The organism is Roseateles cavernae, from assembly GCF_040187885.1.
Classification (GTDB): Bacteria; Pseudomonadota; Gammaproteobacteria; order Burkholderiales; family Burkholderiaceae_C; genus Roseateles_E; species Roseateles_E cavernae.
Window position 1 is genome coordinate 1 of sequence record NZ_JBDPLH010000001.1, and the last position, 110158, is coordinate 110158.

Genomic DNA, 110158 nt, shown 5'->3' on the forward strand with positions numbered 1-110158 from the left:
GTGGTCAACGTGACCGATGGTGCCCACATTGACGTGCGGCTTGGTGCGTTCAAATTTGCCTTTTGCCATCTTGCGCTCCTGAACAGGATCAGATCAGACCAGAAGAAATTGGTGGTGCCCATGACGCGGATCGAACGCGTGACCTCTCCCTTACCAAGGGAGTGCTCTACCACTGAGCCACATGGGCATCGACACAGGTTTGACGGCAAAACAACCAGCAAACCGGTATCGACGCTACAACCACCTCACACAACCAAGCGCCCCGCAGATGGAGCGGGAAACGGGAATCGAACCCGTGTCATTAGCTTGGAAGGCTAAGGTTCTACCATTGAACTACTCCCGCCCGGGAGCCTTGATCAATCCAAATCTTCTTCATCGCCTCGCTGAAATCGAGACCCCGGATCACCGGCATCTCGACCCATCAAAACGTTCGCCCTGGTGGAGGAGGCTGGATTCGAACCAGCGTACGCGTTAGCGGGCAGATTTACAGTCTGCTGCCTTTAACCACTCGGCCACCCCTCCGAGGCGAGCCTGCGACTATAGCACAGCTTTTTGGTGCCGCAAAGACTTTTCAAAATCAGCAGAACCAGACCCCGCTCCGCCTACCGAGCACACACCGGCACACCCGCGCGAATTCAGCACCACCCACCCGCACTTACAACCAATACCAGCCAAAACCTGAAAGCAATACCAATTAGCTACCAAGAAACAACGCCACCACCCGGCTGCTGTCGCAAAAGCAACGACAAGCAGGGAAAACACGAGTCATAAAGTGGTAGCAAAGTGGCACTACACCACCGTATAGTGGCATGGCATTGGTTGCACATTGATGTCCATCTGGGGCGCCAGACGCATGCCACTTCTCCGTGGCCATGCATCGGGCTCCGCGTCTAAACAGGCCGATTCGTTGACGGCCATATCGAGGAGCAGTTATGAAAAAGGTCAATAAGACCCCCATCGCGGCCGCCGTGTCGCTGACATTGCTGGGCGCGGTTTTCGGCGCCCAAGCCCAACAGGCCGGTCAAGCCGCAGCGAAGCCTGATGCCGCCCAGCTCGACCAGGTGGTGATCACCGGCATCCGCGCTTCGCTGGAAACCGCTGCCAATATCAAGAAGAACGCCACCGCCGTGGTGGACGCCGTGTCCGCCGAGGACGTGGGCAAGCTGCCGGACGCGGACGTCGGCCAGGCGCTGGGTCGCATTCCCGGCATTTCGGTGGGTCGCGCCTTCGGTCAAGGCGCTGCGGTGTCGATCCGCGGCACCGACCCGCAGATGACCTACACCACGCTGAACGGCCAGACCGTCGCGTCCACCGGCTGGTATGACCAGAACGACATCGACCGCTCCTTCAACTACTCGCTGCTGCCCGCCGAGATGATCGGCGGCATGGAGGTCTACAAGTCTTCGCAGGCCAACTTGACCGAAGGCGGCATCGGCGGGACCGTGATCGTCAAGACCCGCAAGCCGCTGGACCTGAAGGCCAACACGGCCTTCGGCAGCGTGCGCTACGGCGACGGCACCATCAGCGACCCGGAGAAGGAGTTCTCCGGTCTGTACAGCTGGCGCAATGAGGCCCGCAGCTTCGGCGTGCTGGTTGCCGCCGGTCAATCCAAGGGCGACTACATCCGCCGTGGCGTCGAGGCCGACAGCCGCTGGAACAGCGATGTGGCCCCCACGGCCTTCATTCAGGAACGCAAGCGCACCGCCTTCAACGTCGCTCTGCAAGCACGCCCGGTCGAAGGTCTGGAACTGGGTCTGAACCTGCTGAAGATGAAGCTGGACGCCAACAGCTCCAACACCAGCGACTACCTGATGCATGACCCGAACTGCGACAAGCGCAACACCGCTGTCAGTTCGGCCTTCAATCCCAACGGCATGTGCTTGCACAGCACGAGCACCGCAGCCTCCGGCCCGACCAATAAGTTCATCCAGATCTGGGCCCGCGGCGCCAGCATGGACTCGGACAGCGTCGTCGCCGATGCCCATTACACGCTCGGCAACGCCAAGTTCGACCTTGTGATCGGCAGCACCAAGGCAAGCGGCGGCACCTCGATCACCACCAACTACCAGGACAACTCCTGGAACGGCACCTTCAAGCGCCCAGAGTGGCAAGGCACGATCGACGCCACCGGCAAGCAGATTCAGATCAACCCAAGCACCAACCAGTCCTGGGGCTTGAGCGCCCTGCCGGCACAGTTGGCCCCGATGGGTTGGGCCACCTCGGCCGGCCCGAACAAGGACAAGGAGCAGTTCGGTCAGTTCGACGCCACCGTCGACCTCGACTGGGGTGTCATCACTGCCTTCAAGACCGGTGTGCGCCTTGCGGATCACACCTTTGAGAAGCGTGCCTTCCGCCCAGTCTGGTCGGCTCGCATCAACGCCAACGAGACTGTCGATATGCCAGCCAGCACCGGCTCGCTGTTCGACGGCTCGGTGAATGTCGGCGGCTGGACGGTTCCGCGCGCCAACATCGGCGCCATGCTGAGCAACACTGCCAAGGCCATCGGTTCCTGGGTGGAAGACCGTTCGGGCTATGGCGAGTTGAACGAGAAGAACCGCTCGGTCTACGGCATGTTCGAGTTCGACACCCCCGGCCTGCGCGGTAACTTCGGTCTGCGCTACATCTCCACCAGGGCCACCAGCACCGGCTACAAGTTCGACGGCGTTACCCCGGCTGACCAGTACTCCGGCAACCAGAACTGGGCCAAGACCACGGCCTCGACGAAGTCGACCTACAACGATGTGCTGCCCAGCGTGAACTTGGCCTTCGACCTGCGCAAGGACCTGGTGCTGCGCGCCACGGCATCGCAAGCCATCACCCGCCCGAACTTCGCCAATATGTTCGGCGTGACGGTGTCGGGCTACAACGACGACCGCAATGGCAACGAAACCTGGACCGTCGGCAACATCGGCCTGAAGCCCATGAAGTCCAGCCAGGCCGACCTCGGACTGGAGTACTACTACGGCCGCGGCAATATGCTGTCCGCCACCTACTTCGTGAAGGACATCTCGAACTTCGTCGTCGCCAATGTTCTGCAAAACCAGAAGGTCGGCCTGGTCGACCCGAAGACCGGTGTTGACAACTGGACGGTGCAGAGCTTCCAGAACTCCGGCGGCGGCAAGATCCGCGGCCTGGAATTGCAGGCCAGCCACGCCTTCGGCAATGGCTTTGGCGCGCTGGGCAACTACACCTTCACCGAAGGCAATGCCCCCGCCAGCAGCTACCTGGATCAGTTGGGTGTGTTCACCCAGTCCTCCAAGCACAACGTGAACCTGGTCGGCTACTACGAGAACGAGAGCTACTTCGGCCGCCTGGCCTACAACTGGCGCTCCAAGTACATGATCCGCGAAGGCGCCTTCTGGTACGGCAACCGCATGCATGACGCTTACGGCACGCTGGACGCCAGCCTGGGCTGGAACATCACCAAGAACCTGAAGCTGTCCTTCGAGGCCATCAATCTGACCAAGGAAGATGATGTTCAGTATGGTGCCGCCGCCGCCTCCAACACCGGCATCAAGGACCCGCTGCGCGCCGGCTTTCCGGCCTGGAGCTTCAAGGGTGAGACCACCTTCAAGCTGGGCCTGAGCGCCAAGTTCTGATCGACGAATATCCGTCACCACAAAAGCCCGGCAGCCGCCGGGCTTTTTTTCGTCTGCGCGCGCAGGCATGCAAGGTCACGCCAACGACACAAAGCAAAACGCGCGGCCAAGGGCCACGCGTTCTTCAGATCAGCGCCTGTCGACGGCGCTAGAAGTCGTAGAAGGTATTGAGGGTCAGCCGGCCCTGGCGCGGGTCGCTACTCAGGCCTTGCCGCGGGTTGACGATGGCCGAATGCAGCAAGCTGCCCCGGTAGATCACCAGACGGTTGAAGCGCGCGGGCATCATGCCCAGCAGCTCGAAGCACTCGTTCGAGTCGGTGAAATAGCGCGGCGGCGCCGGGCAGCGCTCGGCCTCCGCGTAAATCATCTCGCCATAACGCTCGCGATTGTCGGCCGTGATCTGCTGCAGGCCGCTGGCCTTGTGTCGGTAGAAGGCCGTGCCGCCATGTCGCTCATCGCAGAGGTAGAGCAGCACGGCCATGAAATGCGGCGTGCTGGCATCGAAATGGGGCACGCGCTGCAAGGGGCCCAGATCCTGCGGCGCCACATTGGTGAGCGAGAAGGTGCAAGGCGACTTGCGCAGCGCGAGTTCCTCCGGCACACCGAAGTTCAGCCGGATCAGCGGGTCAAGCAGCTCCGTCAGGTTTTCGCTATAGGCCGGTGGCACCGGCGCTCGGACACCGGGATAGCCCTTGCGCTCATCCGCGCCCGCACAGAGCTCGAAGCGGGCATGGGCGGCCGCCTCGACCAAGGCCTCGGGGTGCGTCAGGAAATCGTCGATGACGACGACCTGATGCTCGCCGACCCGCACCGAGCGGATGTCGGGCGGCATGCGAATCGAGTAGGGATCATTCATGCTCGGGGCTCGGCGGCGACTACGAGAATTGGGAGACAGCCCATTGTCCCAGCCGACACAGCTTGCGGCAGGAACATCCGATCAAACCTTGATGTAGATCCGCTGCCGGTCCAGCACCCGCATCAACGGCCACCAGACAGCAACGAAGGCCAGCGCGAAGGCCAGCGAGGCCGCCTCAGCGCCCAGCGCCGCGCCGACGGTCGGCAGCAGCCAGCCCTGATAGATGGCGGCCTGCCAACCCAGAGCGGCCAGCACCACACTCATCACCCAGGCGCCGGCATACGCCGTGATCGCGTTGACCCCAAAGCTGCGCCCCAGGGCCGGCCAGCCGCGCTGGTCGATCAGACGCTGGGCCAGCAGCAGGGTCAGTGTCGCGATGCCGCCACTCCACAGCACGAAGCTGGGCGTCCACAGCTGCTTGTTCATCGGTTGCCACTGGCTCCACAGCCAACCCGCCGCGAGGCAAAACAGGCCGGCAGCCAGCAGCGCCTTCATGTGGCGCTCGCGCAGCCAGGCGCCGACGCGCAGGCCCAGCATGGTGGTGGCCAGCGCACCCAGGGTCGACAGCAGGCCCTCGGGCTCGTGGGCCAGGCCCTCGCGCCACTCATAGGCCAGCGGGCCCAGCAGCAGGCTGTCGACCCGGGCGGCAATATTGCCGGCCTTGTCCAGGCCGCCGCTACTCAGCAGCAGCAGGCCCCAGCCCAGCAACAGGGCCAGCAGCAGGCCCCATTGCTGGCGCGGCCGCAGAACCAGGGCCGCCAGCCCGGTCAGCGCGAAGCAGATCGCGATGCGCTGCAGCACGCCCATCAGGCGGAAATAGGGCTTGTCCATCAGCCACCAGGCCAGCGCATGCAGGGCCAGGCCCAGCAGCAAGATGCGCAGCGCACGTATCAGCACCGCGCGGCGCAGCGGTGCGAGTGCAGCGCCCGCCTCGACCTTGGGGCCCAGCGCCAGGCTCAGCGAGACGCCGACGATGAACAGGAAGAAGGGAAAGATCAGATCGGTCGGCGTGCAGCCATGCCAGGCCGCATGCTGCAGCGGCGCATAGACATGGCCCCAGTCACCGGGGTTGTTGACCAGCAGCATCGCGGCGACACACAGGCCGCGCAGCGCATCGACCGAGGCGTAGCGTTGATTCATCGACTATTCCGGGCCGGGCTCAGAAGTCGCAGCGGCTGTCCAGCGGCGGCTGAGCCGGCGGCACCTGGTCGACGCGGGCGGAGCCGGCATGGCGCAGCGCCGCCACCTGCGCCGCCACCTCGGCCGGGCTCAGCCGCGCATTGCGCGCATGAAAGACCCAGTCCACATCCTGCTCGTAGACCCGCGGCGTGGCGCTGGCCGGCAGCAGGCCGCCGGGCGAGAACCACAGATTGAAATTGATCGACATCGGCACCACCGGATAGTTGCGGCCGCCATGCCGGGCCACCGGGCGGCCGTCGATGAAGAGCCGCACCTGGCCGTCCAGCACCTGCATCATCAGCGTATGCCAGCCGTTGAGCGAGCCGCGCTCCTGGTGCGAACCGTTGAAGGCCTGCCAGGGCTCCAGCTTGACCGTCTGCCAGCTGATGCCGTAGATGCGGGTGTCCGGGCTGCCCCAGCCGCCGTTGGGCAGGTACTCCCAATCGATCTCGCTGAACTCGGGATCAAAGTCGTGCTTCAGCGGGCTGACCACATAAAAGGTCTGGATCACCGGGTCGCCGTCGGCGCCGCTGCTGGGCTCATCGCGAAAGCGCACCCGCGCCGCATACGTGCCCTCCAGATACTTGCGCGCATGGCACAGCTGCACCTGCTGCGTGCCCGGCCCGGTGCCATCGGTGGCGGCGCGCAGGCGCAGCAGGCGGTTGCCCTTGAGCTCGGCATCGTCCAGCAGGCTCAGCGCGTCGCTGCGCCACTGCGCACCCGGGATGCCGGGATGGCCGGCCTGGCTGCGCGGGGTCCAGCCGCCGCCGCCCAACTCGCCGCTGTGGCGGTAGCTGAAGTCGTCAAAAAAAACCTGCGCAGGCGCTTGCGCCCGCGCAGGTTGACAAAGGCAAACGGTGGTCAGGGCGGCCAGCGCCAGCTCGCACAGTGCATTGGGCATGGTCGGTTCTCGCTTCAGCTGGCCAGCGGCGCCGCTGCGGGCTGCTCGGAGGCCGGCACGGCCGCAGGCGCAGGAATCTTGACGAAGAACAGCAGCAGCAGCACCGGCAGGCCGCAGACGATGGTCCAGAGGAAGAAGCTCTGGTAGCCCATGGTCATCTGGATGTCGCCGCTGATGGTCTTGGAGAAGATGAAGCCCAGCTGCATCACGCCGGTGCCCAGCGCGTAGTGCGCGGTCGAGAACTTGCCCGGCGCCACCACCTGCATGATGAAGAGAATCATGCCGACAAAGCCGAAGCCATAGCCGAAGTTCTCGAACGCCACCGCCGCACCGATGTGCAGCACATCGCTGGGCATCGTGGCGGACAGATAGTAGAAGGTGGCATTCGGCACGGCCATGCACACGATCAGGAAGGGCATGGCGCGCTTGAGGCCCAGCCAGGCCGTGAAGTAGCCGCCCAGGATGCTGCCGATCAGGAAGGCCGCCGTGCCGTAGATGCCATAGATGCTGCCGATCTGGTCGGTAGTCAGGCCCAGCCCGCCCAGCGCCCTCGCCTCCTTCATGAACAGCGGGCCGATGGTCTGCACCTGGCCTTCGGCAAAGCGAAACAGCACGATGAAGAGCACCATCATCCAGATGCCCGGCTTCTGGAACAGGTCCAGCACCACCTCGCGCAGCGTGCGGGCCACGCTGGCCGCGCTGAGCTCGCTGCGCTCGGTGTTCAGTGTGCCGGGCAGCGCCCAGGCGTTGTAGGCCGCCAGGCTCGCGAGCAGCACGGCCAGCAGCACGAAGATCGCCGACCAGGCATTGAACACGCCCACGCTGGCCTCCAGCTTGCCGGCCAGCACCAGCAGGCCGCCCAGCGTCAGGAACTTCGAAGCGTTGAAGAACGCGCCCTGCCAGCCCGCATAGGCCGCCTGCTGGGTCGGGTTGAGGCTGCTCAGGTACAGCCCGTCGCAGGCGATGTCATGGGTCGCGGCGGCATAGGCCAGCAGGAACAGCACCGCGACGGAGGCCGCGAAATACATCGGCAGCTGCACCGCCAGCGCCAGCAGCGCCAGGCCCACGGCACCGGTGAACTGCATCGCCACCACCACCAGCTTCTTGCTGCTCAGCAACTCCAGAAAGGGGCTCCACAGCGGCTTGATCGCCCAGGCCAGCCCCAGCAGGCCGGTCCAACGCGCGTTCTGGTCGTTGGGCACGCCCATGCTCTTGAACATCAGGCCGGCAATCAGCATGACGACGAAGAACTGCAGGCCCTGCACAAAGTACAGCGTCGGCACCCAGCGAATCGGGGAAGCGAGGGGCGAGCGTTGCTGGGTCATGGTGGGGCTCTAGTTGAGGGTGACAGGGGACTGTGCTTGCGCTGGGGCGGCGCCGTTCAGCCAGGCGGCCAGGGCCGCCAGTGCGCCGTCCGCATAGCCCCAGGTGATGACGGTGGGGGCCGCCACATCGAGGGCCTGGAACGGGTTCCACAGCACCAGATGCAGGTCCGGCCGCCAGTGGCCCGCCTGCTCGCCGTAGCGGGCCCGGTGGGTCGAGGCGACGATGGTGCGGCGGCCGTCGGCCGGCACATCGACCCAGGCCAGCGCGGCGATGTCATCCAGCGCGACGAAGTCCACATCGCCGAAACCGTCGAACAGCGCCCGCACCTGCGCGCCGGTCGGGCCCGCCTCGGAGACGCCGTCGGTCGGCACGCTGTCCTGCACATAGACGCGCAGCCGCTCGCTGCGCGCCGGCGCCTGCGCGCCGCGCAGCGCCGTCAGCCCGGCTGCCCAGGCCTGGCGCATCAAGGCGTCATCGCCGTCGCGCTGCGCGCCGCGGTAGTCGTCATGCACCACCGGGTAGGCGCGGGCCAGCGCGTCCAGGCGCGCGGCGGCGCGCTCGCCCTGGGCGTGCGTCAGCTCGCCGCTGGCAAAGGCCGCTTGCAAGGCCGCGATAGCCTGGCCCTGCTCCTCCAGCGAGCCCTGCGCCAATATCATGTCGGCGCCGGCATTGATCGCCAGCACCGCCGCGCGCGCATAGCCATAGCGCTCGGCGATGGCCTTCATCATCAGCGCGTCGGTGATGACCACGCCCTCGTAGCCCAGCTCCTCGCGCAGGATGCCGCCCAGCACCTTCTTCGACAGCGTGGCCGGGTAGTCGGGGTCGATCTGCGGATAGACGATATGGGCCGTCATCACCGAGGGCGCGGCATCACGCAAGGCCTTGAAGGGCCGCAGCTCCAGCGCATCGAGCTCGGCGCGGCTCTTGTCCACCGTCGGCAGGTCCAGATGCGAGTCGACATGGGTGTCGCCATGGCCGGGGAAGTGCTTGATGCAGCAGGCCACGCCGGCGGCCAGCGAGCCGCGCATCCAGGCCCCGGCCAGGCGGGTCACCTCGTCGGCATCCTCGGCAAAGCTGCGCTCGGCGATCACCGGATTGGCCGGGTTGTTGTTGATGTCGGTGACCGGCGCGAAGTTCCAGTTCACGCCGATGCCGCGCAGGCCGCGGGCCACGGCCGCGCCGACTCGCTCGGTCAAGGCCTCGTCGCCGGCCGCACCCAGTGCCATCGCCGAGGGCGGCTGCGGCAGGAAGGTCGCGCGCACCACCGAGCCGCCCTCCTGGTCGAGGCCGATCAGGGCCTCGGGGCCTATCACCTCGCGCAGATCGCGGGTCAGCTGGCGCACCTCGGCCTCGCTGCCCAGATTCTTGCGGAACAGGCAGACCGCGCGGATATGGTGCTCGCGCAGGAAAGCGGCCGTGGCCGCGTCCAGGGATTTGCCCTGGATATCGACCATCACCAGACGGCCGGGCTGGAAAGCAGGGGTGGCGCTCATGATCAATGCGTCTTCGTGACCTTGGCCAGATGGCGCGGCTGGTCGGGGTTGAGCCCGCGCGCGCGCGCCAGCGCTTCCACCATCGGGTAGAAGCTCTGCACCGCGGCGATCGGGTCCAGGTCCTCGTTGCCGGTGCAGGCGAGCTCCAGCTCGGCGCCGGGCGTGCCGGCCGGCGCGGCCAGCAGCACGCGCGCGCCACGGCCGCGCATCTCCTCGGCCAGCGCGATCAGGCCGGCCTGGGCCGGGCCGCGCGGCGCGAACACCAAGAGCGGATAGCCTTCCTCGACCAAGGCCATCGGTCCGTGCTTGACCTCGGCGCCCGAGAAGGCCTCGGCCTGGATGCCGCAGGTCTCCTTGAACTTCAGCGCCGCCTCCATCGCGATCGCCAGGCCGGTGCCACGGCCGATCACGAACAGCTTGTCGGCATCCTTCAAGGCCTCGACTGCCACATCCCAGCGCAGCGCGGCCGCCTTCTCCAGCGCCTGCGGCAGGGTCTGCAGCGCGGCGGACAGGTCTTCGTCCGCCTGCCAGGCCGCGACCACGCGGGCACCGGCCACCAGCTGGGCGATATAGCTCTTGGTCGCGGCGACGCTCTGCTCCGGGCCGGCATGCAGGCCGAACACATGCTGGGCGGCGGCCGCCAGCGGCGAGCCCTCGGCGTTCACAAAGGCCACGGTGCGGGCCCCGCCGGCGCTGAAGAATTTCGTCGGCGCCACCAGGTCCGGGCTCTGGCCGGACTGCGAGAAGGCCAGCGAGACCAGGCCCTTGCACTCGATCTTGCTCTGGTACAGCGTGATCAGCGACATCGGCAGCGAGGTCACCAGCCGACCCAGCCGCGCCATCATCAGATAGGCCATGTAGTGGGCCGCATGGTCGGAGCTGCCGCGGGCCACCGTCAGCAGGCTGGTCGGCGGGCTGGCGCGCAGCGCCTCGCCAAGCGCCGCATAGGCATTCTGGTCGGCGGCCAGCTGGCGCGCCACGGCGGCGGGCGCGCTCAGCGCTTCCTCAAGCATTCGCGATGTCAATCTCTTCCCCTTCAACAAGCACACGCTGCAACTGCAGATCCCGGTCCATCACCACCAAATCGGCCCAGGCGCCGACGGCCAGGCGGCCGCGTTCGTCCAGGCCCATGTAATCGGCCGCATGGGTGGAGACGCGGCGCGAGGCGTCCGCGATCTCCAGCCCCAGCCCCACCAGATTGCGCAGCGCCTGGTCCAGCGTCAGCGTGCTGCCCGCCAGCGTGCCGTCGGGCAGGCGCACGCCGCCCATGCACTTGCGCACCTTGTGGCTGCCCAGGCTGTACTCGCCATCGGGCATGCCGGCCGCAGCGGTCGAATCGCTGACGCAGAACAGGCAGGGAATGGCGCGCAGCGCCACCTTGATCGCGCCCGGATGCACATGCAGCAGGTCGGGAATGATTTCCGAATATTGCGCATGGGCCAGCGCCGCGCCCACCATGCCCGGCTCGCGGTGGTGCAGGCCGGTCATCGCGTTGAACAGATGGGTGAAGCCGCCGGCGCCATGCGCCAGCGCGGCCACGCCGTCCTCGTAAGTGCCCAGCGTGTGGCCGATCTGCACCTGGAAACCGGCCGCGCGCAGCGCGGTGATCAGATCCAGATTGCCGGGCAGCTCGGGCGCCAGCGTGATCAGCCGGATCGGGGCCAGCGCATGCAGCGCCTGGATTTCCTCGATGCTGGCCGGCTTGGCGAAGTCGGGCTGGGCGCCGAGCTTGCCGGGGTTGATGTAAGGACCTTCCAGATGCACGCCCAGCACCCGGGCGCTGCCGCTCGCGCGCTCGCGGCAGACCGGGCCCAGCGCGCTCAGCGCCGCACGGATGTCGCCCATCGGCGCCGTCATCGTCGTCGCCAGCAGCGCGGTCGTGCCATGGCGCGCATGCATGCGGGCGATCGCCAGCGCGGCGTCGCCGCCTTCCATCGTGTCGCGCCCGCCTCCGCCATGCACATGCACATCGATGAAGCCCGGCAGCACGAGAGGCAGCGCCCGGCCGTGGCGCAGCTCGGATTCGCTGACCGGCTCGCCGCTGATGGCCGCGATGCGCCCGCCCTGCTGCGTCAGCGTGCCGCGCACAAAGCCCTGCGGCGTCAGGACATAGCCCTCTATGGTCTCGACCAAGCTCATCCCCGCCTCAGCCCTCACGCCGCATCTCGGCGACGAAATCGTAGTAATCGCTGCGGCAGTAGGAGTGCGTCAGCTCCACCGCCTGGCCCGACTCCAGAAAGCCCACCCGCGTGATGAACAGCACCGCCTGACCCACCGGCACTTCCAGCAGCTCGGCCAGCTTGGGCTCGGCATTGATGGCCCGGATGTGCTGCAGCGCGCGCACCGGCGCGCCGCCATGCTGGGCCAGATGGGCGTACAGCGAGGCCTCGACGGCCTGCGGATCGGGCAGCACCGCCTCGGGCAGCACGCTGACCTCGTAAGCCATCACCACCGTGTCGGCCAGGCGCAGGCGCTCCAGGCGCGAGACCCGCTCGCCGGTGGTCAGGCCCAGGCTCAGCTGCTCATCGGGCGCGGCCAGCGAGAAGCTGCGCGTCAGCCAGCGCGAGCTGGGCTTGAAGCCGCGCTGATGCAGCTCTTCCGAGAAGCTGGTCAGGCGCGACAGCGGCTGCTCCAGCTTGGGGGCGATGTAGTTGCCCGAGCCGCGCTTGCGGATGATCAGCCCCTGCTCGACCAGCCGGTCGATGGCCTTGCGGGCCGTGACCCGGGACAGATCCAGCGATTCGGACAGCACCCGCTCCGAGGGCAAGGCCTCGTCGGCGTGGTACTGGCCGTCGCGGATCGCCTGGGCCAGCTTCTGGGCCAGCTGCATATACAGCGGCGAGGCCGCCTGCGGATCGGGCTTGAATTGGAAGGGCAGCTTGGCGGCGCTTGACATGATTTTCTTAGGACCCCATCTCGGTTAAGGCGCCGCGAACCAGCAGCAGCGCGCCCGCGGCCGAATCGCCCTGGGGCGCGACGCAGCGGGTTCGTATCGAATCGGAAAAAAGCGGCGCCAGACGCAGCGCCACGCTGCCGCACAGCGCCAGCGGCAACTGCCCTTGCGGGTCGAGCGCCAAGGCCAGCCGCTCCAGTTCGGCCACGGCCTCGCTGACAAAGCCCTGGGCAACCGGATCATGCGCGGCGTTCTCGAACACCAGCGGCGCCAGCCGCGCGTGGCCATGCTGGGCGGCGCTGGCGCACCAGGCCAGCAGGGTTTCGCGGTCGCTGCCGGCAAAAGCCCAGACCGCGCGGGCCAGCGGCCCGGCCGGCACCCGGCCGTCCAGCGCCTGCTGGGCATGGCGCATCGCCTTCAGCCCCAGCCAGGCGCCGCTGCCCTCGTCGCCGTTGATCCAGCCCCAGCCGCTGCTCATCACGCGCGAACCATCGGCACGCAAGGCCTCGCCCACCGAACCGGTGCCGGCCGCGACCACCGCGCCCGGCGCGCCGCCATGGGCACCCAGCACCGTGGTGTAGCCGTCGTTGTCCAGCACCACATGGGCATAGCCGGGCTGGATGCGCATAAAGGCCTGGGCCTGCTCGACCACGGTAGCCCCCGACAGGCCCAGGCCGATGGCACACTCGGCCAGGTTCAGCGAGTCCAGGCCCGCCTGCCGGCAAGCCGCTTGCAGGGCTTGCTGGATATGATGCCAAGCCTGCTCGGCGCCCTGCCCCAAGGCCGAGGGTCCAGCCTCACCCTGACCCAGCAGGCGACCATCCAGATCGGCCAGCCGCAGTCGGGTGCCGGTGCCACCGCCATCGACGCCCACCAGGTAGCGTATGGTCTTGATATGGCTGGGAGTGAGCGCATCAAGCGCGCGTTCGAGGACCGTTCTCATGTTAATACCAGTCTAGTACCAGAGATACCGGTACGTCAATTGGTATTCCACTGATTTACCCTCAGTGACGCGGGTTCCGCCTTAATCTCGGGTTAATACCAATAAGGCACCAAATCAGGGTTATTCCGGTAAACGCCAATCCAGCGCCCGCCCCTGCTCGGCCAGCCAGTGGGCGGCCCGGGAGAAATGGCCGCAGCCGATAAAGGGCAGCGGCGGCCGCATCGCCGACAGCGGCGATGGATGGTTGGACTGCAGGATCAGATGCTGCGGCCCGGCCGCCGCGATCAGCGCCGCCTTGGCCTGGGCATGCGCGCCCCAGAGCATGAAGACCTTGGGCGCAGCATCGGCTGCCGCAGCCCGGATCAGCGCATCGGTCAGCGCCTCCCAACCCCGTTTGGCATGGCTGGCCGGCGCGCCGTCCTCGACCGTCAGGCAGGTGTTGAGCAGCAGCACGCCGCGCTGGCCCCAAGCGCCCAGATGGCCATGGGGCGGCGGCGTCAGGCCCAAGTCGCGCTGCAGCTCCTTGTAGATATTGCGCAGGCTGGGTGGCAGCTTCTTGAGACCGCGCGGCACCGAGAAGGACAGGCCCTCGGCCTGTCCCGGGCCGTGGTACGGATCCTGGCCCAGGATCACGACCTTGACCTGGTCCAGCGGCGTCAGCTGCAGCGCGCGATAGGGCTCGGGCGGATAGATCGTCGCGCCGGCCGCGCGGCGCTGGGCCAGATAGGCCTCCAGGCCCTGACCGGCCGGGCTGGCGCGCCAGGCCTCGACGACGGGCGTCCAGCCGCCTGCTGCCACTGCGCTCACGCGAACAGCTCGGCCAGCGCCGCGCCGGGATCGGGCGCGCGCATGAAGGCCTCGCCGACCAGGAAGGCGTTCACCTGGGCGGCGCGCATCGTCTGCACATCGGCCGGGCCGAGGATGCCGCTCTCGGTGACCAGCAGGCGCTCGGCCGGCACGCTCCTCAGCAGGCCCAGGGTCGTGTCCAGCGTGACCTCGAAGCTGCGCAGATTGCGGTTATTGATGCCCACCAAGGGCGTCTTCAGCCGCAGCGCGCGGTCCAGCTCGGCGCCGTCGTGCACCTCGACCAGCACCGCCAGGCCCAGGCTTTGCGCGCAGGTCTCCAGATCGGCCATCTGCGCGTCTTCGAGGCAGGCGGCGATCAGCAGGATGCAATCGGCCCCCATCGCGCGGGCCTCATAGACCTGGTACTCGTCGACCATGAAGTCCTTGCGCAGCACCGGCAGCGTGCAAGCCGCCCGGGCCTGCTGCAGATAGGCCGGCGCGCCCTGGAAGAACTGCGCATCGGTCAGCACGCTGAGACAGGCCGCGCCATGCCGCTCATAGCTGGCGGCGATCTCGGCCGGACGGAAGTCGGCGCGTATCACGCCCTTGCTGGGGCTGGCCTTCTTGATCTCGGCGATCACCGCACTTCCCTTCAAGGGACTGCCGGCGGCGATCTTGGCGCGCAGCGCGGCCTCGAAGTCGCGCAGGCCGCCGAGCTGCTCGGCCTCGCGCCGCACGGTCGCCAGCGGCAGCGCGGCGCGCGCGGCCTTGATCTCCTCGTGCTTGACCGCAACGATGCGCTTCAGGATGTCGTCCATCTCGATCTTTCTCTCTCTCTCAAGCCTTGCCCAGCGACTGGGTCGCCGCGACGAACTGCGCCAGCTTGGTCTTGGCGGCGCCGGACGCGATCACGGCACGGGCCTTGGCAATGCCGTCGGCAATCGACTCGGCGACATTGGCCGCATACAGCGTCGCACCGGCATTCAGGATCACGATATCGCGCGCCGGCCCTTCGACATTCTCCAGCGCCCCCATCAGCATCACGCGCGACTCCTCGGGGCCGGCGACCTTGAGGCTGCGGTTGCTCACCATCGAGAGCCCGAAGTCCTCCGGATGGATCTCGTACTCGCGCACCTCGCCGTTCTTCAGCTCGCCGACCAGGGTGGCCGCGCCCAGCGAGATCTCGTCCATGCCGTCCTTGCCATAGACCACCACCGCATGCTCGGCGCCCAGGCGCTGCATCACGCGCACCTGAATACCGACCAGATCGGGGTGGAACACGCCCATCAGGATGTTCTTGGCATCGGCCGGGTTGGTCAGCGGGCCCAGGATGTTGAAGATGGTGCGCACGCCCAGCTCGCGCCGTACCGGGGCGATGTTCTTCATCGCCGGATGGTGGTTGGGCGCGAACATGAAGCCGATGCCGGTCTGCCTGACGCTCTCGGCCACCTGAGCCGGGCTCAGCATGATGTTGGCGCCCAGCGCTTCCAGCACATCGGCGCTGCCGGTCTTGCTGGAGACGCTGCGGTTGCCATGCTTGGCGATCTGTGCGCCGGCCGCGGCCGCGACGAACATCGAGCAGGTGCTGATATTGAAGGTGTGGGCACCGTCGCCGCCGGTGCCGACGACATCGACCAGGTTGGGGTGCGGCGGCACCGGCACCTTGTTGCTCAGCTCGCGCATCACCTGGGCGGCCGCGGTGATCTCGCCGATGGTTTCCTTCTTGACGCGCAGGCCGGTCAGCAGCGCGGCCGAGATCACCGGCGACATCTCGCCGGCCATGATGCGGCGCATCAGGGTCAGCATCTCGTCGTGAAAGATCTCGCGGTGCTCGATGACGCGTGTCAGGGCTTCGTTGTCGGTAATGGGCATGCTTGTCGCTCCTGCAGATCTCAATACGGGCCGGCCGCAGCGCGGGCTGCGGCGGTTGGCGCCCTGCCTGCGGCGGCGAAGAACTCGCGCACGGCGGCCACGGTGCGGCGGATGCCCTCGGCGTCGACATCCAGATGGGTCACGAAGCGCAGGCCGATCAGGCCGGTGGCCAGGATGCCCTTCGCCTTCAGATGGGCCAGCAGATCGGCGCCGCGGCCGTCCGCCACATCGGCAAACACGATATTGGTGTCCACCGGGCGCACGCTCAGGCCCTCGATGCCGGCGAGTCCCTCGGCCAGGCTGGCGGCCAGCGCGTGGTCCTCGCGCAGGCGCAGCACATGGTGGTCCAGCGCATGGTTGGCCGCAGCCGCCAGCAGGCCGACCTGACGCATGCCGCCACCGACCATCTTGCGCACCCGCATCGCCCGCGCAATCAGCGCGGCCGAGCCGCACAGCATCGAGCCCACCGGCGCGCCCAGACCCTTGCTGAAGCAGACCGAGACGCTGTCGAAATGCGCGGTGATGCGCGCGAGCGCGGCGAACACATCGCCGTGTGCTCCCGCATCCGCGACTGCGGCGTTGAACACCCGCGCCCCGTCCAGATGGCAGCTCAGGCCGTGACGGCGCACCAGGGCCGTGGTCTCGGCCAGATAGGTGTGCGGCATGACCTGACCGTTCCAGGTGTTCTCCAGGCACAGCAGGCGGCTGCGCGCAAAGTGAGGATCGTTCGGCTTGATGGCTGCGGCGATGTCGGCCAGATCCATCTGGCCGCGGCCATCCTGGCTCAGCGGCTGGGGCTGGATGCTGCCCAGCACCGCCGCGCCACCGCCTTCATAGCGGTAGGTGTGGGCCAGTTGGCCGACGATGTACTCGTCGCCGCGCTCGCAATGGGCCAGCATCGCGCAGAGATTGCTCTGCGTACCCGAGGGCATGAACAGCGCCGCCTCCATGCCGGTCAGCGCGGCCATGCGTGCCTGCAGGGCCAGCACCGTCGGGTCGTCGCCGAAGACGTCGTCGCCCACCTCGGCGCGCGCGATGGCCTCGCGCATGGCGGCCGTGGGCCGGGTGACGGTGTCGCTTCTGAGGTCGACGATGGCGCTCATAAGGCTTGCTCCAGGAAATTCTTCAGCATCGCATGACCGTGCTCGGACAGGATGGACTCGGGATGGAACTGCACGCCTTCGAGCGGCGTGGCCGTGCCGGCCAGCTCGCGGTGGCGCACGCCCATGATCTCGCGATCCTCGCTGCGCGCGCTGATCTCCAGCACCGCCGGCATCGTGGCCTCCTCGATCACCAGCGAGTGGTAGCGGATCACCGAGAAATCCTGCGGCAGGCCCTTGAACACGCCCTTGCGGTCGGTGCTGATCGTGCTGGCCTTGCCATGCATCTGGGTCCTGGCGCGGATGATCCTGCCACCCAGCGCCGCACCGATGCTTTGATGGCCCAGGCAGACACCCAGGATGGGCAGCTTGCCGGTGAAGTGCTGGATGGCCTCCACACAGACGCCCGCCTCGGCCGGCGAGCAAGGCCCGGGCGAGAACACCAGCTGATCGGGCTTCAGCGCCGCGATCTCGGCGACGCTGATCTCGTCGTTGCGCACGACCTTCACATCCGCGCCGAGCTCGCCGAAGTACTGCACCAGATTGAAGGTGAAGCTGTCGTAGTTATCGATCATCAGCAGCATTTAGAAGCCCTCCTCGACCAGTTCAGCCGCGCGAATCAGCGCGCGCGCCTTCGCCTCGGTTTCCTTCCATTCCAGCTCGGGCACCGAGTCGGCCACGATGCCGGCGGCGGCGGCCACATACAGGGTCTGGTCCTGCACGATGCCGGTGCGGATCGCAATCGCCAGGTCCATATCGCCGGCAAAGCTCAGATAGCCGCAGGCGCCGCCATAGATGCCGCGCTTGACCGGCTCCAGCTCGTCGATGATCTGCATCGCGCGTATCTTCGGCGCGCCACTCAAGGTGCCGGCTGGGAAGGCGGCGCGGAACACATCCATATTGCTGAGGCCCTCGCGCAGCGTGCCCTCGACATTCGAGACGATGTGCATCACATGCGAGTAGCGCTCCACCGCGAAGGCATCGGTCAGCTTGACCGAGCCGGTCTTGGCGATGCGGCCGATGTCGTTGCGCGCCAGGTCGATCAGCATCAGGTGCTCGGCACGCTCCTTGGGGTCGGCCTTCAGCTCCACTTCCAGCGCCGCATCGAGCTCGGGCGTCGCGCCACGCGGGCGGGTGCCGGCCAGCGGGCGGATCGTGATCTGCTGGCCCTCGGGTGTGCGCTCGTGGCGCACCAGGATCTCCGGCGAGGCGCCGACGATCTGGAAGTCGCCCATATCGTAGAAGTACATATAGGGGCTGGGGTTCAGCGAACGCAGCGCTCGGTACAGACTCAGCGGCGACTCCGTATAGCGCTTGCGCAAGCGCTGGCCGAACACGATCTGCATGCAGTCGCCGGCCGCGATGTAGTCCTTGGCCTTGCGCACGCCGGCCTCGAAATCGGCCCGTGCGAACTCGCGCTCGACCGGGTGCGACTGGCCGCGCTTGACCTGGGGCGCCGAGACGCTGTAGGTCAGCTTGTCGCGCAGATCGCTCAGGCGCTTCTTGGCGCGGAAATAGGCCTCGGGCTGGGAGGGGTCGGCGTAGACGATCAGGTAGAGCCGGCCCGACAGGTTGTCGATGACGGCCAGTTCCTCGCACTGCAAGAGCATCACATCGGGCGTGTCCAGGCCGCCGCTCTTCTGTGTCTTGGCGAGCTTGGGCTCGATATAGCGCACCGCGTCATAGCCGAAATAGCCGGCCAGACCACCGCAAAAGCGCGGCATGCCGGGCCGCAGCGCAACCTTGAAGCGCTGCTGGTAGGCCTCGATGAAATCCAGCGGATTGCCCTCGTGCGTCTCGATCACCGCGCCATCGCGCAGCACCTCGGTACGCAGCCCATGGCTCTTCAGCACGGTGCGGGCCGGCAGACCGATGAAGGAGTAGCGGCCGAAGCGCTCACCGCCGACGACGGACTCCAGCAGGAAGCTGTGCCGTCCGTTGCCGGCACCGGCGCACAGCTTCAGATACAGGGACAGCGGAGTTTCGAGATCCGCAAAAGCCTCGCTGAGCAGCGGGATGCGGTTATAGCCCTGGGCAGCCAGGCTCTGGAATTCGAGTTCGGTAATCATCACGTACCTTGATGCAGGGCGGCCTCGCGCTCGAAGGCGACGCAGGCACGCCGGATGTCAGGTCGCTTGACTGCGCCCATCCCACCGGGGAGGTTCAGGCTGTGCGGCTCCGGAAACCAGGAGTCGGCACGCGGTCAATCAATCAAGCGGCTTCAGGCGAAGTCGGACGGGCGACGCCAGGGCCAGGCTCCCCGGTCGTTCGACCCCTTGATGTGCTTGCGCGTGATGAACATGATGCGGCGCAGTTTAGCAGTGCTTGTGTGACGACTCCGTTCAGGGTTTGTGCGTGATGCACAACACGGACAAGCGGGCGGGCTTCGCGCCATACTTCGCCGACAAGACGGAGCGAGACATGTCGAGACAAATCCTTGCGGCCCTGCTGCTGGCCGTGGCCCTGCCTATCCAGGCCCAGACGGTCGAGGTGGCCGGCGTCAAGTACGAGCCCACGGCCGACGTGGCCGGCCAGAAGCTGCAACTCAACGGCGCCGGCATTCGCTACAAGGCCGTCTTCAAGGTCTATACCGCAGGCCTGTATCTGGGCGCCAAGGCCGGCACACCGGAGGCCGCGCTCAACGCGCCAGGCCCGAAGCGCCTGCACATCCAGATGCTGCGCGAGATCGACGGCAACGAACTCGGCAAGCTCTTCACCAAGGGCATGGAGCAGAACGCCTCGCGCGAGGAGTTCGCCAAGGCCATCAACGGCGTGCTGCGCATCGCCGATATCTTTGCGACCAAGAAGAAGCTCACGACCGGCGAGAACTTCAGCGTCGAGTGGATTCCCGGCACCGGCACCGTGGTCTATGTCAACGGCGCCAAGGTCGCCGGCGAGCCGATCAAGGAGCCGGAGTTCTTCGGCGTGCTGCTGAAGATCTGGCTGGGCAAGTCGCCGGCCGACGACCAGCTCAAGGACGCGCTGCTGGGGATTCAGCGCAGCCGCTCGGGACAGTGAGCTGATCCAGCCGGTCCAGGTGCTGCAGCGCCGGCACCGCGTCGATGGGCTCGCCGTGGTTGTAGCCATAGCGCATCAGCACCACCGGGCAACCGGCGCCGCGCGCCGCACGGGCATCGTTGCTGGAGTCGCCGATCATCCAGGTGGCGCCAGGCGCCGTGCCCAGCGCCTCGCAGGTCTTGATCAGCGGTAGCGGATCGGGCTTCTTGCGCTCGAAGCTGTCGCCGCCAAACACCCAGCCGAAGTAGCCGGCCAGGCCCTTGCGCGCCAGCAGCTCGCGGGCAAAGGCCAGCGGCTTGTTGGTCAGGCAGGCCATCGGCAGGCCCAGCGCGGCCAGCCGCTCCAGCCCCTCGACCACGCCCGGAAACACCGCCGAGAACTGGCCGTTCAGCGCCAGATAGTGCTGCTGGTAGCGCGCCCAGGCGGTCTCGTAGAGCGCGGGCGCCCCGCCCACCTCGGCCAGCGTGCTGCGTATCAGATGCTCGCTGCCCTGGCCTATCGTCAGCTCGACGAACTCGCGGCTCACGGCCGGCAGCGCCAGCTCCTGCAGCACCAGATTCAACACCGCGACAAAGTCGCCCAGCGTATCGACCAGGGTGCCGTCGAGGTCAAGAATAAAGGCTTGGGGGTGGGTCTGAGGGTTCACGGCGGGCTTGGCGAACTGGGGAGCCGCGAGTTTAGCGGGCACGCTGGGCGCACCACCTCGATCCAGACAATTGTTTTACAATACGGACAATTGTTTTCAAACGCCATGGACAGCAAAAAAGAACAGCTGCTCGCACTGATACGCGACAACCCCTTCATCGGCCAGCAGGACCTGGCCGAGCGCCTGGGCCTGTCGCGCTCGGCGGTGGCCGGCCATATCGCCAGCCTGACGCGCGAGCGCCGGCTGCTGGGCCGGGCCTATGTGCTGCCGCAGCGTGCGCCCATCGTCTGCATCGGCGGCAGCAATCTGGACCGCAAGCTGCGCACCCTGGCGCCGCTGCAGATGGGCACCTCGAACCCGGTCAGCCAGCGCGAGACGCCCGGCGGCGTGGCCCGCAATGTGGCCGAGAACCTGGCGCGGCTGGGCCTGCCGGTGCATCTGCTCAGCGCGGTCGGCGACGATCCGGCCGGCCGCGAGCTGCTGGCCCATGCGGCGCGGCTGGGCATCGCGACCAGCGGCTCGCTGCAGGCCGCCGACGCCGCCACCGGCAGCTACACCGCCGTGCTCGACGCCGATGGCGCGATGCTGCTGGCCCTGGCGCAGATGGCGTTGACCGACAGGCTGACACCCGACTTCCTGCGACTCACCTCGGCCCAGCGCGCCAGCGCCAGCCTCACCGTGATCGACCTGAACCTGCCGGCCGACAGCGTGGCCCAGCTGATCAGCGAGGCCGCCGCCGACACGCGACCGCTGGTCGTCGTCGCGGTTTCGGTGCCCAAGATGGCGCGGCTGCCGCCGGACCTGCGCGGCGTGCACTGCCTGCTGCTGAACGAGGGCGAGCTGGCCGCGCTGTGCGGCGGCAAGCCGCTCTCCGGCCCGGGCGCGCTGCGGCGCGCCCATCGCCAGCTGCGCGAGCGCGGCCTGCAACAGCTGGTCGTCACCCAGGGCGCGGCCGGCCTGCTCTACAGCGACGGCGACACGCTGCTGGCGATGCCGGCACCGCGCGTGCCGGTGCTCGATGTCACCGGCGCCGGCGACGCCTTCTCGGCCGGGGTCTGCGCCTCGCTGTACCAGGACCCGCTCGACCTGGCCCTGGCCTGCCGCCGCGGCCTCGCGCTGTCGGCGCTGACCCTGCAGACCGAAGCCACCGTCCATCCCGATCTCGGCCCCGAACTGCTGCAATCCATCCAATGAGAACCTCCATGAGCACCCTGCACACCTTCATCGAATACTCGGCCGAAGTGGCCGCCGCCCGCGCCGCCGGCAGCCCCATCGTCGCGCTGGAGTCCACCATCATTTCGCATGGCATGCCCTACCCGCAGAATGTGCAGACGGCCCGCGAGGTCGAGCAGATCATTCGCGATGGCGGCGCGGTGCCGGCCACCATCGCCATCCTCGACGGCAAGATCCGCATCGGCCTGTCCGAGGCCGAGCTGGAGCTGCTGGGCCAATCGCCCGAGGCGCTGAAGGTCAGCCGGCGTGACCTGCCCTATGTGCTGGCCAGCGGCAAGATCGGCGCGACGACCGTGGCCGCGACGATGATCTGCGCGGCGCTGGCCGGCATCCAGGTCTTCGTGACCGGCGGCATCGGCGGCGTGCACCGCGGCGCCGAGACCTCCTTCGACATCTCGGCCGATCTGCAGGAGCTGGCCCAGACCTCGGTGGCCGTGGTCTGCGCCGGCGCCAAGTCCATCCTCGACATCGGCCTGACGCTGGAGTACCTGGAAACCCATGGCGTGCCGGTGATCGCGATCGGCCAGGACAATTTCGCCGCCTTCTACACGCCCGACAGCGGCTTCAAGGCCGACTTCCGCATCGACGCGGCGGCCGAGCAGGCTCGTTTCCTGCAGACCAAATGGGCGCTGGGCCTGGCCGGCGGCGTCGTGATCGCCAACCCGGTGCCGGCCGGGCAGGCGATGGAGCGTGCCGAGATCGAGCGCATCACCGCGCAGGCCCTGGCCGAGGCCGCCGCGCAAGGCATCGCCGGCAAGGCCGTCACCCCCTATCTGCTGGCCCGCATCAAGGCGCTGACCGAAGGCCGCAGCCTGGCCACCAATATCGCCCTGGTCAAGCACAACGCCGTGGCCGGCGCGCGCCTGGCGGTGGCCCTGGCAGCGTCCTGATCAGCCGACCTTGATCGGCGGGGCCGAGGGCGGGCGCCCCGCCCCGCTGGCGGCCTTGTGCTTGTACATGTCCTCGTCGGCCAGGCGCAGCAGGCTGGCGGAGTCCTTGGCCATGTCGGGAAAGCGGGCGATGCCGATGGCCGCCGAGATCTGCACCACCAGCTTGTGGGTCGGCAGATAGATGGGCTGGCGCAGCAGCGCGTCCAGCTTCTCGCGCACCTGGACGGCCGCCTCATGGCTGCCGACATCGGGCAGGATGACCAGGAATTCATCGCCGCCGATGCGACCCACCGTGTCGGCATCGCGCACCGCACCGGCCAGGCGCTGGCCCACCACCTTGAGCACCATATCGCCGGACTCATGGCCGTACTGGTCATTGACCGGCTTGAAACCGTTCAGGTCGATGAACAGCACCGCCACGCCCTCGCCTTCGCGCTGGGCCCGTGCCAGCGCCCGCTCCAGCCGGTCGTGCAGCAGGCGCAGCGAAGGCAGACCGGTCAACGCATCATGGTTGGCCAGATGCTGGACCACCTCCTCGGCACGGGTGCGGCGCTGCACCTCCTCGCGCAACTCGGCCAGGCTGTGCTCCACCGCATCGGCCATCTCGTCGATCACCGCCGACAGCTCGCCGAACTCGGTGTCCACCGGCAGCTTCGTGCGGCTGCCATGGCGGCCCGAGCGCACTGACTGGGCCCAGTCCCGCAGGGCCGCCAGCGGCTGGCGCACCGAGCGGTCGAATCGGTGCGCCGACCACAGCGCATGCAGGCTCAGCACCAGCAGGATGGCGGCGGCCAGATAGGAGGCCTGCTGGACGCTGCGCTGCGCCTGCAGCCGCTCCTGTTCCAGCCGCAGGGCCAGGCTCTGGGTCAGGCGCCGCAGCGGCGCCGCGATTTCGGCCTTGGCGCGCAGATAGGCCTCGCCGTGCAGCAGATCCAGGGCCTGGCGCCAGTCCTCCGGGCGCGGCGTGAAGCCCGGCCGCTTCTCGACCAGGCCCATGGCCTGGCGCTCCAGCGTCATCAGCGCCTCGGAGCGTTGCCGGGCCTCGTCGAGCAAACCCAGTTCCTGCGCCGTGAAACCGGCCGCGTGCAGGCGCTCCTGCGCCGAGGCCATGCGGCCAGGTCCGTCGGCGGCCTGCGCTTCGGCCAGGCGCAGATCCCAGAACGCCGCGTCATAGTCCAGCGGACGCGGCGCCTGCCCCTCGCGCATGCGCACGATATCGGCATAGAACTGGGCATAGCGCGGCTGCTGCTGCAGCACGAACAGACGCGCCATCAGGCTCAGTTCGTTGGAGCTTTGATACAGCTCGGCCGCCAGCTGATGGCCCTCGAAGCGCCGCGACTGGGCCTGTTCGAGCGCCCGGTAGGCCGAGGCCAGATGCAGCAGGGCCGCCACCATCAGCCCCACCAGGACGACCTGCACCATCAGGTGAAGGGCGAGCTTGGTGCGTATCTGCATGGCCGCAGCTTAGCGCTGCAGCAGCCAATTGAGTAGCGCTGCGACCCGGGCTGTCACAGCGCCGAGACACGCCCGCTTTGCAGGGCTTCGCGCAATCCCGACGCGCCCAGCTCCACCAGGCTCAGCACATGCTCGAAGCCCTGGATGCTGCCGAAATAGGGGTCGGGCACCTCCCGGCCGGCGTGGCCGGGCACGAAATCCAGGAACAGATGCAGCTTGTCCTGCTGCTGGGCCGGGCAGAGCAGGCGCAAATCGCGCAGATTGTCGTGGTCCATCGCCAGCACCAGGTCGAAGCGGGCAAAGTCCTCGGCCTGAACACGCCGCGAGCGCCATTTCTTGCCCAGCTCATAGCCGCGCTGCAAGAGCACGCGGGCGGCGCGGGCATCGACCGGCTCGCCGCGCGGCCCGGCGCGCATGCCGGCCGATTGCACCAGCGCATACAGGCCTTGCGCCTTCAAGACAGCCTCGGCCATCGGCGAGCGGCAGATATTGGCGGTGCACACCAGCAGGATGTTCTTCATCACCGCGATGATAGGAGACGCCGCTGCGGCCCGGCGTCCCGGCCTTGTCACTTGTTCAAGGCCGATGCTTGGTCGATATTCCGCAGTCCCTGAGCGAAGACAAGTTTGGTGGCTGGTGGCCGGCCCGCCAGTATCAGTTTGGTATCAGTATCAGGCGGTGCCGCTGCGCTCGCTGCGTATCAGTTTCTGCACCGGCACATCAAAATACCGTGCCAGTTCGCGGGCCACCCGGTAAATCACCGGCTTGCCGGTTTCGGCACGCTTGATCGACGCGATCGAGACCCGAATTTTCCGGTCGCTGCAGGAAAATGCCATTTCCTCCTGGCTCTGCAGTTTCTCGCTGCGCAGATCCTTCAGTATCTCGGAGACCAGGAATACCCGCCCGGTGGTCGGCACCGGCCGACCGGCGCGCTCTGTGTCTTGCTGCATGCTCGGACCCTCTTGTGATGATGGGGGCGGGTCGGTCGAGCGTCCCGCCGCGGCGCCGCAGATCTCCGCGACGCCACGGACTCTAGGCAGCCCGGGCTCGAACAAGCTTCCGGAAACCTTCCGGGGCCTTATGAACGAAAAAACCAAGGGATAACCCTTGATTTTGACGGATCTACGGTCAAGCAAGTCCGCGAATTGTCGACGTGCCCGGCGCTGGCGGCAGTCTCAGCTTGGTCTCATCTCGGTCTCAGGTGGGCGGTACCGGCTCATTGGTCGTCGTTCTTGACCTCGGGGTCGGTGCTGGGATACAGGCAGGTGACCTCACCGGGGCTGGAGAACATCAGCACCACGCCCTTGGTGACGATCTCGCTGGTGGGCATGCCCACCGCGACGATGTGCTCGTCATTGGCCGGCGTGAAGTTATGGCTGTTGAGCGTCGGTGCATGGCCCAGGGTCTTGAAGACCGAGCCGACCAGCACCAGCGGCGAGGCGGTCGCCTGCACGAAATTGCAAACCCCGGCGCTTTGTGGAATGCGCAAAGGCTGCTCAGCCACCTGGGTACAGGCTGGGTCGGTGAAATAACTGCAGTCGGCATAGTTGCCGCTGGCGTCTATCGAAGCCTTGACATAGTAAGTATTGGTCGACATGGGCATCCCTTTTTCAACTGGTTTCGAATGAATCAGGAGCGGGAATCTCGCCGTTCGGCCAACCATTGCTGCTCGGCGCCGACCTGGCCTTTCCGCTCCAGGCAGGAATATGCCTGGACCCAGGTGTCGGTAATATCGAAATGAACCCGCAGCAAGGGCCGCAGGCGGTCCAGTTCGGTCAGCACGGTTTCACATTGCGCGCGCGCCGCCGTCGCGGCGCGCGCTTGCGTGTGCAGATCCGCGACGGCCAAGCGGACCTTGGCGCGCTCGGCGTGCAGGCGCAGATCATCGGGCTGGGTCCGCAGCGCATCGCTCAGACTGGGCAGCAGGCCCGTCAGCAGCTCAAGGGCCTCGACGCCTTCGCCCTGGGCGCGCAGTTCGCGGCCCAGCGCCAGCGTGGTCTGGGCGCGCTGGGGCAGGCGACGCAGCGTCGCCGCCGCGCTGGCGCCGCTGTTGAAACGCTGCAGCTGCGCCAGCAGTTCGCGCAGCCGCGCCGCGCTGCGCCCGGGTGCCTGCGTCTCGATCTCCAGCACCTCGACCCGGGCCAGGCCCAGCCGCCATTTGCGGTTATCGCTCTCCTGCGCCAGCAAGCAGCCAAACAAGACCTTGGCCCGGCCGAGGGCCGCCAGCGCCTGATCCCGCTGCCCCAGCTTCTGCCAGGCTTGGCCGATCCAGGTCTGGGCCACCGCTTCGCTGTCCAGCCACTCCAGATCCGACGGGGCCTGGGCGCGCGCCTGTGCAATGCCCTGCAGCCCCTGCTCGAACAGGCGCCGCGCCGCCTCGAACTCGCCCTGCCACAGCAAGGTCGTGCCCAGCCAGGTCAGGCTGTTGGCCCACCAGGCCTTCAGGCCCAGGTCATCGGGGCGCAGCCGCATCGCCTGCTGCTTGAGCTCGATCGAGACACGGAACTGCCGCGCCGCGCCGGGCAGATCGCCGCTGTCCAGCATCACCGTGCCCAGGCTGTTCTCGGCATAGGACAGCTCGATCAGCGGCTCGGCCTGACCGGGCGCCTCGGCCAGCCATTGGGCGCTGTGCTCGCGGTAGGCCTGCCAGGCGGCGCGCGCGGCGTCGAACTGGCGCTGCACATAGAAGGCATGGCCCAGCCAGAAATCGGCCGCGCCCTGGGCCTTGCGCCACTGCGGCAGCAACTCGGCGGCGGGCGTGGCCGCATCGAGCAGGCGGCGCGCCTGCTGCAGCGGCGCTATCGCCGCCTCCAGCTCGCGCTTGGAGACCCGCACCTCGCCGATCACGGTCAGGGCCTTGGCGCGCTGCAGCAGGGCTTGCGGCTCGGTCGGACGGTCGCCTTCGGCCAGATGCTTCAGGGCCTGCGCGCCGACGCTGTCGAGCAGCTCAAGCCGGCCCACCGGGCGCAGCTTGTCGGCGAACTCGCCCAGCATATAGCCCAGCAAGTCATCGGCCTGCTCGCTGCGCTGGCGCGCCAGCTGCTCGGCGCGGTCGGCCCGCCAGGCCAGCATGCCGCTGAGCAGGGTCAGCAGGGCCAGCCCCAGCACGGCCGCCAGGCGCAGATGCCCGCCGCGCGCGGCGCGGCGGCGCGAGACCTGCACATAGTCACGCTCGGCCGCGCTGATCGCGAACTCGCTATGCCCCAGCAGCGCCAGCGCGTCGGCCAGCTGCTTGCCCTTGGGCAGCAGGTACTCGGCGGCCCGCCCCTCGGCCTGCCAGCGTGCCACCTGCTGGCGCAGCCGGCTGCGCAGCTGCAGGGCCTGCTGGTGCTCGGCAATCCATTCGGTGACCCGCGGCCAGCGCCGCAGAATCGCCTCGTGGGCGACGCGAAAACCGGCCCGCTGCTCGATCAGATCGCTGACCAGCAGCCGCGCATCGACCAGGGCCTGGACCAGCTCGCGCTCGGCCGCGCCCCCCAACTCGTCCCACAGCGCGCGCCGGCTGGTGGCGCGCGCCTCCTCGGCCGACAGGCTGATCTGCAGCGCCAGCACCTGCGGCAGGGCCTGCTGCTGGATGGGCAGCAGGCTCTTGATCACGGCCTCGGCGCGCAGGCCGATCGCGCCCTCCAGCCCGCCAAGCTCGCGGTAGGCGGCAAAGCTCAGCTCGCCATGCGGGCTGCGCAGCCGGTACAGCTCCTCCAGCGTGTACTGCAGCAGCGGCAGCGCGTCCGGGCTGTGGGCCGCGTCGTCGCAGAGCTGGTCGTCGAGCCGCGCCCGGGTGGCCGGATCGATGCCGAAGCTCAGGCCGGCGGCGCGTGCCGGCAGGCGGATCATCTGGGCGATCTCGGCACGGCTGGGCGGGCCCAGGTCGAAATGCGCGCCCAGCTGCTTGTCGCGCATCAGCAGGCTGTGCTCGGACAGGCGCGGATAGAAATCGTTGCGGCAGGCCGCGATCACGATGACATCGCCGCTGTCGGCCAGGGCCTGCAGCGCGGCCAGCAGGTCGCCGACGCAGGCGGCATCGAGATGGGGCGCGACGAACAGCGCCTCCAGCCGGTCGACGAAGAGCAGCAGCGCCGCGTCGCGCCCGCCGCGCGCCGCCGCGATCTCGGCCAGCACGGCCTGCGGCGTGTGCGCCAGGCTCTGCGCCAGGCTGTCGGCGCTGGCGCCGGGGAACAGGCAGCGCCCGTCAATTTCCCAGTCCAGCAGCGCGGCCGCCAGCGCGGCCAGCGGCGCATGCAGGCCGATATCGCCGAGGTCCAACCCCGTGCTGCTCAGGCCCTGCAGGGCCGGGAACAGGCCGGCCTGCACCAGCGAGGTCTTGCCCGAGCCGCTGGGCCCCAGCAGCAGCGTGAAGGCACGCCTCTCGTGCCAGCGGGCGCGCACGCTGAGCAACAGTTCCTGCAGCACGCGCTCGCGGCCGAAAAAGACCTCGGCATGGGCCGCATCAAAAGCCTGCAGGCCGCGAAACGGCGAGCCGCCGCGCCAGCCGCCCTCGCGGGCCTGGGGCGCGGGACCATCGCTGGACGCCACCGGGGCCAGCACGCGGTAGCCGCGCTTGCGCAGGGTCTCGATATAGCGCGGCTCGGTGGCGCTGTCGTCCAGCGCGCGGCGCAGCTGGGCCACGGTCTTGTGCACCGGGTTGTCGCCCAGCGGCTGCTCGGGCCAGCACTGCTGCAGCAGCTGCTCGGCGCTGATCACCTGGCCGGGCTGCTCGCACAGCGCCACCAGCACCTGCATCGCCCGCGGCTCGATCTGGCGGCGCTCTTCGCCCCGGCTCAGGCCATTGCTGGCCGGATCGATCGCCCAGTCGCCGAGGACGAAGCGCATCGCGCGGCGTCGCTCAGCGCGCCAGCTCCGCGCGCATCGCGTCGATGACCGCCTTGTAATCGGGCTTGCCGAAGATGGCCGAGCCGGCCACAAAGGTGTCTGCGCCGGCATCGGCGATCTGGCGGATGTTGTCGATCTTGACGCCGCCGTCGATCTCCAGCCGGATGTCGCGGCCGCTCCGCTCGATGATTCGGCGGGCCGCCTCCAGCTTCTTCAGCGCGCTGGGGATGAAGCTCTGACCGCCGAAGCCCGGGTTGACGCTCATGATCAGCACCAGGTCAACCTTGTCGATCACCCACTCCAGCACGTCCAGCGGCGTGCCCGGGTTGAACACCAGGCCGGCCTGGGCGCCCTCGGCCTTGATCAGCTGCAGCGTGCGGTCCACATGGGCGCTGGCCTCGGGGTGAAAGCTCACCAGATCGGCGCCGGCGCGCACAAAGGCCTGGGCCAGGCTGTCGACCGGCTGCACCATCAGATGCACATCGATGGGTGCGGGCGTGCCATCGGGCTTGACGGCATGCTTTTTCAGCGCCTCGCAGACCATGGGCCCGAAGGTCAGATTGGGCACGTAATGGTTGTCCATCACGTCGAAATGGATCCAGTCGGCGCCGGCGGCCAGCACCGCGCGCACCTCCTCGCCCAGGCGGGCAAAGTCGGCGGAGAGGATGCTGGGGGAGATCAGCGGAGAGGGGCGGCGGGAGGTGCTCATGATCGGGCGCAGGGCTGGGAGTGAGCCCCAATTTTAGGAGCCCGCCAGCCCGCCGAAGCAGGTGGTCAGCAGCATCTCGATGATTTGCGCATCGCTGTGCTGGCCGCCGGCCTTCAGCAGGGCGAGTACCGGATCGCAGGCGCGGGCGAACAAGGTGTAGAGCACGATCTCGGGCGGCAGATCGGGGCGCAGGCTGCCATCGGCCTGGGCTGCGGCGATCCATTCGCCGAGCTCGTCGCTCAGGGTCAGCAGCCGGTCCATATAGAGCTTGTGCCCCGTCAGCGCCGCGCGCAGGCTGGAGTTCTGCGCCGGCAGCGAGGGCATTTCGCCGGCCAGCTGCACCTGCATGGTCCAGCGCGCCACGGCCTTGAGCCTGTCCAGCGCCGAGCCCGGCTGCTCGCGCAGCCGCGCCAGCTCGGCCAGCGCCCGCTCCAGCACCCGCACCATCGCGGCAGCCGCCAGCTCCTCCTTGGAGCTGAAGTGCTTGTAGAGGCTGGCCTTGGCGATGCCCACATCGGCCACCACCTCGTCCACCGTCATCAGGTCAAAGCCCTTCTCGGCCAGCAGGCGGTTGACCGCATCGACGATGGCGTCCTCGCGGGCCTGCAGGACCTGTTCGCGGAATGAAACTTTTGCCATCGCCCGATTCTAGGGCTCGCCGCAGCAACCGAGAACCCAACGGTCAAATAGATACTGCAAAGTAATTTTCAAAACCAAACAGTTGACAAAATGAACTGATCAGTTCAAATTTCACACCTCGTCATACCCAGATCGAGGAAGCGAGGACCCTATGCTCAGATGGCTCTGCCCCGCCTTGCACCAGCCCGGCCTGATGCCCGCCGAGGGTGCATCCGCCGATCCGAGCACCGCGCTGCCGGCGCCGTTGGGCTGGCTGCAGCAGGCCATGCAGCGCGCCGGGCTGGACAGCCTGCTCAGCCACGGTCAAGGCCTGACCCTGCTGGCGCCCGAGCACGCCGCGCTGCAGCAGCATCTGGCCGCGCAGGGCCTGACGATGGACACGCTGATGGCGCAGCCGCAGCGGCTGCGCGCCTTGCTGCTGGAGCACCTGCTGCCGCTGCCGCTGCCGCTGAACGGCGACGCGCTGCTGCAGGCCCGTCCGCTGCCCAGCCTGGGCGGTGGCGTGCTGCGCCTGCAGGTCGATGCCCAGGGCCCTCGCGTGATCGATGCCCAGGGCCATCAGGCCCGGCTGCTGGCCGGCAATCTGCGCTGGGGAGCGCTGCGCCTGCACCTGATCGACCGCGTGCTGCAACCGCCGACGCAGGGCCTGCTGGCGCTGCTGCAGCAGGCCCCGTCGCGCGGCGAGCTGGCCGAGGCCCTGCATCGCTGCGGTCTCGACGCGGTGCTGCGTGCCAGCGGGCCCTTCACGCTGCTGGCGCCCAGCGACCAGGGCTTCGAGCTGCTGGCAGGCCGCCTGGGGCTGCGCCGGCGCGCGCTGATGAAGGACACCGAACGGCTGGGCCATCTGCTGCGCCACCACCTGCTCGGCGGGCGCTGGCTCAGCCACGAGCTGCCCTGGGGCGGGCGCATGAACAGCGCCCAGGGCCTGGGCATCGAGTTCAGCCCGCTGGGCCTGCTGGGCAGCGGCGACGCCGCCCAGCCGCTGCAGCCGGGCAGCGATCGCCAGGCCAGCAACGGGGTGCTGCATCTGCTGGCCGCGCCGCTGCTGCCCGCCGCGCAAGGAGCGCCCGCCCCCCGAACCCCCTTCATCAACCACCACCAAGGAGACTCCCATGCTTGACTGGTTCAAACGCCTGACCCTGCTGGCCTCGGTCGGCCTGCTCGCCGCCTGCGGCGGCGGTGATGATCACCCGCCCACGGTCGTCGACATCGCCCGCAGCGACGCCCGCTTCAGCATCCTCAGCGAGGCGGTGGTCGCGGCGGATCTGGGCACCACGCTGTCCGCACCGGGCACGCTCACCGTGTTCGCGCCGACCAATGACGCCTTCGCCGCGCTGCTGACCGAGCTGGGCATCAGCAAGGCCCAGCTGCTGGCCGACAAGGCCTTGTTGACCGCGGTGCTGACCTACCATGTGCTGCCCGCCAAGGTGGAGCGTGCGGCCATCCCGGCCGGCAAGCCCATCAGCACGCTGCAGGGCGGCATCTTCAAGATCGAGCTCAGCGGCGGCACCGCCCGGGTGACCGACGGACGCAACCGTGTCTCGACCATCACCGCCACCGACATCCAGGCCAGCAACGGCGTCGTCCATGTGCTGGACCGTGTGCTGCTGCCGGCCGACAAGACCATTGTCCAGACCGCCAGCGCGCTGCCCGATTTCAGCATCCTGGTCGAGGCCGTGGTCGCCGCCGATCTGGCCGGCACGCTGAGCGGCACCGGCCCCTTCACCGTGTTCGCGCCGACCAACGCGGCCTTCGCCGCCCTGCTGACCGAGCTGGGCATCAGCAAGGACGCCTTGCTGGCCGACAAGGCCCTGCTGACCAAAGTACTGACCTACCACGTGCTGCCGGCCCGGGTGCTGAAGGCCGATGTGCCGGTCGGCCCGGCCATCACGACCGTACAGGGCAACACCTTCACGGTCGACGCAAATCTCGACATCAGCGACCGCAACGGCCGCAAGGCCAGGATCACCGCCACCGATGTGCTGGCCAGCAATGGCGTGATTCATGTGATCGACAAGGTCATCCTGCCGACGCTGTGAGCGTCGCCCGCCCCCTTTTCCTCAACCCCAAAGAAAGCAGTACCGATGAAAAAGCTCTTTGCAATCAGTGCCCTGTCCCTGCTCGCGCTGTCGGCGCAGGCCAAGGACATCGTCGACACCGCTGTGGCGGCGGGCAGCTTCAAGACCCTGGCCACCGCGCTGCAGGCCGCCGGCCTGGTCGACACCCTCAAGGGCCCCGGCCCGTTCACCGTGTTCGCGCCGACCGACGCGGCCTTTGCCAAGGTGCCCAAGGCCGACCTCGACGCTCTGCTGAAGGACAAGGCCAAGCTGACCGCCGTGCTGACCTACCACGTCGTGCCCGGCAAGGTGATGGCCAAGGACGTCAAGGCCGGCAAGGTCAAAACGGTGCAGGGCAGCGAGCTGACCCTCGCCACGATGGGCGGCGTCACGGTCGATGGCGCCAAGGTGACGGCCACCGACATCGCCGCCGACAACGGCGTGATCCATGTGATCGACAGCGTCGTGATGCCCAAGTAAGCCCGGCCGGGCTCAGCGCGGCGGCTTGAAACGCCGCCGCGCGGCCGCCACCTCGGCATGCGTCACGCAGTGCGGCGCATGGTCGTTGATCAGGCCCATCGACTGCATGAAGGCATGCATGGTGGTCGGGCCGACAAACTTCCAGCCGCGCTTCTTCAGGTCCCTGGACAGGGCCTTGGAGGCCGGCGACTCCGTCAGGTTCTCGTGGCCGCCCTCCGGCTCGAAGCGCCATATATAGGCGGCCAGCGAGCCCTGCTCGGCAACCAGTTCGATGACGCGCTGCGCGTTGTTGATGACCGCCTCGATCTTGCCGCGATGACGGACGATGCCGGCATCCTGCAGCAGGCGCTCGACGTCGGCAGCATCGAAGGCCGCCACGCGCTCGGCGTCGAAGCCGGCGAATGCGGCGCGGAAAGCCTCGCGCTTGGCCAGGATGGTGCGCCAGGACAGGCCCGACTGGAAACCTTCCAGGCACAGCTTCTCGAACAGGCGCCGGTCATCGGCGACCGGGAAACCCCATTCGGTGTCGTGATAGTGCAGATAGGGCGGCCAGTCGGCGGCGGCGGCGCACCAGCGGCAGCGCGGCCGGCCATCGGCGGGAATGTGCAGTTGTGGATTCATGGTTGTCGATAACGTTCGGCCAGATCGCGCAGAAAGCCTTCGCGCTCCAGCGTTTGCAAGGCCTGCAGCAGGCGCCGCGTGAGGGCCGGCGGCAGCTGCTTGGCCACCACCGCGTACTGGGTATCTTCATGGAACACGACCGGCGCGATGCGCAGCCGCCCCGCGAACTCGGGCAGGCTCAGCAGCGGCAGCAGGGTCATGTCTTGCCCGTAGACCACGTCGGAGCGCCCCAGCATCAGCATGCGCAGCGCATCCAGGTCGGAGCGCGCCGCGTCGCTGAAGGGCACCCTGGCCTGCGTCAGCGCCTGCGCCAGCGCCGAGCCCTGGGCCACCAGCACCGGCTTGTCGATGCCCGCGCCCCTGAGCTCGGCGACGCCGCGCAGGGTGGTGGGGTCGTTCTGGCGCTGCACCGCCACATGCCGCACCCGGTACAGCGGCACCGGCAGATAGTCCCATAGCCGGGCCCGCTCGGCGGTATTGAGCAGGCAGAAGAACACATCGATCTCGCCCTGGGCCAGCATGCGCTCGATGCGCCGCAGCGGCGTCAGCCGCCCCTGCCCCTCGAAGCGCAGCCCGGCATCGAGGCGCTCGACCGCGCCCATCAGCTCGGCGCAGATGCCGGGCCGTGCGCCGCCGCCGGGCGCATACTTGACCGGCGCGCCGCTTTGCGCCACGGTGCGCAGCACCACGGGCTGTGCAAGGGCGGCCCAAGGCGCGAGGCCCAGCACCGCCAGCCATGCCCGTCGTGTGATCGCGGGGTGTCTCATCCCTGTTTTTGACTCTGCTTCCAATGTCGGCCCGGGCTTCAGCATAGCCGCCCGGCATCATGATGCAGCGCAACAACCATAGAATAGTCACCATGGCTCAAGCTCAATTCACCTGCAGCGTTGTCGTGCAAGTCCTGCCCGAGCAGACCGAGGCTGAACAAGGCCGGTACGCCTTCAGCTACACGATCAGCATCGAGAACACCGGCGATGTCACGGCCCAGCTGGTGGCCCGCCACTGGCATATCAGCGATGCCGCCGGCCATGTGCAGGAGGTCAGCGGCCTGGCCGTGGTCGGCCACCAGCCGCTGCTGGCGCCGGGGCAGAAATTCCAGTACAGCTCCTGGGCCCAGATCGCCACGCCGCAAGGCAGCATGCGCGGCCGCTTTCTGTGCGTCAGCGAAGACGCCGAGGTGTTCTACACCGAAGTGCCCGAATTCATGCTGGCCGACACCAGCACCCTGCATTGATGTGGTTCAAGCGAGTGAACCGGGCCTGGGATCTGACGGCCCTGCTGAACGCGGCCGACCCCAGGGCCGAGCTGGCGGCACGCAATCTCTGGCTGGTGCGCCTGATGGAGTGGCTGCGCCACCCGGTCAAGCGCCACGGCGAGGCGGGCCTGGAGGGTGGCAGCGAGCGACCCTTGCCGCTGCTGCGCCTGAAGCATCTGCTCAATATGTTGGAGCGCAACCCGGCCCACGCCACGGCCTTCGCCGGCGTGCTGGGCAGCGTCTGGCGCGATATCCAGGCCCTGGGCCTGTTTGCCGATGTCGGCTTCGCTTCGCGCATGGCCCTGTGGAGCGAGCTGCTGCACCGGCTGCGCCAGCGCGTGCTGCCCGACACGGTGGACACGCGCGAACTCGGCGAGCTGTTCGGCCTGCTGTTCCCCGAACCCGAGGACGCGCTGTGGCTGGCCGAGCTTGACGACGAGCTGCTGAGCCGGCTGGCGGCGCTGTTCGGCCGGGCCGTGCCGGCCGGCGATGTCTGGCGCGAGCCGATGCTGGGCGGCCTCACGGTGCTGATCAGCGGCGTCGCGGCGGCCGGCCTGTCCGGCCCGCTGCGCCAGCGCATGGATCCCGAGCTGCTGAGCCACAAGCCGTTCACGCAGCTGGGCCGCGCCACCGAGCAGTTCAGCGATGCACTGCAGCGCGCCGACCGCGCCGCGATGATGCCGGCCCTGCAATACCTGCGCGTGCTGCTGGACAGCTGCCGGCTGGCGGCCGAGAGCATTCCGCGCCATCTCGAGGGCTATGGCGTCTCGGTGGACATCATCTTCGAGGTCGAGCAGATGCTGGAGCGGCTGCGCCGCATCGAGACCCTGCTGGACTGCCTGGTCTCCCCCGAGCCGCAGCGCGAGCTGGCGCGCCTGGTCGCCAACCTGGTGCGCGTGATCCATGCGCGGCGCAGCGTGCGCACGCTGTTCGCGCGCCACTACTCGATGCTGGCCCGCAAGGTGGCCGAGCGCAGCGCCGAGACCGGCGAGCACTACATCACCCGCAACGCCGCCGAGTACCGCGACATGCTGCGCCGCGCGGCCGGCGGCGGCCTGGTGATCGCCGGCACCACCTTCATCAAGTTCGCGGTCGGTGCGCTGTCGCTGTCGGCCTTCTGGGCCGGCTTCTGGGCCGGCACCAACTATGCCGCCAGCTTCGTCGCGATCCATCTGATGCACTGGACCGTCGCCACCAAGCAGCCGGCGATGACCGCGCCGGCGATGGCACAGAAGCTCAGCGACATCGACCAGGACGAGGGCCTGGAAGGCTTTGTCGACGAGGTGGCCCATCTGCTGCGCTCGCAGATCGCCGGCATCGTCGGCAATCTGGCCCTGGTCCTGCCCATGGTGCTGGGCGTGCAGCTGCTGAGCTGGCTCAGTTTCGGCGCGCCGCTGGTCGGGGCCAAGGACGCCGAGCATGTGCTGCACAACCTGACCCTGCTGGGGCCCACGCTGCTGTTCGCCGCGCTGACCGGCACCCTGCTGTTCGCCAGCAGCCTGATCGCCGGCTGGGTCGAGAACTGGTTTGTGTTCTACCGCCTCGACGCCGCGATCGCCTGGAACCCGCGCATCGTCGCCCGCCTCGGCCAGGCGCGCGCGCAGCGCTGGGCCGACTGGTGGCGCAGCAATATCTCGGGCCTGACGGCCAATGTCTCGCTGGGCATGATGCTGGGCCTGGTGCCGGCGCTGCTGGGCTTTTTCGCGCTGCCCATCGAGGTGCGTCACGTCACACTGTCGGCCGGCCAGATTGCCGCGGCCGCCGGCGCGCTGGGGCTGGAGGTGCTGCACCGGGCCGATTTCTGGTGGTGCGTGGCCGCCGTGCCGCTGACCGGCGCGCTCAATGTCTCCGTCAGCTTCTATCTGGCCTTCAAGGTGGCATTGCGCTCGCGCGGCATCATGCTGGCCGACCGGGCCCGCGTCAGCGGCGCGATCTGGCGGCGCTTCAAGGCGCAGCCGCGCAGCTTCTTCCTGCCGCCCAAGGCCATTTAAGGCCTGGGGTCGCGGTCCTGATCGGCGTCGCGTCGCTCGCCGCCCTTGCGGCCGGAAAACATGGTCCACCAGACAATGAATATCAGCAGGGCCAGCGCGCCCAGGGCCTCCAGCAACAGCAATCCCATGTCTTTATCCACTCTCTCCTGGCGTGCCGGTCTGGCGGCGGCGATTCTAGGCGCGCTGGCGGCCTGCTCCACCACACCGCTGCCGCCGATGCCTCCCGGGCCTGCCCCCGCAACGCCCGCAGCGGGCGAGACCGGCGTCAAGCCCCCGGCGGGGCCGGAGCGGGAGCGCGCCACGCTGCTGCGCGAGCGCTCGCGCTGGCTGGCCAGCGACTGGTCCGAACTGCCCGGCTGGGGCGAGGACCGCGCCGCCGAACTCTGGCCGGCCCTGCTGCGCGGCTGCGCAAGACCGGCCCCCGGCTGGGCCAGCTTGTGTGCACGCGCGCAGCGCGACCGGCCGGCCGACGATGTCGAGGCCCATCTGTGGCTGATGAAGCATCTGCAGCCCTACCGGGTCGAGAGCCTGGACGGCCAGGTCCAGGGCCTGGCGACCGGCTATTACGAGCCGCTGCTCGAAGCCACGCGCCGGCCGCAAGGCAGTTTCCGGGTGCCGCTGCATGCGGCGCCGCCCGATCTGCAGCAGCGCCGCCCCTATTTCAGCCGCCAGCAGATCGCCACCGAGCAGCGCGAGCGCCTGCGAGCGCAAGAGCTGCTCTATATCGAGGACCCGCTCGATGCGCTGGTGCTGCAGATCCAGGGCTCGGGCCGGGTGCGGGTGCAGGAGGGCGACGGTCGCCAGCGCCTGGCGCGGCTGGCTTTCGCCGGCCACAACGACCTGCCCTACCAATCGCTGGGCAAGCTGCTGATCGAACGCGGCGAGCTGCGCGCCGAGCAGGCCTCCTGGCCGGCCATCAAGGACTGGGCGCGCCGCAACCCGGCCCGCCTGAACGAGCTGCTGTGGCAGAACCCACGCTATGTGTTCTTCCGCGAGGAGCCGCTGCCCGATCCCGAACTCGGGCCGCGCGGCGCCCAGGGCGTGCCGCTGACGCCGGGCCGCTCGATCGCGGTGGACCGCGCCAGCATCCCCTACGGCACCCCCGTCTGGCTGGACAGCAGCGAGCCACTCTCCAGCACGCCGCTGCGTCGCCTCGTGATGGCGCAGGACACCGGCAGCGCCATCGTCGGCGCGGTACGGGCCGACTACTTCTGGGGCTGGGGCGAGCAGGCCGAGGCCCAGGCCGGCCGCATGAAGCAGGCGCTGCGGCTGTGGGCGCTGTGGCCCCGGGAGCCCTCATGAAACGCTACCACTGCCATCTCGGCCGCGACATCTTCGTCACCGCCGGCACCGCCCGCGATCTGGCGCCCGGCGCCTTCGGCATCTGCGCGATCGGCGGCGGGGCCGAGGGCTGGGCCGTCGTGCATATCGGCCCGAACGGCGATGCCGCCGACCTGGGCGGCGAGTACTACTTCGCGACGCCCGAGGAGGCGCTGGAATTTCTCAAGGAGCTGATTGAGCTGATGGGTACGGCGCCCGAGTGAGCCGCTCGAACTCAAGCAGCGGCACCGGCCGGCTGAACAGATAGCCCTGGTGGGCCTGGCAGCCCTGGGCCAGCAGGAAGTCGCGCTGCGCCTCGGTCTCGACGCCCTCGGCCAGTACCTGCAGCCCCAGGCTCTGTGCCAGCGCGACGATGGTGCTGACGATGGCTGCGTCCTGCTTCTCGGTCAGTACATTGCGCACAAAGCTCTGGTCGATCTTCAGCTGGTCCAGCGGCAGGCGCTTCAGATAGCTCAGCGAGGAATAGCCGACGCCGAAGTCGTCCAGCGAGATGCCAACGCCGCAGGCCTGCAGCGCATTCATCTTCGCGATCATGCCCTCGACATCGTCCATCAACAGGCTCTCGGTCAGCTCCAGCTTCAGCAGCTGCGAACGCGCGCCGCTGCGCGCCAGCGCGTGCTGCACCTGGGTGACGAAATCGGGCTGCTGGAACTGCCGGGCGCTGACATTGATGGCCAGGCTCATCTGCGCCAGTGCCGGGTCGGCCGCCCAGGCCACCAGCTGCCGGCAGGCGCTGTCCAGCACCCACTGCCCCAGCGGCACGATCAGCCCGCTCTGCTCGGCCGCCGGCACGAAGTCCAGCGGTGCCACCAGTCCGCGCCGCGGATGCTGCCAGCGCAGCAAGGCCTCGGCGCCTATCACCGCGCCGCGACCATCGACCTGAGCCTGGTAGTAGAGCTCGAACTCGCCGCGCTGCAGGCCTTTGCGCATATCGGCATCGAGCTCGGCGCGGGCGCTGGCCGCGCTCTGCATCGTCGGGTCGAAGAAGCGGATCGCATTGCGGCCGGCTGCCTTGCTCTGGTACATGGCCAGATCGGCCTGCTTCATCACGTCCTCGCTGCCCTGCGCCAGCGCATCGAACAGCGCGATGCCTATGCTGGCGGTGCAATGGTGTTCATGCAGGCCGAGCTCGTAAGGCTCGGTCAGCGCTTCCATCAGCTTGCCGGCCACGCCCTCGGCCTCGGCCGCCGCCTGGGGCTGCTCGCCGCTGAGCTCGGCCAGTATCACGACGAACTCGTCCCCGCCCAGCCGCGCCACCGTGTCGCTCTTGCGCAGGCAGGGCGCCAGCCGCAGCGCCACCTGCTGGAGCAGCAGATCGCCACAGTCATGACCGCGGGTGTCGTTGAGGGTCTTGAAATTATCCAGATCGAGCAGCAGCAGCGCGCCGCAGCGGCCGCTGCGCTGGGCCGCGACCAGGGCCTGCTGCAGCCGGTCCAGCAGCAGGCGGCGGTTCGGCAGCGCGGTCAGCGGGTCGTAGAAGGCCAGGCGCTCGATCTCGGCGGCCGCCGCCTTGCGTTCGCTGATATCGCTGAACAGGCCCACGCAGTGGCTGACCTCGCCCCGGGCATCGCGCACCGCGGTCAGGGTCAGGCCCATCGGAAAGGTGCTGCCGTCCTTGCGCCGGCTGATCAGCTCGCCGCGCCAGCGGCCGTTGCGCAGCAGCAGGGTGCGGATCTCGGCGACGAAGGCGGCATCGTGGCGGCCCGCGCCCAGCATCAGCGGCGTCCGGCCCAGCGCCTCGGCGGCGCTGTAGCCGGTGATCTCGGTGAAGGCCGGGTTGACGCGCAGCATCTCGTCCGAGGCGCCGGTCACGAACATGCCTTCCTGCGTCTCGAAGGCGGTGGCCGCCAGGCGCAGCTCCAGCTCGTTGTGCTTGCGCAGCGTGATGTTGTTGCCGGTGCCGCGATAGCCGCAGAAGACGCCCTCCGCATCGAAGACCGGCAGGCCGCTGATCTTGATCCAGCGCAGCGAGCCATCGGATTGCGGCAGGCGGAACTCGAACTGATGGATGGGCCGGTGCTGCTCCAGATCCGACAGATGCTGATCCCAGGCCGGCTGCTCCTCGGGGGCCAGCGCCTGCACCAGCTCGCGCGAGCTGCGGCCCAGCAGCGACTCGATGGCCCGGCCGGTCACATGGGCGCTGTTCGGCGAGACATAGGTGAAGCGCAGCTGCGCGTCGAGCTCCCAGAACCACCAGTCGGACGCGGCGGTGGCGAAGTCCTGGAAGCGCTGATCCTGGTGGCGCTGCAGCCCGTGCTCGCGCCGCAGCCGCCGCACCACCTGGCGCATGCGTAGCCAGTGCGCGCCGGCTAGCAGGGCCAGCGCGGCCGCGCCGCCGCCGACCAGCATCATGGCCGGCTCCTGGGGAGCCTGGGAGGGACGGGCGAGGGGGAGTACTGCAACATGCGCGGGCCGGGTGAGCGAGATCGAACCAGGCACGCAGCGCGCGAGCACTGCCGGGCGGCAACCCCGCTGCCCTGGCCCGCTGGAGCGGACGGTAGGCCGGAGGCTTTGCGACCCCGCTTTTCAGACGGGTGTGCCTTTGTCGAATGTGGAGGGGATGCTAAGGCTTCAGGGCGACCGGGGCGCGCGCTTTTTTAACGCTTGGGCGCCGCTTGAGCAGAAATAGAGTGCAGATTCTGATCCGCCATGCCCACCAGCAGGGCCCGACCGTCCGGCAGCACCCGGAACTCGCCGAAGCGCGCCGCCTCGAAGGCCGCCGCCCGGCCCTCCTCGAAGAACCAGGCATCGCTGACCAGCACCCAGCGGCCGTCCTTGGGCGTCAGCTCCAGCAAGAGCTCACCCTCGGCCAGCGCCGCGCCGCTGGCGTGCAGGCGCAGCAGCTGGGCCACGCCGCGGCCGTCCAGCCGCGCCACCAGCCGTGGCCGCTGGCTGCCGAAATCCTGCAGCAGCGGCGTCTCGACGGCCGCCGGCAGCGCGAAGTTCAGCCGCATGAAGTCGCCCTGCATCAGCGAGCGCGGATCGACCGGCGCCAGCGCCACAAAAACCGGCCGGCCCTCGCTTATCAGGCGCTCCTTCTGCCAGATCGCGCTATTGGCGACCAGCAGCACCGCCGCCGCCCCGCCCAGCAGCACCCAGCGGCCGCGCGCCGATGCCGCCGGCGCGGCCGGTGCGGCCGGCACTGCTGCACGGCGCTGCGTCAGCCAGCTCAACAGCCCCAGCAGCGCGCCCAGGCCCAGCAGCAGCAAGGCCTTCTGCCCCAGCGGCCACTGCAGCTGGTAGTAGAAACTGCCGATGATCCAGGCCACCGCCACGGCCGCAGCACCGGCCAGGCGCCAGCGCTGGCCGGCCGCCAGCAGGGCCAGCGCGAACAGCGCGCCGCCCAGGCTGGGCAGCAGCCAGGCCAGCGCCGCAAGCACCGCCGCCAGCATCAGGAACAGCGGCCGGCGGCAGCCCGGCCAGCACCGCGCCAGCAGCAGCGCCCCGGCCAGCGCGCTGCCCAGCGAACCGGCGCGCATCAGCAGCGGCAACCAGCGCTGCGCCGGCGACAAGGCACTCCCGACCTCCAGCGCCAGCCCGCCGGCCGCCGAACTGCCCAGCACACCGCCCACCAGAAACGTCATGCCCGCCAGCCAGCACAGCCCGGCCAGCGCCACCAGCACCCAGCCGCCGGCCAGCGCCTCGATCAGCGCGGCCCAGCGCACGCGCGCGCCGTCCAGCGCATGGCGCTGCTGAACCCACAGCGCAACGGCCCAGACGAGCAGCAGCAGATGCGGCGCCAGCCAGAACGACAGCGTGCCGCCGAGCAGATCGAACCAGCGCGAGGGCAGCAGCTGCACGCTCAGCAGCGCCGCCGCCGCCGCGCCCAGCAGCACCCGCAGCCAGGGGCGCTGCAACCAGGTCGCCAGGGCCAACACCAAGCCCAGCAGCAGCAGGGCCGCGATCCGCATCGGCAGATCGCGGAACAGCGCAAAACCCAGCAGGCCAGCGCCCACCATCAGAGCCGGCAGCGCCAACTGCTCGACAAACAGCGGCAGGCCCGGCCGGCGCATCAGCGACAAGGCGCCCGCCAGCACGGCCGCGCCGACCAGATAGCTGCCGGCGCCGGTGTCGAGCAGGCCGCCCGCCAGCGCGAACACCAGGCCCATCAGCGGGATCGCGGCTATCCAGGCGCCCAGCGCGGTCAGCAGCACGACCGGCCAGGGCCGGTGCTCGGCGGCGGGCGCCTGGGCATCGCCGGGCAGCAGGCCTTCGGCGACTGCCGCCTTCAACAACAGTTCATGCTTCATGCCGGCTCCCCACTGTAGTGCCGGGACAGCCGCAGGATGGCGCTGACCGAGCCGGCCAGCAGACCCGAGGCCAGCAGCGCCACCAGCAGAAAACTCCCCACCTGATCCCCCTGGCCGCTGAACAGCAGCCGCGCCAGCCCCGCCACCAGCAAGGCGTTCAGGCCCAGCGCCACCGCGCTGAGCGCGAACACGTCGAAGCCGCGCCGCGTCGCCAGCAGGCCGGCCGCGAGGCCCAGAATGAGCAGGCCCAGGCCGTATTGCGGCGCAATGCGCTCATGGAACAGGCCCACGCCGGCGCTCAGACTCAGCGCGATCACCGCGAACAAGGCCACCAGGCGCAGCGACCACAGCCCCGCACCGGTGAAACGGCGCAGCGGCGGGCCCAGCCCGGCGCCCAGCGCCAGCATCGCGCCAAAGCCCAGCAGATGCACGCCCAGGTCCTCGGGCTGCACCCGCCAGCTGCGCCCGGTATGGGTCTGGGTCCACAGCGAGATGCCGGTCAGCACCACCAGGGCCCAGGGCGCCCACAGCAGATCCGAGCGCACCGCGGCAGCCAGCGGCAGGCCCAGCACGGCCCACAGCGCGAACAGCTGCCAGGCATCGGCGCCGGTCTGGTAGGTCTGGCCGAAGAAGGCAAACAGCGCGCCGGTCGTCACAAAGGCCAGCAGGGCCAGCGGCGCGCGTGCGGCCGGCCGCAGCGCCGCGCCCACGCACAGCAGCAGGATCAGCCCCTGCAGGAGCGCAAAGCGCTCGAAGCGTCCCAACCCGGCCCAGTTCGCCGCCACCCACATCACCAGGCCCAGCCCGCCCAGCGCGGCCGCCAGCGCCGCGATGATGCGGGGCAGCCAGCGCTGCAGCAGAGCGGGCTCGTCGAAGAGGCCGGCCAGCCTGTGCAGGCGCAGGGCCTGGGTGGCGGAAAGCCCGTGCAGGGCCGTCAGTTCAAAAATCCGGGCTCGCAAATCCATGGCGCGCATCATGCCCGGCAATCAGATCAGCGCGAAGGCAAAACCGAGCAGGGCCGTGCACAGCGGCAGCAGACCCAGCACCGCCTCGATGCGGCGGTTGAGGCGGGTCGGTGCCGGCTCCATCAGGTCTTCGGCAAAGGCCTCGCTGCGGTAGCTCGGGAAAGGCGTGGGCTCGGACATGGCGTGCTCCTGATGCCGGGATCCGGCATGGCTGCACTGTCGACGCGGCCGGTCTCAAGCAGATTGCTGCTTTGTTGAGGAATTGTTTCGTTTGTAGCCGGCTTGTCCCCTGATTCGTCCTCTCGATGCGGGGCAGAAGCCGCTCGCCGACCCGGCTCGGCGGGCCAGAATCGAAGCCACCACCTACACAAACCAAGGAGCCTCTCGATGTCCCAACACCTTCGCACCACCCTCGCCCTGCTCGGCGCCTGCCTGCTCGCCGCCGCTCCGGCCCTGGCGGCCGAGCGCAGCGTCACCCTGAACGTCGCCGGCGCCAGCGGCGACGGCGCCGCCGTCGGCACCGTGCGCATCGTCGAGTCGCCCTACGGTCTGGTCTTCCACCCGGCGCTGAGCGGCCTGCCGCCGGGCCTGCACGGTTTTCATGTGCATGAGAAACCGTCCTGCGCGCCGGCCGCCAACAAGGAGGGCGTGATGGTGCCGGCACTGGCGGCCGGCGGCCATCTGGACCCGGCCGGCAGCGGCAAGCACGGCGAGCCCTGGGGCAGCGGCCATCTGGGCGATCTGCCGCCGCTGTATGTCGCCGCCGACGGCACGGCTAGCCAGCCGGTGCTGGGGCCGCGGCTGAAGCTGGCCGATGTGCTGAACCGCTCGCTGATGGTGCACGCCGGCGGCGACAACCATGCCGATCATCCGGCGCCGCTGGGCGGTGGCGGAGCGCGCGTGGCCTGCGGGGTGATCGGAGGCTGAATCCCGGCAGCGGGCGGCCCGGCTGGCAAAATGCCGGCTTGTCCGCCGCCGCCGCTCCCATGTCTTCCCTCGCTCCCCGCGTGCTCGCCGTCATCCCGCCGATGACCCAGCTGAACACGCCCTATCCCTCGACCGCCTATCTGACCGGCTTTCTGCGCTCGCGCCAGATTCCGGCGGTGCAGGAGGACCTGGCGCTGGCCCTGATGCTGGCGCTGTTCTCGCGCGAGGGGCTGGCCGGCCTGCATGAGGCCGTGCAGGCGAGGCCCGAGGCGCAGCGCTCGGCCCAGGTGCGCAGCTTCGCGGCCCAGTACGAGCGCTATGCCGCGACGATCACGCCGGTGATCCGCTTTCTGCAGGGCGGCGACGCGACGCTGGCCCACCGCATCAACACCCGCGCCTTCCTGCCCGAGGGCAGCCGCTTCGAAACGCTGGACGCCTATCTCGAGGAGGACGGCGGCGACCCGCTGGCCTGGGCCTTCGGCGCCCTGGGCCTGCAGGACCGGGCCCGCCATCTGGCCACGCTGTATCTGAACGACCTGGCCGATGTGCTGCGCGATGCAGTGGACGAGCGCTTCGAGTTCGTCCGCTATGCCGAGAAGCTGGCCACCGCCCAGCCCACCTTCGAGCCGCTGGCCCAGGCCCTGGCCGCGCCGCCGAACCTGGTGGACCGGCTGCTGCAAGACCTGACCCTGGCGGCCGTCGAGCGCCACCGGCCCCAGGTCGTGCTGCTGTCGGTGCCCTTCCCCGGCGCCGTCTATGCGGCGCTGCGCATCGCCCAGACCATCAAGGCGCACAGCCCCGCGGTCAAGATCGTGCTGGGCGGCGGCTTCGTCAACACCGAGCTGCGCGAGCTCGGCGAGCCGCGCCTGTTCGACTTCGTCGACTTCATCACGCTGGACGCCGGCGAGCGCCCGCTGCTGGCCCTGCTGGAGCACATCGATGGCAAGCGCTCGCAACAGCGCCTGGTGCGGACCTTTGTGCGCGACGCCGACACGGTGAAGTACATCAACTTCGTCGAGCCCGATATTCCTTTTGAAGAGGTGGGCACGCCCACCTGGGACGGCCTGCCGCTGGACAAGTATCTGTCGCTGCTGGACATGCTGAACCCGATGAACCGGCTGTGGAGCGACGGGCGCTGGAACAAGCTGACCGTGGCGCACGGCTGCTACTGGAAGAAATGCAGCTTCTGCGATGTCTCGCTGGACTACATCTCGCGCTATGACGCGGCCTCGGCCGAGACCCTGGTGGACCGCATCGAGGCCATCGTCGCCGAGACCGGCCAGACCGGCTTCCATCTGGTCGACGAGGCGGCGCCGCCGAAGTCGCTGAAGGCGCTGGCGCTGGAGCTGGAAAAGCGCGGCACCGCGATCAGCTGGTGGGGCAATATCCGCTTCGAGAAGACCTTCACGCCCGAGCTGTGCCAGCAGCTGGCCGACAGCGGCTGCATCGCGATCTCGGGCGGGCTGGAGGTGGCCTCGGACCGGCTCCTGCAGCTGATGAAGAAGGGCGTCTCGGTCGAGCAGGTGGCGCGGGTCACCAAGGGCTTTGCCGACGCCGGCGTGCTGGTGCATGCCTATCTGATGTATGGCTTCCCGACCCAGACCGTGCAGGACACGGTGGACGCGCTGGAGTATGTGCGCCAGCTGTTCGAGAACGGCTGCATCCACAGCGGCTTCTTCCACCGTTTTGCCTGCACCGTGCATTCGCCGGTGGGCATGAACCCCGAGGACTACGGCGTGCAGCTGCTGCCCCTGCCCGACAGCCCCTTCGCGAAGAACGATGTCGGCTTCATCGACCCCACGGGCGTCGACCACGACCGCCTCGGCCGCGCGCTGAAGAAGGCCATCTACAACTTCATGCACGGCATCGGCGTCGAGGAAGATGTGCGCAGCTGGTTCGATATGAAGGTGCCCAAGACCACGGTGCCCCGGCACAAGATCGCGAAGGCGCTGGCGGCATGACCAGCTTGCAGCCCCTGCTCGACGCCATCGCCACCCTCACCCCCAACCCCGCCGAGGCCCATCGCGTCTTCCACGGCCGCGGCGGCCTGCACCCGGGCTGCGAGCATCTGGCGCTGGATGCTTTTCCGCCGGTCTGGCTGCTGACCAGTTTTTCGCAGCCGCTGGGCGATGCCGAGCTGGCCGAGATCCACAGCGCGCTGAGCGAGCGCTGCGGGCCCGCGCTGAGCTGGGCCTACCAGTTCCGCCACGTGGGCCGCAGCGAGACCCGGCTGATGGCCGGCAGCCTGCCCGAGCCCCATCTCGTCAGCGAGCAGGGCGCGCGCTATCTGGTCCATCTGCTGCGCGGCCAGAATCACGGCCTCTTCCTCGACATGGCCGAGGGCCGGCGCTGGGTGCGCGAGTTGGTGGCCGGCTGGCCCGACAAGCGCCGGCTCAAGGTCTTGAACCTGTTCGCCTACACCTGCGCCTTCTCGGTCGTGGCCCTGCAGGCCGGCGCGACCCAGGTGGTCAATGTGGACATGAGCGACGGCGCGCTGGGCATAGGCAAGAAGAACCACCAGCTCAACAGCCTGACCGCCGCACCCGGCATGGGCACGGCCAGCTTCCTGCCCCACGACATCTTCACCAGCTGGGGCAAGATCGGCCGCGCCGGCCCCTACGAGCTGATCATCGTCGACCCGCCCAGCTTCCAGAAAGGCAGCTTCGTCGCCACCAAGGACTACGCCCGCCTGATGCGCCGCCTGCCCGAGCTGCTGGCGCCCGGCGGCTACGCGATGTTGTGCCTGAACACGCCCAAGCTGGACCTGGGCTTTCTGCAGACCCAGATGCAGGAACTGGCGCCGGCGCTGCGCTTTGTCGAGCGGGTGGCGAATCCGGCGGCCTTTGCCGATGTGGACGAGCAGCGCTCGCTGAAGGTGCTGGTGTATCAGGCGCCGGCACTGGGCTGAGGCGCCGCGCCAAGACGATAAACAGGCACCGGCTGCGACAGCGCCGGCCTCGCCGGTTTCGGGGACGCGCGGCCATGGTCAAGCGCGACACCGGGGGCTAGGCTGGCGCAGGCCCATTTCAGCGGCCGGGAGTTCCTCATGCATTGCGCCTCTTCGCGTTTCTTCTCATCGTCCGCCGCTCGGTGCGTGGCCATGGCCTTGCTGTCGGGCCTGCCGGCCGGCGCGGTCTGGGCCGTCGACGCGGTGCCAGCGGCCGACACCCATATCAGCGCCAGCCTGCCGGCCAGCAATTTCGGCGCGCTGCCCACGCTCAATGTCGGCGGCGGCTCGCAGGCCCTGCTGCGCTTCGATCTGGGCACGCTGCCGGCCGGGCTGACGGCGGCCAAGCTGCAGAAGGCCAGCCTGCTGCTCTATATCAACCGGGTCGGCACGCCCGGCGCGATCGAGGCGCAGACGGTCTACAGCCCCTGGACCGAGATGGGCGCCACCGCCGCCAGCCCGCCGACCACCTCGGGCGCCGGCAGCGTGCCGGCCGTGCCGGTCAGTGCCGCCGGCCAGTATCTGGCCATCGATGTGACGGCCCAGGTGCGGCAATGGATCACCAGCCCCGGCAGCAACCACGGCTTCGCGCTGGTGCCGGCCGTCTCGGCGCCGGCCACCGTGGTGTTCTTCGACAGCAAGGAGAACACCGCCACCGGCCATGTGGCCCGGCTGGACCTGAGCCTGATGGACCAGGGGGCCAAGGGCGACACCGGCCCGGCCGGCCCGCCCGGCCCCAAGGGCGACACCGGCGCGACGGGCGCCCAGGGGCCGCAGGGCCTGACCGGTGCGCCGGGGCCCAAGGGCGACACCGGGGCCCAGGGCCCACAAGGGCCCAGCGGCGTCAACCAGGTGCGTTCCTGGAACGGGCAGGTCAGCACCACGTCGATTGCGGCGGCGACCTATGCCTTCCTCGGCCCCACCGCCAGCGTGACGACCACCACCACCCAGCGCTTCAGCAACGCCGCCACGCTGAGCTTTATCGCCTCGATCAACACCAATCTGCGCGTCGACGTCTGCTACGCCCTCAGCAGCGGCGGCACGGTCTTCTCGCCCAATAACGGCTACAAGATCATGCCCACCACCGCCAATGTGCGGCAGCTGATCAACCTCAGCAACAGCTTCACACTGGGCGCCGGCAGCTATCTGATCGGCCCCTGCGCCCGCGGCACCTCGGCCGCGCTGACGCTGAGCGGCAACTCCGACGACTGGAGCACCGGCTGGAGCCTGGTGACGAATTAGGGCGGCGGCGGCATCATAGGCCTCGGCAAGGACTCCGGAGACGGCGATGGACGAGTGGGAGTTTCGCTTCAAGGCCTGTGGCGCCGTGACGGCCGTCTGCTCGGCGCTCAGCATCGTGATCGGCGGGTTTGCCGCGCTCCACAGCTATCGCCAGCAGGGCCTGGCTGCGGAGGCGCTCAAGCACAAAGAGCTGCGCCAGATGGAGTACAGCCAGAAGCGCGAGATCTACTACGAGCTGGTCGACGCCGCCGCCGCGGTGTCGGCCAGCCTGGACAAGGCCGACGCCGAGCGCAACGCGGCCCGCTACTGGCGGCTCTACTACGGCAAGGCCCATATCGCCGTCATTGACGAGGCTGTCCACAAGGCCAAGCAAGCGTTCGCGCTCGAACTGGAGGCGGCCATGCAGCGCGGCTCATTCCCGACCAAGGATCTGCAAAGCGCGGCGCTGGTGCTGGCCCGCGAATGCCGGCTCGTGCTGCGCGCCCAGAATCTGTTCAGCAGCCCCGACGAGGACAAGGCCGGCGGCAAGGCGGCCGTCAGCGCGGCAAGCGGCTAGCCGGCGCCGCCGCCACGCTCAGTCCGGATAGGCCCAGGCCTCCAGCATCAGCCGCGCGCCGGCCACATTGGTGGCGCAGGGGATGTTGTGCACATCGCAGGCCCGCACCAGCGCGTTGATATCGGGCTCGTGCGGCTGCGGCGTCATCGGGTCGCGCAGAAAGATCACCCCGTCCACCTCGCCCACCGCCAGCCGCGCCCCGATCTGCAGATCGCCGCCCAGCGGCCCGCTGAGCAGCCGTTCGACATGGACCAGCCCCAGCTCGTCGCGCAGCCGCCCGCCGGTGGTGCCGGTGGCCATCAGCTGACAGGTATTCAGGAAGGGCAGGAACTCGGCGGCCAGGGCCACCATCTCGTTCTTCTTGCGGTCGTGGGCGATCAGGGCGAGTCTCATGGGTGCATCTTAGGGGCCGGCCAGTTACAGCGCGGCGTCAATCGCGGTCGGGCGCGCCCAGCGGGAAGTAGTGGCGATAAGGCCTGGCCTCATCGACGGCACGCGCGAACGAGGACCGCGCCAGCAGGCGGCGGCGGTAGGCCAGCAGATGGGTGTGGGCCTTGTCGATGGCATGGGTCCAGTCGGCATAGAACAGAAAGGGCGCGGCGGCGCAGTCGGCCAGGCTGAACTGCCCGCCGGCCGCCCACTCGCGCCCTGCAGCCATGCGCGCATCGAGCCAGGCATAGGCGGTGTCCAGCATCGCCCGCGCCTCGCTCACACCGTAGGCGTCGCGCTGCTCGGGCGGCCGCAAGGCGTTGAAGACGATCTTCTGCTGCGGCGTCGAGACATAGTTGTCGAAGAAGCGGTCCAGCATCCGCACCTCCAGCGCCGCCTGCGCATCCTCGGGCAGCAGACGCACCGGGCCTGGCCGGTGCAGGCCCAGGTATTCGATGATGCAGCTCGCCTCCATGATGGTGGCGCCGCGCTCCTCATCGACCAGCAGCGGAAAGCGCTTGATCGGCCACAACTCGGCCAGCGCCTTCGTCGCCGGACAGTCCGGCCCCTCCAGCAACTGCGGCTCAAACGGAATCGCGTTCTCGTCGAACGCGATCAGCACCTTCTGGCAGTAGGACGAGAAGGGGTGGTAGTAGAGCTGCAGGGGCATGGGGTGTCTCCGTTGATGGCGATGGTGCCATGGAGACTCGACGGATGGGGTGGGCGGGGTTCGACAGAGCCCTCAGGATGCTCGGCTGCGTGGGATGGCTGCTTGGCAGCTCAAGCTGAACTCACGCTGTCGGAGGTTTAGCTGACGCTGGTGCATGCGGCCTACATCAGGCGAAAGGCGAGGCCGTGCAGGCATTCGCTTCGTCCTCTTTGCACGCCAATCCTCTTGCTGCTCACTGCGTTGCCTAGACATGGGTACACGAAACCGATGTGCTGGCTCTGAGCAGCTTGAAACGATCACGAAACCTGCGAGTGTGTCCGGTCACTTGCAACAGCCCGGAGCCGACGAAAACCGCGAACTTACCCCCAGGACTGCAGCCCAGAGGCGGCGCAAGACGGTCATGAGCGCCCGAGGCGGCCGGTTGACTGGCCAATCGGTTAAGAGAGTCTGAGATCAGCCCCGTTTGCGTAAGCCGCTAGACAGGCCGTCGGATTCGGTAGCACCCCGATCAAGAGGCTCAGGCACGGGGACACCTGCGGCCTTTGCCATTCGCTCAATTGCCTCGGCTCGGACGCTGCTGATCAGTTTCGGCATGGGGAGCTTGGAAAGCTTGGCGCGGTAGTAGTCATGAAACTGATACCGGCTGCCAGCAAGCGTCTGACAGGCAGCCGCGGCGTCGCGCAGCACTTCAAACAGATCGACCACGCCTGTCGCCACGGACTCCATGAGCCGCTCGTACTCAAGAATGGGCATCACGAAGACTTGGTTCATCGGCAACCGCTGCTGGTCAAGGCCGGCGTCGGGATTCACGGATCCCGGGCCGCAAATCTCTGCCAGCATTAGGCCGGTGCCGATCAGTAGATCCCGACTGGTCACCACGATCAGGTAGTGCGTGCAGCCGCCGGCCGCTATCCCTTCCACCGCTTCCGACGCCAGTTGGTGGCTGACCGCATACCCCTGGCTCAGAGCTCGGAGCAGGTGTGGTGTCTGGTCCCGGACACCTTTTTCAGTCTCCTGCAGCAGCACGTCCTCGTGGAACAGACCCATCTTGGCTTCGATCAGGACACGGTTGCGGCCCTCAGAGAGGATGACATCCACGGCCTTGGCCTTCTTATCGTACCGCTCCCAGTACTCGTCCTCGCGCAGCGCCGCAACGCCGGTGGCGCGAGCCAGTTCGACGACATAGTCCTCGAAGACCCGGCTGAACGGCTGGGTGTAGCGTTCGCCAAACTGGGCCAGGCGCAAATGCACGATCTCGTCGACGCAGCGGTCCACCACGGCCATGTGCCACATGCCCAGGCTGCCGTCTCGCTTGCGCAGCAACGGGTACCGCTTGAACACCGGGAACTCGTACAGTTCCCTGCTCCGAGTGCCTTTGGCCGGCGGCAGCTTGCGGACATGGTTCCTCAAGTCAGGTAACGACGGCGCCAGCAGATCGAGGAATGCCTTGACCTGTTTTCCATGCGTGGGCTCGAGCAGCTTCAGCATCGACAGGTCCAGTGAGCCCGGGCCGCTGGACTTGGCGGCCACGACGATGACGATGCCGAGCATGACGAACTCCATCGGCTCCATGCCCATAACCTCGAAGTACTGCCTGCGGCAGACATGCCCCTTGGGCAACCGGTCGATCAGCCCGGAGGAGCGGAACAGGCCCCAGACGTCCTCCTGCTGGAACGGCATTTGGCAGTGCAGGATCTGACGCATCATGAGCATGGCGTTGATCTCGCTCGTCCTAGCCTTGCGCTCGAGGTGGGCTTGCCCGCCGCCTTTCCAGAGTAGGTTGCGCAGCTCGTCGAGGTGTGCGGACGGCAGCTTCGGGCCAACCCGCAGGGGAGCTTTGTCCTGTAAAGCCCATTTTGCGATCAGCATTAACAGCCAGGGAAACTGGCCAAGCGCGTCTTGCCGGTTCGCTGGCGCATTGCGGAGGACTTCAATCACCGCGTCGACAACCGATGCTGCGCTGAACTTGCGCAGGTGCGCCAGCACGGTCTCCAGGACATCTGCCCAGGTCAGTTGCGCCTGCTCCGGATCTTGGGCGTCGGCCGGTTTCTCTGCCTCTGCCCCTACATTGATTTTCAAGCTTTCGACTGAATCCATCGGTGGCACCTGAGATAGTGCGCTTAGCGCGAAGCGGATCACGGGATCGAGACCGCAGCTAAGGGTTGTGGAGCGGCCAGCCATCCTACTAACTCTTCTGTGACCGGTCCCGACAGCAGCGGGCAATGGTCATCTGGCGCCGAATGACGGCTCTCAGCCTGAGCCCCTTACCCGCTCCTCCTAAACCCCACCGCCGCCCGCATCAACTGCTTGGTGTAGTCCTGCTCCACCCGGCTCTCGGCCAGCGCCACCGCGTCCACCTGCTCGACCATGCGCCCCTGCTGCATCACCAGCAGGCGCTCGCACAGATGCGTGACGACGCCGAGGTCGTGGCTGACCATCACGAAGCTGAGGCCGCGCTCGCGGCGCAGGGATTCCAGCAGGTTCAGGACCTCGGCCTGCACCGAGGCGTCGAGGGCCGAGGTGGGTTCGTCGAGCAAGAGGATCTGCGGCTGCAGGATCAGCGCGCGGGCGATGGCGATGCGCTGGCGCTGGCCGCCGCTGAGCTGGTGCGGGTAGCGGAAGCGAAAACCCTGGCCCAGGCCGACCTCGTCGAGCGCGCGGCGGATGCGGGCCTCGGCATCGGCGGCCATGCCGTGGATGGCCAGCGGCTCGGCCAGGATGCGATCGATGGTCTGGCGCGGATGCAGCGAGCCGTAGGGGTCCTGGAACACCATCTGCACCAGGCGGCGGAAGGCCTTGCTGCCGGGCTCGGGCTGTGAACCGGCGCCGGCGCCTGTCAACCTGACCGTGCCGGCCGTGCGCGGCGCCAGGCCGCAGATCGCGCGCAGGATGGTGGACTTGCCCGAGCCCGATTCGCCGACCAGGCCGAAGCTCTCGCCGGGCGCGACGGTGAAGCTCGCCTCATGCACCGCGGTGAACTCGCCATAGCGAACCTGCAGGCCCTGTACTTCAATGCCCAATCGGGAGTCCCCGCTCACAGCTTCCACTCCTCTTGTCGGTTCAGCGTCGGCAGCGGATGGCGCGACGCGCCCAGGCGCGGCAGGCAGTTCAGCAGGCCTTGCGTGTAAGGGTGCCTGGCCGCCTGCAGCTCGGTGGCGCGCACCTCCTCGACCACCTTGCCGGCATACATCACCAGCACCCGGTCGCAGAAGCTGGCCACCAGGCGCAGGTCATGCGAGACAAAGATCAGACCCATGCCGCGGTCCTTGACCAGCTTGTCGAGAATGCCCAGCACCTGCAGCTGCACGGTCACGTCCAGCGCCGAGGTCGGCTCGTCGGCGATCAATAACTGCGGCTCGGCGATCAGCATCATCGCGATCATCGCGCGCTGGCCCATGCCGCCCGAGACCTCGTGCGGGTAGAGCTTGTAGACGCGCGCGGGGTCATCGATCGCGACATCGGCCAGCGCCCGCAGCACCCGCTGCCGGGCCTCGGACGAGGACAGCCCGCGCTGATGGGCTTGCAGGCTCTCGCGGATCTGCTCGCCGATCTTCATCACCGGGTTCAGCGAGTACTTGGGGTCCTGCAAGACCATCGCGATACTGCCGCCGCGCATCGCGCGGCGCTGGGCCGGTGTGGCGCCGAGCAAGTCCTGACCCTTGAAGGCCAGGCGCTTGGCCGTGATGCGGGCCTCGGGCGCGGTCAGGCCCAGGATGGCACGGCCGGTCTGCGACTTGCCGGAGCCGGATTCACCGACGATGCCCAGCCGCTCGCGACCCAGGCTGAAGCTGACGCCGCGCACCGCCTCGAACAGGCCGCCGTCGCGGGTGGGGAAAGCCACGCGCAGATCTTCGACTTCGAGCAGCGGGGTGTTGTTGCTACTGTCGCTCTTCATCACTTGTTGCTCTTGGGGTCGAGGGTGTCGCGCAGGCCGTCGCCGAGCAGATTGAAGGCCAGGCTGACGATGAAGATGGCCAGACCCGGCCCCGCCGCCACCCACCATTGGTCCAGCACATACTGCCGGCCGGCCGCGATCATCGCGCCCCACTCGGGCATCGGCGGCTGCGCGCCCAGGCCCAGGAAACCGAGGCCGGCGGCGGTCAGGATGATGCCGGCCATGTCCAGCGTGACGCGCACGATCACCGAGGGCAGGCACAGCGGCATGATGTGGCGCAGCACGATGCGGCTGTGCGAGGCGCCGACCAGCTGCACCGCGGCGATGTAGTCGGCCTGGCGTATCGTCAGCGTCTCGGCCCGCGCCATGCGCGCATAGGGTGGCCAGGAGGTCAGCGCGATCGCCAGCACCGCGTTCTCGATGCCGGGGCCCAGCGCCGCGACAAAGGCCAGCGCCAGGATCAGGCGCGGGAAGGCCAGAAAGATGTCGGTGACGCGCATCAGCACCGCGTCTATCATGCCGCCCCGGTAGCCAGCCACCGTGCCGACCAACAGACCGATGGGCGCGGCCAGCACGGCCACCAGCACGACGACAAAGAGCGTGATGCGCGAGCCGTGGATGATGCGCGAGAGGATGTCGCGGCCCTGGTCATCGGTGCCCATCCAGTGCGCGCTCGAGGGCTCCAGCAGCCGGGTCGTGCGCAGATCGCCGACGCTGGGGTCATAGGGCGCCAGCTGCTGGGCGAACAGGGCCATCAGCACCAGCAGCGCGACGATGGCCAGGCCCACCAGGGCCAGGCGGTTGCGCGCAAAAGTGCGCCAGCCGGCATAGGCCCGGCCCAGCGCGGCCTGGCGGCGCGATTCGGGCCGCTCGCTCATCAGCCAGTCATGGAGCCCCTCGGCCGACGGGTACGCCGGCCGATCCCCCGAGGGGATGCGGGCCGGCTTGGGGCGGCCCGGCGCTCGGCCCGCCCGTTTTGAACTTTGCTCGTGGTCATTCATCGGACGCGTGTCCTCGGGTCCAGCATTCGGTACAGCAGATCGGACAGCAGATTCAGGGCCACGAAGATCGAGCCCACCACCAGGGTGCCGCCCAGCACCGCGTTCATATCGGCGTTCTGCAGCGAGTTGGTGATGTACAGGCCCAGGCCCGGCCAGGCGAACACGGTCTCGGTCAGCACCGAGCCCTCCAGCAGGCCGGCATAGGACAGCGCGATCACCGTGACCAGGGGCACCATGGCGTTGCGCAGCGCGTGGCGCCAGATGATGCGGGCCTCGCTCAGCCCCTTGGCGCGGGCCGCGATCACATACTCCTGGCTCAGCTCGTTGAGCATGAAGGAGCGCGTCATGCGGCTGATATAGGCCAGCGAGAAATAGCCCAGCAGCGCGCCCGGCAGTATCAGGTGCGAGAGCGCATTGCGAAAGGCTTCCCACTCACCGGCCATCGCCGTGTCCACCAGCATCAACCCGGTGACCGGCGTGACGCTGTACTCGAAGGCCACATCGATGCGCCCCGGCCCCGCCACCCAGTCGAGCTTGGCATAGAACAGCACCAGGGCCATCAGGCCCAGCCAGAAGATGGGCACCGAGTAGCCGACCAGGGCCATCACCCGCACGGCCTGGTCGACCAGGCCGCCGCGCCGCACCGCCGCCCAGACGCCCAGCGGCACGCCCAGACCGGCGCCGATGAGGATGCCCACGGTGGCCAGCTCGAAGGTGGCCGGGAACACCCGCTTGATGTCCTGCAGCACCGGGTTGGAGGTCAGTACCGAGGTGCCCAGATCGCCCTGGGCGACCTTTTGCAGATAGAGCCAGAACTGATGCCAGAGCGGCTTGTTCAGGCCCATCTCCTCGCGCACCCGGGCGATCACATGCTCGGGCGCGCGGTCGCCGACCACGGCCAGCACCGGGTCCACCGGGATCACCCGGCCGATGAAGAAGGTCACGGCCAAGAGGCCCAGATAGGTCAGCGCGATGACCAGCAGGAATCCGCCCAGGGCGCGCGCCCTGGGCTTCAGCGCCCGAGCAAATCCCGTCATCAGCGCTTGGAGACCTTGAACATGTAGTTGGTGCTGAAGGTCGGGCCCAGCTTCAGGCCGCTGAGATTGCTGCGGTAGGCCGCCACCTCGGTCTGCTGGAACAGGATCACGAAGGGGCTGGTCTTGCGGAACTCGGCCTGGATGTCCTGGTACATCTTGGCGCGCTTGGGCGCATCACGCTCCAGCGCGGCGGCATCGCTCTTCTTGGTCAGCTCGGGAATGTCCCAGGCATTGCGCCAGGACAGCGGCTTGGCGGCGGCGCCGTCGCTGTTGTCGGCATTGCGCGCAAAGGTATCGGCATTGGTGTGCGGGTCCCAGTAGTCGGCGCCCCACTGGCCGATATAGATGTCGTGGCTGCGGGCGCGGTACTTGGTCAGCGTCTGCTTGCCGTCGCCGGGGATGATCTCGATGTCGATGCCGGCGCGCTTGGCGGTCTGCTGGAAGCTCTCGGCAATGCCCTGCACCGGCTGCACGGTGCGCATATCGATGGTGACCTTGAAGCCGTCCGGGTAACCCGCCTTGGCCAAGAGCGCCTTGGCCTTGGCCACATCGAACTTGAAGGGCTTGTCGGTGCTGGCGCCCAAGAGGCCCACCGGCAGGAAGTTCTGGTGGATCTGGCCGATGTGCTTGACCAGGGTCTCGCCGATGCCGTCGTAGTCCACCAGCAGCTTCATCGCCTCGCGCACCTCGGGCTTGGCCAGCGCCGGGTTCTTCATATTGAAGCTCATATAGACCACGGTGCCCTTGGGCGCGGCGGTGGTCTTGATGTCCTTGCTGGCGGCCAGGGCCGTGATGTCCTGCGGCGCCAGATTGCGGGCGATGTCGATATCGCCCTTCTCCAGCAGCAGGCGCTGGGTCGCGGCCTCCTTCACATGGCGGTAGATCACGCGGGCCAGCGGTGCCTTGGCGCCCAGGCTGTAGTTCTCATTGCGCTCCAGCGCCACGATCTCGTTGGCGCGCCACTCGCGCAGCTTGTAGGGGCCCGAGCCGGCGTAATTGGTCTTCAGCCAGGCGTAGCCCATATCGCCGTTGGCTTCCTTGCTCAGCACCAGCTTCTTGTCCAGCACCGATGCCACATCGGCGGTCAGGCAGTTCAGCACCAGCGTGGTCGCGTAGGGCTTGTCGGTCTCTATCGTCAGCGTCAGCGGGCCGGTCTGCTTGATGCGGTCCTTGACCACGTCCTTCTTCAGACCGAACTGGGTCAGGATGAAGGCCGGCGTCTTGTCCAGCAGCACCGCGCGCTGCAGCGACCAGACCACGTCCTCGGCGGTCAGCGCATTGCCGGAGGCGAATTTCAGGCCGGGCTTGAGCTCGAAAGTGAAGGTCTTGCCGTCGGCCGAGACGGTCCAGCTCTTGGCCAGGTCGCCGATCACCTTGGACGGGTCATTCACATCCAGGCGCAGCAGGCGGTCATAGGTATTGCCGAGGATCTCGCCGGCCGAGAGCTCGAAGGATTCGCCCGGGTCCATCGAGATGATGTCGTCGAAGGCGAAGGCCTGAACCAGGGTGTCCTTGGGCGTGGCGGCCGGCGCGATGCCATAGGCCAGGGCCAGGCTGGCGGCCAGCAGGCCGTGGACGGTGCGGCGGGAGATCTTGGGGCTCATGAGCATCGGGTTTCCTCGACTGATGGCTGCGTTGTGGGGTAGACGAACAGCGCATTCTTGCCCGCGCTCCGTGCTATCCCGGGTGGTGTAAACCAGTAGCGCCGGCGCCCGCGGCGATAGCGGTTGAAGAGCCGGGCATAGCCGCAGGGCATGGACCGTGCGCAGCGCGCACAGCTCAGCCCGGCAGCTGCCGGGCCAGCGCGCGGCCGCTGAGCCAAGCGCCCTCGACCTTGCCGCCGTTGAGCCAGTCGCCGCACAGGCCCAGGCCGGCCTCGGCGCGCCAGACGCTGCCCAGGCTCAGGGCCGCCTGCGTGTCGGCATAGCGCCAGCGCTGCGCCGTCCAAGCTCCCGGGGCCGGCGCCGGCGCCCCCAGCGCGGCAAAGGCCTGCAGCAGCTCGGCCGCCACCGCATCGGCAGGCCAGGCCAGCCGGGCCTCGCTCCACTCGGCCTCGGCATGCAGGAGCCAGGTCTCGGGGCCGCTGCCGACAGGGCGGCCGGGCTTGCTGCTGTCGCGTGCGAGCCAGCGCAGCGGCCCGCTGTTGACGAAGGCGGCATCGAAGGGCAGCGCCAACGCCGCCGGGTAGCGCAGCATCAGCGCCCAGCAGCCGCGCATGCGGACGCTGTCGGCCAGCGCGGCCAGTTCTTCCTGGGCGGCGGTTCGCAGCAGCGCGCCGGCCTGGGGCGCCGGCAGGGCCAGCAGCAGCGCATCGAAGCGCGTCGCCAGCAGGCCCTGCTCGGCGCTGTGCAGGCGCCAGCCCCCGGGCTCGCGCTGCAGCGCGGTGATGGTGCAGCCGCTGCTGAGCGCCAGCTCGGCGGCCAGCAGCCGGGCCGGCGCCGTCATCCGCGGCAGGCCGACAAAGCGCTCCAGCCCGGCCTCGCGGCGGTGCCGATCGGCCTCGCCGATGACGCTCAGGCGCGGCGTCCACAGCGCGGCGGCGCCGGCCGCCCGCCAGCGCTGCAGCTCGGCACGGAAGTCCGGATCTCGGGCGGTGAAGTACTGCGCGCCGTGGTCGCATTGCCAGCCGGCCGCCTCGTCGCGCCGGGTGCTCATGCGCCCGCCGGGGCCGCGGCTTTTCTCGAACAGCCGCACCCGGTGACCGGCCTGCTGCAAGGCGCCGGCACAGGCCAGGCCGGCGATGCCGGCGCCGATGACGGCCAGCTCAAGGCGCACTGAGGAAGAGCTCATGGCGGCGCATTGTGCCGGCTTGTCCCGGCCGCGGCAGGGCCTGGCCATCTCGGCTAGGCTGCGGCCATGACAGCAGCCCCGCCTCCAGACCAAGCGCTGCTTGGCAAACTGCCCGACGGCTACCGTGCCCTGGTCATCGGCGCCTCAGGCGCCCTCGGCGCCGCATTTGCACAGGCCTTGCGGGCCGACCCGCGCTGCGGGCTGTGCGTCGCACTGCACCGCCACTCGGCGCCGCTGGCCATCGATTTCGCCCGACCCGACAGCATCGCCGAGGCGGCGGCTGCGCTGGCCGACCAAGGCCCCTTCCAGCTGATCATCAACGCGGCCGGTCTGCTGCACGGCGAGGGCTTCATGCCCGAGAAACGCCTGGCCGATCTGGACCCGGCGCAGATGCTCGCCACCTTCACCGCCAACACCTTCGGGCCGGCCCTGCTGCTGCGCCATTTCACGCCGCTGCTGGACGGCCGGCAGCGCAGCGTGTTGGCCCTGCTCTCGGCCAAGGTCGGCAGCATCGGCGACAACCGACTGGGCGGCTGGTACAGCTACCGCGCCTCCAAGGCCGCGCTGAATATGCTGGTCAAGACCGCCGCGATCGAGCTGCGCCGCAGCAAGCCCGACACGCTGATCCTGGCCCTGCATCCGGGCACGGTCAGCTCGGCGCTGTCCGCGCCTTTTCGCGGTGCCGAGATCGGCCGGCCGGCGGCGCTGGCGGCCGCCCAGATGCTGGCCGTGCTGGACGCCGCCCGCCCCGAAGACAGCGGCGCCTTCCTCAGCTACGACGGCAGCACGCTGCCCTGGTGAGCGGGCCGGGCTTACGGCCCGGTGCTAGCGGCCGAGCTGCCGGCTGTAGGCGTAGAACACCTCGTCGCGCACCCAGCCCAGCGACTCATAGACCGATTGCGCGGCCCGGTTGGTCTTGGCCGTCGTCAGGTCCATGCGGGCCTTGCCCTGTTCGAGCGCCAGCCGCTCGGCGGCCTGCAGCAGCGCCCGGCCCGTGCCCGAGCGGCGCGCCACCGGCGCGACATAGAGGTCGTAGAGCGCATAGATGGGCCGGGCCTCGACCGAGCAGAAGCTCGGGTAGAGCTGGCAAAAGCCTATGGCCTGCCCCTGGGCATCGCGGGCCAGCAGGATCACCGACTCCTGTTTCTGCAAGCGCTCGCGGATGAAGCCGGTGGCCAGCGCGAGATCCGGCGCCTGCTCGTAGAACCGGCGGTAGGCGTCGAACAGGGCCGCGACAGGCTCGAGATCGGCCAGCGTGGCGAGTCGGATGCCGCCCGCATCGACAAAGTCCTTGCTGCAGGACTGCGCCTCGAAGCTCAGATCGGCGGCGGCCACCGGCGTCACGCGCGGCCCGAAGCTGCCGATGTCGGCCAGCGTGCGGTTGTGATGGGCGCTGATCTGGGCGGCCGACAGCAGCGGGCCGTCCAAGGTCGAATGGCCGTCGGCCACCAGGCTCACCGGATAGCCCAGGCCCAGCGCGCGGCGCACCGTGGTGTCGACGCAGAACTCGCTCTGGAAGCCGCAGACCACCAGGCGCTCGACGCCCAGGCGCTGCAGCAAGGCCTGCAACTCGGTGTTGTGAAAGGAGTCGGTCGCGGTCTTGCCCAGCCGGATATCGCCGGGCTGCACCGCCAGACCGGCGGCCAGCTGCCAGCCTTCGCTGCCATGGTCCAGCGCGCCGCCGACCGACTGATGCTGAATCAGGATCACCGGCACGCCGGCAGCCCTGGCCTTGGCGCAGACCGTATTGATGCGCTCGATCACGCGGTCGGCGTCGAAGCAGGCGTAGACGCCATGGCTGAGGGCATGTTGGACATCGATGACGAGGACGGCTTGATTCATGAGAGCGTGCAAGGTTGAGAAACGAAACGCGGCGAACGATAGACGATGTTTCGGCTCGTGACGAGACAAGGCTACGATGCGCGCCCTGCCCTAAGTCCTGCCGATGATGCGCCGTCCCGTTCTGTTGAGTGCCTTGTTCCTCGGCGCTGCCGTGATCGCCCTGCTGGCCACGCGCCCAGGATTGCAACTCATGGACCCGCCAATCGCAGGCGCCCCGCAGGGGCCCGCCCCCACCGTCATCGGCTGGCGCGGCCAGCTGCGGCCCGGGGCCGGCGACGGTGTCGAGGGCTGGCGCGACGGCCCGGCGGTCCAGGCCCGCTTTGCCGACCCTTACGGCCTGGCCACCGATGCACGCGGCCGGCTCTATATCGCCGACGGCGGCACCAGCAACCGCATCCGGCTGCTGACGGCCGAGGGCCAGGTCTTGACCCTGGCCGGCAGCGGCGCCGAGGGCTGGCGCGACGGCCCGGCCGCCGAGGCGGCCTTTCATACGCCCTCGGGACTGGCGCTGGACGCCGCCGGCAATCTCTATGTGGCCGACACCGGCAACCACCGCATCCGCAAGATCACGCCCGAGGGTCAGGTCTCGACCCTGGCCGGCGACGGTCAGCCGGGCCACCGCGACGGGCCGGCCGAGCAGGCCCGCTTCAACGGGCCGCTGGGCCTGGCCGTCGATGGCCAGGGCCGGGTCTGGGTGGCCGACAGCTACAACGACCGCATCCGTCTGATCAATGCTGAGGGCCAGGTCTTGACCCTGGCCGGCGGCGAGCTGCCCGGCGAGCGCGACGGTATCGGCGCCGAGGCCCGCTTCGACACGCCCGCCGCGCTGCTGATAGCCGCCGACGGTCATGCCCTGGTGGCCGATGCCGGCAATAACGCGATCCGCCGGGTGGCGCCGGACGGCACGGTCACGAGCGTGGCGCGCGCCGCACCGGACGATGAGCAGGCCTTGCTGCGCCGCCCGCTGAGCCTGGCGCTGAGCCATGACGGCCATCTCTATATCGGTGTGCAGGCGCGCGGCCGCGTGCTGCAGCTGGCGCCCAATGGCCAGCTGCAGCAGATCACCGCCGGCGACCGGCTGGCCCGGCCCACCGGCCTGGCGCTGGCGGCCGACGGCAGCCTGCTGGTGGCCGATGCCGCCAGCCACCGGTTGCACCGCCTGGCCGCCGTCGCGCCCGGCCAGAGCCAGGCGGCGCTGGGCGAGCTGGGGCCGTCGGCGCAGCAGCCGCTGCCGCAGACGGCCGGGCGCTGGCCGCTCAAGCCGCAGCAGGGCCCGCACGAGGTGGTCGGGGTGCTGGGCGAGGTGCGCGGCGGCAGGAGCAACAAGGGCGAGCGCACGATGGAGCCGCGCCACCATCTGCATGGCGGGCTGGACATCGCCGGCCCGGTCGGCGCCGAGGTGCTGGCAATCGCCAATGCCAAGGTCACGAGCCCGCTGGCCAGCTGGGGCTTTGGCGAGCTGGGCGAGGGGCTGGCGCTGGGGCCGCTGGCCTATGTCCATCTGCGGGTCGGCCGCCGCGCCGACGGGCGGCCGCTGGATCCGCAGCGCTTTGTGCCGCTGCGCGACGAGCAGGGCCGGCCCGAGCGCATGCGGCTGCGGCGCGGCACCCGCTTTGAAGCCGGTGAGGTGCTGGGCACGCTCAACGGCATGGCCCATGTGCATCTGAGCCTGGGCGCGCCCGGCCACCAGGGCAATGCGCTGGCCCTGGGCTTCAAGGACTTCAGCGACCGGCAGCCGCCGCGCATCGTGTCGGTCGAGCTCTTCGATGCGGCCGGCGGCCCGCTGAACGCGCGCGCGGGCGGCGATCTGCTGCTGCCGGCCGACCCGTCCGGCCTCAGCGTGGTGGTCGAGGCCTGGGACCAGGTCGACGGCAACAAGCCGAGCCGGCGCCTGGGCCTGCAAAGCCTGGCCTACCAGCTGCTCGACGAGGCGGGCCGGCCGCTGCCGGGCTTCGAGCCGCCGCGCCGGCAGATCGGTTTCGAGCAACTGCCCCAGGGCGATGTCGACGAGGACCGCATGACCCAGCTCGCCTATGCCGCCGGCAGCGGCGTCACGGTGCACGGCCAGGCCAGCACCCGCTTTCGCTACCAGCTGATGAACCGGGTCGACCAGGGGCGCCTGGCCGAGGGCCGGCTGACCCTGCCGGCGCCGGGCCGCTACCGGCTGCGGGTGCTGGCGCGGGACTGGGCGGGCAATGAGGCGACTCGGGAGCTCAGGCTGCAGCAGGCAGCGCCGCCGCCGCGCTGATGGCGTACAAACACGCCATGCCGCTGACACTGAACACCGCCCGACTGCTGCTGCGCCCCTGGCGCGACAGCGACCGCGCGCCCTTTGCCGCGCTGAATGCCGACCCGGAGGTGATGGAGTTCTTCCCCGCGCTGCAAAGCCCTGAGCAGAGCGATGCCAGCATCGATCTCTGGACGGCCCAGTTCGCCGAGCGGGGCTGGAGCAACTGGGCGGTGGAACTGCGCGACAGCGGCGCCTTCATCGGCTTCATCGGCCTGAGCGTGCCGCGCCGCCAGCTGCCCTTCTCGCCCTGCGTGGAGATCGGCTGGCGGCTGGCGCGTGCGCACTGGGGCCAGGGCCTGGCCACCGAAGGCGCATGGGCAGCGCTGGCGGCAGGCTTCGAACAGCTGGGCCTGAGCGAGATCGTGTCCTTCACCGCGCTGACCAATCTGCGCTCCCGTGCCGTGATGGAGCGCCTGGGCATGCGCAGCGACAGCGCCGAGGATTTCGACCACCCCGCCCTGCCCGAGGGCCATGGGCTGCGCCGGCATTGCCTGTACCGGCTGACGCGCGAGGATTGGCTAGGACGCCTCTGAACCCAGCTTGCGCAGCCGCGCCAGCCACTTCTTGCGCGCGGCCTCGCTGAGGCCCTCGACGCTGCCGACCAGGGTCTCGTGTACCGGTGCGATGCCGACAAAGCCGAGGATGTTGCGCTCCAGCGATTTGAGGCTGTGGGCGCGGAAGTAGTAGCGGTACAGCGCGGCCGGCATGCCCATGGTCACGAGCACACGGGCGGAGCGGCCGGCGAGGCCCTTCTTGGCCAGCATATTGTTGCCCTCGCTATGGAAGGCAAAGCCCGGCCGCGCCACCTGCTCCAGAAAGCCCTTCAGCAGCGCCGGCATATCGCCCAGCCAGAGCGGAAACACGATCAGCAGATGCTGGCACCAGGCGATCGCATCCTGGGCCTCTTGCAGGCCGGCCGGCAGCGCGCCCTGCTGCCATTCGGCCTGGCTGCGCAGCAGCGGGAAGTCCAGCCGCGCCAGCTCGACGCGGCGCAGCTCATGGCCGGCATCGAGCGCACCGGCCGCATAGGCATCGGCCAGCGCATGGCATAGATGCGGCGCGCTGCCGTCGGGATGGCCCTGGATGATCAGGAGGCGGCTCATGCTGCGCATGCTGAGCCCGCCGGCCTCCGCCGGGCTTGATGTGGGTCAGGGTTTGGCGTGGGGCAGCAGCCGGTGGCCGACCCCGGCGTTCATCGCATTGAGGATGTCGCCATTGTCCTGGCTCAGCTCCCAGGCGAACAGGCCGGCAAGGCCTGCCTCGAGCGCATAGCGGCCCTTGGCCCGCACCGCGCGCGGGTCGTCGTAGCCGATGAAGAGCTGCCGCTGGGGGTGGTGCAGATTCCAGGCCTCGGTCACCGGGTCGAAGCGGGCCTTGAAGCCGCGCAGGCCCTGGCCCTTGGGGCCGAGGTAGCGCTGGGCGATCTCGCGGTAGACCACGGCGCCGTCGGCGCCGGGGAAGGCGGCCTTCTTGGCCGCGCCGGTGGCAGGTCTTGCCACGCCGGCGAAGCCGCGCCCGTACATGGCCACGCCGGCCACCAGCTTGGACGCCGGCACGCCGGCCACCACCATATTGCGCACCGAGCGCTGCAGGCTGTCGTCGGCTTCGGGGGCGCTGCTGCGCAGCGTCGTGTGGTTGCCGGCCACGGCCGACCAGGCGCCGTAGAAGTCGTAAGTCATCATGAAGACCAGGTCCAGCGAGGTCTGGGCCTGCTTGAAATTGATGCGCTCGACGATGGCGCTGGTGGTGTTGATCGCGGTCGTCAGCAAATAGGGCCGGCCGGTCTCGGCCGTCAGCGCATCGAGCGCGCGGCGCAGCTCGCTCATCAGATCGGCATAGCCCTGGCCGTCGGCCGGGCCGCCGAGCTGCACGCCGTTGACCGCGCCATTGCCGCCGGGGTGCTCCCAGTCGATGTCGATGCCGTCAAAGCCCGGGTGCGCGCGCAGGAAGGCGACGGCCGAAGCGGCGAACACCGCGCGCCGCGCCGCGTCGTTGGCCAGATGGAAGAAGGGATCGGAGCCGCCCCAGCCGCCCACCGAGGCGACGACCTTGATATGGGGCTGGCGGACCTTCAGGCGCAGGAAGGCGGTATCGAACTCGCTGTCGATCTTGCCGGTGGCCAGCTCGAAAGCCTGCTTGCCCTCGCACTTGGGCGCATCCTGCGTCAGCTGGCCCGGGCCGCAGATGCGCAGAAAGGCATAGAGCAGATGACTCAGGCTGCCGGGCTTGATGGCGTCGACGACGGCCACCGGCTCCCAGTTCGGCACATAGGCGCCGACCACCTTGGCATCGCTGCCGCGATCCACCGCCAGCGGCCCGGCGCCGAACGGCGGCGGCTCGGCGTGGGCCAGTGTGGTGCTCAGGAACAGGCCGGTGGCCAGCAGCAGGGAACGCATCGCTCGGTGTCTCCATCAGGGGCTAGTAGCCCTGAGACTAACACCAATATGATGCCAATTTAATACCAATTAAGGCGCCAGCGTGACGCGCAGCTGCAGCTCACGGCTGCTCTGGCTCTCGGCATCGCTGCTGCTGATCACACCGGCCTGGGGCTGGCGCGTCGCAGCGCCGCTGCGCGCCACCGTCAGCCAGTCGCCCATCGCCACCAGCACGGTCGACAGCAGTTCGCTCTGCGCCCCGCTCTGCTGGCCGGCACCCAAGGCACGCAGCTCAACCCGCACCGGCTGCTTGCCGCCCGGCCAGGACGGCGTCAGCACAAAACCGCGCTGGCGCTCGGTGGGCAGGCTGTGGGTCTGGGCATGGATGCGCGGACGCTCCCTCCCACCGCCGCGCAGCTCGACCCCGTAGTCCAGCCATTGCAGCAGCTCGGTCTCGCTGAGCAGCACGCTGGCCTGGTAGCCATTGAGCACCAGCACGCGCTGGATCTGGCTGCCCTCGGCCTCCTGGCGCCGGGTCGACAGCGTCAGCCCCGGCCGGGGCGAGACCGAGCCGGCCGTGCCCACCACCACGCCGCCCTGGCGCACGCCGGCCACCGCCGCGCCGCTGACACTGGACTCGGCCCAGCGCAGCTCGACCAGCAGGTTCTGGCGCGGACCCTCGGCCGCCCGGCCCAGGGCCGGGGCCAGCAGCAAGAGGCCGCAGCCCCGCAGCATCAGGCGTCGTTGATCAATCATGGGGCTAGCATAGCGAAGGCTGTCACGGCCGGGTATGGAGAAGTCCATGGCAAAGCTTGTTGCGCTCTACAAGAAGCCGGCCGATGCGGCCGCCTTCGACGCCCACTACCACGCCACCCATGTGCCGCTGGCCAAGACCATGGCGGGCTTGCGCCGCTACGAGGTCAGCAGCGGGCCCGTGATGACGCCGCAGGGCGAGTCGCCGCTGCACCTGGCGGCCATGCTGAGCTTCGATTCGCTGGCGGCCCTCCAGACCGCGATGGCCTCGCCGCAAGGCCAGGCCACCGCCGCCGACCTGGCCAACTTCGCGCATGCCGGCGTGGACCTCCTGATCTTCGACAGCAAGGAGGTCTGAGCCGGCGCCGGGTCAGCCGGGCCGGCCCAGCATCAACACCGTCGTGTAGGGCACCGCCACCCGGCCGTCCCGCGCAAAGCGGGCAAAGAGTTCACGCACCGTCGCTGTGACGACCCGACCCGGCTCGCTGTCGGGCCGGGGCATATAGGAGCGCGAGAACACCAGGCTGATCAGGCCCGACTCGTCCAGCCCATGCTCGTGCGGCCATTGCCATTCGCGCGGCGCGGTGCCAGCGAAGAAGCGTCCGACCTGGCCGCGGTCCTCGTGCGCCAGCAGGCGCAAGCGGCCCTCGCCGCCATGGCGCTCGAACACCTCCTCATCCAGCGCCCGGTGCAGCGGCTGCTCGCGCTGGCGGTCGTTCCAGACCAGCGCCACCTGGCCGGCGGGGCTCAGCACCCGCAAGGCCTCGGCCCGGGCGGCCTCGGGCTCGAACCAGTGGAAGGCCTGGGCGGCGGTGATCAGGTCCAGACTGGCAGCGGCGGCCGGTATCGCCTCGGCCCGGCCTTCGGCGCTGCGGTAGCCGGCTCGCGCACCCAGCAGCGCATCGCAGGCCGCGCGCATCGCCGCATTCGGCTCCACCGCCAGCACCTGCCAACCCCGCGCCAGCAGGCCCTGGGTCAGCAGCCCAGTGCCTGCGCCGACATCGGCGACACGGCGCGGCGTCAGCTCGCGGGCCAGCGTGTCGAACAGGGCCGGCGGATAGTCGGGCCGCGAGGCCTGGTAGTCGGCCACCTTGGCGTCGAACACCGCGCCGACGCCGCCGCTGGCCGCATACAGGCCGCGCAGCGCGGCGCCGGTGTCTTCCTGATCATGAGCTTTTGTCATGAGCGCGTAGCATAGCCCGCCACCGTCACGATCCCGATATGAGCGAACACTTCTACGAACCCCGGCTGGGCCATGGCCTGCCGCATGACCCCTTCAACGCCATCGTCGGCCCGCGCCCGATCGGCTGGATCTCCTCGCGCGACGCGGCCGGCGTGCTGAACCTGGCGCCCTACAGCTTCTTCAATGCCTTCAACTACACGCCGCCCATCATCGGTTTCGCCAGCACCGGCTGGAAGGACACGGTGCGCAATATCGAGGCCACCGGCGAGTTCGTGTGGAACCTCGCGACGCGCGAACTGGCCGAGCAGATGAACGCCAGCTGCGCGGCCGTGCCGCCGGAGGTCGACGAGTTCGCGCTGGCCGGGCTGGCGACGGCGCCTTCACGCATCGTCGGCGTGCCGCGCGTGGCGGCCGCGCTGGTGTCCTTCGAGTGCCGGCTGAGCCAGCTGATACGGCTGCAGAGCGCGGCAGGCGCGGCGGTCGATACCTGGCTGACCCTGGGCGAGGTGGTGGGCGTGCACATCGCCGAGCAGCTGCTGGTGGACGGCGTCTACGACACCGCCGCCGCCCGCCCCATCCTGCGCGGCGGCGGCCCGGCCGACTACTTCGAGCTGGGCGAGCGCTTCAAGATGCGCAGGCCGGCGTAGAGCGAGGGCCACAGCAGGTTCAGCGCCAGCCCGCTCATCACCAGGGCGGCCGCACCCAGCTTCCACAGCGGCAGCGGCTCGCCCAGCAACAGGGCCGCGCTGCCGATGCCGAAGACCGGCACCAGCAAGGCCATCGGTACGATAGTTGCGGCCGCATGCCGCGCCAGCAGCCAGCCCCAGACCCCGTAGCCGAACAAGGTGTTGCCGACCGACTGCCACAGCACGGCGGCCCAGGTGCCCCAGCCCGCCTGCTGCAGCCCCTGCGCGATCGCGGCCGGGCCTTCGACCAGCAGCGACAGCAGGATCAGCGGCGGCACCGCGAACAAGCTGGTCCAGACCATATAGGCCAGCATATTGACGCGGCCGGCGCGCTTGCCGACGATATTGCCGCAGGCCCAACTGAAGGCTGCGGCCAGCACCATCAGCACGCCCAGCACCGTGGTGCTGCCGTCGGTATGCGAGGCAATCACCGCGATGCCGCCGGCCGCTAGCGCCAGGCCCAGCCATTGATAGCCCTGCACCCGCTCCCTGGCCAGGCGCATCGCCAGCAGCAGCGTGAAGAAGACCTGGGTCTGCACCACCAGCGAGGCCAGGCCCGGCGAGATCTGGGCGCGCATCGCCAGATAGAGCACGCCGAACTGGCCGACGCCGATCAAGAGGCCGTAGGCCGCCAGATTGCGCCAGCCGACCTGGGGCCGCGGCAGGAAAAAGATCGCCGGCAGCACCGCAAAGAAAAAGCGCAGCGCCGCGAACAGCAGCGGCGGCAAGGCATTCAGGCCCAGCTTGATGACGACGAAGTTGCTGCCCCAGATGGCGACAACGGCCAGCGCAAGCAGGAAATGGCGGACGGGCATCGCGGCATGAGTCATGGCCGCAGCCTACCCTAGCCCACCTCGACCCGGTTGCGGCCCTGCGCCTTGGCCTCATAGAGCAGCAGGTCGGCCCGCTCCAGCAGCTGGGCCAGCGTCTCGCTGCCACGATACTCGGTCAGGCCGATCGACACGGTGATGCCCAGGGCCTGGGCGCCGACCGGGATCAGCAGGCTCTCGACCTGCAGGCGCAGGCGCTCGGCGCCGGCCCGGGCGGCCGGCAGCGCGGTGTCGGTCAGCAGCAGCACGAATTCCTCGCCACCCCAGCGCGCCAGCACATCGGCGCCGCGTATCGCCGCCAGCGCGGCCGGCGCGAAGGCGCGCAGCACGGTGTCGCCGGCGCTGTGGCCATGGCCGTCGTTGATGCGCTTGAAGTGGTCGAGATCCAGCAGGGCCAGGCAGAAGCCCCGGCCCGAGCGACGGCTGCGCAGCAGCTCCTGCTCCAGCAGCTCCTGCATGCGGCGGCGGTTCAGCAGACCGGTCAGCTCGTCGCGGGTGGCCATGGTCTGGATCTTCTCCAGCGCCAGCTGCAGCTCCTGCTTCTGCACCGCCAGGCGCCGGCGGATCTGGCTGAGCCGCCCGGCCAGCAGCGACACGCTGGGCAGCATGAAGGCCAGCATCAGGAAATGGCCGAACTCGACCGCCGGCCGATAGACCTCGGGCCGCCGCATCGCCATCACCAGCATCACCAGGCCCAGCAGCAGCAAGGCATAGAGGCTGAGCCACAAGGCGCTGCGTGCGCGCAGCTGGAACATGCCGAACATCAGGATCACGGCCAGGATGGGGAAGATCGCGCCGCGCACCGGGCCGGCCAGCGCATAGCCGGCGGCGGCGCTGCTGATCGCGTAAAGCATCTGCGGCACCGTCAGCGCCGGGTCCGGCAGGCGGCGCGACCAGCCGCTGCGTATCAGCAGGTAGAAGCCGATCAGCCCACCCAGCGACAGCAGGTTCCACCAGAACACCGGCGCCGCCGGCGCCTTCGCGACCCAGACCGCGTACTGCATCACCAGCACGCTCAAACCCATCAGCAGCAGCGCCAGCCCGGCCTGGGCCAGGCGCAGCCGCTGGGTGGGGTCGGTCGTCAGCAGCCAGTCAGCCAGGCGTTTGTGCATGGGCGGCGAGCCTAACTCAAGCGCCCGTCTTTACACCGGCACGATTGCTCAAGGATTGCAAATGCGTCAGCGGCATCGCCGCGCCGGCCTTGACCTCGCCCAGCGAGAAGCTGGTGTGGATGTCCTTCACATTGGGCAGGTTCAGCAAGGTGTCGATCGAGAAGCGCGAGAAGGCGTCCAGATCGGTGGCCATCACCTGCAGCTCGAAGGTGCCGGCGCCCGAGATGTAGTGGCAGGCCACGACCTCGGGCAGCGCACGGATCGCGGCCTCCAGCTCGCGGGTGACGCTGCCGGCGCTGCGCTCGGTATCCACCCGCACAAAGGCCAGCACGCCCAGGCCGACCTTGCGGCGATCAATCTCGGCGCGGTAGCCGGTGATATAGCCCCGGTCCTCCAGCCAGCGCACACGCCGCCAGGTTGGTGCGGCCGACAGGCCGATGCGCGCGGCCAGCTCGGCGTTCGAGAGGCGCGCGTCGCGCTGCAGCTCCACCAGGATGGCGATGTGATACCGGTCCAGGCCCTCGCCCGGCTCCGCATCGCCGTCAGCCTCGGAGTTCTTTCTAATGGTTTGCCCTGATAAGGGCTTTCTGGAAGCCAAACCAAATCCTCAATGTAGATCTGAGCAAGATTATTGCTCCAGGGGCCGATTTTGCGCGCCAATGAGAAAGCACCACGCGGGCCGCTTTCCCTACACTGCGCGGCGGGTCTCAAAAGACCCATACTCACGATCAGCGAGGCCGCCACAAGTGGCCGACGCTGCTTGTCGCCCCACAGGAGACCGAAGCCAATGAACGCACCGCTACCCGAACACATCTTGCGCGCCCTAGAAAAGGTCTCGCTGGACGACAAATACGCACTCGACCACGGGCGTGCCTTCATGAGCGGTGTGCAGGCGCTGGTGCGGCTGCCGATGCTGCAGCGCACCCGCGATGCGATGGTCGGGCTCAACACCGCCGGCTTCATCAGCGGCTACCGTGGCTCGCCGCTGGGCGGCTACGACCAGATGCTGATGCAGGCCAAGAAGCATCTGGCCAAGCAGAACATCGTGTTCCAGCCGGGCGTCAACGAGGAGCTGGGCGCGACCGCCGTGTGGGGCACGCAGCAGCTCGATCTGTTCCCCGAGAAGAACAAGTTCGACGGCGTGTTCGGCATCTGGTACGGCAAGGGGCCGGGTGTTGACCGCTGCATCGACGTGTTCAAGCACGCGAACATGGCCGGTACGGCCAAGCATGGCGGCGTGATCGCGGTGGCCGGCGACGACCATATCGCCAAGAGCTCGACCGCCGCGCACCAGAGCGACCATGTGTTCAAGGCCGTCGGCTTCCCGGTGTTCTTCCCGAGCAGCGTGCAGGACATCCTGGACATGGGCCTGCATGCGTTTGCGCTCAGCCGCTTCTCGGGTCTATGGTCGGGCCTGAAGACGATCCAGGAGATCGTCGAATCGTCCAGCTCGATCAGCGTCGACCCAGACCGCGTCAACATCATCCTGCCGGAAGACTTCCAGATGCCCGACGGCGGCCTGCACATCCGCTGGCCCGATGCGCCGCTGGAGCAGGAAGCGCGGCTGATGGATTACAAGTGGTACGCCGCGCTGGCCTATATCCGCGCCAACAAGCTGAACTACAACGTCATCAGCACGCCGCAAGACCGCTTCGGCATCATCGCCAGCGGCAAGGCCTATAACGACACCCGCCAGGCCCTGCACGACCTGGGGCTGGACGACGACACCTGCCGGCGGCTGGGCATCCGGCTGCACAAGGTCAATGTGGTGTGGCCGCTGGAAGCAACGATCACGCGCGACTTCGCGCAAGGCCTGCAGGAGATCCTGGTGGTCGAAGAGAAGCGCCAGATGATCGAGTACCAGGTCAAGGAGGAGCTGTACAACTGGCGTCCCGATGTGCGGCCGAATGTGCTGGGCAAGTTCGACGAGATCGAGGGTGACAACACCGGCGGCGAGTGGAACCAGCCCAACCCCAGCCAGAACTGGCTGCTGCGCCCGCAGGCCGACCTGACCCCGGCCATCATCGCCCGCGCGATCGCCAAGCGCCTGAAGAAGCTGGGCGTCGACGCCGATGTGCAGGCACGCCTGGATGCGCGCGTTGCCATCATCGACGCCAAAGAGAACTCGCTGAAGCTCGAGGAAAAGACCGCCGGCGGTGCCGACCGCACGCCCTGGTTCTGCTCGGGCTGCCCGCACAACACCAGCACCCGCGTGCCCGAGGGCTCGCGGGCGGTGGCCGGCATCGGCTGCCACTACATGGTCAGCTGGATGCCCGGCCGCAACACCGCCACCTTCACGCAGATGGGTGGCGAGGGCGTGCCCTGGGTGGGCCAGCAACCGTTCACGACCGAGAAGCACATCTTCGCCAATCTCGGCGACGGCACCTACTTCCACTCGGGCCTGCTGGCGATACGCCAGAGCATCGCCTCGGGCGTCAACATCACCTACAAGATCCTCTACAACGACGCGGTCGCGATGACCGGCGGCCAGCAGGTCGGCGAACGGCCCGAGGGCCATAGCGTGATGCAGATCATGCAGAGCGTTACCGCCGAGGGCGTGGCCAAGCTCTGCATCGTCACCGACGAGCCGGCCAAGTACAACGGCATCTCGCTGCTGGCCGGCGTCACCGTGCACCACCGCGACGAGTTGGACGCGATCCAGCGCCAGTTCCGCGAGATCGTCGGCACCTCGGTCATCATCTACGACCAGACCTGCGCGACCGAGAAGCGCCGCCGCCGCAAGCGCGGCAAGCTGGTGGACCCGGCCAAGCGCGTCGTCATCAACGAGCTGGTCTGCGAGGGCTGCGGCGACTGCTCGATCCAGTCGAACTGCCTGTCGGTCGAGCCGCTGGAGACCGACTTCGGCCGCAAGCGCCAGATCAACCAGAACAGCTGCAACAAGGACTACAGCTGCGTCAAGGGCTTCTGCCCCAGCTTCGTCACCGTCGAAGGCGGCGAGCTGAAGAAGCCCAAGAAGGACAGCAAGCTCAGCCCCTTCGACGGCAGCCTGCCGGCCCTGCCGCAGCCGCTGATCCCGAACGCCGAGCGGGCCTGGGGCATCGTCGTCGGCGGCGTCGGCGGCACCGGCGTGATCACGATAGGCCAGCTGCTGGGCATGGCCGCACACCTGGAAGGCAAGGGCGTGATCACCCAGGACGCGGCCGGCCTGGCGCAGAAGGGGGGCGCCACCTGGAGCCATATCCAGATCGCCAACCGTGCCGAGGACATCCACTGCACCAAGGTCGGCACGGCCGAGGCCGATCTGGTGATCGCCTGCGACTCCATCGTGGCGGCCAACAAGACCACCTTGGCGGTGATGCGCGAGGGCCGCACCTATGTGGCGCTGAACACCCATGGCTCGCCGACCGCCAGCCTGGTCAACGACGCCAACTGGAGCTTCCCGGGCGCCGCCTGCGAGAGCGCGGTGGCCAAGGCGGTGGGGCCGGCCCTGCTGGGCAAGTTCGATGCCGAGGAGGTCTCGGTCAAGCTGCTGGGCGATTCGCTCTACACCAACCCGCTGATGCTGGGCTATGCCTGGCAGCAGGGCCGGGTGCCGCTGTCCTATGCCGCGCTGATGCGGGCGATCGAGCTCAACGGCGTGCAGATCGACAACAACAAGGCCGCGTTCGAATGGGGCCGCCGCTGCGCCGAGAACCTGGCCGCCGTGCAGGCCCTGTTCGCCGCGACCCAGGTGATCCAGTTCGTCAAGCGCCCCGGCCTCGACGAGATCATCACCAAGCGCGTCGAGTTCCTGACCGGCTATCAGGACGCCGCCTATGCGCAGACTTACCGGGCCTTTGTCGACAAGGTGCGTGCCGCCGAGGCGCCGCTGTCCTCGACCAGGCTCAGCGAGGCGGTGGCCCGCTATCTGTTCAAGCTGATGGCCTACAAGGACGAGTACGAGGTCGCGCGCCTGCACACCGACAAGAGCTTCACCGACAAGATCGCCGCGCAGTTCGAGGGCGACTACAAGCTGGTCCACCACCTGGCCCCGCCGCTCTTGGCCAAGAAGAACGACAAGGGCGAGCTGATCAAGCAGCAGATGGGGGGCTGGATACGCCCGGCCTTCGGCCTGCTGGCCAAGCTCAAGGGCCTGCGCGGCACCGCGCTGGACATCTTCGGCCGCAACGAGGAGCGCAAGATGGAGCGCCAGTGGATCGTCGACTACCGCGCCGGCATCGAGCGTGCCTTGGCCAAGCTGTCGGCGGACAACTTGGCCACCGCGGTCGAGTTGGCCCGCGTGCCCGAGGACATCCGCGGCTACGGCCATGTGAAGGAGCGCCATCAGCGACTGGCCAAGGCCAACTGGGAGCGCCTGCTGGCCGGCCTCTGAGCCCTCGCGGCGCGGCCTGGCTGGGTATCATGCGCCCATGAAGCTGTGCCGTTTCCTTGCCCTGCTGATGTGCCTGAACGCCGGTGCATGGGCCAAGGACAAGCTGGATGAGCGGCCGCTTGTGCGGGCCTGCGGTCACCCGGCCGCGCCGCCGATGAGCTGGGATCATGAGGGGCAGCTGATCGGCGTTTGCGTGGACGCCGCGCGGCAGGCATTCTCGGCCGTGGGGCTGGCGCTGAAGGTGGAGCCGCCAGGCCCGTGGAGCCGTTGCCAGCTGATGGTCGAGACCGGCGAGGTCGACCTGAACCTGTGCGGTTTTGCGACCGACAAGCGGCGCGAGTACGCGGTGATGGTGGAGCCGCCGGTCGGCCGCAATGAAGCGGTGCTGATCGTGCGCCAGAACAGCAACCTGGTCTACAAATCCTGGGCCGACCTGCATGGTCTGCGCCTAGGCATGGGGCGCGGCGTGAGCTTCGGGTCGGAGTTCGACAGCTATCTGGCACAGCATGCCCGGCTCGATATTGCGATCAGCGAAACGCACAATCTGCAAAAGCTCGCTCTTGATCGACTCGATGCGGTGATCACGGCACGACTCGCAGGCCAGCAACTGATACGCAATATGGGTTGTGAGGGGCAGCTGCGCTTGCTGCCAGGCAAGGTGATCGAGGGGCAGCTGTTCATGCAGATGTCCAAGCGCTCCAAGCACCTGGCCGTGCTGCCGCAGCTGAGCGCGTTCCTGAGGCAGCCGGCCCAAGTCGCTTGGCTGCAAGGTCAGCAGCTCGCCTTCGAAACCAAGTACGCCCAGCTGCATCCGGCGGCGCAGACCGAGTTTTGCGGGCGCTGAAGAGCCCCGTGCGCAAGGCCTGACCCCGCCCGCCTGATCCGCAGCCCGCAGCGCCCATGGCCTGCGGGATTTCTGTCGACACATCGCACAAGCCTCGGAGTTGGGCTCCGAAACAGTGACTGTTCCGCATTGACTATTGCGGCGCAGGGGCATTCAATCGACGCCATAAGGCCGGTACCGGCCAACAGGAGACATGCGATGAAGAAGTTGGGCATCTCGTTCCGTCTATGGCTTCCCACGCTCGCGACCGCCGTGCTGCTGACGGCGGTGACCGTGATCTCCAGCTGGCGCACCTCCAGCGAACTGGCCAGCGAGCAGCAGGCCCAGACCGCGCAGCGCGACAAGCTCGAGATGGCTTTGCAATGGGCCGGCCTGACCCAGGCCAATGCGGCCCGCACCATGGCCGGGCTGATGAGCCAGGACACGGCGCTGGCCGGCCAGCTCAAGCCCGAGATGGATGCCACCTCGGCCGCTATCTCGGAGCTGCAGAAGAAGATCGACGCGGCCGCCGAATCTGAGGCCGAGAAGGCCAGCCTGGCACATATCGCCAAGACCCGGGCCAGCTATATCGCCTCGCGCAACAGCGCCGCCAAGGAGCGCAGCGACGCCGCCATCGCCAAGGTGCGCGGCGAGCTGACCGGCTATCTGGATGCGCAGAAGTCCTTTGTCGACCTCCAGCATGAGCGCGCGGTGGCCCTGGCCGCCGAGGCCCAGCGCTCGCGCAGCATCGACATCACCATCACCGCCAGCGTGCTGAGCGCCGTGGTGCTGCTGCTGCTGGTGTCGACCGGGCTGATGGTGCGCGCCATCGTGCCGCCGCTGCGCGCCGCCTTGGCCGCCACCGAGCGCATCGGCAGCGGCGACCTGTCGGTGCAGATCGCCAGCGGCGAGCGCAGCGACGAGATCGGCGATCTGCAGCGCGGACTCAACACCATGGTGGTATCGCTGCGCGATATCGTGCAGTCGGTGCGCTCGGGCGCCGAGAACATCCGCACCGCGGCCAGCGAGATCGCCGAGGGCAATGCCGATCTCAGCAACCGCACCGAGGAGGCCGCCAGCAGCCTGCAGCAGACCGCCTCGACGATGGAGCAACTGACCGCCACCGTGCGCCACTCCTCCGACTCGGCCGCCACCGCCAATCAGCTGGCGCTGAATGCGGCCCAGGTGGCCCAGAGCGGCGGCGATGTGGTGGGCCAGGTGGTCGCCAGCATGGGCCGCATCCAGACCAGCTCGAGCCGCATCGGCGACATCATCGGCGTGATCGACGGCATCGCCTTCCAGACCAATATCCTGGCGCTGAATGCAGCGGTGGAAGCAGCACGCGCCGGCGAACAGGGTCGCGGCTTCGCGGTCGTCGCGGCCGAGGTGCGCTCGTTGGCACAGCGCAGCGCCGCGGCCGCCAAGGAGATCAAAGGACTCATCGGCGCCAGCGTCTCGGAGGTCGATGCCGGCTCATCGCTGGTGAACCAGGCCGGCAGCACGATGAGCGAGGTGGTCGGCAGCGTGCGCCGCGTCGCCGATGTGCTGGGCGAGGTCAGCGCCACCAGCCGCGAGCAGAGCCAGGCCATCGGCCAGGTCAACCAGGCCGTCGCCCATCTGGACACGATGACCCAGCAGAACTCGGCCCTGGTCGAGCAGAGTGCGGCGGCGGCCGCCAGCATGCAGACCCAGGCCGCTCAGCTGGCAGGGCTGGTCGAGGCCTTCAGGCTGGAGGCGCAGCCCGCCTGAGCGGGTACTTCAGGGCTCGACCAGGTCGCGGTAAGCATGCCAGCTGGCGTGGGCCAGCAGCGGGAAGATCACGACCAGGCCCAGCATCAGCGTGGCGAAACCCAGCGCCGTCAGCCCGGCGATCAGCGCGGCCCACAGCAGCATCGCGGCGCTGTTGACGCGGCAGCACTGCAGGCTGGTCAGCATCGCGGTGATCGCGTCCACAGGGCGGTCGATCAGCAGCGGCGCGCTGACCACGCCCAGCGCAAACACCAGGGCCGCCAGCGCCGCGCCGACGCAGACAAAGGCCAGCAGCAGCGTGCTGTACTGGCCGGACATCAGCTCCAGCGGCCAGCGCGACAGCTGCAGTGGCTGCCCCTCGTAGAACAGCGCGAACACGATGGCCGCCAGTCGCTCCCAGACGATATAGGCCAGGGCCAGCATCAGGCCGAACAGCGCGATCGAGCCGGCGTTGGCCCGCCAGGCCCGCCAGGCCTGGGCGCTGTTGACCGCCCCGCCCTGCTCCAGCTGGCGCGATAGCGCATACAGCACGATGGCCAGGAAGGGCGCGACCAGCAGAAAGCCGCCCAGCAGGGCCGGCGCCATATAGGAGGCCTGCCAGCCGGCTCCGCCCAGCGCCAGGCCGATGGCCGCGACCAGGGCGCCGGTGCCCAGGCTCTGCGCCGGCGTGCGCAGCAGGTCGGTGCCGCCGCGGCGCAGCCAGACCCAGGGTCGGTCGAGGCCGACCTGGCGCACACGCGGCATAGCGATGGCTTCGGAGGACTCGGCAAGCAGCTGATTCATGATGAACTCCTGTGCAGACGGCCTGCCGATGCTAGTCCTCCTGTCAGCGTCCGTACAGCACCTGCGGCAACCACATGCCGATCTGCGGCCACATATAGAGCAGCACGATGGCCACCACCTGGATGCCCATAAAGGGCAGCATGCCGGCAAAGATCTGGTTCAGGGTCACATGCTTGGGTGCCACGCCCTTCAGGTAGAAGGCCGCCATCGCCACCGGCGGGCTCAGGAAGGCGGTCTGCAGATTCAGCGCCACCAGCAGACCGAAGAACAGCGGGTCAACGCCGAAATTGTCAAGCAGCGGGATGAAGATGGGCATGAAGATCACGATGATCTCGGTCCACTCCAGCGGCCAGCCGAGGATGAAGATGATGAACTGGCTGAGCACCAGAAACTGGGTCTTGCTCAGATTCATGCTCAGCACCCACTGCTCGACCAGCTCCTGCCCGCCCAGCAGCGCGAAGGCGGCCGAGAAGATCGCCGAGCCGACGAACAGCCAGCACACCATCGCACTGGTCTTGGCGGTCAGGAACACGCTCTCTTTGACCACGCTCAAGGTCAGCTGCCGGTAGGCGATGGCCAGCAGGAAGCCGCCCAGGGCGCCGACCGCCGCCGCCTCGGTGGGCGTGGCCAGGCCGAACACGATGGAGCCCAGCACCGCCATGATCAGCACCAGCAAGGGGAAGAAGCTGGACAGCAGCATCTTGAAGATCTCGAGCCGCGCAAAGCTCAGGATGGCGTAGAAGGCCAGCAGGGCCAGCGCGCCAAGCCCCAAGCCGATCCAGAAAGTGGCAGAGGCGGGCTTGCGCTCGGTCTGCACGGCTTCGGCAGCGGCCGGTGCGGCGGCGCTGGCCTCGGACAGCGCCGGGGAGGCGGCCTCGCTGGCCACCTCGCTGGCGGCCTCCTCGCTGCCCATCTCCTTGAGTTCCTCCTCTTCGGCCGGCGGCTCGGACAGCCCGCCGCTGGGCTCGGCCAGCCCGCCAGGCGCGCCGCCGGCACCCATCTCGGACAGCTCGCTGCTCGGCGCTTCCAGCGGCGGCAGCTTGGTCGCGCTGTTGTAGCTGGCCAGCGCCACCGCCGCGAAGAGCAGGGCCGGCAGCAGCGCAATGCCCAGCTGCTTGAGCAGGTACGAGGTCGGCACGCCATGGTTGCGCGAGCCCTTCAGCGCCTGGATCAGTTGCGGCACGGCGCGCTTGGCCTGGGTGGCACCGACCTTCAGCAGATCGGGCGGCAGCGGCACGAAGCGCTGCTCGGCCGTCAAGGGCGGCGCCATCGCCGGCTTGAGCTTGGCGATGATGATGACGTAGACGATGTACAGCCCCGCCAGCATCAGGCCGGGGAAGAAGGCGCCGGCATAGAGCTGCACCACCGACACGCCGGCGGTGGCGCCGTAGACGATCAGCAGCACCGAGGGCGGGATCAGGATGCCCAGGCAGCCGCCGGCCGTGATCGCGCCGGCCGAGAGCCGCACGTCGTAGCCGCCCTTGAGCATCTGCGGCAGGGCCAGCAAGCCCATCAAGGTGACGACGGCACCGACGATGCCGGTCGCGGTGGCGAACACCGCGCAGGTCACCAAGGTCGCCACCGCCAGCGAGCCCGGTACCCGCGCCAGCGCCAGATGCAGGCTGCGGAACAGCTTCTCGATCAGATTGGCCCGCTCGACCAGATAGCCCATGAAGACGAACAGGGGGATCGAGATCAGCACATCGTTGGACATCACCTTGTAGGCCGACTGCACCATCAGATCCAGGGTCTTGGTGGTGTTCTCCTCGTAGGCGATCCAGGTGAACAGCATGCCCATGCCCATCAGCGTGAAGGCGGTGGGAAAGCCCAGCATGATGGCAACGACGACCAGGGACAGCATCAGCAGGCCGATATGGCCGTTGGTGATCTTGGGCACGGCGATCAGCATGCCCAGCACCGCCGCGATGATCAGCCCCATCAGGATGAAGCCGAACCAGAGTTCCTTGCGAAGTTTCATGCCTGGCCGCCTTTCTTGCTGACGTACTGGTCCAGCGCCTCGATGTCGGCGTCCTTCACATGCACCATCTCCTTGAGCTTCTCGACATCGACCTCCTCGACGTCCTCATCGCGCCGGGGCCATTGCCCGTCGCGCAGGCACAGCACACAGCGCACGATCTCGACCAGGCCCTGCAGCAGCAGCACGCCGCCGGCCAACGGGATGATGAACTTGAAGGGGTACAGAGGCAGCGCATCGGCCGAGAAGGTCTGCTCGCGGATCGCCAGCGACTCCTGCGCATACTGCCAGCCGGCCCAGGTCAGCGCGACGATGCCGGGCAGGAAGAACAGCAGATAAAGCAGCAGGTCGACCGAGGCCTGGGTGCGCGGGCGGAAGAAGCCGTAGAGCACGTCGCCGCGCACATGGCCGTTCTTGCTCAGCGTGTAGGCACCGGCCGTCATGAACAAGGTGCCGTAGAGCATGATCTGCGCGTCCAGCACCCAGGCGTGGGGCTTGTTCAGCACATAGCGGGAGAAAACCTCCCAGCTGATCAGCAAGGTCAGCAGCACGACCGACCAGGCAAAGGCCTTGCCTATCCAGGTGGAGAACCGGTCCACCGCCAGCAGCAGGTTCTGCATCACGATTCCTTCCCAACGCGTATCTCAAGAAAAAGGGGGCGCGGCGCCCCCTTTCATTCGGCGCCGGCCGTTCAGGCCTTCTTGGCCGGAGCCTTGCGGCCGAAGTAATGGTTGTAGGCCATCTTGAAGTCCACCGTGTAGTCACCCTGCCACTGGCCGGCGCGCGCCGCGAAGGCGCGCTGGCTATCCAGGATCTTCTTGAACATTGCGTTCTCGCCGCCCTTCTTCTCCATGATCTTGTCCCAGGCGGCCAACTGCGCGCGCAGGATGGCGTCGGGCGTCTTGTAGAACTTGACGCCGGCCTTCTTCAGCTCCTCGTAGTCCTTGGAGTTGCGCTCGATGGCCTTCCAGCTCATGTCGGCGCTGGCCGCCTGCACGGCGTACTCGACGATGGCCTTCAGCTCCGCCGGCAGCGCGTTCAGCTTGGTCTTGTTGAACAGGATCTCGAACTGCTCGCCGCTCTGGTGGAAGCTCTGCAACATGCAGTTCTTGACCACATCGGGGAAGCCCAGCAGCTTGTCCGAGCTGGCGTTGTTGAACTCGGCGCCGTCGATCAGGCCGCGGTCCAGCGCCGGCACGATCTCGCCGCCGGGCAGCGGGTTCACCGCCGCGCCCATATCGGTGTACATGTCCACCGCCAGGCCGACGGTGCGGAACTTCACGCCCTTCAGATCGGCCTCCTTGGCGATCGGCTTCTTGAACCAGCCAAAGGGCTGGGTGGGCATGGGGCCGTAGAGATAGGAGGCCACATCCAGGTTCAGCGAGGCATAGATCTCCTCCAGCAGCGCCTTGCCGCCGCCGTAGTTGTGCCAGGCCAGCAGCATGTTCGGATCCATGCCGAAGGAGGGTCCGGAACCCCACAGCGCCAGCGCAGAGTTCTTGCCGTAGTGATAGGCCACCACGCCATGGCCGCCGTCCAGCGTGCCCTTGGCCACGGCGTCCAGCAGCTGGAAGGCCGGCACCACCGAACCAGCCGGCAGCACCTCGATCTTCAGCCGCCCGCCGGCCATGTCGTTGACCTTCTTCGCGAAATCCTGGGCGTACTCGTGGAAGATGTCCTTCGAGGGCCAGGTCGACTGGAAGCGCAGGCTGGTGGTCTGGGCCGTCGCGATCATCGGCGCGGCCAGCGCGCCGGCGGCGGCCGTGCCGGTGGCGGCTTTCTTCAGGAAGCGCCGGCGTGCGGCCGGGGCTTGGTCTTTGGGTTCTACGCTCATCTCGGTCTCCTAGGTTTTGAAGTCAAGCATTCGCGCCTGGGCAGCCGCCCAACGCCGCGCCACCGCCTCTTGTGCCCGAGGCTGGCCACGCCGGACTTGAATATCAAAGCCTTGACCGGAGCGGGCAAGTGGGTCAAACCCGCGAGGCCCCCCGGTCACATGGACATTTTCTGAACACCCCTCTTTCAGGGCTGGCGCCGTGCTGGCACCCGGCTTTCCAGCGCCGGCGGCCGGTAGCCGGGCCGGAAGCGGCAGCTCGACGGAAAACGGGCCTGGGCCGCGCGGCAGCCCTCGGCCACCGAGGCCGGCGTCGGCTTGCGGCCCTGCTCGACCCAGGCCTGCAGCGCCTGCAGCGCGGCCACATAGCTGGCGTCGCTGAGGTAGCTGTGATCGCTGTCCTCGGTGAAAGCCTGCACCAGGCCGTCGGCGCGGCCAGCGCTGGCCATGGTGTCGGCCCAGACCGACTCCAGTTCGACGAAGACGGTGGGGTCGTCGATGCCATGGACGCTCAGCACCGGCACCGGGATGCGGCCCCTGGGGTCGGCATCGACGCCGAAACGAGCCACGGCGGCCGGGTCGGCGGCGTAGCGCAGCACGCCGGCGTTCAGGGTCCGGTCATCGTCCGAGCCGCGATAGACCGCGCCGATATTGCCGAACACATTGCCGCCGCCGCTGCGCTTGGCGGCAATGTCCTGGAAGTGGAACGTGGCCCAGTTCAGATGGCTCAGCACGCTGCGCTCGGGAATGCGGACCACGTCGACGACCGTCCTGAGCCGGCGGGCCTGCTCGGCGCTGCGTTCGGCGGCCGGCAGGCCCAGGCCCAGGCAGTCCCTGGCGCGCTGGGCCAGCTCGACCGAGCTCAGCGAGGCGCCGGCCGGCAGCCCCATCCACAGCGGGTACTGTGGCTCGTCGGGGCGCGGATGGTTGTTGCACAGGTATTGATAGACCACGCGCAGATCGAGCCTGAAGTCGTAGGAGCGGGTGCCGCCGGCCAGCAGGCCGTTGCTCAGCAGCACCCCGTCATAGGGTTTGCCGGCGGTGAACAGCTCGGCGCCCCTGGCCGCAACCCCGCCGCCCCAGGACTGGCCGTGCAGAATCGTCAGCGCCGGCAGCGCCACATGCTGCCTGAAGATGCCGCGCAGGCGCTCGGTGTCCTCGGCCGCCGCCGTCACCGCCACACCGCCCTGGCGGAAGCTGGACGCCGCCCAGGCATAGCCGGCGCGCGGCATGATGGACCAGCGCTGCAAGTCCTCCTCGACCCGCTTCATCGTCGGCGCGCCGAGAAAGGGGCCACCATGGGCATGCAGCAGCAGCCGGCCGTTCCAGTCGCCGGGCATGGCGATCAGATAGAAGGCGCCGGCGCTGTCTTGCCCGCCCAGGCAGCGTATATCGGCACCGAGACCGGCCGGGCAGGCCCGGGGCTGCGGCGCGGCCTCGACCACGGGCGGGGTCTGGTGGGCACAGGCCGCCAGCAGCGCCAGGCTCAGGGCCAGCGCCAGTCTCGGGATCATCAGCATGAGGTCGAGCCCCTCTTCGCGCGCAGGCCCAGCAGCAGGAGGCCGGCCAGCAGCAGCGCGTAGCTGGACGGCTCGGGCACCGGCGTCGTGAAGCCCAGCTGCTCGCTGGCCACGCGCTGCAGCCGTAGCGCGTCGGCGCTGCCGATGCCCAGGTCGGCCGCCGCGATCTCGGCCGCGCCCAGCGAGGCCGGATCGAGCCCGGTCAGGCTGCCGAACAGGGTCAGCGCGCTCAGATAGGAGCCGTATTTGCTGGCATGGGTGCCGTCGTCGAACCAGAGGTCGATCAGGCCGTCGCTGGCGGCATCGGTCGCATACATATCGGCTGTCGCGATGCCGCTGGCGATCGCGCGCATGAAGCTGTCGCCGACCGGTGCGATCGCGGTGACGCCGCCGCTGCCGTCGGCCCCGGCCAGGGTCGCCGCCGTCTGATAGGCGGCGCGCAGGTCCTCGCTCATCGCGCCCAGCGAGCCGTAGAAGGAGGTGGCCGGCGTGCTGGTGAAGCTGACCGCGCCGGTCACCGGATCGGTGACGGTCGTGAACGGCGCGTTGACCAGATTGGGCCGCGCCCAGGTCTGGTACAGATAGAGCTCGGTGGCAGCGCTGGCGTTCGCATTGGCAGGGATGTTGCGCAGGGTGCCGCAGGTGCCGGCGCTGGCGCCGGTGATGGCCGCACATTCGGCGTTGCTGCCGCCGATCAGATCGCGCTCGCGGTAGGACAGCGCATGGCCCTGGTGCGCGTAGTCCTCGATCAGGTCCACATAGGTGTTGAAGTAGGCCGGGTTGGAGGCCAGCCCGGCCTGCTTGGGCAGGGCCTCGTCGCTCTGCTCCTGCAGCACCAGCTTGCTCCAGGTCTGCGAGGCGATATTGCCGCGCAAGTCCCAGCCGGCCGGGTTGCTGTTCAGGAAGTGGCCGCGCAGCGAGGCGGCATTGCGGGTCGACAAGGCCACGTCATAGTCGAGCCCGGCCTGCACGGTGAACTGCTTGAAGATGCCGGCCACCCCGCCCCAGGGGTGAGGCTCGAAGCTGTTGCTGCCGGCGGGGTTGGCCAGCGCCATCGCAGCGGTCAGGTCGCGCACATTCGCGCTGTTGTAGCTCATCACCGGATCGACCCGGCCAAAGGTGTAGCTGTTGCCGACGAACAGCACGCTGATCGGTTCGGCCTGCAGGCTGCCGGCGCCGGCCAGCAGAAGGACGGCAAGCTTGAGTTTCATCACGGTCTCCTTGTGTTTGCCGCGCACAGTAGGATGGCTGCGCCCTCGGGTCAAATATCCCGGAACCCGGATCTCAAGACTTTTTACATATGGACCTGCGCCAGCTCCGCTACTTCGTCACCGTGGCCGAAACAGGCCATATGACGCGTGCCGCCGCGCTGCTGGGCATCCAGCAGCCGCCGCTGAGCCAGCAAATCAAGGCGCTGGAACAGCAGCTGGGCCTGCCGCTGCTGCAGCGCCATCCCAAGGGCGTGAGCCTGACCGACGGCGGGCGGCTGCTGCTGGTCGAGGCCAGGCGCTTGCTGCAGGACTTCGGCGAGATGCGCGAGCGCATGGAGCGCCTGGCCAGCGGCCAGCAGGGCCTGCTGTCGGTGGGCTTCACCAGCTCGGCCGCCGCCCATGCCTACACGCCGGCGGTGCTGCGCGCCTGCCGCAGCCGCCACCCGGGCATCGCCCTGACGCTCAGCGAGGACAACGCGGCCGCGCTGAGCGAGGCGGTCGCGAAGGCGCGGCTGCACTGCGCTTTTGTGCGGGTGCCGGTGACGCGGCCCGATGAGCTGGTGTTCGAGACCCTGCTCAGCGAGCCGGCGCTGCTGGCCGTGCCGCTGGACCACCGCCTGGCCGGCACGGCCCGCAACCGCCACACGGCGGTGCCGCTGGCCGAGCTGCATGGCGAGGCGCTGATCCTGGTGCGCCGCCCCGGCGCGGCCGGCCTCTATGCCAATCTGCTGAGCCTGTGCGAGCGCTCCGGCGTGCAGCCGCGCATCGCCGCCGAGGTCGAGCGCATGATGACCAACCTGAACCTGGTCGCGGCCGGTGCCGGCATCTCCATCGTGCCGGCCTCGATGCGCGGCGCCCATGCCCATTCCATCGTCTACCGGCCCCTGCCGAAGAACGCCGCGCTGCAAGCCCCGCTGACCCTGGTCTACCGCCGGGCCGACCAGCTCGGGACCATGGCCAGCTTCCTGAAGCTGGCGCGCGAGATCGCGCTCGAGCATGCCTAGGCCTGTTGTTCTGCTGGCCCTGCTGCTGACCCTGCTGGCCGCGCTGCCCGCCAGTGCCTGGCCAGAGCGGGCGATCCGGCTGCTGGTGGCTTATCCGCCCGGCGGTGTCAGCGACGAGACCGCAAGGCTACTGGCTCATGGCATGAGCCATCGACTCAAGGTGCCGGTGCTGGTCGAGAACCGCGCCGGCGCCGGCGGCGTGGCCGCGATGGAGGCGCTGGCGCGCGCCGCGCCCGACGGCCACACGCTGTGCTATTCGGCCATCAGCCCGCTGGTGATCGCGCCGCTGCTGGGCAAGCCGGCCTACGACGCGCAACGCGACTTCGCGCCGGTGATGCGGGTGATGGACACGCCGGTATTGCTGCTGGCCCATGCCGGCTTCAAGCCCGACGGCCTGGCCGAGCTGCTGGTCCTGGCGCGCAGCCAGCCGGGCCGCGTGCGCTGGGCCAGTTCGGGCCAGGCCACGACGGGCCATCTGGTGCTGGAGCAGCTGAAGCTGGCCGCCGGCGTCGACATCACCCATGTGCCCTACAAGGGCGGCGGCCAGCAGCTCAATGACGCGCTGAGCGGCCAGTTCGAGATGCTGTCCTCGAATGTCGCGCCCCAGCAATTGCAGTATGTGCGCCAGGGTCGGCTCAAAGCCATCGCGGTCGGCGCGCCGCGGCGCCTGGCCGCGCTGCCCGAGGTGCCGACGCTGGCCGAGCTGGGCTACCCCACAGCCAATCTGGTCTCCAGCTTCGGCATCTTCGCGCCGCAGGGCCTGCCGCCGCAGCGGCTACAGCGCCTCAACGAGCTGCTCAACGAGCTGCTCGCCGAGCCCGAGCTGCAGCAACGCCTGGCCGCCAGCAGCAATCTGCCGGGCGGCGGCAGCGCGCGGGACTTCGAGCAGCTGATAGAGCGCGAGCGCGGCCGGGCAGTGTCGATGGGGCTGGGCGGCAGATAGAAGAAGAGCACATGGGCAATGCCGATGAAGCCGGCTTCGCCGCTCCCCTCAGCACTTGCCCGCCGCCTTCAGCAGCGCATTGCAGCTGGCGGCCGGCGCGGCGGGCGTGCTGCCCTTGACCATCTGCGTGCAGATCGCACTGGAGTTCGGGGTCTGGCCGAAGGACATGACCTTCTGGAAACCGGTGGCCGAGTACATCAGGCAGCTGTAATTGGCGCCGTCCTTGGTCCGCACCTTGTAGTCGATGCGTCCGCCGGTGCCTTCGGTCTTCTCGGTGATCGAGAAGTCGCCGACCTGCCGGCCGATGGAGGCCGAGGTGGTTTGCTCCAGCCCGCCCTGGTCGATGGTGGCGGCACAGCCGGCAAGGCCTGCAAAGATCAGGGCAGCGGCGGCGCGGCAGGCCACGGCAAGGTGCTTCGAAACATGCATCGGAATAGACTCGGCTGGTGGTGATGCAGCCAGTGTGCGGACTCTCGCGATGCCCGGGAACCCTACTGCGGTAGGGTGCTGTCGGGACGCAGCCACTGCGTCAGCAAGGCATGCAGCTGAGCAACCTCCAGCGGCTTTCGCAACACCAGATAGCCTTCGCGCTCAGCCTGCTGTAGCGCTTCGGAGACGAACTCGCCGCTGACCATCGCGCCGCTGGCCTCGGGGCAACGGCAGAACAGCTGCTTCAGAACCTCGACGCCGCTTTCGCCGCCACGCAACCGCTGGTCGCAGAGAATCGCCTGAGGCTCGAAGCCGGCGTCCAGCAGCGCGACCGCCTCGGCCGCCGACGCCGCGCTGCGCACCTCGACACCCCAGGCCTGCATCAGGCTGGTCCAGGCCGCCGACACCTGCGGATCATCGTCGACCACCAGGCAGCGGCCGGACAGCGCCTGCAGCGGCACCGCCATGCCGGCCTGCCCGGCTTGAGCCGATTCGTGCAGATTGGCTGCCGGCAGCAACAGCCAGAATCTCGAGCCACACCCCTTGATCGATTCGAGGCCATAAGGAGCGGCCATCAGATCGGCACAGCGCGACACCACGGCCAGGCCCAGACCGTGACCCGCGCCATCGACGCTGCGCGCACTCTGGTGACGATAGAAGGGCGCGTAGATCTGCGTCATGTCCTCGTTGGCGATGCCCATGCCGCTGTCCCAGACCTCCAGCCGCCAGTGAGCAGCACGCCGCCGCGCGGCCAGCAGCACACCGCCGCGCGAGGTGTAGCGCAGCGCGTTGTGAGTCAGGTTCACCAGCGATTGCCGCAACAGCACCGGATCGGCCAGCACCACGGCAGCGCCGCCGGGGCGCACGCGCAGACGCAGCCCGCGGCTGCGCGCCTCCGCGCTGAACAAGGTGGCCACTTCCTGCATCAGCGTGTCGAGGGCCACCGGCACCCGGCGGACCGCGACACCGTCGCCTTCGATCCGGGAGAGGTCGAGCAGCGCATTGAACATCAGATTCATCGAGCGCACGCTGCGCCGCAGATCATCCAGCGCCGGCACCAGCGCGGGATCACGGTTGCGGTGCGCGATCGATTCGATCAGGAAGCCCATCGCATGGGCCGGCTGGCGCAGGTCGTGGCTGGCGGTGCTGAGGAACTGATTCTTGACGCGCAACGCCTGCTCGGCCCTCTCGGTGGCGCGCTGATAGTCCTGGGCCAGGCCCAGGCTGCGCTCCTCCAGTTGCACCTGCTGGACAAAGAAATTGTGGGCAATCACCGCGCGCCGGTAGAGGGCCACCAGCAGCAGCAGCGACAAGGGCACAATGACCGGCCAGGGCCCCGAGGCGTCGGCCGGGCTGGGCGGCCCGCTCTCGCCGTTCGGCATCAGCGAGGGCCAGTAGGCCCACACCAGGACCGACAGCGCCGTCGCAACGCCCCAACCGAAGGCATACAGGCGCAGAAAGATTCCCACAGCAGGCAGCTCGAACGCGGCATTGCCGACGATCACCGCCGCCAGGCCGATGTGCAGCAGCAGGACAAAGTCGAAGACCTGGTGTCCCGGCGTCAGCAGCACGATCAGGCCCAGCGAGGCCAGCCCCACGCCATGCGCGAGGCTCATGCCTCGCACGATGGGCTGCCAGAGAGCCAGCCATTGCACATCCTGCGCATCGGTGGCCGCCACATCGCGACGGAACAGTCGTCTTTGCAGCAGCAACACGAGAGCGGCCACCGCATACACCAGGGTCCAGACCAGCATGCCGCGCGGGTCGCGCCCCAGGCCCTGGAACCACAGGGTCAGCGGTACGCCGATCAGCGGCAGCGCACAGACACTGAGCACCAGTCGGTGCTGGATCAGCTCCAGCATGCGCACCTCGCCACGCATGCCCAGGACCTCCCCCGTCATGGGCTTGGGAAACCAGCGCCGCAAGCGGACCCACACACCCTGGCTCATTCGTTCATGCCTCGATGCGCCGGCCCTGCAAGCGCTTGATCGCTTCCATGCGATTGGCCACCCCGAGCCGGCCCAGGATGCTGGTCACATGTTCCTTGACCGTCTGTTCCGACAGCGCCAGCGCGCGCGCAATGTGCTTGTTCGGCAGGCCGCGCAGCATCATGCTCAAGACCTGACCCTGGCGCTCGGTCAGACCCAGGTCGCGCGCCCGGACCGGTAGCTCGCGGCGCGGCGCCTGCGGCAGCGTGAGCTCGCGCGAGTGCGGGAACCAATCGGCGCCTGCCAGCAGGCTCGCGACCGCCCGGGCAAAGACTTCGGGCGGCTCGTGCTTGCACAAGAAGCCCTGCGCGCCGGCCTCCCTCACCTTGATCTGGACGCCGAAGTCCTCGTCGCCGCTGAGCACCAGCAGCCGGGTCGACGGGCATTGCTGCAGCAGCTCGCGCAACAGCGACAGGGCCGCCCCGTCCGGCAACCAGAAGTCGACAACGGCCAGTGCCGGCGAGCCTTGGGTCTGGACACAGCGCAGGCACTCGGCACCGTCGGCGGCCAGCCGGACCAATTCGAACCCGCAGTGCGTCTGCAGGTACTCGGCAATGCCGCGCGCGACCAGCGGGTGGTCATCGACCACCAGCGCGTAGTACTGCCCATCCGGCGCCCAACTCATGCCCTCGCCCGCCATAGTTCCCCTTGCCTCGATCATCGCCCGGTGGATGGATTGGCGTTCTTTCCGAGCGCTCGCAACACCCTACCACGGTAGGGTAGGCATGCGCCCGGCGGCGCCGCAGACTCAGCGAGCTCGCCAACGACCTAGTAAGGCTGTGAATAAACATGCCCAGCTACCCCTTCGTGACTTTGCCTCAGGCCCTGGTCTTGCTGCGCGTGGCGGTCGCGATCTTTTTCATGGCCCATGCCACGGTGCGCATCGTCAGCGGCAGCCTGCCCCAGTTCGCCGGTTTCATGGAGCGCAGCGGCTTTGCCAACGGCCTCGCCTGGGTCTGGACGATCACGCTGTACGAGCTGATCGCCGGCAGCCTGATGGCGCTGGGCCGCCAGGTGCGTTGGGCCGCGACTGGCCTGTTCGTGATCGCGGCCGTGGGCATTGTGCTGATCCACCGCCACTTCGGCTGGTTTGTTGGCGAGCATGGCACGGGCGGGGTCGAGTACAGCCTGTGCCTGATGGTGGCCTTGCTGGTGATCGCGGCGGCGGATACCCAGCGAGCCGGCGGATCGGACGGTTGACCCTCTTTGGTGGGAGTCGAAGCCAGCAGAGATCACCCTAAAATGCCGCCCTGATCAACCTTGCCTTGCGGCAAGCACCGAAGCGGGCATATGGCGTACCTCTTGGTCGTTCTCTTCTTTCTGGCTTTGTTCGTGGTGGCGCCACTCAAGGGCGCCTTGGTTTTTTCCGGGTCCCTGCTTTTGGCATCGATGGCCGTTCAGGCCACGAGCTCGGCAGTGTCGAGGGTCAGCGTGTCGCTGACCGAAGCATTCAAGGCGATTGTCCTGTCCTTGTTCTTTACCGCCATCGCGGCATTCACAGCCTTCAGCTTCATGGTCGGCGCTCCCCGGGAACTGCTCAACAGCGGCAGCGGCCTGATGTTGCTGGCGCTGCAGTACGGTGCTTATGTGCTCGGATTCCGGATGGCTTTGGGGCTCACGTTTGCACACTCGGCTGTCGTGGCGGTCATCTCGACCCTGGTCACGTCGGCCGCCATCTGGTTCATCGCCCGGATGGCCACGCTCGGCACTTGACGGGCTCGTCAATCCTGCCAGGACCCCGCCAACGGACGCCATCGAACACGACCCACAGATCGACTGTTGAACCCTGATCATGGATAGCCACCCCGCCCGACCCGAGTTGCTCGACTACGTGGTCTTCTTCGAGACCGAGCCCGATTGGGTACATCCCGAGGGCTGGTACTACGGCGTCCGCTTCGAGACCACACGCGGCCAGGACCGCATCATCGCGACCCTGGCGCCTGACGAGGCCGAGTTCTCGTTCGAGTGGTGGCAGGGTGATGTGCGCCGTCTGCGGGTTCAATCGGTGCTGGCCGTCGACTGGCGGATCGAAACCACGTCGACCCGGGAACTGCTGCGCGTCGGCTATAACGACCTGCAGGTCAAGTTCTGCGAACTGCAGCTCCGGCCCCATGTGAGCATCGATTGGGCCATGACGTGGTAGCGGGCGCAGGCCCTGCGGCCGGGCTCGGAGACTGCAGAATCTGCCCATGACCCCATCCCTCGAACGCTCGCCGCAGCTTTGTCTGCGCATCACCGGCCTGCTGTATCTGGCCATCATCGCCCTCGGGCTATTCGGTGAGGCGGTGGTGCGCGGCAGCCTGGTCGTGGCCGGCGATGCGGCGGCCACCGCGGCACGCATCGCCGCCGAGCCGCTGCTGTGGCGGGCCGGCATCGCCGGCGATCTGCTGATGCATGTGCTCGATCTGCCGGTGATCCTGGCGCTCTACTACCTGCTGCGGCCGGTCAGCCGGCGCCTGGCGCTGCTGGCGACCTGGTTCAACCTGGTCCAGACCGCCGTGCTGGCCGCCAACAAGCTCAATCTGCTGCTGCCGATTCTGCTGCTGGAGGGTAGTGGCCAGGCCTTCAGCGCCGCGCAGTTGCAGGCCCTGACAAGGCTGGCGATCAATCTGCATGCCTACGGTTTCGGCATCGGCCTGATCTTCTTCGGCATCGCCTGCCTGTTGCGCGGCTGGCTGATCGCCCGCAGCGGCTTCCTGCCCAGGCCTTTGGGGCTCTTGCTGCTGCTCGCGGGCCTCAGCTATCTGCTCAACAGCTTCGCGCTGCTGCTGGCCCCCAAGCTTGCGGCGGCGCTGTTTCCCGCCATCCTGCTGCCGGCCTTCATCGGCGAGCTGGCGCTGGCGCTGTGGCTGATCGTCAAGGGCGTGGACCTGCCGCAATGGGCGCGGCGGCGAGCCGACGCGCTCGCCTGAGGCCACCCATACTTCTGGCACCCCCGCCTCGGGCTGCTACCCTCTGTCCCGCCAAAACTGCATCCACCGGATTTGTCACCATGACTCTTGTTCGCCCCCTCGGTCTGGCGCTGTGCCTGGCTCTTTGTTTCGGCACGGCCGGCGCCCAGGCCGCGACCAAGCCGCTCGCGGCCGTCACCACGGTCGAAGGCATTGCCGAGTACCGGCTGGCCAACGGCATGCAGCTGCTGCTGGCGCCGGACAACTCCAAGCCCAGCACCACGGTCAATATGACCTACCGGGTCGGCTCCAAGCATGAGAACTATGGCGAGACCGGCATGGCCCATCTGCTGGAGCATCTGATCTTCAAGGGCACGCCGAAGAACCGCGCGCCCTGGGCCGAGTTCAGCAAGCGGGGCCTGCGCGCCAATGGCTCGACCTGGCTGGACCGCACCAACTACTTCGCCAGCTTCGCCGCCAACAACGACAACCTGAAGTGGTATCTGGACTGGCAGGCCGATGCGATGGTCAACAGCTTCATCGCCCGCAAGGACCTCGACACCGAGATGACCGTGGTGCGCAACGAGATGGAGATGGGCGAGAACAACCCCGGCTACATCGTCTACGAGCGTCTGATGGGCGCGATGTACAGCTGGCACAACTACGGCAAGAGCACGATAGGCGCGCGCGCCGATATCGAGAACGTCGACATCCCGCGCCTGCAGGGCTTCTACCGCACCTACTACCAGCCGGACAACGCCACGCTGATCGTCTCCGGCAAGTTCGAGCCGGCCCAGGTGCTGGCCTGGGTGCAGGCCAGCTTCGGCAGGATCCCCGCGCCCAAGCGCCAGCTGCCCAAGCTCTACACCCTGGACCCGGTGCAGGACGGCGAGCGCATGGTGACGGTGCGCCGCAACGGCGGCGTGGCCAGCGCCAACGTGGCCTACCATGTGCCGCCCGGCCCGCACCCGGACTATGCGGCCGTCGAGCTGCTGAACCTGATCCTGACCGAGCCGCCGGCCGGCCGCCTGCACAAGCAGCTGGTCGAGACCAGCAAGACCGCCGCCTCGGTCAGTGCCTTCAGCGCGCCGCTGGCCGAGCCGGGCTTCACGATGATTGGCGCCGATCTGGCCCCGGGCGCCGATCTCGATGCGCTCAGCCGCGAGATGCTGAGCGTCGTCGAAGGCCTGGCCAAGACACCGATCAGCGCCGACGAACTCAAGCGCGCCCAGCAGCGCTGGCTGAACCGCTGGGAGCAGCAGTTCGCCGATCCCGAGCAGGTCGGCACCGCCTTGTCCGAGACCATCAGCCAGGGTGACTGGCGCCTGTTCTTCCTGCTGCGCGACCGCGTCAAGGCCGCCCAGCTGGCCGATGTGCAGCGGGTCGCCAACGAACGCCTGCTCCAGGCCAACCGCACGCTGGCCCACTACATCCCGACCGACAAGCCGCTGCGCGCGCCGGCCCCGGCCAAGGTCGATGTGGCCGCCGAGATGAAGGCCTTCAAGCCGGCCGCCGCCGAAGCCGCCGTGGCCGCCTTCGACGCCAGCCCGGCCAATATCGACAAGCTGACCCAGACCCATCAGCTGGCCAACGGCATGAAGCTGGCCCTGCTGCCCAAGCCTACGCGCGGCGGCGCGGTCAATGCCAGCATCACGCTGCGCTGGGGCGACGCCGACAGCCTGAAGGGCCTGCGCCCGGTGGCCGAGGCCACCGGCGCGCTGCTCGACAAAGGCACGCAGACGCTGAGCCGCCAGCAGCTGCGCGACCGGCTCGATGCACTGAAGGTGGAGCTGCGCGTGATGCCTGCGGCCGATTCGGTCAGCATCGCCTGGGTCACCAAGCGCGAGCATGCGGTCGAGGCCGCCACGCTGATCGCCGAGATGCTGCGCCGCCCGGCGCTGGCCCCCGAGGCGCTGGAAGAGGTGCGCGCCCAGGCCCTGTCAGGCCTGCAGGCGCAGCGCGCCGAGCCCGAGGCGGTGGCCGAGAACGCGCTGGCGCTGGCCATCAACCCCTATCCGCGCGGCGATGTACGCCACAGCCGCAGCTTTGACGAGATCGAGGCCGACACCAAGGCCGTCAAGATCGAGCAGTTGCGCGCGTTTCACCAGCGCTTTTACGGTGCGGCCCAGGCCCAGTTCAGCGCGGTCGGCGACTTCGATGCCGCAGCGCTGAAGACGGCGCTCGACAAGGCCCTGGGCGACTGGAAGGCCGCCGCGCCCTACCAGCGCATCGCGACGCCCAGTGCCGGCGCGCCGGGCAAGCAGCAGCTGCTGGCCACGCCCGACAAGCAGAACGCCGTGCTGGCCGCCCGCATGCCGCTGGCGCTGAACGATGACCACACCGACTACGCGGCGGTCTCGGTGGCCAACTACCTGTTCGGCGGCGGCCAGGATTCGCGGCTGTGGACCCGCATCCGCGAGAAGGACGGCCTGAGCTACGGCGTCTGGTCCTTCCTGGCCTGGAGCCAGATCGACCTGAACTCGCCCTGGAATATCGGCGCCATCTTCGCGCCGAGCAACCGCGCCAAGGTCGAGACCGCGCTGCGCGAGGAAGTGGCACGCGCGCTGAAGGACGGCTTCAGCGCTGCCGAACTCGAGAGCGCCAAGAAAGCCATGCTCTCGCAGCGCCGCCTGGGCCGCGCCCAGGACCCCGGCCTGAGCCGCGCACTGGCCGGCAACCTCTATCTGGGCCGCACCATGGCCAAGAGCCAGCAGGTCGACGATGCGATCGCCGCGCTGAGCCTGGAGCAGGTCAACGCGGCGCTGCGCAAGTACTTCAAGCTGGAAGACTTCCAGATCGTGTTTGCGGGCGACTTCAAGTAGACCAGCACAGTCTCTCTCTTTGCTTGACCGAGCGGCCCAAGAGGCCGCTTTTTTGTCGCTCACCAGGCAGGTGCGCGGAATGCGATGCCTTACATTCAGCGCAAGAAATTTGATCTGATGTTGTGTCGCCAGCACGGCATCGAACAATCACAGGCTAGGCCATGCTAAAGAACGCTCGATTTCGGAATTTCACAACGACGCCCAACGCAAGCTGGACTTTCGCCCCGGGCTTGAATGTTGTCATTGGTGAGAACGGGCTTGGAAAATCCCATGTCCTCAAGGCAATCTATTCTTTACTCAAGGTTCAGTCGGGCAAGAACGTTGAGTTGACCAAGACGGCTCTGGAGAAGGCTTACGCCGACAAGCTCATGGCGGTCATGCGGCCGGAGGCGCTGGGCCGACTGGTCAAGCGCAAGCAAGGGCGCGACCGGTGCGAACTCGAGTTGACGATGACCAATGCGGCGCAAAGCTGTGCCATTGGCTTTGCGACCAATGCCAAGTCTCAAGTCGATGTTTCCAGCGTGCCGACTGCGCCGCTGGCATTGCCGCCGGTCTACCTGCCTACGCGCGAGCTGGTAACGCTTTGTCCGTGGTTTGTTCCTCTTTACGAAAACTACCACGTCGAATTCGAAGAGGCTTGGCGCGATACAGTTTCACTTCTTGGAGCCCCGTCGATCAAAGGGCCTCGTGAGAAGACCGTCGCTGCCTTGCTGGAGCCACTCGAAGCCGCAATCAACGGCAAAGTTGTCGTTGATGGCCCGACCGGGCGCTTTTACCTGCAGGTGCCTGGTGAAGGACGCATGGAAATGCCACTGGTGGCCGAGGGTCTGCGCAAGATTGCCATGCTTGCCCGGTTGATAAGCACCGGTGTCTTGCTTGAACAGGGCTATCTGATCTGGGACGAACCAGAGACAAATCTGAATCCCAGATTGATCAAGACGGTTGCCCGGAGCATCGTCGAGTTGTCCAAGCGTGGCATTCAGGTTTTCATCGCCACGCATTCACTGTTCCTTCTACGCGAACTGGAAATGCTTGCAGAAGAGGAGACTTTCCGTAACGTGAAGAGTCGTTACTTCGCCCTGAAAAACACTCCAGATGGAGTCTTGCTGGAGCAGGGTGCTCGCATTGATGATCTCCAGACATTGACGCTGCTGGATGAAGAGCTGCATCAGGCAGATCGGTTTATCGGGACGGAGGAAGTCTGATGCCGGTCCTCCAATCCGTTTGGACCGAGGGCGCACTGACGTTCACGTTTGCTCCGGACGCATGCGCGAGCAAGTATGACGAGTGGGCTCACTACCGCAATCAGTTTCAAGCCACTTGCGGGGGCAGCAAGGCCGTTGATCTTGTCCATCTGGATAAGGGGCAGAAAACAGCTTGGTTGATCGAGGTGAAAGACTTCAGGCAGCATCCTCGAACCAAGTCGATGGACCTTCCAGATGAAATCGCCCTCAAGGTTCGGGACACTTTGGCAGGGCTGCTGAGCGCCAGCTGGCATGCCAACGACAGCACCGAGCGGAAATGTGCCCGAAGCCTGGTGCGCGCCGCACGGGTTCGGGTCGTTTGCCATTTGGAGCAACCAGCGAAAGCCTCGAGACTTCGACCCCGTGCGATCGAGCCCGACAAGTTGATCCTCAAGCTGCGAACTTTGATCAAGGCCATTGATCCACACCCTTTGGTTGTTGATTGCAACACTCTTCATGACAGCATGACCTGGCACGTTGCTTGATTGGCGCGTCAGGGGCCTCCCAGCCCACCCGAGATCCTGATTGTTTGCGGGCCGTTTCCGTTGCAAACCGCGACGCACGTCGCTGACGGGTTGGCGAGTGGCGCGGCGAAGTCGAGGAGCAGGCCGCAGGCAGGGGACATGAATGGCGGTACTCCCCCGCCGCCCTCGCCTCTCCCGGCTGCGTGTTCATGCTCCGCGCCCCCCCTTCGGGGTGATGGATGCAGCGAATTCAAACGAATACATTTGATTTCAACGCATCAACCACCAAGGTCCGGTCATGAGTACCAGCACCAGCATGGAGCCGCTGTCGGCCCGGATTCCCAGCGATCTGTATCTGTGGCTGGCCCAGCTGCATGTGGATGGCGCCACCACCAACAGCGACAAGCTGCGCGTGCTGCTGGGCCAGCTCAAGCGCCAGCATGACGGCGCCTTCGATCACGTCGCCGCGCTGTCCTGGTGCCGCGATCTGGTGGCGCGGCTGCGCGACTCGCTGGCGCGGCTGGAACTGGCCGAGGGCCGGCATTCCGAGGTGCTGCAGCAGGTGCTGGACCACAGCTGCCACACGATAGCCCTCTTGATCAGCGCCCAACCGGACAGCCCGGCCGCGGCGGCCCAGCTGGAGGACGCGCTGCTGCGCCGCAGCTTCGCGCTGACCGAATCCCTGCTGCGCCAGGCCACCACGGCCGAGGCCAGCGCCTTTGATCCCCAGGTGGTGCACAAGCATCTGCCCACCACCTTGCAACTGGCCCAGGCCATCACTCTCTTGAAAGGAGCCCAACACCATGGCTGAGACTCTGAAGAACCGCGTCGGTCGCGTGATGGCCGGCGGCGTGCATGCCCTGCTCGACCGCCTGGAGGACCGCGCGCCCGAGGCGATGATGGAACAGGCGCTGCGTGAGCTCGACGGCGTGGTCGACGAGGTGCGCCACGAGCTGGGGGTGCATGCCGCCAACCGCCACCTGGCCCAGCAGCGCCATGCCGAGCTGAACAAGCAGCATGAGGCGCTGAGGGGTCAGATCGAACTGGCACTGGGCCAGCAGCGCGAGGAACTGGCGCGCGCCGCCGTCGGCCGCCAGCTCGATATCGAGACCCAGCTGCCGCTGCTGGAGGCCAGTCTGGCCGAGCTGGCGCGCCAGGAGGGCGAGCATCGCGGCTATGTCGATGCGCTGCTCGCCAAGCGGCGCGAGATGGAGGCGGCGCTGAGCCAGTTCCGCCAGAGCCGTGCCGGCAGCAGCGCTGCGACAGCGGCCGGCGTCAACAAGCCCGCCGGCGCTATCGAGGCCCGCATCGCCGGCGCCACCGGCGCCTTCGATCGCGTCTACGAGCGCCAGACCGGCCTCGCCGGCCCGGCCCGCGCGCTGCAGCTGGAACAGGCCGGCCAGCTGCAGTCGCTGGAGGACCTGGTGCGCCAGACCCAGATCGAGGCCCGCCTGGCCCAGCTCAAGCAAGGCAGCTGAGCGTCATGAGCCTGTTCACGACGCCCGAGAACCTGCCCTTCGGTATTGCCTTCGCGCTGATCGTCGGTATCGCCCTGCTCGAAGGCCTGGGCATGATGATGTCGCTGAGCCCCAGCAACTGGCTGGACGACTGGCTGCCCGAGGCCGGCCACGAGAGCGCGCTGGACCGGGTGCTGGGCTGGCTGCATCTGGGCCGGGTGCCGTCGCTGGTCTTGCTGCTGCTGTTCCTGACCGGCTACGCCCTGTTCGGCTACAGCCTGCAGCTGGTCTGCCGCGGCCTGCTCGGCCATTACCTGCCGGCCTGGCTCGCCGGGCTGGCCGCCGTGCCGGCCGGCCTGGCGACGGTGCGCGGCCTGGGTGCGCTGGTGGCCCACATCATCCCGCGCGACGAGAGCACGGCGGTCAGCGCGCAGACCCTGCTGGGACGCGTCGGCACCGTCTATGCCGGCCATGCCCGCCAGGGCCTGGCGGCGCAGGCCCGGGTGCGCGACGAGCATGGCCGCAACCACTATCTGCTGGTCGAGCCCGATCTGGCCGACGAGGTCTTCGAGGAAGGCGCCCAGGTGCTGCTGGTCAGCAAGAGCGGCGCGATCTACCGGGTGATACGCAACCCGCATCCGGGCCTGGTCGAGCGCTGAACACGAACGCATTCATTCAAGGAGGAAGGGAAAGAAGATGGACAACCTGATCGAGATGAGCATGATCGCCGGCGTCGCGCTGCTGGGTCTGCTGACCATAGGCATCGTGTTTGCGCGCCTGTACAAGCGCTCCACCAAGGAGACCGCCTTTGTGCGCACCGGCCTGGGCGGGCAGAAGGTCATCATGGACGGCGGCGCCATCGTGCTGCCGGTCTTCCATGAGCGCGTGCTGGTGAACATGAACACGCTCAAGCTGGAGGTGATGCGGCGCGAGCGCGAGAGCCTGATCACCAAGGACCGCATGCGTGTGGATGTGACGGCCGCCTTCTTCGTGCGCGTGCAGCAGACCGCCGAGGCCGTCAGCACCGCAGCCCAGACCCTGGGCACCCGTACCCTGGCGCCCGAGGCGCTGAAAAGCCTGGTCGAGGACAAGTTCGTCGACGCGCTGCGCGCCACCGCCGCGACGATGACCATCCAGGAGCTGCAGGACAAGCGCCGCGACTTCGTGCAGGCGGTGCAGAACGCGGTGGCCGAGGACCTGGAGAAGAACGGCCTGGAGCTGGAATCGGTTTCGCTGACCAGCCTGGACCAGACCGACAAGCAGTTCTTCAACCCCAACAATGCCTTCGATGCCGAGGGCCTGACCCGGCTGACCGAGCAGACCGAGGCGCGCCGCAAGCAGCGCAACGATGTCGAGCAGGAAACCGAGATGCAGGTGCGCGCCAAGAACCTCGACGCCCAGCGCCAGAAGCTGACGATCGAGCAGGAGCAGGAGTTCGCGACGCTGGCCCAGCAGCGTCAGGTCGAGACCGCGCGCGCCGAGCAGGCCGCCCAGATCGCCACCCAGCAGGCCGAGCGCAGCCGCGAGGCCGAGGCCGCGAAGATCGAGGCCGAGCGCCAGGTGGGCCAGAAGAAGATCGAGGCCGAGCGCGAGATCAAGAGCGCCGAGATCGACAAGAACCTGGTCGTGCAAACCCGCGAGATCGAGCTGGAGCGCAAGACGGAGATGCAGCGCGCCGAGCAGAAAAAGCAGGTCGAGATCGCGCGCCAGGACATGCAGATCGCCATTGCCAACAAGAGCAAGGAGCAGTCGGTCGCCGATGCGCTGGCCAACCAGGCGCGCGCCGACGCGGTCAAGGCCGAGGAAGGCGTCAACACCGCCCGCCAGGTCGCGGTGGCCGAGCGCGAGCGCAGCATCCAGCTGATCGAGGCCAGCAAGGAAGCCGAACAGCTGGCCATCGCGGTCAAGGTCTCGGCCTCGGCCGAGAAGGAGGCCGCGCTGGACCGCGCCGAGGCCATCACCATCGAGGCCAAGGCCAAGCAGGCCGCCGCCATCGCCGAGGCCGAGGGCCGCCGCGCGATCAACGAGGCACTGAACACCTTGTCGGCCGCGCAGATCGATCTGCAGGTGCGTACCCTCTTGCTGCAGCAGCTGCCGGCGGTGATCGAGCAGGCGGTGCGCCCGATGGAGAAGATCGACTCGATCCGGATCTTCCAGGTCAATGGCATGAACGGGGGCACGAACGGCGGGCAGGCGGGCGCGGCCAACGAGGCCGGCAGCGCCGGCGGCGCCACCTTCCCCGAGCAGGTGATGAACTCGGCCCTGCAGTACCAGATCGCCAAGCCCATCGTCGACGCGGTGATGAAGGACGCCGGGCTCAACAACGAGGGCATCACCGGCATGGCGCAAAGCCTGGCCGGCATGCTGCAGCCGCAGGCGCCGGCATTGCCGGCAGCGCCGCAGGGCGCCTGAGATGCAGCGCCGCAGGCTGGTGCAAGCGATGGCTGCGGCGGGCCTGCTGGCCCTGGCTCCGCAGCGGGCGTACTGCACACCCGGCCTGATGGTCCACAACATCACCGGCCTCTACGGAGTGGCGGTGGCCCGTATCGAACGTCCGCAAACCACCGCCGAGGTCGCCCGCGCAATACAGGCCTGGCCGGGCCGCATCGCGGTCGGCGGGGCTCGCTACAGCATGGGCGGCCAGATCGCCATCGGCGGCGGCCTGCATCTCGATATGCGGGCCATGAAGCAACTGGTGTGGTTGAACGCAGCCGAACGGCGCGCTCGGATGCAGGCCGGCATGACGTGGCGTGATCTTCAGGACCTGCTGGACCCCTTGGATCTGGCCGTGAAGACCATGCAAAGCTTCTCCAATTTCAGCGTCGGTGGTGCGGTGTCGGTCAATGCCCATGGTCGCTACATCGGCCACGGGTCGGTCGGCAACACGGTGCGGGCGCTGCAGCTGGTGCTGGCCGACGGTTCGGTGCTGGAGACTAGCCGTGAGCAGCATGCGGCGCTGTTCCGAGCTGCGATCGGCGGCTATGGCGCGGTGGGGGTGATCACCGAGATCGAGCTCGAACTGGCCGACAACACCCGCATCGAACGCTTGGTGCGGGATGTCGCGCTGGACGACTATCTCAGCCATTTCGAGCGCGATGTGCTGGCGCGCCCCGACAGCCTGATGCACAACGCCGACCTGCTGCCGCCGCACTTCGACGCGCCTGTCAGCGTGACCTGGCGCCGCAGCGACAAGGCCCTGACCGAAGCGGCACGCCTGGTTCCCCGCGACGGCCGGCATGGCTTGGAGCAGAACCTGATCTGGGCCATGACCGAGCTGCCGGCTGGCGAGCAGCTGCGCACATCGCTGGTTCACCCCTTGCTGGTCAGCCGGCCGGCGGTCAAATGGCTCAACCACGAAGCCAGCCTTGACGTCGCCACGCTGGAGCCACGAACCCGACGCATCTCGACTTATGTGCTGCAGGAATTCTTCATCCCCAAGCGCCATTTCATCGCCTTCGCGCGCGGCCTGGGCCAGGCGCTGCGCCGCAACAAAGTGGTCGCGCTGAATGTCTCGATACGACACTCACCAGCCGATACCCTCTCCTGCCTGCCCTGGGCCAAGGAAGAGGTGTTCTCCTTCGTGCTGTACTTCAAGCAGCGCAGCCATGCGCGGGCGCTGGCGGAAGTAGGCCGCTGGACGCGCGAGCTGATCGATCTTGCGCTGGCTCATGAAGGCCGCTACTACCTGCCCTATCAACCGCACGCGACGAGAGCGCAGTTCGAGCGCGCGTACCCGGAGGCCAGCGAGTTGCGCCGCGTCAAGCGCGAGGTCGACCCCGACGGCAAGTTCAGCAATCAGCTCTGGGCCCGCTACCTCGACTGAATCCGCCGACCTGCACAATCGTCGCCAGGCCCTGCCTTCAACACACCCGTCCCTGGAGCCACCCGATGAACCCAGCCACCGCCCCGCAGCAACTCGCCCTCGGCCAATTCAAGGTCAAGATCGCCCCGCCCGAAGCGATGAGCGCGCCGCCGGGCGCGGCACCCTTGTCGCGCCGCTCGCTGGACAAGCAGTATGAGGGCGGGCTGCAGGGCCAGGCGCTGGGCGAGATGCTGGCGGCCGGCCAGCCGCAGGCCGGGGAAGCTGCCTATACCGCGCTGGAGTCCTTCAGCGGCACGCTGGAAGGCCGCGCCGGCAGTTTCGCGTTGGCCCATCTGGGCCTGATGAGCGGTGAGCGGCAGGACCTGCGCATCGTCATCGTGCCCGGTTCGGGCCTGGGCGAGCTGGCCGGCATCAGTGGCGAGCTGCGGCTGCGCATTGAAGGCAGCGTCCACCACTACGAGCTGAGCTACCGCCTGCCCTGAGAACGGCCCGCAAGCCACATAATCGCGCTCCTTTCCTCCACGACCGGCGGCGCAGCACCTCGATGTACTCCTCCACCTTCATCTTCGCGACCCAGCAGTTCGACGAGGCCTTCCATCGCCTGGACCAGCAGATCGCAGCCCATGCCAAGACCATCCCCGGCTATCTGGGCGAGGAGAGCTGGAGCAATGCCGACACCGGCCTGGTTTCCAATGTCTACTACTGGGAATCGCTGGAGGCCTTGCAGCAGCTGATGCAGCACCCCAGCCATCTGGAGGCCAAGGCCGCGCAGGCGCAGTGGCTGGCCGGCTACCAGGTGGTGATCTCGCAGGTGCTGCGCTGCTATGGCGATGCGAAACTGACCGGCCTGCTGCCGAGCGTATTGCGGCATGAATTCAGCATCCAAGCGAGCCACGGTCCCGGAGACACCAAGGCCTCCTAGCCGCCACACAAGCGCAAAACGCTGCGCTATCCTCAGCCCCGGCCAGTACCCTATCCCGCGCTGGTCCTCGCGACCATGCTTGTGCCCCGGATCGCCCTGCTTCTCGGTCTGCCGCTGATGCTGACGGCAGCGGCGGCCCATACCCTCAGCGGCTGCGGTCATCATGCCTATCCGCCCTGGAATTGGGAGCATCAGGGCCAGATCATCGGCACCTGCGCCGACGTGGCGCGCCGCGCCTTCGCGGCCGCCGGGCTGACACTGAAGCTGGACCATGTCGGCCCCTGGGCGCGCTGCCAGGCCCTGGTCGAGCGCGGCGATGTCGACGTCAATATCTGCGCCTTCGACAACCCCAAGCGGCGCGAGACCTCGGTCATCGTCGAGCCCGCGATGGGCCGCAACGAGGCGGCCGTCTTCGTGCCGCGCGGCAGCCCGCTGAAATTCGAGCGCTGGCAGGACCTGCAAGGCCTGCGCGTGGGCATGGTGAACGGCGTCAGCCTGGGCGCCGAGTTCGACGCCTTCCTGCTGCAGCACACCCAGCTCGACCGCGCGCTCAGCGAAGCGCTGAATATGCGCAAGCTGCTGGCCGGGCGGCTGGACGCGGTGGCCACCGGGCGCGAGCTCGGCCTGCTGACGCTGTCGGTGCTGGGCTGCCAGCACAAGATCCAGGCCCTGCCGCAGGCGGTGCTGGTGGGCGAGTTGTTCATCCAGATGTCCAAGCGTTCGCCCCATCTGGCCGCGTTGCCCAAGGTGCAGGCCTTCCTGCAACGCCCAGACTACAAGACCCTGCTGACCCAGCTGCACCGCCACTACACCGAGCTCTACACGGCACAGCAGGCCTCGGCGCCGATCGAGGCCTGCGCCTCGCCCTGAGCCCTCAGGGCTGATCCCAGTAAGGCCGCTGGGCATCGAACTGCCCGGCCAGGAAATCGACAAAGGTCCGCAACAGCAGCGGCTGGTGGCGCCGGCTGGTGTAGACCGCATGGATGCCCAGCTCGTCCGGCTCCCAGCCGGGCAGCAGGCGCTGCAGCGCGCCGCTGGCCAGCAGCGGGCCGGCCAGATAGGTGGGCAGCAGGCCGATGCCGGCGCCGGCCAGCACCGCCTGCATCAAGACCATGGCCTCGTTGGCGCGCAGGCGCGGCGGCGGCAGCGGCAGGCTGATGCGCTCGGCGCCGCGCTGCAGGCGCCACTCGTCGCTGCCAAAGCGGGCATGGCCGGCGACATCGTGATGGGCCAGCTCGGCCGGCTCCGCTGGTGTGCCGCGCCGCGCCAGATAGGCCGGCGCGGCGCAGACCACCGAGCGGCAAACGCTCAGGCGCCGCGCGATCAGGGCCGGGTCGAGCTGGTTGGTGATGCGCAGCGCCAGGTCGATGCGGTCCTCGACCAGATTGACCGCATGCTCGGAAGCCAGCAGTTCGATCTGCGTCTGCGGATGCTGCTGCAAAAAGGCCGCGACCGCCGGGGCCAGGTGTTGCTGCGCGAAAGACATGCTGGCGGTGATGCGCAGCCGGCCGCTGACGCTTTGATGGCGCGCACCGGCCACCTCGCGCGCCTCCTCGGCCAGCTCGACCATCTGGCGGCAGCGCGGCAGCGCCTCCAGCCCGGCATCGGTCAGGCTCAGGCGCCGGGTGCTGCGCTGCATCAGCCGCGCGCCCAGCCACTGCTCCAGCGCCTCCAGATGGCGCGAGGCCATGGCCCGCGAGATGTCCAGCGCCTCGGCGGCGGCGGTCAGGCTGCCGCGGTCCACCACCTCGACAAAGACCTGCATGGCCTGCAAGCGGTCCATCGCCCTCAGCCCTGCTTTGCCAGCTTGCGCATCAGCGGCACGAGTTCGCGCAGGCGCTGATCATGGCGGGCCTGCAGCCAGCCCAGCGCGAAGAAACGGCGGGCTTCGCCACCGCCGTCGCCGCCATCCTGCCGCAAGGCCAGCGCCAGGTCGTTGAGCTCACCCAGCGCCTGCTGTGCAGCGGCCAGGCCGCGCGACCAGCGCTTCAACTCGCCGGGCTCGAACAGGCCGGCGCTGAACTCCAGCCCGTAGCGCAGGCGCTTGATGCGCTTGCGCAGGCGGTGGCGCTGAGGCTCGTCCAACGCAGCAAAACGCTTGGCATCGGCGCGCAGCACCTCGCTCCAGCGCTGCAGGCGCCGGCGCAAGGCCGGTTTCAGCTTGGCCTTGGCCTCGAGCTCGGCCACCGCAGCCAGCTCGGCAATCCGGCTCATCAGCGTCAGCAGCAGCATCTGGCCGCTGCGACCACGCAGCAGCAGGGCCGGACTTTCGGCGGGCGCTGAACTCGCGAGCGCCGGCTCCGGCCAGTGCGCCCGCAGCGCCGCCGCCAGCTCGGCTGCCCAGGGGCCGTCGCGCTGCACATCGCCGTCGCGCGCCGCACCAAGGCCGCGGAACAGCGCGGCGCTCAGCTCGGCCAGCGTCTCGTCATCGGCCGCCGGGTCCAGGCCCTTGAACAGCGCCAGCGCGCTGCGCAGCCGCCGCAGGCCGACGCGCAGCTGGTGCAGATGCTCGGGCGCGAACAGGCCGTCGGCCAGCTGGCTGGCGTTCGGCAGGATCTGCTGCAGACAGGCCAGCAACACCGCGTGCAGGCCCTGGGCCGGCGTGCTGCCGCGCGGCAGCGTGACGGGCCGCGCGCCGACCGGCGGCGCCATCGCCTCGGCGCGGGCCAGCATATCGCCGCGCTGGGCCTTGGTGCGCTGGTCCAGCCACAAGCCCAGGCGCAGGGCGTGGCGCTGGGCCACCTCCAGCACCGCCTGGGGCGCGCCGCTGAGCAGTTCGATCTCCAGCTCGCAGACCGGCAGGCGCTGCGGGCCGCCGGCAGCCCCATCGGCGATCAGAAAGCCCTCATCGAAGGCCAGCTCGACGACACCGCGCCGCGTGCGCAGCGGCCGCTTCAGCCGCCAGATATCGGTGCGGAACAGGCAGACCAGCGCATCGGCAGGCAAGCCGGCCAGCAGCGCCAGCAGACGCTCACCGGCCGGATGGCCGGCATGGCGGGCGGCATCCAGCGCCGGCAGGGCCGCGCCGCGACCGCTCAGAGCGACGTTGTGCTCCAGCCGCGTCATGCCGTCCGCGCCGGCGCCCTTGAGCGTCTGCACCCAGCGCGGCCCCTCGCGCCGCAGGCGCAGCGCCAGGCCGGCGCGGGCCAGATCGCGGGCCGGCGTGTCGAAGTAGGCCGCCTGCAGGCGCTGGCGCCGTGCCGGCGGGGTGGCACCACCGGCCACCCAGCGACGCAGCGCCTCGCGCCGAGCGGCAGGGACCTGGAATTTGAGTTCGATTTCGTTCATGGCTTGCTCGCTATTTGCTCGAATCATGCAACAAACAATCGACTGACACGCTGTTTATCGATTGATTCGGCGCAAATACAGTTGATCCCATCGCAACACAGCTCCCCACAGGACACCCCATGAAGCATCTGCCCTCCTTCCTGAAGCACCTCGGCCTCGTCGCCGCCCTGGGCCTGTCGGCCGCAACCGCCGGCGCCCAAACCGAGCCCGCCCCGCTGGAGCTGAAGGTCATCAACCACGGCCCGGCCAGCTTCCATGTCAACTCGGTGCTGGTGCTGGGCGCCAAGGAAGCCCTGCTGCTGGACGCCGGCTTCACCCGCGCCGATGCGCTGCGCGTCGCCGCCGCCGTGCTGGACAGCGGCAAGACCCTGTCCACCATCTATGTCTCGGCTGCTGACCCCGACTACTACTTCGGCCTGGAAGTGCTGAAGCAGGAATTCCCGGCCGCCCGCATCGTCACCGCCGCACCGACGCTGAAGAAGATCGAGGCCTCGCTGCCGACCAAGCTCAAGGTCTGGGGTCCGCGCCTGGGCGCCAATGCGCCGCGCCAGCCCGTCATCCCCGAGCTGATGAGCGGCACCACGCTGAGCCTGGAAGGCCGGACCCTGGAGGTGCGAGGCCTCTCCGACGCACTGGCACACCGCAGCTATGTCTGGATTCCCTCGCTGAAGGCCGTGGTCGGCGGCGTCAACAGCTTCGGCGGCCTGCATGCCTGGACGGCCGACACCCAGAGCGTCGCCGAGCGCGCCGCCTGGGTCGCCAAAATCGACGAGCAGCTGGCGCTGCAGCCGGCCGTGGTCGTGCCCGGCCATATGCTGCCCGGCACGGTGCAGGATGCCTCGGTGCTGCGCTACACCCGCGACTATCTGCAGCGCTTCGAGACCGAGCTGCCCAAGGCCGCCAACGCCGCCGCGCTGATCACGACGATGCAGGCCGCCTATCCGCAGGCCGGCTTGGGGCTGGCGCTGGACATCGGCGCCAAGGTCAACAAGGGCGAGATGAAATGGTGATCACGTCACGGCCGAGCGCCGGGCCGCTCCCAAGCCGGCCGTCATCCCCTCGGGGGATCGCCCGATGCACTCGTCGGGCGAGGGGCTGACATGACGCTGCACTATGTCTACGACCCGCTGTGCGGCTGGTGCTATGGCGCCGCGCCCCTGGTCCATGCGGCCAGCGAGCTGGCCGGCCTGCGCCTGCATGGCGGCGGCATGTTTGCCGGCGCCGCCCGGCGGCCGGTGACGCCCGAGCTGCGCGCCTATGTCGGCCCGCACGACCGGCGCATCGCCGAGCTCAGCGGCCAGCCCTTCGGCAGCGCCTATACCGACGGCCTGCTGAAGGACCCGGACGCGATGCTGGACTCGGAGCCGCCCATCACCGCCGTGCTGGCCGCCACCGAGCTGGCCGGCGCCCACGCGGCGCTGGCCCTGCTGGAGCGGGCCCAGCGGGCCCACTACGTCGAAGGCCGGCGCATCGCCGAGCCCGGCGTGCTGCGCAGCCTGGCGATCGAGCTGGGGCTGGACGGCCCGGCCTTCGACGCCGCCTACCAGCGGCAGGCCGGCCCGGCCACCCAAGCCCATCTGCAGGCCTCGCGCCAGCTGCTGCAGCAATCCGGCGGCCAGGGCTTCCCGACCCTGCTGCTGCAGACCGCAGAGGGCCGCATGCGCCGCCTGGACATCGGCCGCTTCCACGGCCAGCGCCTGGCCTGGCTGGCGTATCTGCGGCAGGCGCTGCAGGGCTAATGCTCCCCCCGCCCATCCCGGCTTGACCGGGCCGGGCCGGCGGGCGCAGCATCGCGCCATGCCGGCCCACCCCGCTTCTGCCCCGTCCTGGCGCGATTCCAAGCGCTGGTGGTGGCTGCTGTCGTCGGCGCTGCCGGGCCTGATCTGGCTGAACCTGCTGCGCTTTGCCGAGACCGGCCAGGTCTTCTGGCTGTGGCTCTCGCCGGCCGTGATGTATGGGCTGATTCCCTTGCTGGACGCGCTGCTGGGCCCCGATCGTAGCAGCCCGCCGGAGTCGGCGGTGCCGGGTCTTGAGCGCCGGCTCTGGTACCGCGTCATCGTCGTGGCCTTCGTTCCGCTGCAGTACGGCATGACGATGTACGGCACCTGGATCGCCGCGAGCCAGGCGCTGACACCGTTGGGCTGGATCGGCCTGATCCTCAGCGTCGGCGGCATCAACGGCATCGCGATCAACACCGCCCATGAGCTGGGCCACAAGCATCCGGCCTGGGAGCGCTGGCTGGCGCGCATCGCGCTGGCGCCGGTCGCCTACGGGCATTTCTATATCGAGCACAACCGCGGCCACCACCACCGCGTCGCCACGCCCGAAGACCCGGCCAGCGCGCGCCTGGGCGAGAGCTTCTGGGCTTTTCTGCCACGCACGCTGGCGGGCAGCCTGCGTTCGGCCTGGGCGCTGGAGCGCGCCCGCCTGGCTGGCCGGGGCCTGAGCGTCTGGCATTGGCGCAATGAGTGCCTGCAGGCCTGGGCGATGACGGCGCTGCTCTATGCCGCGCTGGCCATCTGGCTGGGTCCGGGCGTGCTGGCCTTTCTGGCGGTTCAGGCTTTTTACGGCGCCTCGCTGCTGGAGGTCGTCAACTACATCGAGCACTACGGCCTGCTGCGCCCGCCCGGGCCGGATGGCCGGCCGCTACGCTGCCGGCCCGAGCACTCGTGGAATTCCAGCCACCGGGTGTCCAACCTCTTTCTCTACCAGCTGCAGCGCCACAGCGATCACCACGCGAACCCGGCACGCCGCTACCAGGCGCTGCGCCATGTCGAGCAGGCGCCGCAGCTGCCCTCCGGCTATGCGGCCATGCTGCTGCTGGCCTATCTGCCGCCGCTGTGGTTTCGGGTCATGGATGAACGGGTGCTGCGCCACTATGGCGGCGTGCTGGAGCGGGCCAATCTGCAGCCGGGCCGCGAGGCGGCGCTGCGCTTGCGCTTTCCTCAGCCGCCCTTGGCCACCTTGGCGAAGAAGTCGTAGATCGCCTGATCGCCCATCTGGCGCGCATTCGAGAGCTCACCCGCCTTGGTGGCATAGATCGGTTTGCCCTCGGACGACAGCAGGGCCACCGCCGGGATGCCCTTTTTCAGCACCACGCCATAGGCTTCGGCGATATCGGTGTTCTTCGTGAAACGGCCCACATCGACCTTGACCACCCGGAAGTTCTGGGCCATCAGCGCTGCAGCAGCGCCACTCTTGAACGCCATGTCCAGCACCTTGCAGTCGCCGCACCAGTTGGCGCCAAATACCACCAGCACCGGCAGCTTGGCGCGCTGCGCCTCGGCCAGCGTCGTGGCGATCTCGGTCTTGGCGTCGGCCGCCTCGTCATAAGGGCCGGGGCTGGCCATGGCCACCGAGGCGGCGGCCAGCAGAATCAGGGCAAGGGTCTTGCGCAAGATGGGTTCTCCTCGATGGGGTGGCGCCGAGGATATCAGGGCCGCTGCAACTCCAGCCGCAACTCGCCGGTGTCGGTACGCCCCACCTGGCGCCAGCCGCGCCGCTCGTAAAAGCCCAGCGCGCGCGTGCCCGGCCCGGTGGTCAGCCACAGGATGTCCAGGCCCTGGGCCCACAGCCAGTCGATCATGGCCTCGTGCAGCCGTGCGCCATAGCCCCGGCCCTCGGCCTCGGGAGCGACGAACAAGGCCCAGATATTGCCGGTCTGCGCATTGCCGATCGCGAAAGCCTGCACCACACCGGCTTCGTCCTCGACCACCCAGCCGCGCCCCGTGACCTCGATCTCGGCGCGCACCTCCTCGTCGCTGATGCGCCCCGGCGCCAGCGTGTTCTCGCGCACCGCGTAGCGCACCCGCCACAGCGCCGGAATGTCCGCTACGAGCGCCTGGCGCAGCGATCCGGTGTTCGCGCTCATTGGCACTCCTGCATCAGGGGTCGGGTCTTGCTCATGGGCTGGCGGCAGCGAAACGATGCCCGATGGTGCGGGACGGCCGGGCCGGTGTAAAGCCCGGCGAACAAGGTCTTGCGCCGCCGGCGGATGCGCGACGGGCCGCCGGCAGCACCAGTTCCTCGCTGAAGGCCCGCGATTCCCAGAGCCCCAGGTTGTAGATGATCACTTCCAGCGCCGGACGGGCGACGGACGCACAGCCGTCGCCGCGACGCCCTACTGGGGTATCAGCGTGTTCTGATCATGGACCAGCTTCCAGCCGCCCGCCTCCTTGCTGAACACCAGGCTCAGCAGATAGCGCAGCCGGTACTCGGCGCCCTGCGCGTCCTTGTCGCGGTAGTCCACCTCCAGCACCGCCACACCGGTGTGGGCGTTCGCGCTTGAACTGACGATGCGGTAGGACCAGTGCCAATCGCCGTCGGCCAGCCAAGCCCGCAGCGCCTTCCTGAAGTCGGTGCTCGAGACCGTGAGCCGGCCGTTGGGCCGCACAAAGCTCAGCGTCGGTGCGGTGGTGAGCGTGGCCTCGAAGGCGGCCCAGTCGCGGCGGTCGATCGCCGAGAGGTGCTCGCTCAGCGCCGCCTCGAAGCTCGCCGGGCCGGCGAGGGGCCAGCCCGGCAGAGCCAGCAGCAGGCAGGCGGACAGACGGCGCCATCGGTGCGGTGTTCTGATGCCCATATTCGTTCAAGACTGCGCCGGCAGCGACAGCTGATTCTCCGGCGAACCCGGGATGGCGGGCAGCTCGGCGAGCCAGGGCATGGCCGAGTGCTGCCAGATCTGCACGGCGGGCGTGAGCTGGGCGCGTTGCTCGACGCAGCCCAGGCGGATGATGACCGAGGCCGGGTTCTCGAGCGCGCTGCCGTA

The 110158-nt window shown here is 68.5% G+C and carries 106 protein-coding genes, 3 tRNA genes, 2 pseudogenes and 1 riboswitch (1 of these 112 cut by a window edge); of the genes and pseudogenes, 44 read left to right on the forward strand and 67 right to left on the reverse strand.

The window, feature by feature from the left end; genetic code table 11:
* The 4 genes and pseudogenes from ABGI63_RS00005 to ABGI63_RS00020 form a co-directional block, all read right to left on the reverse strand.
* A pseudogene (locus ABGI63_RS00005) lies at nucleotides 1-69 on the reverse strand (GTP-binding protein); the annotation flags it as partial.
* A 43-nt stretch (nucleotides 70-112) separates the two neighbouring features.
* Nucleotides 113-187 (reverse strand) — tRNA-Thr (locus tag ABGI63_RS00010).
* An 82-nt stretch (nucleotides 188-269) separates the two neighbouring features.
* A tRNA-Gly gene (locus tag ABGI63_RS00015) sits at nucleotides 270-343 on the reverse strand.
* Between the two features lie 93 nt (nucleotides 344-436).
* Nucleotides 437-522: transfer RNA gene (locus tag ABGI63_RS00020), tRNA-Tyr, on the reverse strand.
* A gap of 410 nt (nucleotides 523-932) precedes the next feature.
* On the opposite strand from ABGI63_RS00020, the gene ABGI63_RS00025 reads away from it, so the two are divergent.
* The gene (locus ABGI63_RS00025) at nucleotides 933-3599 is read left to right on the forward strand and encodes a TonB-dependent receptor (RefSeq protein WP_349740436.1); all 2667 of its coding nucleotides are present in this window, start codon (nucleotides 933-935) and stop codon (nucleotides 3597-3599) included.
* 148 nt (nucleotides 3600-3747) lie between these two features.
* Here ABGI63_RS00025 and ABGI63_RS00030 read toward each other — a convergent pair whose 3' ends face one another.
* From ABGI63_RS00030 to trpE, 15 genes are all read right to left on the reverse strand, one after another.
* On the reverse strand, nucleotides 3748-4455 hold the full coding sequence (locus tag ABGI63_RS00030) for a DUF6445 family protein (protein ID WP_349740437.1): 708 nt from the start codon (nucleotides 4453-4455) through the stop codon (nucleotides 3748-3750).
* An 81-nt stretch (nucleotides 4456-4536) separates the two neighbouring features.
* Nucleotides 4537-5595: an acyltransferase family protein gene (locus ABGI63_RS00035; RefSeq protein WP_349740438.1), complete on the reverse strand. Its 1059-nt coding sequence runs from the start codon at nucleotides 5593-5595 to the stop codon at nucleotides 4537-4539.
* A 19-nt stretch (nucleotides 5596-5614) separates the two neighbouring features.
* Nucleotides 5615-6535, reverse strand: a complete 921-nt coding sequence (locus tag ABGI63_RS00040; RefSeq protein WP_349740439.1) for a glycoside hydrolase family 16 protein — start codon at nucleotides 6533-6535, stop codon at nucleotides 5615-5617.
* Between the two features lie 14 nt (nucleotides 6536-6549).
* Nucleotides 6550-7860, reverse strand: coding sequence for an MFS transporter (locus tag ABGI63_RS00045; RefSeq protein ID WP_349740440.1), 1311 nt, complete (start codon nucleotides 7858-7860; stop codon nucleotides 6550-6552).
* A 9-nt stretch (nucleotides 7861-7869) separates the two neighbouring features.
* Nucleotides 7870-9354 (reverse strand): beta-N-acetylhexosaminidase, encoded by a 1485-nt coding sequence (gene nagZ, locus ABGI63_RS00050; protein ID WP_349740441.1) that lies wholly within the window; start codon nucleotides 9352-9354, stop codon nucleotides 7870-7872.
* A 2-nt stretch (nucleotides 9355-9356) separates the two neighbouring features.
* A complete protein-coding gene (locus tag ABGI63_RS00055; RefSeq protein WP_137942918.1) occupies nucleotides 9357-10367 on the reverse strand; it encodes an SIS domain-containing protein in 1011 nt (336 codons plus the stop codon).
* On the reverse strand, nucleotides 10360-11493 hold the full coding sequence (gene nagA, locus ABGI63_RS00060; protein ID WP_432767362.1) for an N-acetylglucosamine-6-phosphate deacetylase: 1134 nt from the start codon (nucleotides 11491-11493) through the stop codon (nucleotides 10360-10362). Before nagA ends, ABGI63_RS00055 begins: the two co-directional genes overlap by 8 nt.
* Nucleotides 11494-11500: 7 nt before the next feature.
* Nucleotides 11501-12250, reverse strand: a complete 750-nt coding sequence (locus tag ABGI63_RS00065) for a GntR family transcriptional regulator (protein WP_137942916.1) — start codon at nucleotides 12248-12250, stop codon at nucleotides 11501-11503.
* A 7-nt stretch (nucleotides 12251-12257) separates the two neighbouring features.
* Complete coding sequence (locus tag ABGI63_RS00070) at nucleotides 12258-13190, reverse strand: glucosamine kinase nucleotide-binding domain-containing protein (protein WP_349740442.1); 933 nt, start codon at nucleotides 13188-13190, stop codon at nucleotides 12258-12260.
* 120 nt (nucleotides 13191-13310) lie between these two features.
* Nucleotides 13311-13997: a uracil-DNA glycosylase gene (locus ABGI63_RS00075; protein ID WP_349740443.1), complete on the reverse strand. Its 687-nt coding sequence runs from the start codon at nucleotides 13995-13997 to the stop codon at nucleotides 13311-13313.
* Complete coding sequence (trpC, locus tag ABGI63_RS00080; protein ID WP_349740444.1) at nucleotides 13994-14794, reverse strand: indole-3-glycerol phosphate synthase TrpC; 801 nt, start codon at nucleotides 14792-14794, stop codon at nucleotides 13994-13996. The genes ABGI63_RS00075 and trpC overlap by 4 nt, the downstream gene beginning before the upstream one ends.
* Before the next feature lie 19 nt (nucleotides 14795-14813).
* The gene (gene trpD, locus ABGI63_RS00085; RefSeq protein WP_349740445.1) at nucleotides 14814-15848 is read right to left on the reverse strand and encodes an anthranilate phosphoribosyltransferase; all 1035 of its coding nucleotides are present in this window, start codon (nucleotides 15846-15848) and stop codon (nucleotides 14814-14816) included.
* A gap of 20 nt (nucleotides 15849-15868) precedes the next feature.
* Entirely contained in the window at nucleotides 15869-16951 is a 1083-nt protein-coding gene (ltaE, locus tag ABGI63_RS00090) for a low-specificity L-threonine aldolase (protein ID WP_349740446.1), read from the reverse strand.
* Nucleotides 16948-17532, reverse strand: coding sequence for an aminodeoxychorismate/anthranilate synthase component II (locus ABGI63_RS00095; protein WP_349740447.1), 585 nt, complete (start codon nucleotides 17530-17532; stop codon nucleotides 16948-16950). The genes ltaE and ABGI63_RS00095 overlap by 4 nt, the downstream gene beginning before the upstream one ends.
* A complete protein-coding gene (gene trpE / locus ABGI63_RS00100; RefSeq protein WP_349740448.1) occupies nucleotides 17533-19017 on the reverse strand; it encodes an anthranilate synthase component I in 1485 nt (494 codons plus the stop codon).
* Nucleotides 19018-19369: 352 nt separating this feature from the next.
* Between trpE and ABGI63_RS00105 the strand changes: the two genes are divergently transcribed.
* Nucleotides 19370-19966 carry a chalcone isomerase family protein gene (locus ABGI63_RS00105; protein ID WP_349740449.1) on the forward strand — a complete coding sequence of 199 codons (597 nt, stop codon included), beginning with the start codon at nucleotides 19370-19372 and terminating at the stop codon, nucleotides 19964-19966.
* Here ABGI63_RS00105 and gph read toward each other — a convergent pair.
* Nucleotides 19920-20612 (reverse strand): phosphoglycolate phosphatase, encoded by a 693-nt coding sequence (gene gph, locus ABGI63_RS00110; protein ID WP_349740450.1) that lies wholly within the window; start codon nucleotides 20610-20612, stop codon nucleotides 19920-19922. The two genes, ABGI63_RS00105 and gph, sit on opposite strands and share 47 nt — an antisense overlap.
* A gap of 105 nt (nucleotides 20613-20717) precedes the next feature.
* Between gph and ABGI63_RS00115 the strand changes: the two genes are divergently transcribed.
* A complete protein-coding gene (locus tag ABGI63_RS00115; protein ID WP_349740451.1) occupies nucleotides 20718-21806 on the forward strand; it encodes a carbohydrate kinase in 1089 nt (362 codons plus the stop codon).
* An 8-nt stretch (nucleotides 21807-21814) separates the two neighbouring features.
* Nucleotides 21815-22735: a pseudouridine-5'-phosphate glycosidase gene (locus ABGI63_RS00120; RefSeq protein ID WP_432767363.1), complete on the forward strand. Its 921-nt coding sequence runs from the start codon at nucleotides 21815-21817 to the stop codon at nucleotides 22733-22735.
* On the opposite strand, the gene ABGI63_RS00125 is transcribed toward ABGI63_RS00120, so the two are convergent.
* The 7 genes from ABGI63_RS00125 to ABGI63_RS00155 form a co-directional block, all read right to left on the reverse strand.
* Nucleotides 22736-24190 (reverse strand): diguanylate cyclase, encoded by a 1455-nt coding sequence (locus ABGI63_RS00125; protein ID WP_349740452.1) that lies wholly within the window; start codon nucleotides 24188-24190, stop codon nucleotides 22736-22738. It abuts the gene before it with no gap.
* A gap of 53 nt (nucleotides 24191-24243) precedes the next feature.
* Nucleotides 24244-24711: a low molecular weight protein-tyrosine-phosphatase gene (locus ABGI63_RS00130; protein WP_269838289.1), complete on the reverse strand. Its 468-nt coding sequence runs from the start codon at nucleotides 24709-24711 to the stop codon at nucleotides 24244-24246.
* Nucleotides 24712-24861: 150 nt separating this feature from the next.
* The gene (locus ABGI63_RS00135) at nucleotides 24862-25140 is read right to left on the reverse strand and encodes a helix-turn-helix domain-containing protein (protein WP_137942904.1); all 279 of its coding nucleotides are present in this window, start codon (nucleotides 25138-25140) and stop codon (nucleotides 24862-24864) included.
* Between the two features lie 266 nt (nucleotides 25141-25406).
* A complete protein-coding gene (locus tag ABGI63_RS00140) occupies nucleotides 25407-25787 on the reverse strand; it encodes a hypothetical protein (RefSeq protein WP_349740453.1) in 381 nt (126 codons plus the stop codon).
* A gap of 32 nt (nucleotides 25788-25819) precedes the next feature.
* Nucleotides 25820-29020, reverse strand: coding sequence for an nSTAND1 domain-containing NTPase (locus ABGI63_RS00145; RefSeq protein WP_349740454.1), 3201 nt, complete (start codon nucleotides 29018-29020; stop codon nucleotides 25820-25822).
* A gap of 13 nt (nucleotides 29021-29033) precedes the next feature.
* Nucleotides 29034-29729: a ribulose-phosphate 3-epimerase gene (gene rpe, locus ABGI63_RS00150; RefSeq protein ID WP_349740455.1), complete on the reverse strand. Its 696-nt coding sequence runs from the start codon at nucleotides 29727-29729 to the stop codon at nucleotides 29034-29036.
* A gap of 33 nt (nucleotides 29730-29762) precedes the next feature.
* On the reverse strand, nucleotides 29763-30368 hold the full coding sequence (locus ABGI63_RS00155; RefSeq protein ID WP_137942900.1) for a TetR/AcrR family transcriptional regulator: 606 nt from the start codon (nucleotides 30366-30368) through the stop codon (nucleotides 29763-29765).
* Between the two features lie 151 nt (nucleotides 30369-30519).
* On the opposite strand from ABGI63_RS00155, the gene ABGI63_RS00160 reads away from it, so the two are divergent.
* The 3 genes from ABGI63_RS00160 to ABGI63_RS00170 are packed head-to-tail and all read left to right on the forward strand — an operon-like array spanning nucleotide 30520 to nucleotide 32905.
* A complete protein-coding gene (locus ABGI63_RS00160) occupies nucleotides 30520-31488 on the forward strand; it encodes a fasciclin domain-containing protein (RefSeq protein WP_349740456.1) in 969 nt (322 codons plus the stop codon).
* Nucleotides 31481-32407, forward strand: a complete 927-nt coding sequence (locus ABGI63_RS00165; RefSeq protein WP_349740457.1) for a fasciclin domain-containing protein — start codon at nucleotides 31481-31483, stop codon at nucleotides 32405-32407. Before ABGI63_RS00160 ends, ABGI63_RS00165 begins: the two co-directional genes overlap by 8 nt.
* A 45-nt stretch (nucleotides 32408-32452) precedes the next feature.
* Nucleotides 32453-32905, forward strand: coding sequence for a fasciclin domain-containing protein (locus ABGI63_RS00170; protein ID WP_349740458.1), 453 nt, complete (start codon nucleotides 32453-32455; stop codon nucleotides 32903-32905).
* 12 nt (nucleotides 32906-32917) lie between these two features.
* On the opposite strand, the gene ABGI63_RS00175 is transcribed toward ABGI63_RS00170, so the two are convergent.
* Nucleotides 32918-33526 carry a DNA-3-methyladenine glycosylase I gene (locus ABGI63_RS00175; protein ID WP_349740459.1) on the reverse strand — a complete coding sequence of 203 codons (609 nt, stop codon included), beginning with the start codon at nucleotides 33524-33526 and terminating at the stop codon, nucleotides 32918-32920.
* A complete protein-coding gene (locus tag ABGI63_RS00180; protein WP_349740460.1) occupies nucleotides 33523-34215 on the reverse strand; it encodes a substrate-binding periplasmic protein in 693 nt (230 codons plus the stop codon). The genes ABGI63_RS00175 and ABGI63_RS00180 overlap by 4 nt, the downstream gene beginning before the upstream one ends.
* A gap of 170 nt (nucleotides 34216-34385) precedes the next feature.
* Here ABGI63_RS00180 and apaG point away from each other — a divergent pair, with 170 nt between their 5' ends.
* Nucleotides 34386-34760 carry a Co2+/Mg2+ efflux protein ApaG gene (gene apaG, locus ABGI63_RS00185; RefSeq protein ID WP_349740461.1) on the forward strand — a complete coding sequence of 125 codons (375 nt, stop codon included), beginning with the start codon at nucleotides 34386-34388 and terminating at the stop codon, nucleotides 34758-34760.
* Nucleotides 34760-36772 carry a site-specific recombinase gene (locus ABGI63_RS00190; RefSeq protein WP_349740462.1) on the forward strand — a complete coding sequence of 671 codons (2013 nt, stop codon included), beginning with the start codon at nucleotides 34760-34762 and terminating at the stop codon, nucleotides 36770-36772. Before apaG ends, ABGI63_RS00190 begins: the two co-directional genes overlap by 1 nt.
* Here the strand turns inward: ABGI63_RS00190 and ABGI63_RS00195 are convergent.
* Nucleotides 36769-36900 (reverse strand): hypothetical protein, encoded by a 132-nt coding sequence (locus tag ABGI63_RS00195; protein ID WP_349740463.1) that lies wholly within the window; start codon nucleotides 36898-36900, stop codon nucleotides 36769-36771. The genes ABGI63_RS00190 and ABGI63_RS00195 overlap by 4 nt on opposite strands.
* On the opposite strand from ABGI63_RS00195, the gene mltA reads away from it, so the two are divergent.
* Nucleotides 36899-38074 carry a murein transglycosylase A gene (gene mltA / locus ABGI63_RS00200; protein WP_349740464.1) on the forward strand — a complete coding sequence of 392 codons (1176 nt, stop codon included), beginning with the start codon at nucleotides 36899-36901 and terminating at the stop codon, nucleotides 38072-38074. The two genes, ABGI63_RS00195 and mltA, sit on opposite strands and share 2 nt — an antisense overlap.
* The gene (locus ABGI63_RS00205) at nucleotides 38071-38316 is read left to right on the forward strand and encodes a hypothetical protein (protein ID WP_349740465.1); all 246 of its coding nucleotides are present in this window, start codon (nucleotides 38071-38073) and stop codon (nucleotides 38314-38316) included. Before mltA ends, ABGI63_RS00205 begins: the two co-directional genes overlap by 4 nt.
* On the opposite strand, the gene ABGI63_RS00210 is transcribed toward ABGI63_RS00205, so the two are convergent.
* From ABGI63_RS00210 to ABGI63_RS00225, 4 genes are all read right to left on the reverse strand, one after another.
* Complete coding sequence (locus ABGI63_RS00210; RefSeq protein ID WP_349740466.1) at nucleotides 38276-40465, reverse strand: putative bifunctional diguanylate cyclase/phosphodiesterase; 2190 nt, start codon at nucleotides 40463-40465, stop codon at nucleotides 38276-38278. The genes ABGI63_RS00205 and ABGI63_RS00210 overlap by 41 nt on opposite strands.
* Nucleotides 40466-40572: 107 nt before the next feature.
* Nucleotides 40573-40664: riboswitch (cyclic di-GMP riboswitch) on the reverse strand.
* 46 nt (nucleotides 40665-40710) lie between these two features.
* Entirely contained in the window at nucleotides 40711-42363 is a 1653-nt protein-coding gene (locus ABGI63_RS00215) for a GDYXXLXY domain-containing protein (RefSeq protein ID WP_349740467.1), read from the reverse strand.
* Complete coding sequence (locus ABGI63_RS00220) at nucleotides 42360-43328, reverse strand: DUF2157 domain-containing protein (protein ID WP_349740468.1); 969 nt, start codon at nucleotides 43326-43328, stop codon at nucleotides 42360-42362. The genes ABGI63_RS00215 and ABGI63_RS00220 overlap by 4 nt, the downstream gene beginning before the upstream one ends.
* Before the next feature lie 21 nt (nucleotides 43329-43349).
* Nucleotides 43350-43508 (reverse strand): hypothetical protein, encoded by a 159-nt coding sequence (locus ABGI63_RS00225; RefSeq protein WP_171018249.1) that lies wholly within the window; start codon nucleotides 43506-43508, stop codon nucleotides 43350-43352.
* Nucleotides 43509-43715: 207 nt separating this feature from the next.
* On the opposite strand from ABGI63_RS00225, the gene sodC reads away from it, so the two are divergent.
* From sodC to ABGI63_RS00250, 5 genes are all read left to right on the forward strand, one after another.
* Entirely contained in the window at nucleotides 43716-44255 is a 540-nt protein-coding gene (gene sodC / locus ABGI63_RS00230; RefSeq protein ID WP_137942888.1) for a superoxide dismutase family protein, read from the forward strand.
* Between the two features lie 59 nt (nucleotides 44256-44314).
* Nucleotides 44315-46216 (forward strand): B12-binding domain-containing radical SAM protein, encoded by a 1902-nt coding sequence (locus ABGI63_RS00235; RefSeq protein ID WP_349740469.1) that lies wholly within the window; start codon nucleotides 44315-44317, stop codon nucleotides 46214-46216.
* 5 nt (nucleotides 46217-46221) lie between these two features.
* Nucleotides 46222-47163 (forward strand): class I SAM-dependent methyltransferase, encoded by a 942-nt coding sequence (locus ABGI63_RS00240; RefSeq protein ID WP_349741684.1) that lies wholly within the window; start codon nucleotides 46222-46224, stop codon nucleotides 47161-47163.
* Between the two features lie 138 nt (nucleotides 47164-47301).
* Nucleotides 47302-48444, forward strand: a complete 1143-nt coding sequence (locus ABGI63_RS00245; protein WP_349740470.1) for a DNRLRE domain-containing protein — start codon at nucleotides 47302-47304, stop codon at nucleotides 48442-48444.
* A 46-nt stretch (nucleotides 48445-48490) separates the two neighbouring features.
* Nucleotides 48491-49000, forward strand: a complete 510-nt coding sequence (locus tag ABGI63_RS00250) for a hypothetical protein (RefSeq protein ID WP_349740471.1) — start codon at nucleotides 48491-48493, stop codon at nucleotides 48998-49000.
* Nucleotides 49001-49018: 18 nt separating this feature from the next.
* Here the strand turns inward: ABGI63_RS00250 and ABGI63_RS00255 are convergent, their stop codons facing one another.
* The 9 genes from ABGI63_RS00255 to ABGI63_RS00295 all read right to left on the reverse strand — a co-directional run bounded on the left by ABGI63_RS00255 (nucleotide 49019) and on the right by ABGI63_RS00295 (nucleotide 58822).
* The gene (locus ABGI63_RS00255; RefSeq protein ID WP_349740472.1) at nucleotides 49019-49393 is read right to left on the reverse strand and encodes a methylglyoxal synthase; all 375 of its coding nucleotides are present in this window, start codon (nucleotides 49391-49393) and stop codon (nucleotides 49019-49021) included.
* A 37-nt stretch (nucleotides 49394-49430) separates the two neighbouring features.
* Nucleotides 49431-50099, reverse strand: a complete 669-nt coding sequence (locus tag ABGI63_RS00260) for a glutathione S-transferase family protein (RefSeq protein WP_349740473.1) — start codon at nucleotides 50097-50099, stop codon at nucleotides 49431-49433.
* Between the two features lie 453 nt (nucleotides 50100-50552).
* Complete coding sequence (locus ABGI63_RS00265) at nucleotides 50553-52196, reverse strand: hypothetical protein (RefSeq protein ID WP_349740474.1); 1644 nt, start codon at nucleotides 52194-52196, stop codon at nucleotides 50553-50555.
* 167 nt (nucleotides 52197-52363) lie between these two features.
* Nucleotides 52364-53137 carry an ABC transporter ATP-binding protein gene (locus tag ABGI63_RS00270; protein WP_349740475.1) on the reverse strand — a complete coding sequence of 258 codons (774 nt, stop codon included), beginning with the start codon at nucleotides 53135-53137 and terminating at the stop codon, nucleotides 52364-52366.
* Nucleotides 53134-53994, reverse strand: coding sequence for an ABC transporter ATP-binding protein (locus tag ABGI63_RS00275; protein ID WP_349740476.1), 861 nt, complete (start codon nucleotides 53992-53994; stop codon nucleotides 53134-53136). The genes ABGI63_RS00270 and ABGI63_RS00275 overlap by 4 nt, the downstream gene beginning before the upstream one ends.
* Nucleotides 53994-54872 (reverse strand): nickel transporter permease, encoded by an 879-nt coding sequence (gene nikC, locus ABGI63_RS00280; RefSeq protein ID WP_349740477.1) that lies wholly within the window; start codon nucleotides 54870-54872, stop codon nucleotides 53994-53996. The genes ABGI63_RS00275 and nikC overlap by 1 nt, the downstream gene beginning before the upstream one ends.
* A 119-nt stretch (nucleotides 54873-54991) precedes the next feature.
* A complete protein-coding gene (locus ABGI63_RS00285) occupies nucleotides 54992-56032 on the reverse strand; it encodes an ABC transporter permease (RefSeq protein WP_349740478.1) in 1041 nt (346 codons plus the stop codon).
* The gene (locus tag ABGI63_RS00290) at nucleotides 56032-57636 is read right to left on the reverse strand and encodes an ABC transporter substrate-binding protein (RefSeq protein WP_262972393.1); all 1605 of its coding nucleotides are present in this window, start codon (nucleotides 57634-57636) and stop codon (nucleotides 56032-56034) included. The genes ABGI63_RS00285 and ABGI63_RS00290 overlap by 1 nt, the downstream gene beginning before the upstream one ends.
* Nucleotides 57637-57811: 175 nt before the next feature.
* Nucleotides 57812-58822: an NAD(P)/FAD-dependent oxidoreductase gene (locus ABGI63_RS00295; RefSeq protein WP_349740479.1), complete on the reverse strand. Its 1011-nt coding sequence runs from the start codon at nucleotides 58820-58822 to the stop codon at nucleotides 57812-57814.
* Between the two features lie 66 nt (nucleotides 58823-58888).
* On the opposite strand from ABGI63_RS00295, the gene ABGI63_RS00300 reads away from it, so the two are divergent.
* Entirely contained in the window at nucleotides 58889-59623 is a 735-nt protein-coding gene (locus tag ABGI63_RS00300; protein WP_349740480.1) for an SDR family NAD(P)-dependent oxidoreductase, read from the forward strand.
* 24 nt (nucleotides 59624-59647) lie between these two features.
* Here ABGI63_RS00300 and ABGI63_RS00305 read toward each other — a convergent pair whose 3' ends face one another.
* Both ABGI63_RS00305 and ABGI63_RS00310 read right to left on the reverse strand, forming a co-directional pair.
* The gene (locus tag ABGI63_RS00305) at nucleotides 59648-60091 is read right to left on the reverse strand and encodes a GNAT family N-acetyltransferase (protein ID WP_349741685.1); all 444 of its coding nucleotides are present in this window, start codon (nucleotides 60089-60091) and stop codon (nucleotides 59648-59650) included.
* A gap of 162 nt (nucleotides 60092-60253) precedes the next feature.
* A pseudogene (locus tag ABGI63_RS00310) lies at nucleotides 60254-60664 on the reverse strand (cysteine hydrolase family protein); the annotation flags it as partial.
* A 190-nt stretch (nucleotides 60665-60854) separates the two neighbouring features.
* Here ABGI63_RS00310 and ABGI63_RS00315 point away from each other — a divergent pair.
* Entirely contained in the window at nucleotides 60855-62912 is a 2058-nt protein-coding gene (locus ABGI63_RS00315; RefSeq protein WP_349740481.1) for a gluconolaconase, read from the forward strand.
* The gene (locus ABGI63_RS00320; protein WP_349740482.1) at nucleotides 62912-63487 is read left to right on the forward strand and encodes a GNAT family N-acetyltransferase; all 576 of its coding nucleotides are present in this window, start codon (nucleotides 62912-62914) and stop codon (nucleotides 63485-63487) included. The genes ABGI63_RS00315 and ABGI63_RS00320 overlap by 1 nt, the downstream gene beginning before the upstream one ends.
* On the opposite strand, the gene ABGI63_RS00325 is transcribed toward ABGI63_RS00320, so the two are convergent.
* The 3 genes from ABGI63_RS00325 to ABGI63_RS00335 form a co-directional block, all read right to left on the reverse strand.
* Entirely contained in the window at nucleotides 63473-64057 is a 585-nt protein-coding gene (locus ABGI63_RS00325) for an NAD(P)H-dependent oxidoreductase (RefSeq protein ID WP_349740483.1), read from the reverse strand. The genes ABGI63_RS00320 and ABGI63_RS00325 overlap by 15 nt on opposite strands.
* A 45-nt stretch (nucleotides 64058-64102) precedes the next feature.
* Nucleotides 64103-65350, reverse strand: a complete 1248-nt coding sequence (locus ABGI63_RS00330) for a glycoside hydrolase family 18 protein (RefSeq protein ID WP_349740484.1) — start codon at nucleotides 65348-65350, stop codon at nucleotides 64103-64105.
* A gap of 69 nt (nucleotides 65351-65419) precedes the next feature.
* Nucleotides 65420-66085, reverse strand: coding sequence for a hypothetical protein (locus ABGI63_RS00335; RefSeq protein ID WP_349740485.1), 666 nt, complete (start codon nucleotides 66083-66085; stop codon nucleotides 65420-65422).
* A 46-nt stretch (nucleotides 66086-66131) separates the two neighbouring features.
* Here ABGI63_RS00335 and ABGI63_RS00340 point away from each other — a divergent pair, with 46 nt between their 5' ends.
* Nucleotides 66132-66440, forward strand: a complete 309-nt coding sequence (locus tag ABGI63_RS00340) for an EthD family reductase (protein WP_349740486.1) — start codon at nucleotides 66132-66134, stop codon at nucleotides 66438-66440.
* Between the two features lie 12 nt (nucleotides 66441-66452).
* On the opposite strand, the gene ABGI63_RS00345 is transcribed toward ABGI63_RS00340, so the two are convergent.
* Entirely contained in the window at nucleotides 66453-67265 is an 813-nt protein-coding gene (locus tag ABGI63_RS00345; RefSeq protein WP_349740487.1) for a class I SAM-dependent methyltransferase, read from the reverse strand.
* 38 nt (nucleotides 67266-67303) lie between these two features.
* Between ABGI63_RS00345 and ABGI63_RS00350 the strand changes: the two genes are divergently transcribed.
* Complete coding sequence (locus tag ABGI63_RS00350) at nucleotides 67304-67912, forward strand: flavin reductase family protein (RefSeq protein ID WP_349740488.1); 609 nt, start codon at nucleotides 67304-67306, stop codon at nucleotides 67910-67912.
* On the opposite strand, the gene ABGI63_RS00355 is transcribed toward ABGI63_RS00350, so the two are convergent.
* Genes ABGI63_RS00355 through ABGI63_RS00365 form a run of 3 tightly spaced genes read right to left on the reverse strand, consistent with a single transcriptional unit; the run spans nucleotide 67867 to nucleotide 70458 of the window.
* A complete protein-coding gene (locus ABGI63_RS00355) occupies nucleotides 67867-68766 on the reverse strand; it encodes an EamA family transporter (protein ID WP_349740489.1) in 900 nt (299 codons plus the stop codon). The genes ABGI63_RS00350 and ABGI63_RS00355 overlap by 46 nt on opposite strands.
* Before the next feature lie 29 nt (nucleotides 68767-68795).
* Nucleotides 68796-69893, reverse strand: a complete 1098-nt coding sequence (locus tag ABGI63_RS00360) for a GGDEF domain-containing protein (RefSeq protein ID WP_349740490.1) — start codon at nucleotides 69891-69893, stop codon at nucleotides 68796-68798.
* A gap of 16 nt (nucleotides 69894-69909) precedes the next feature.
* Nucleotides 69910-70458 carry an Lrp/AsnC family transcriptional regulator gene (locus ABGI63_RS00365; RefSeq protein WP_349741686.1) on the reverse strand — a complete coding sequence of 183 codons (549 nt, stop codon included), beginning with the start codon at nucleotides 70456-70458 and terminating at the stop codon, nucleotides 69910-69912.
* Between the two features lie 222 nt (nucleotides 70459-70680).
* Between ABGI63_RS00365 and ABGI63_RS00370 the strand changes: the two genes are divergently transcribed.
* From ABGI63_RS00370 to ABGI63_RS00380, 3 genes are all read left to right on the forward strand, one after another.
* Entirely contained in the window at nucleotides 70681-74226 is a 3546-nt protein-coding gene (locus ABGI63_RS00370) for an indolepyruvate ferredoxin oxidoreductase family protein (protein ID WP_349740492.1), read from the forward strand.
* Nucleotides 74227-74263: 37 nt separating this feature from the next.
* A complete protein-coding gene (locus tag ABGI63_RS00375) occupies nucleotides 74264-75070 on the forward strand; it encodes a substrate-binding periplasmic protein (RefSeq protein ID WP_349740493.1) in 807 nt (268 codons plus the stop codon).
* A 198-nt stretch (nucleotides 75071-75268) separates the two neighbouring features.
* Nucleotides 75269-76798: a methyl-accepting chemotaxis protein gene (locus tag ABGI63_RS00380; RefSeq protein WP_349740494.1), complete on the forward strand. Its 1530-nt coding sequence runs from the start codon at nucleotides 75269-75271 to the stop codon at nucleotides 76796-76798.
* A 9-nt stretch (nucleotides 76799-76807) separates the two neighbouring features.
* Here ABGI63_RS00380 and ABGI63_RS00385 read toward each other — a convergent pair whose 3' ends face one another.
* The 6 genes from ABGI63_RS00385 to ABGI63_RS00410 form a co-directional block, all read right to left on the reverse strand.
* Entirely contained in the window at nucleotides 76808-77581 is a 774-nt protein-coding gene (locus ABGI63_RS00385) for a DUF2189 domain-containing protein (RefSeq protein ID WP_349740495.1), read from the reverse strand.
* Nucleotides 77582-77624: 43 nt separating this feature from the next.
* Entirely contained in the window at nucleotides 77625-79559 is a 1935-nt protein-coding gene (locus ABGI63_RS00390; protein ID WP_349740496.1) for a TRAP transporter large permease, read from the reverse strand.
* Nucleotides 79556-80176, reverse strand: coding sequence for a TRAP transporter small permease subunit (locus tag ABGI63_RS00395; protein ID WP_349740497.1), 621 nt, complete (start codon nucleotides 80174-80176; stop codon nucleotides 79556-79558). The genes ABGI63_RS00390 and ABGI63_RS00395 overlap by 4 nt, the downstream gene beginning before the upstream one ends.
* Before the next feature lie 71 nt (nucleotides 80177-80247).
* On the reverse strand, nucleotides 80248-81390 hold the full coding sequence (locus ABGI63_RS00400; RefSeq protein WP_349740498.1) for a TRAP transporter substrate-binding protein: 1143 nt from the start codon (nucleotides 81388-81390) through the stop codon (nucleotides 80248-80250).
* Nucleotides 81391-81575: 185 nt separating this feature from the next.
* Nucleotides 81576-82907 carry a hypothetical protein gene (locus tag ABGI63_RS00405; RefSeq protein WP_349740499.1) on the reverse strand — a complete coding sequence of 444 codons (1332 nt, stop codon included), beginning with the start codon at nucleotides 82905-82907 and terminating at the stop codon, nucleotides 81576-81578.
* Nucleotides 82901-84118: a PEP-CTERM sorting domain-containing protein gene (locus ABGI63_RS00410; protein ID WP_349740500.1), complete on the reverse strand. Its 1218-nt coding sequence runs from the start codon at nucleotides 84116-84118 to the stop codon at nucleotides 82901-82903. The genes ABGI63_RS00405 and ABGI63_RS00410 overlap by 7 nt, the downstream gene beginning before the upstream one ends.
* Nucleotides 84119-84207: 89 nt before the next feature.
* On the opposite strand from ABGI63_RS00410, the gene ABGI63_RS00415 reads away from it, so the two are divergent.
* Together ABGI63_RS00415 and ABGI63_RS00420 are read left to right on the forward strand one after the other, a co-directional pair.
* A complete protein-coding gene (locus ABGI63_RS00415) occupies nucleotides 84208-85122 on the forward strand; it encodes a LysR family transcriptional regulator (protein ID WP_349740501.1) in 915 nt (304 codons plus the stop codon).
* On the forward strand, nucleotides 85115-86065 hold the full coding sequence (locus ABGI63_RS00420; RefSeq protein WP_349740502.1) for a tripartite tricarboxylate transporter substrate binding protein: 951 nt from the start codon (nucleotides 85115-85117) through the stop codon (nucleotides 86063-86065). Before ABGI63_RS00415 ends, ABGI63_RS00420 begins: the two co-directional genes overlap by 8 nt.
* Nucleotides 86066-86113: 48 nt before the next feature.
* Here ABGI63_RS00420 and ABGI63_RS00425 read toward each other — a convergent pair whose 3' ends face one another.
* The 3 genes from ABGI63_RS00425 to ABGI63_RS00435 form a co-directional block, all read right to left on the reverse strand.
* Complete coding sequence (locus tag ABGI63_RS00425; protein ID WP_349740503.1) at nucleotides 86114-86494, reverse strand: hypothetical protein; 381 nt, start codon at nucleotides 86492-86494, stop codon at nucleotides 86114-86116.
* Nucleotides 86495-86556: 62 nt separating this feature from the next.
* Nucleotides 86557-88395 carry a hybrid sensor histidine kinase/response regulator gene (locus ABGI63_RS00430; RefSeq protein ID WP_349740504.1) on the reverse strand — a complete coding sequence of 613 codons (1839 nt, stop codon included), beginning with the start codon at nucleotides 88393-88395 and terminating at the stop codon, nucleotides 86557-86559.
* A 52-nt stretch (nucleotides 88396-88447) separates the two neighbouring features.
* On the reverse strand, nucleotides 88448-89107 hold the full coding sequence (locus ABGI63_RS00435) for a LuxR C-terminal-related transcriptional regulator (protein WP_349740505.1): 660 nt from the start codon (nucleotides 89105-89107) through the stop codon (nucleotides 88448-88450).
* Nucleotides 89108-89271: 164 nt separating this feature from the next.
* Between ABGI63_RS00435 and ABGI63_RS00440 the strand changes: the two genes are divergently transcribed.
* The 15 genes from ABGI63_RS00440 (at nucleotide 89272) to ABGI63_RS00510 (ending at nucleotide 102975) form a co-directional block, all read left to right on the forward strand.
* Entirely contained in the window at nucleotides 89272-89682 is a 411-nt protein-coding gene (locus ABGI63_RS00440; RefSeq protein WP_349740506.1) for a DoxX family protein, read from the forward strand.
* A gap of 90 nt (nucleotides 89683-89772) precedes the next feature.
* Nucleotides 89773-90195 carry a hypothetical protein gene (locus ABGI63_RS00445; RefSeq protein WP_349740507.1) on the forward strand — a complete coding sequence of 141 codons (423 nt, stop codon included), beginning with the start codon at nucleotides 89773-89775 and terminating at the stop codon, nucleotides 90193-90195.
* Nucleotides 90196-90274: 79 nt separating this feature from the next.
* Complete coding sequence (locus ABGI63_RS00450) at nucleotides 90275-90625, forward strand: hypothetical protein (protein WP_349740508.1); 351 nt, start codon at nucleotides 90275-90277, stop codon at nucleotides 90623-90625.
* A gap of 46 nt (nucleotides 90626-90671) precedes the next feature.
* The gene (locus tag ABGI63_RS00455) at nucleotides 90672-91394 is read left to right on the forward strand and encodes a DUF4386 domain-containing protein (RefSeq protein ID WP_349740509.1); all 723 of its coding nucleotides are present in this window, start codon (nucleotides 90672-90674) and stop codon (nucleotides 91392-91394) included.
* 80 nt (nucleotides 91395-91474) lie between these two features.
* The gene (locus ABGI63_RS00460; RefSeq protein ID WP_349740510.1) at nucleotides 91475-94195 is read left to right on the forward strand and encodes a M16 family metallopeptidase; all 2721 of its coding nucleotides are present in this window, start codon (nucleotides 91475-91477) and stop codon (nucleotides 94193-94195) included.
* Nucleotides 94196-94356: 161 nt separating this feature from the next.
* Nucleotides 94357-95400: an AAA family ATPase gene (locus ABGI63_RS00465; protein WP_349740511.1), complete on the forward strand. Its 1044-nt coding sequence runs from the start codon at nucleotides 94357-94359 to the stop codon at nucleotides 95398-95400.
* Nucleotides 95400-95924 carry a hypothetical protein gene (locus tag ABGI63_RS00470; RefSeq protein ID WP_349740512.1) on the forward strand — a complete coding sequence of 175 codons (525 nt, stop codon included), beginning with the start codon at nucleotides 95400-95402 and terminating at the stop codon, nucleotides 95922-95924. The genes ABGI63_RS00465 and ABGI63_RS00470 overlap by 1 nt, the downstream gene beginning before the upstream one ends.
* Nucleotides 95925-96201: 277 nt before the next feature.
* Nucleotides 96202-96714, forward strand: coding sequence for a hypothetical protein (locus ABGI63_RS00475; RefSeq protein WP_349740513.1), 513 nt, complete (start codon nucleotides 96202-96204; stop codon nucleotides 96712-96714).
* Entirely contained in the window at nucleotides 96707-97381 is a 675-nt protein-coding gene (locus ABGI63_RS00480) for a PspA/IM30 family protein (protein ID WP_349740514.1), read from the forward strand. Before ABGI63_RS00475 ends, ABGI63_RS00480 begins: the two co-directional genes overlap by 8 nt.
* Before the next feature lie 5 nt (nucleotides 97382-97386).
* A complete protein-coding gene (locus ABGI63_RS00485; protein ID WP_349740515.1) occupies nucleotides 97387-98019 on the forward strand; it encodes a YqiJ family protein in 633 nt (210 codons plus the stop codon).
* A 37-nt stretch (nucleotides 98020-98056) separates the two neighbouring features.
* Nucleotides 98057-99772, forward strand: a complete 1716-nt coding sequence (locus ABGI63_RS00490; RefSeq protein ID WP_349740516.1) for a flotillin family protein — start codon at nucleotides 98057-98059, stop codon at nucleotides 99770-99772.
* 1 nt (nucleotide 99773) lies between these two features.
* A complete protein-coding gene (locus ABGI63_RS00495) occupies nucleotides 99774-101183 on the forward strand; it encodes an FAD-binding oxidoreductase (protein WP_349740517.1) in 1410 nt (469 codons plus the stop codon).
* Between the two features lie 65 nt (nucleotides 101184-101248).
* Nucleotides 101249-101665: a DUF3224 domain-containing protein gene (locus ABGI63_RS00500; protein ID WP_349740518.1), complete on the forward strand. Its 417-nt coding sequence runs from the start codon at nucleotides 101249-101251 to the stop codon at nucleotides 101663-101665.
* Nucleotides 101666-101727: 62 nt separating this feature from the next.
* Nucleotides 101728-102105, forward strand: a complete 378-nt coding sequence (locus ABGI63_RS00505; protein ID WP_349740519.1) for an antibiotic biosynthesis monooxygenase family protein — start codon at nucleotides 101728-101730, stop codon at nucleotides 102103-102105.
* A gap of 75 nt (nucleotides 102106-102180) precedes the next feature.
* Nucleotides 102181-102975: a substrate-binding periplasmic protein gene (locus ABGI63_RS00510; protein WP_349740520.1), complete on the forward strand. Its 795-nt coding sequence runs from the start codon at nucleotides 102181-102183 to the stop codon at nucleotides 102973-102975.
* A 4-nt stretch (nucleotides 102976-102979) separates the two neighbouring features.
* Here ABGI63_RS00510 and ABGI63_RS00515 read toward each other — a convergent pair whose 3' ends face one another.
* Complete coding sequence (locus ABGI63_RS00515; RefSeq protein WP_349740521.1) at nucleotides 102980-103888, reverse strand: LysR family transcriptional regulator; 909 nt, start codon at nucleotides 103886-103888, stop codon at nucleotides 102980-102982.
* Nucleotides 103889-103893: 5 nt separating this feature from the next.
* Nucleotides 103894-105393 carry a CYTH and CHAD domain-containing protein gene (locus tag ABGI63_RS00520; protein WP_349740522.1) on the reverse strand — a complete coding sequence of 500 codons (1500 nt, stop codon included), beginning with the start codon at nucleotides 105391-105393 and terminating at the stop codon, nucleotides 103894-103896.
* A gap of 119 nt (nucleotides 105394-105512) precedes the next feature.
* Between ABGI63_RS00520 and ABGI63_RS00525 the strand changes: the two genes are divergently transcribed.
* The 3 genes from ABGI63_RS00525 (at nucleotide 105513) to ABGI63_RS00535 (ending at nucleotide 108375) form a co-directional block, all read left to right on the forward strand.
* The gene (locus ABGI63_RS00525) at nucleotides 105513-106403 is read left to right on the forward strand and encodes an MBL fold metallo-hydrolase (protein WP_349740523.1); all 891 of its coding nucleotides are present in this window, start codon (nucleotides 105513-105515) and stop codon (nucleotides 106401-106403) included.
* Nucleotides 106404-106493: 90 nt separating this feature from the next.
* Nucleotides 106494-107132, forward strand: coding sequence for a DsbA family protein (locus ABGI63_RS00530; protein ID WP_349740524.1), 639 nt, complete (start codon nucleotides 106494-106496; stop codon nucleotides 107130-107132).
* Nucleotides 107133-107190: 58 nt separating this feature from the next.
* A complete protein-coding gene (locus ABGI63_RS00535; protein WP_349740525.1) occupies nucleotides 107191-108375 on the forward strand; it encodes an alkane 1-monooxygenase in 1185 nt (394 codons plus the stop codon).
* On the opposite strand, the gene ABGI63_RS00540 is transcribed toward ABGI63_RS00535, so the two are convergent.
* The 4 genes from ABGI63_RS00540 to ABGI63_RS00555 form a co-directional block, all read right to left on the reverse strand.
* Nucleotides 108339-108791 (reverse strand): thioredoxin family protein, encoded by a 453-nt coding sequence (locus tag ABGI63_RS00540; protein WP_269838342.1) that lies wholly within the window; start codon nucleotides 108789-108791, stop codon nucleotides 108339-108341. The two genes, ABGI63_RS00535 and ABGI63_RS00540, sit on opposite strands and share 37 nt — an antisense overlap.
* A gap of 35 nt (nucleotides 108792-108826) precedes the next feature.
* The gene (locus tag ABGI63_RS00545; protein WP_349740526.1) at nucleotides 108827-109264 is read right to left on the reverse strand and encodes a GNAT family N-acetyltransferase; all 438 of its coding nucleotides are present in this window, start codon (nucleotides 109262-109264) and stop codon (nucleotides 108827-108829) included.
* Nucleotides 109265-109513: 249 nt separating this feature from the next.
* On the reverse strand, nucleotides 109514-109972 hold the full coding sequence (locus ABGI63_RS00550) for a YybH family protein (RefSeq protein WP_349740527.1): 459 nt from the start codon (nucleotides 109970-109972) through the stop codon (nucleotides 109514-109516).
* Nucleotides 109973-109978: 6 nt separating this feature from the next.
* Nucleotides 109979-110158, reverse strand: partial view of a GFA family protein gene (locus ABGI63_RS00555; RefSeq protein WP_349740528.1) — the end only. Its footprint extends 243 nt past the window's final position; 180 of the gene's 423 nt are visible here — the last part of the coding sequence; its start codon lies beyond the right edge, outside the window — the gene reads right to left on this strand; the stop codon is at nucleotides 109979-109981.

Excerpts from the sequence above, each read along its gene's own strand:
- ABGI63_RS00025 (WP_349740436.1), top strand. The coding sequence starts at position 933 with ATGAAAAAGGTCAATAAGACCCCCATCGCGGCCGCCGTGTCGCTGACA.
- ABGI63_RS00030 (WP_349740437.1), bottom strand. The coding sequence starts at position 4,455 with ATGAATGATCCCTACTCGATTCGCATGCCGCCCGACATCCGCTCGGTG.
- ABGI63_RS00035 (WP_349740438.1), bottom strand. The coding sequence starts at position 5,595 with ATGAATCAACGCTACGCCTCGGTCGATGCGCTGCGCGGCCTGTGTGTC.
- ABGI63_RS00040 (WP_349740439.1), bottom strand. The coding sequence starts at position 6,535 with ATGCCCAATGCACTGTGCGAGCTGGCGCTGGCCGCCCTGACCACCGTT.
- ABGI63_RS00045 (WP_349740440.1), bottom strand. The coding sequence starts at position 7,860 with ATGACCCAGCAACGCTCGCCCCTCGCTTCCCCGATTCGCTGGGTGCCG.
- nagZ (WP_349740441.1), bottom strand. The coding sequence starts at position 9,354 with ATGAGCGCCACCCCTGCTTTCCAGCCCGGCCGTCTGGTGATGGTCGAT.
- ABGI63_RS00055 (WP_137942918.1), bottom strand. The coding sequence starts at position 10,367 with ATGCTTGAGGAAGCGCTGAGCGCGCCCGCCGCCGTGGCGCGCCAGCTG.
- nagA (WP_432767362.1), bottom strand. The coding sequence starts at position 11,493 with ATGAGCTTGGTCGAGACCATAGAGGGCTATGTCCTGACGCCGCAGGGC.
- ABGI63_RS00065 (WP_137942916.1), bottom strand. The coding sequence starts at position 12,250 with ATGTCAAGCGCCGCCAAGCTGCCCTTCCAATTCAAGCCCGATCCGCAG.
- ABGI63_RS00070 (WP_349740442.1), bottom strand. The coding sequence starts at position 13,190 with ATGAGAACGGTCCTCGAACGCGCGCTTGATGCGCTCACTCCCAGCCAT.
- trpC (WP_349740444.1), bottom strand. The coding sequence starts at position 14,794 with ATGGACGACATCCTGAAGCGCATCGTTGCGGTCAAGCACGAGGAGATC.
- trpD (WP_349740445.1), bottom strand. The coding sequence starts at position 15,848 with ATGCCCATTACCGACAACGAAGCCCTGACACGCGTCATCGAGCACCGC.
- ltaE (WP_349740446.1), bottom strand. The coding sequence starts at position 16,951 with ATGAGCGCCATCGTCGACCTCAGAAGCGACACCGTCACCCGGCCCACG.
- ABGI63_RS00095 (WP_349740447.1), bottom strand. The coding sequence starts at position 17,532 with ATGCTGCTGATGATCGATAACTACGACAGCTTCACCTTCAATCTGGTG.
- trpE (WP_349740448.1), bottom strand. The coding sequence starts at position 19,017 with ATGATTACCGAACTCGAATTCCAGAGCCTGGCTGCCCAGGGCTATAAC.
- ABGI63_RS00105 (WP_349740449.1), top strand. The coding sequence starts at position 19,370 with ATGTCGAGACAAATCCTTGCGGCCCTGCTGCTGGCCGTGGCCCTGCCT.
- ABGI63_RS00115 (WP_349740451.1), top strand. The coding sequence starts at position 20,718 with ATGGACAGCAAAAAAGAACAGCTGCTCGCACTGATACGCGACAACCCC.
- ABGI63_RS00120 (WP_432767363.1), top strand. The coding sequence starts at position 21,815 with ATGAGCACCCTGCACACCTTCATCGAATACTCGGCCGAAGTGGCCGCC.
- ABGI63_RS00125 (WP_349740452.1), bottom strand. The coding sequence starts at position 24,190 with ATGCAGATACGCACCAAGCTCGCCCTTCACCTGATGGTGCAGGTCGTC.
- ABGI63_RS00130 (WP_269838289.1), bottom strand. The coding sequence starts at position 24,711 with ATGAAGAACATCCTGCTGGTGTGCACCGCCAATATCTGCCGCTCGCCG.
- ABGI63_RS00135 (WP_137942904.1), bottom strand. The coding sequence starts at position 25,140 with ATGCAGCAAGACACAGAGCGCGCCGGTCGGCCGGTGCCGACCACCGGG.
- ABGI63_RS00140 (WP_349740453.1), bottom strand. The coding sequence starts at position 25,787 with ATGTCGACCAATACTTACTATGTCAAGGCTTCGATAGACGCCAGCGGC.
- ABGI63_RS00145 (WP_349740454.1), bottom strand. The coding sequence starts at position 29,020 with ATGCGCTTCGTCCTCGGCGACTGGGCGATCGATCCGGCCAGCAATGGC.
- rpe (WP_349740455.1), bottom strand. The coding sequence starts at position 29,729 with ATGAGCACCTCCCGCCGCCCCTCTCCGCTGATCTCCCCCAGCATCCTC.
- ABGI63_RS00155 (WP_137942900.1), bottom strand. The coding sequence starts at position 30,368 with ATGGCAAAAGTTTCATTCCGCGAACAGGTCCTGCAGGCCCGCGAGGAC.
- ABGI63_RS00160 (WP_349740456.1), top strand. The coding sequence starts at position 30,520 with ATGCTCAGATGGCTCTGCCCCGCCTTGCACCAGCCCGGCCTGATGCCC.
- ABGI63_RS00165 (WP_349740457.1), top strand. The coding sequence starts at position 31,481 with ATGCTTGACTGGTTCAAACGCCTGACCCTGCTGGCCTCGGTCGGCCTG.
- ABGI63_RS00170 (WP_349740458.1), top strand. The coding sequence starts at position 32,453 with ATGAAAAAGCTCTTTGCAATCAGTGCCCTGTCCCTGCTCGCGCTGTCG.
- ABGI63_RS00175 (WP_349740459.1), bottom strand. The coding sequence starts at position 33,526 with ATGAATCCACAACTGCACATTCCCGCCGATGGCCGGCCGCGCTGCCGC.
- apaG (WP_349740461.1), top strand. The coding sequence starts at position 34,386 with ATGGCTCAAGCTCAATTCACCTGCAGCGTTGTCGTGCAAGTCCTGCCC.
- ABGI63_RS00190 (WP_349740462.1), top strand. The coding sequence starts at position 34,760 with ATGTGGTTCAAGCGAGTGAACCGGGCCTGGGATCTGACGGCCCTGCTG.
- mltA (WP_349740464.1), top strand. The coding sequence starts at position 36,899 with ATGTCTTTATCCACTCTCTCCTGGCGTGCCGGTCTGGCGGCGGCGATT.
- ABGI63_RS00195 (WP_349740463.1), bottom strand. The coding sequence starts at position 36,900 with ATGGGATTGCTGTTGCTGGAGGCCCTGGGCGCGCTGGCCCTGCTGATA.
- ABGI63_RS00205 (WP_349740465.1), top strand. The coding sequence starts at position 38,071 with ATGAAACGCTACCACTGCCATCTCGGCCGCGACATCTTCGTCACCGCC.
- ABGI63_RS00210 (WP_349740466.1), bottom strand. The coding sequence starts at position 40,465 with ATGATGCTGGTCGGCGGCGGCGCGGCCGCGCTGGCCCTGCTAGCCGGC.
- ABGI63_RS00215 (WP_349740467.1), bottom strand. The coding sequence starts at position 42,363 with ATGAAGCATGAACTGTTGTTGAAGGCGGCAGTCGCCGAAGGCCTGCTG.
- ABGI63_RS00220 (WP_349740468.1), bottom strand. The coding sequence starts at position 43,328 with ATGGATTTGCGAGCCCGGATTTTTGAACTGACGGCCCTGCACGGGCTT.
- ABGI63_RS00225 (WP_171018249.1), bottom strand. The coding sequence starts at position 43,508 with ATGTCCGAGCCCACGCCTTTCCCGAGCTACCGCAGCGAGGCCTTTGCC.
- sodC (WP_137942888.1), top strand. The coding sequence starts at position 43,716 with ATGTCCCAACACCTTCGCACCACCCTCGCCCTGCTCGGCGCCTGCCTG.
- ABGI63_RS00235 (WP_349740469.1), top strand. The coding sequence starts at position 44,315 with ATGTCTTCCCTCGCTCCCCGCGTGCTCGCCGTCATCCCGCCGATGACC.
- ABGI63_RS00245 (WP_349740470.1), top strand. The coding sequence starts at position 47,302 with ATGCATTGCGCCTCTTCGCGTTTCTTCTCATCGTCCGCCGCTCGGTGC.
- ABGI63_RS00250 (WP_349740471.1), top strand. The coding sequence starts at position 48,491 with ATGGACGAGTGGGAGTTTCGCTTCAAGGCCTGTGGCGCCGTGACGGCC.
- ABGI63_RS00255 (WP_349740472.1), bottom strand. The coding sequence starts at position 49,393 with ATGAGACTCGCCCTGATCGCCCACGACCGCAAGAAGAACGAGATGGTG.
- ABGI63_RS00260 (WP_349740473.1), bottom strand. The coding sequence starts at position 50,099 with ATGCCCCTGCAGCTCTACTACCACCCCTTCTCGTCCTACTGCCAGAAG.
- ABGI63_RS00265 (WP_349740474.1), bottom strand. The coding sequence starts at position 52,196 with ATGGATTCAGTCGAAAGCTTGAAAATCAATGTAGGGGCAGAGGCAGAG.
- ABGI63_RS00275 (WP_349740476.1), bottom strand. The coding sequence starts at position 53,994 with ATGAAGAGCGACAGTAGCAACAACACCCCGCTGCTCGAAGTCGAAGAT.
- nikC (WP_349740477.1), bottom strand. The coding sequence starts at position 54,872 with ATGAGCGAGCGGCCCGAATCGCGCCGCCAGGCCGCGCTGGGCCGGGCC.
- ABGI63_RS00285 (WP_349740478.1), bottom strand. The coding sequence starts at position 56,032 with ATGACGGGATTTGCTCGGGCGCTGAAGCCCAGGGCGCGCGCCCTGGGC.
- ABGI63_RS00290 (WP_262972393.1), bottom strand. The coding sequence starts at position 57,636 with ATGAGCCCCAAGATCTCCCGCCGCACCGTCCACGGCCTGCTGGCCGCC.
- ABGI63_RS00295 (WP_349740479.1), bottom strand. The coding sequence starts at position 58,822 with ATGAGCTCTTCCTCAGTGCGCCTTGAGCTGGCCGTCATCGGCGCCGGC.
- ABGI63_RS00300 (WP_349740480.1), top strand. The coding sequence starts at position 58,889 with ATGACAGCAGCCCCGCCTCCAGACCAAGCGCTGCTTGGCAAACTGCCC.
- ABGI63_RS00315 (WP_349740481.1), top strand. The coding sequence starts at position 60,855 with ATGGACCCGCCAATCGCAGGCGCCCCGCAGGGGCCCGCCCCCACCGTC.
- ABGI63_RS00320 (WP_349740482.1), top strand. The coding sequence starts at position 62,912 with ATGGCGTACAAACACGCCATGCCGCTGACACTGAACACCGCCCGACTG.
- ABGI63_RS00325 (WP_349740483.1), bottom strand. The coding sequence starts at position 64,057 with ATGAGCCGCCTCCTGATCATCCAGGGCCATCCCGACGGCAGCGCGCCG.
- ABGI63_RS00330 (WP_349740484.1), bottom strand. The coding sequence starts at position 65,350 with ATGCGTTCCCTGCTGCTGGCCACCGGCCTGTTCCTGAGCACCACACTG.
- ABGI63_RS00335 (WP_349740485.1), bottom strand. The coding sequence starts at position 66,085 with ATGATTGATCAACGACGCCTGATGCTGCGGGGCTGCGGCCTCTTGCTG.
- ABGI63_RS00340 (WP_349740486.1), top strand. The coding sequence starts at position 66,132 with ATGGCAAAGCTTGTTGCGCTCTACAAGAAGCCGGCCGATGCGGCCGCC.
- ABGI63_RS00345 (WP_349740487.1), bottom strand. The coding sequence starts at position 67,265 with ATGACAAAAGCTCATGATCAGGAAGACACCGGCGCCGCGCTGCGCGGC.
- ABGI63_RS00350 (WP_349740488.1), top strand. The coding sequence starts at position 67,304 with ATGAGCGAACACTTCTACGAACCCCGGCTGGGCCATGGCCTGCCGCAT.
- ABGI63_RS00355 (WP_349740489.1), bottom strand. The coding sequence starts at position 68,766 with ATGCCCGTCCGCCATTTCCTGCTTGCGCTGGCCGTTGTCGCCATCTGG.
- ABGI63_RS00360 (WP_349740490.1), bottom strand. The coding sequence starts at position 69,893 with ATGCACAAACGCCTGGCTGACTGGCTGCTGACGACCGACCCCACCCAG.
- ABGI63_RS00370 (WP_349740492.1), top strand. The coding sequence starts at position 70,681 with ATGAACGCACCGCTACCCGAACACATCTTGCGCGCCCTAGAAAAGGTC.
- ABGI63_RS00375 (WP_349740493.1), top strand. The coding sequence starts at position 74,264 with ATGAAGCTGTGCCGTTTCCTTGCCCTGCTGATGTGCCTGAACGCCGGT.
- ABGI63_RS00380 (WP_349740494.1), top strand. The coding sequence starts at position 75,269 with ATGAAGAAGTTGGGCATCTCGTTCCGTCTATGGCTTCCCACGCTCGCG.
- ABGI63_RS00385 (WP_349740495.1), bottom strand. The coding sequence starts at position 77,581 with ATGAATCAGCTGCTTGCCGAGTCCTCCGAAGCCATCGCTATGCCGCGT.
- ABGI63_RS00390 (WP_349740496.1), bottom strand. The coding sequence starts at position 79,559 with ATGAAACTTCGCAAGGAACTCTGGTTCGGCTTCATCCTGATGGGGCTG.
- ABGI63_RS00395 (WP_349740497.1), bottom strand. The coding sequence starts at position 80,176 with ATGCAGAACCTGCTGCTGGCGGTGGACCGGTTCTCCACCTGGATAGGC.
- ABGI63_RS00400 (WP_349740498.1), bottom strand. The coding sequence starts at position 81,390 with ATGAGCGTAGAACCCAAAGACCAAGCCCCGGCCGCACGCCGGCGCTTC.
- ABGI63_RS00405 (WP_349740499.1), bottom strand. The coding sequence starts at position 82,907 with ATGCTGATGATCCCGAGACTGGCGCTGGCCCTGAGCCTGGCGCTGCTG.
- ABGI63_RS00410 (WP_349740500.1), bottom strand. The coding sequence starts at position 84,118 with ATGAAACTCAAGCTTGCCGTCCTTCTGCTGGCCGGCGCCGGCAGCCTG.
- ABGI63_RS00415 (WP_349740501.1), top strand. The coding sequence starts at position 84,208 with ATGGACCTGCGCCAGCTCCGCTACTTCGTCACCGTGGCCGAAACAGGC.
- ABGI63_RS00420 (WP_349740502.1), top strand. The coding sequence starts at position 85,115 with ATGCCTAGGCCTGTTGTTCTGCTGGCCCTGCTGCTGACCCTGCTGGCC.
- ABGI63_RS00425 (WP_349740503.1), bottom strand. The coding sequence starts at position 86,494 with ATGCATGTTTCGAAGCACCTTGCCGTGGCCTGCCGCGCCGCCGCTGCC.
- ABGI63_RS00430 (WP_349740504.1), bottom strand. The coding sequence starts at position 88,395 with ATGACGGGGGAGGTCCTGGGCATGCGTGGCGAGGTGCGCATGCTGGAG.
- ABGI63_RS00435 (WP_349740505.1), bottom strand. The coding sequence starts at position 89,107 with ATGAGTTGGGCGCCGGATGGGCAGTACTACGCGCTGGTGGTCGATGAC.
- ABGI63_RS00440 (WP_349740506.1), top strand. The coding sequence starts at position 89,272 with ATGCCCAGCTACCCCTTCGTGACTTTGCCTCAGGCCCTGGTCTTGCTG.
- ABGI63_RS00445 (WP_349740507.1), top strand. The coding sequence starts at position 89,773 with ATGGCGTACCTCTTGGTCGTTCTCTTCTTTCTGGCTTTGTTCGTGGTG.
- ABGI63_RS00450 (WP_349740508.1), top strand. The coding sequence starts at position 90,275 with ATGGATAGCCACCCCGCCCGACCCGAGTTGCTCGACTACGTGGTCTTC.
- ABGI63_RS00455 (WP_349740509.1), top strand. The coding sequence starts at position 90,672 with ATGACCCCATCCCTCGAACGCTCGCCGCAGCTTTGTCTGCGCATCACC.
- ABGI63_RS00460 (WP_349740510.1), top strand. The coding sequence starts at position 91,475 with ATGACTCTTGTTCGCCCCCTCGGTCTGGCGCTGTGCCTGGCTCTTTGT.
- ABGI63_RS00465 (WP_349740511.1), top strand. The coding sequence starts at position 94,357 with ATGCTAAAGAACGCTCGATTTCGGAATTTCACAACGACGCCCAACGCA.
- ABGI63_RS00470 (WP_349740512.1), top strand. The coding sequence starts at position 95,400 with ATGCCGGTCCTCCAATCCGTTTGGACCGAGGGCGCACTGACGTTCACG.
- ABGI63_RS00475 (WP_349740513.1), top strand. The coding sequence starts at position 96,202 with ATGAGTACCAGCACCAGCATGGAGCCGCTGTCGGCCCGGATTCCCAGC.
- ABGI63_RS00480 (WP_349740514.1), top strand. The coding sequence starts at position 96,707 with ATGGCTGAGACTCTGAAGAACCGCGTCGGTCGCGTGATGGCCGGCGGC.
- ABGI63_RS00485 (WP_349740515.1), top strand. The coding sequence starts at position 97,387 with ATGAGCCTGTTCACGACGCCCGAGAACCTGCCCTTCGGTATTGCCTTC.
- ABGI63_RS00490 (WP_349740516.1), top strand. The coding sequence starts at position 98,057 with ATGGACAACCTGATCGAGATGAGCATGATCGCCGGCGTCGCGCTGCTG.
- ABGI63_RS00495 (WP_349740517.1), top strand. The coding sequence starts at position 99,774 with ATGCAGCGCCGCAGGCTGGTGCAAGCGATGGCTGCGGCGGGCCTGCTG.
- ABGI63_RS00500 (WP_349740518.1), top strand. The coding sequence starts at position 101,249 with ATGAACCCAGCCACCGCCCCGCAGCAACTCGCCCTCGGCCAATTCAAG.
- ABGI63_RS00505 (WP_349740519.1), top strand. The coding sequence starts at position 101,728 with ATGTACTCCTCCACCTTCATCTTCGCGACCCAGCAGTTCGACGAGGCC.
- ABGI63_RS00510 (WP_349740520.1), top strand. The coding sequence starts at position 102,181 with ATGCTTGTGCCCCGGATCGCCCTGCTTCTCGGTCTGCCGCTGATGCTG.
- ABGI63_RS00515 (WP_349740521.1), bottom strand. The coding sequence starts at position 103,888 with ATGGACCGCTTGCAGGCCATGCAGGTCTTTGTCGAGGTGGTGGACCGC.
- ABGI63_RS00520 (WP_349740522.1), bottom strand. The coding sequence starts at position 105,393 with ATGAACGAAATCGAACTCAAATTCCAGGTCCCTGCCGCTCGGCGCGAG.
- ABGI63_RS00525 (WP_349740523.1), top strand. The coding sequence starts at position 105,513 with ATGAAGCATCTGCCCTCCTTCCTGAAGCACCTCGGCCTCGTCGCCGCC.
- ABGI63_RS00530 (WP_349740524.1), top strand. The coding sequence starts at position 106,494 with ATGACGCTGCACTATGTCTACGACCCGCTGTGCGGCTGGTGCTATGGC.
- ABGI63_RS00535 (WP_349740525.1), top strand. The coding sequence starts at position 107,191 with ATGCCGGCCCACCCCGCTTCTGCCCCGTCCTGGCGCGATTCCAAGCGC.
- ABGI63_RS00545 (WP_349740526.1), bottom strand. The coding sequence starts at position 109,264 with ATGAGCGCGAACACCGGATCGCTGCGCCAGGCGCTCGTAGCGGACATT.
- ABGI63_RS00550 (WP_349740527.1), bottom strand. The coding sequence starts at position 109,972 with ATGGGCATCAGAACACCGCACCGATGGCGCCGTCTGTCCGCCTGCCTG.